Origin of the sequence: Salinibacterium sp. SWN1162 (assembly GCF_015864675.1) — a bacterium.
In the GTDB taxonomy this organism is placed as follows: Bacteria; Actinomycetota; Actinomycetes; order Actinomycetales; family Microbacteriaceae; genus Rhodoglobus.
On the sequence record NZ_JADYWT010000001.1, the window covers coordinates 1,895,392 to 2,009,574 of the forward strand.

The following is a 114,183-nucleotide window of genomic DNA, read 5'->3' on the forward strand; positions in this document are numbered from 1 at the left end:
TCAAGACCGACCGCGGTCTCGAAGACTTTTGCCGCCTCATGATCAGTGTCGACGATGCCCCGGATGTCGGCGGCCTCTTTGTAACGCGCGGCGTCCTTGTTGCGTACGTCGCCGAGTGAAATGTCTTTACCCATGATGGCGGGAGGCATAGCCTTGGTGAGCTTTTCGCCTACCGAGTAGGGCATGCCCAGCACTCGCGCGGAGTCCTTGAGAGCCTGCTTGGCCTTAATCGTTCCGTACGTCACGATCTGAGCTACTCGATCGTCGCCGTACTTATCGGTGACATAGCGAATTACTTCGCCACGTCTGCGATCGTCGAAGTCGACGTCGACGTCAGGCATCGACACACGTTCAGGGTTGAGGAAGCGCTCGAAGATCAAGCCGTGATGTAGCGGGTCTAGCTCAGTAATGCCCACAGCGTACGACGCCATTGAGCCGGCGGCAGAACCGCGACCGGGGCCGACACGAATACCCTGCGACTTAGCCCACTCGATGAAGTCGGCAACGACGAGGAAGTAGCCGGGGAAGCCCATCTGCTGAATAACATCGACTTCATACTTCGCCTGCGCCAAATGCGCTTCGGATGGTGCGTTGTTGAAGCGCTTGTTCATACCGCGCGCAACTTCTTTTTCGAACCAGGTTGCTTCGGTCTCCCCTTCGGGAACCGGGAAACGCGGCATGAGGTCGCGACCTTCGAAACTGATCTCGCTGCGTTCCGCAATCAGCAGCGTGTTATCGCACGCCTCGGGATGCTCACGAAAGAGAGATCGCATCTCTGCAGCCGACTTGAGGTAAAACTCGTTCGAGTCGAACTTGAAGCGGTTGGGGTCGTCGAGGGTGGAGGCGGACTGCACGCACAATAGAGCCGCGTGTGCTGTCGCATCATGCGCATGTGTGTAGTGCAGGTCGTTGGTGGCCAGCAACGGCATGTCGAGCTCTTTAGCGAGCTTGATGAGGTCGAGAATGGTGCGTCGCTCAATGTCGATGCCGTGATCCATGATTTCGGCAAAGAAATTCTCTTTGCCGAAGATGTCTTGAAATTCTGCTGCCGCCTGGCGTGCCTCGTCATACAAGCCGAGACGAAGTTTGGTTTGCACCTCACCACCGACACAACCGGTCGTAGCGATAATTCCCTTGGAATACTCGCTGAGCAGTTCACGGTCCATACGTGGCTTGAAGTAAAAGCCCTCGATGGAGGCGCGCGAAGACAGACGGAAAAGGTTATGCATTCCCTCGTTGTTGTGAGAGAGCAGCGTCATGTGGGTGTAGGCACCGCTGCCGCCCACATCATCGCGGGCCTGGTCGCTACGACCCCAGCGCACTCGAGTCTTATCGCTGCGCGAAGTACCCGGCGTTACATAGGCCTCGGTGCCGATAATCGGCTTAATGCCCTTGGCCGTCGCCTGCTTCCAAAAGTCGTACGCGCCGAACATGTTGCCATGGTCAGTGATGGCAATAGCCGGCATACCCTGCTCGACAGCTGCGTCCAGCAGCGGTCCAACGCGAGCAGCACCGTCGAGCATTGAGTACTCGCTGTGAACGTGCAAATGCACAAATGAGTCGTTATTAGCAGCCACCGACACTCCGAATTCTTTCGAAATCTAGCCTAAGCCAGCACCCCGGAGGTACTCTAACTGACGCGCCCTAGTCGGCTCGAAGCACCTCAAGTGCTGCCTGAAGGTCAGCCGGGTACGGTGACTCGAACGTGACCTGTTCGCCCGTAGCCGGATGAGCAAATCCGAGCTTGTGGGCGTGCAGCCACTGGCGGGTCAGTCCCAAACGGGCCGAGATCGTGGGATCGGCGCCGTACATTGTGTCGCCGACGCAAGGGTGGCGCTGAGCGGCCATATGAACACGAATTTGGTGGGTGCGCCCGGTTTCAAGATGCACTTCAACGAGCGCCGCTGACGGAAATGCCTCGAGGGTCTCGTAGTGAGTGATCGAGTCCTTGCCGCCTGCCACGACCGCAAACTTCCAGCTCGAGCCCGGGTGACGCCCAATCGGAGCGTCGATAGTGCCGGCAAGAGGGTCAGGATGCCCCTGAACGATGGAGTGGTAAATCTTGCTGACTTCGCGATCGTGAAAAGCTCGCTTGAGAGCCGTGTAGGCGATCTCCGACTTCGCCACAACCATGAGTCCGCTCGTTCCCGCGTCGAGGCGGTGCACGATCCCGGCTCGCTCGGCGGCACCAGAAGTGGAAATACGGTAGCCGGCCCCAGCAAGCGCACCGAGGACGGTCACTCCATCCCAGCCGATCGAGGGATGGGCGGCAACGCCGGCAGGCTTATCGATGACCACGATGTGCTCATCATCGTAAACAATACCCAGACTATCGAGCACCACCGGGACGATCTGAGGCTCAGTCTTCGACACCCACGACACTTCGAGCCAGGAGCCTGCAACGAGACGATCAGACTTGCCCACCGTCGCGCCATCCATCGTTACTCCCCCGCTCGCGGCTACCTCCGCGGCGAAGGTGCGTGAGAATCCGAGCAGTTTAGCGAGGGCGGCGTCAACTCGTTGCCCCGCGAGGCCCTCGGGAACCGGCAAGCTTCGAGTTTCCACTGGTGCTCCTAGATATCAATGTCAAAAGGTGTGGTGCCACACATCCCAGCCACAAGGAATGAGGTGCGAACACAGCAAAAGCCGCCAGCGGCGGTGGAGCCTAAGCTCGCACCGGCCGGCTGACGGCTCGTGCAGAAAAACTAGCTACCGGAGAAGCCAGAGAAGCTAGCTGGCGGCTGCTGTGCCGACTGCGGCGCAGCGAAATCTTCGGGAGTGAGGTGACCAGAAGGCTGCGAGGCCGGAGCCTGGCCCTGCTGAGCGGACTCCTGAAGCGAAGGGCCACCCGCGGAGACGAGGCTCGATGAGTCAAGCTCGTGCAGCTGGTCTTCGATGTAGCTCTTGAGCTTGTCGCGGTACTCGCGCTCAAAGTTACGCAGCGATTCGATGCGACCTTCGAGAGCCTCACGCTCGTGCTCGAGAATTCCGAGCTGTTCGCGCTGCTTAGCGTCAGCCTGAGCGGCAATCTCAGCGGCGGCAGACTTGCTCTCGGTGAGGATCTCGGCAGCGGATGCGCGACCTTCGGCGACGATGTCGGCGGCAGATGCCTGGCCTTCAGCGATAAGCGCATCGCGCTTCTGAACGCCCTCACGCACGTGCTCTTCGTGAAGACGGCGCGCGAGCTGGAGAAGGTTGTTCGTGCTACTGGCGTCATCGAGAACCGACGAAGCGGGCTCGGGAGCTGCCACAGCAGGAGCAGGAGCGCTCTCGATAGCAGCAGGGGCTGGAGCAGCGATTGCTGCCGGCGCCGGGGCCGCTGCAGCAGCACTGCCTGCGGACTGTTGAAGTTCAGTCGCGCGAGCTTCAGCAGCGCTCAAGCGCTGACGGAGCTCGTCGTTTTCTTGGTTCAGTCGTCGCAACTCGACAACGACCTCGTCGAGAAAATCGTCGACGTCATCTTGGTCGTATCCCTCGCGGAATTTTGTCGATTCAAACCGCTTGTTGACCACGTCTTCTGGAGTCAAAGCCATTGCCGCCACCTCTAAAACTTTCTTTCAACGTATACATAACGTTCAACATTCGCGTCACAGCGTACTGACGAAACCTGATTAGTTGCCGCATGAACTACGACAACACTACATCGGCAGCCTGCAGATCTAAAAGCCCCGCAAAATGGAGGTGAGAATTATGCAGACGAGCATGACCAGCATCCAAGACAAATCAAGCGCTCCGTTGCCGATACGAACCATGGGCACGACCTTGCGGACGGCCTTGATCGGAGGATCGGTAATCGTGAACACGAACTCAGAAAGCACGAGACCAATGCCACTGGGGCGCCAACCGCGAGCGAAAACGACGACGAGATCGAGAATGAACCGAGCCCACATCGTAAACATGAACAGGGTGATGGCGTAGTACGCCACCGCGGCGATAACTGAAACGGGATTCACCCCTCTAGGTTAGCGGGGGAAAAGACGCCCGCTGACAACGGGTTTACTGCCCGAAGAAGGACGCGTCCACGTCAGATTCGACTTCAGCCTGCTCGCCACTGACGGCAACGTGGGCGGGCGAGAGCAGGAATACCTTGCTCGTGACACGCTCGATCTTGCCGTAGAGCCCCTGCGAGAGACCGCTAGCGAAGTCGACCAAACGACGCGCATCGGGCTCACTCATCTGGGACAGGTTGATGATGACGGGGATGCCTTCGCGGAAGTTTTCCGCGATCAGCTGAGCGTCCTTGTACTGGCGCGGGTGCACCGTCAAAATCTCGTTCATCTCTGCCTCCGCAGTGCTGGGTGCAGCACGACGCAACGGGGTAACCGGTGCGCGGTTAGAGCTCGCTGGAGCCGGTGCTGCTGCGACAGGGGCGACCGGCGCGGCTGGCGTAGTCGTTCCCTGTTCGTACTCGTAGTCCTCATCGGCGAGGCCGAGGTAGACCATTGTCTTGCGCAGTGGGTTGGCCATGATAATCCTCCGAATGGTGAAGCTTCTAATTCGAGATTAACCATGGTCGGGTCGATTTCCCGTGATTGCCGTGCCAATGCGTAGGTGTGTCGCACCTTCCGCGATCGCGTCAGCGAAGTCGCCGGACATCCCCATCGAGAGCGCTGAAGCGTCGGGATGTTGCACCTGCACGCGCTCGGACAGAGCCCTCAGAGAAGCGAACGCCGGCCTCGGGTCTTCCCCCAAGGGAGCAACGCCCATGATGCCGCGCAGGCGAAGTCCGGGAGCCGCAGCAACGCGATCGGCAAACGCCTCAAGGTCTGCAGCCACAACGCCGCCGCGCCCGTGGTCATCGGTCAAGTTGACCTGCACGAACGCATCGAGCGGCGTTTCAGCCTGGGTGCTCGACAGCGCTGTGATGAGCGAGTCCCGATCCACCGAATGGATCGCATGACAATAAGCACGAGCTTGACGCGCCTTCTTGCTCTGGAGTTGGCCGACAAAGTTCCACCGCAAGTCGAGATCGGCGAGTTCAGCTGCCTTGGCTTGCGCTTCTTGGTGTCGGTTCTCACCGACATCGCGAACGCCGAGCGCGTGGAGTTCACGCACGAGGCTCGCGGGATGAAACTTAGTGATCACGATGCGCGTGATCGACGACAGATCGCGGGATGCGGCGCGTGCGGCATCCGCGATTCTGTCGTCGACCTCTGCAAGTCGTTCGCCCAACGGAGTTAGGTCGACCATCACGGCTACTTCAGAAAGTCGGGAACGTCGAGATCATTGTCGTTCTCGTCGTCATCGTCGAAGCTGCGGTCGATCGGCGTTGCCGGAACGGCGCTCGGCTGCGACTTCCAGTCGGTGTCCTTCGTCGTCGCGGAGTTGTCGGCTGCAATGTGCTCAGCTGGCGGCTCAGGTACAACGTAGTTGGTACGGCGGCCTTCTACAGGCTTAGCCGCAGGCTCTCCCCCGTCGAACCCCGCCGCGATGACAGTCACGCGAACTTCATCGCCGAGAGTGTCGTCAATGACGGCACCAAAGATGATGTTGGCTTCGCGGTGGACAGCTTCTTGAACAAGACGCGCCGCATCGTTGATCTCGAAGATACCGAGGTTGGATCCGCCCTGAATCGAGAGCAGTACGCCGTGCGCCCCATCGATGCTGGCTTCGAGCAACGGGGAGGCAACAGCCAACTCAGCCGCTTTTATGGCCCGGTCGGCCCCGCGTGATGAGCCAATGCCCATGAGCGCAGAACCGGCACCCTGCATAACCGACTTGACATCGGCGAAGTCAAGGTTAATCAATCCGGGGGTCGTGATCAGGTCGGTGATGCCCTGGACGCCGGCGAGCAGAACCTGGTCAGCGGTCGAGAACGCCTCGAGCATGCTGATGCCACGGTCACTAATTTCGAGAAGACGATCGTTGGGCACAACGATGAGCGTGTCGACCTCGTTCTTGAGGGTCTCCACCCCGATCTCCGCCTGCGACGAACGGCGCTTGCCCTCGAAGCCGAACGGCTTCGTGACAACTCCAATCGTGAGAGCGCCAATCGACTTAGCGATACGGGCGACGACCGGTGCACCACCGGTACCCGTTCCACCACCCTCACCAGCGGTCACGAAGACCATGTCGGCGCCCGCAAGCGCCTCTTCGATCTCTTCGGCGTGATCTTCGGCAGCACGACGGCCAACCTCAGGATCGGCGCCGGCTCCTAGTCCACGCGTGAGTTCGCGACCGACGTCGAGCTTGACGTCTGCGTCGCTCATGAGCAGCGCCTGGGCGTCGGTATTGATCGCAATAAACTCGACGCCTCGCAGGCCGAGCTCGATCATCCGGTTGACAGCGTTCACGCCACCGCCACCGATGCCGACTACCTTGATGACTGCGAGGTAGTTCTGGTTTGATGTCACTTTTCGGCCTCCACTGGAAACTATCAACCTCGACTTGAGGTTTAAAGTTATGCTCAGTATGTATTTCTTTTGTTGAGAGTATGCGGATAGCGCCCCGCACGGATGCACATGAACCGCGTGTCGGAAAGTGTTCAGGCAAATCGGGGGCAACTCAACCCGCCGACGACCTCGCCCACTAGTTGGGGCGGAAAATTCCGTTACTGGGAGCCGAGACATCGAACTCGCCAGCCTCATCCGGATCACGCGTGGAGATCAGGGCCTCGAGCAGAGCTGCCTTTCTCGCCGAGTCACTTGCGCTGCCCCAGACAACCCCTTGGCCGACTCCAGAGAGAACGAACGACACGTCGTCTTGCGTGGTCGCTGACACCGTTTCGACCCTCGCTCGAAGGTCGGTCGGTAAGGAGAGCAACACTTCAGTCACTGCAGCAAAGGCCGGACTCGAGGCATCCGCTCCCCCGACATCGATCAGAGGGACACCAGGAATTCGCTCGGCAGACTCTTGGATCGTGATGCCCGCCGGATCGACCAGTGTGAAAACTCCATTCACGGTGATCGAACCAATCGGCTCGCGTTCGACGATATGAACGAGCAGGGTGTCGGGAGGAACGATCTCCGTCACGTAGCTGCGAATGAGCGGAAAGACCGACAGTTCGGTTTTGATCGCGTCGAAGTCGAGCAACGCGAGCGGGGTGCCCTGCTGGGTTTCCACCGCTGCTTGGATCTGAGTGGGGTCAATGCGATTGGTGCCGTCGATGACCACCGTGCGCAGCGCCAAAATCGGTGAAAATACCGCAACGGCGATCAACCCGAGAAGCACAGCGACAAGCCCCGCCACAGACAGCAAAGTGTATTTGCGCGTACGTGCTCGGCGGGTGAACCGCCGCAACTCCGCCTTTTCAGCACGACGTCGATCGCGAGCGGCGCGACGCAATTGCTTCTTGGCCGCCGCCTCAGGACGCGGCGCAGTCTTGCCGGAGCGGGAACGATTGCGTTCCCGCGGGCTTCCCGCAGTTTTCGTCGTCACACTCGCGGCGTTCGACTCCTGTGACGCGGTTGGTCCTGTGACCTTCGACGCCGACTGCGAAACGCCTTTCGACCCTGGCGATTTGCGTCGCAGCGTGGGCCGCACCGGAGCGTCAGCACTCCCGCCAGCGCTCGACGCCGTTGGTGCGCGCTTACGCCGGGGTTTGGCCGACGCGGGGTCGGGCTGCTGAGCCGCCTTGTCGAACCCCTCAGGCCTCTTCACTCGGCACCTGATCCGCACCCGACGCGGGCGCTTCAGCAGCATCCGCACGGTGATCGATTGCGGCGATGAGCTGCGGGATGATGCGGTAGACATCGCCACAACTCAGCGTCATAACGATGTCGCCCTCGCGCGCGATCTCAGCGACCCGTTCGGCAGCGGATGACCAGTCCGGCTCAAAGTCAACACGCGATGAATCGACAAAACGCGACGATACGAGCTCGCCCGTGACGCCGGGAATGGGATCTTCGCGTGCACCAAAAACATCGAGGACGACGGTGTGGTCGGCCAGTCGCTCGTACACCTCAGCGAACTCGGATGCCATGTCTCGCGTGCGACTAAACAAGTGCGGCTGGTGAACGGCAATCACCCGGCCGGCACCGACCACACTGCGGGCACCGCTGAGAGCAGCCTCGACCTCGGTGGGGTGATGAGCGTAATCGTCGTACACGCTGACTCCGTCGACTACAGCATGCAACTCAAAACGACGCTGCGTACCCGCGAACAGAGAGACTGCGTCGATTGCTGCGCCAAGTTCGTGACCGAGCCCGACGAGCACAGCGATAGCCCCCGTGGCATTGATGGCGTTGTGGCGTCCAGGAACGGCCAACTGGACACGCTCTTCACGACCGTCGACCACGATTGTGAAAGCAACGGGACCCAGCGACGTAATCGAGTGGATACGAACGGTGGCATCCGCTGCTTCGCCAAAGGTCACGATGTTGTGGTGGTCGAGACGCTGAGTCACTCGGACGGCGCCAGCGTCGTCACTCGATACCACTACAGCTTCTGTAGCCTTCGCGGCGAATTCGACAAAGGCATCGTCGAAAGCTTCGTGTGAGCCGTAGTGATCGAGATGATCGGCATCGACGTTGGTGATCAGAGCGATTGCTGTCGAGTACAGCAAGAATGAGCCATCAGATTCATCCGCCTCCACGACGAAAAGGTCGTCAGAGCCGGAGCCTGAACTTGTTCCCAGACCTTGAATGATTCCGCCATTGACGAAGCTAGGCGATGCACCGAGCTCGCGAAGCCCCGTGATGATCATTCCGGTGGAGGTCGTCTTACCATGAGCACCAGCAACCGCGATGAGGCGGTCGGAACCCACAAGCCAGGCAAGCGCTTGGGAGCGGTGCAGAACGGGGATCCCCCGCTCGACGGCGGCGACATACTCAGGGTTGTCGGGCCACAGCGCGCCGGTGTAGACGAGAGCATCGGCGTCGCCAAGGTTGGCCGCGTCGTGCCCGATAGTGATCGTCGCTCCAGCCGCACGCAGGGACTCAACGTTCGCGTTCGCTGCCCGGTCAGAACCAGTGACTGTCATACCGGCATCCAGAAACATGCGGGCAATACCGCTCATTCCGGAGCCGCCGACGCCAACGAAGTGCGCCGAACGGAGTGGGCCGGGCAGGGGCATAGACAAATCGGGGAAGATCATGATGTCAATGGTAGAGCGCGGCCGAGGGCGAGATCGACGAGTTCGAGCATTCGGTCCGTTCCGTCGAGTGAACCTACCGTCGATGCCCGGGCGGCCATATCCGCGATCAAAGCACGGCGACGCAGCATAGGAACGAGTTCAGACCCGACCCACTGCGGAAGGAACTCCGAGTCGTCAACGAGGATGGCGGCGCCCGCATCTACGGCTGTGCGCGCGTTGTACTTCTGCTCGCCGTTGCCGACGGGGTAAGGAACATAGATTGCCGGGATGCCCAGGCCCGTGAGCTCCGCCACCGTCGAGGTTCCTGCGCGTGCGATTGCCAGGTCCGCAGCCGCGAGAGCCAGTTCCATCCGGTCGCAATATTTGACGACCACATACCCGGCGAGTTGCGGATCGTCTACGGTATCCCGGTACTCTCCTGTGATGTGGAGTACTTGCCACCCGGCCCCCACAATGCGGGTAATCGAAGACGAGATGGTGTCGTTGATGCGCTTAGCGCCCGAGGATCCTCCGGTCACGAGCAGCGTTGGCTTCTCAGGATCGAGTCCGAAGAACGGGTCGGCTTCCGAACGCGCCGCGAAACGATTGAGGGTTTCAATTTCTGCTCGCAGAGGCATGCCTACAACGACGCCCCCGCGAATCGGAGTCCGGTCAAAGGCGGTGCCGACGAAGGGCGTGAAGAAGGAACCAAGCCGGTTAGCGATTCCTGGACGGCTATTTGCTTCGTGAATGACGAGTGGAATTTTCGCCTTACGCGCGCCCAAATACGCCGGCGCAGCGACATAACCGCCGAAACCAACGACGACATCTACCTCACGATCAGCGATGATCGCAACGACCTCGTCAATCGCCGAACGCAAGCGGGCCGGAAACTTCAGCGCAGCCCGATTCGGTCGTCGAGGAAAAGGGAGCTTCGCGATCGTGAGCAATTCGAAACCACGTTCAGGCACCAATCGCGCCTCGAGCCCCTCCTCGGTGCCCAAAACCAGAATCTCGGCCTCCGGCTCGCGCACCCGAATGCGTTCGGCGACGGCGAGCAAGGGATTGACGTGGCCGGCGGTTCCGCCGCCCGCCAGTAGATACGTGGTCATCGACGTCCTTGTGCTCGATTTGCGGCCAGCATGCGTGATCGGTCAGCGGGCGATTGCACCGGAGCCGGTTGTGATGGCGCGGCTTGTGCTGCAGCCTTCGGCCGGGTGGAGGTTGCGCCGGGGCGCGGTGGAGTAGATCCATTCTTTTCTGCGCGGGCAAAGGAAAGAACGATGCCAATGGCGAGCAGCGTGGCAATGAGCGCAGAACCACCGGTCGAAATCAGCGGCAGCGGCACTCCAAGAACGGGGAGCACCCCCAACACGACAGCGATGTTTACGAAGGCTTGGCCGACAACCCAGACCATGACTCCGGCTGTAGCGATGCGCACGAAGCTGTCATTGGTAGAACGAATAATTCGCACGAAAGCAACGGTGAGCGTGACGAACAGCAATAACACGACCACTGCGCCGATAAGGCCGAGTTCTTCTCCGATAATCGCATAGACGTAGTCGCTATCGGCGTGGGGCAGCCAGCCACGTTTAGCGACCGAGTTGCCAAGGCCACGGCCGAAGAGGCCGCCACCAGCGAGAGCCCAATACGCGTGCTCGATTTGCCAACACGTGTCCTGATAGTCGAGTTCGGTGCACCCGTTGAGCCATACGCCGATGCGCGACGTTCGAGAACCGCTGGTGGTCGCAAACATGATGGCGCCCAGAGCTACAGCAACGACGCCGATGGTGAGAAAACGCAGTCGAACGCCCGCAAAGAAAAGACACGAGAAGACAATGAGCAACATGATGGACGCGGTGCCGAGGTCGTTTCCAATCAGCACCAATCCGATCGCAGCACCGGCCACTGGCGCGACAGGGAGCAGAACTTGCTTCCAATCGCCCAGCTGATCTTGCTTGGTCGACAGCACCCACGCCACCCACACGATGACGGCGACTTTGACGAACTCTGACGGTTGGGCACTAAACGTACCGATTTGAATCCAGTTCTGGTTGCCTCCGTAGGCCAAACCGATACCGGGAACGAATACGAGAAGTTGCAGTACGGCGCCGAGGATCAGCCCAGGAAGCGCCCAGCGTTTCCAGAATCGCACGGGAGCGCGCGAGGCGAGCAGCATGAGCGGTATACCGATGAACGCGAACGCGGTCTGACGGAGAAAGCTTCCAAAAAATCCTTGGTCGGCAGCATACGATTCGACCGAGGACGACGAAAGCACCATGACCAGGCCGAAGATGACGAGAAAGAGAGTTGTTCCCAGCAGCAAGAAGAAATCGCTTGACTGCGCTGAGAAAATTTTCTTGACCGGTACGCGCGCGGCTATCGGCTGTGACGACTTGCCCGAGGGTGTCGACGAAGCCTGAGGCCGAGTCTGAGAATCTGAGCTAGTCGGCCGCGGGGACCGTTGCGGTCGTTGAGGAGGCGCCATCGTCGTTTCCTCCTACTCGTTCGAGCACAGCTGCCGCAAACTTTTCTCCACGGTCGGAATAGCTTCTGAACTGATCCATGGATGCCGCTGCCGGCGCTAACAAGACCGTGTCACCCTCGGTGGCGATCCCGTGCGCCATCTCAACAGCTCGTGGCATCACGTGTTCAGTGTCAGTCGACTCGACCTCGAAGAGCGGAATCTCGGGCGCGTGTCGCTCGAATGCGGCCCGGATTGCCAGCCTGTCGCTGCCGATCACGATCGCAGCCTTCAACCGATTGGCATGCTTGGCGATGAGCGGCGCAACATCGACCCCTTTGAGAAGCCCACCGAGAATCCAGACGACGGGGTCTGCTGCCGAGAGCGACGCGCTTGCCGCGTGTGAGTTCGTCGCTTTAGAGTCATTGACCCAGGTCACGCCTCCACTGACAACGACGATTTGGTTGCGGTGGGCATCGAGCTCAAAGCTCGCGACACCCGCGCGCAACGCTTCGATGCTGACACCGGCCGCGCGCACGAGCGCACTTGCTGCCAGAATATTCGCGACCATGTGGGGCGCGCCGAAATTACGCTGCTGCAATTCGTGAAGGGTAAACAGCTCAAGTGCCGTGTTGTGGCGGTCGTCACCAAATGCACGATCGGCCAAGATATCGCTCACGATGCCAAAATCGCTGCGACCTGGGGTATCGAGCCCGAAACCGATTGCCCGACATCCTTCAACAACATCGGCATTCTCGACCATAGTTTGAGTCGCTGGCACCGCACGGTTGTAGACAGCGGCGACTTTGGTATTCGCGTAAACCGTGGCTTTCGCTTCGGCGTATGCCTCGCGTGAACCGTGCCAGTCGAGGTGATCGTCAGCCAAATTTAGGCACACGCTAGCGAGTGGCGAAATCGCGCCGCCACCCATCCGCGGCATGCCGTGCAATTGAAAACTTGACAGTTCCACGACGAGAAAATCGAAGCCATCGGGGTAGCGGATCGCATCAAGCACGGGAACACCGATGTTGCCGACGGCTCCCGCTCGGAATCCGGCCGTTGTCAGAATATGGGCGGTCAGTTGCGCCGTGGTGGTTTTGCCGTTGGTACCGGTGATGGCGATCCATTCAGCGGGCGTGCCCGTTTTATCCCGCAAGCGCCAAGCAAGTTCGATCTCTGTCCACATGGCGATGTCGTTCTCACGGCACCACAGCAACAAGGGATGATCGAGCGGATATCCCGGTGACACGATGACGACGTCGGGGGCATGAGCGGTCAGTGCCGCGACTTGGTCCTCAGCGGTGCCGCCGAGAGCGAGTGCCGCCCCAATAACCTCGGCCATCTCGATTCGGTTGTCGGATGCCGCATCCGCGATCACCAACACATCAGCTTTCAATTCAGTGAGGGTATCTGCCGCCGAAAAGCCGGTTGCGCCGAGACCGAGCACAGCGATGCTGAGCTCGCTCCACGCCCCGTTCCAACTGGTGAATGAAGTGAGGTCACGCACAGCTACTGGTTAATCCATTCGAGATAGAAGGTTCCGACGCCGGCCGCGACGAATAGTGCCGCGATCAGCCAGAAGCGCACGACGACCGTGACTTCGGCCCAGCCTTTGAGTTCAAAATGATGATGCAGCGGGCTCATCAGGAAGATACGTTTACCGCCCGTGATCTTGAAGTAGGCGCGTTGCAGGATCACCGAACCGGTGACGATGAGGAAGAGACCGCCGATCAGCACGAGAAGCAGTTCCGTGCGGCTCATGATGGCCAGGGCCGCAATAGCGCCACCAAGGCCGAGGGAGCCGGTGTCTCCCATGAAGACCTGAGCCGGGGAAGTGTTCCACCAGAGGAACCCGATGAGGGCACCCGCGATGGCCGCAGCGATGATGGCGAGGTCTAGCGGATCGCGCACGTCGTAGCACTTGTAGAGGACCTCACGGTCGATGCTCAAGTTGCTGCACGACTGGTTGTTTTGCCAGAAACCAATCACGATGTACGAGGCAATGGCGAAGATGGCCGATCCGGTCGCAAGCCCGTCGAGGCCGTCTGCGACATTCACACCATTCGACGTGCTCACGATAATCAGAGTGACCCAAATGGCGAACAGAATCGCACCGATGACGACACCGAAAGTCGCCAGGTCGAGCCAAGGAATGTCGCGGATGCCCGAAATCATGGATGACGCCGGAGTCAGACCGCCGGGATCGGGGAAGTTGAGAGCTAGAGCGGCGAATCCGGCAGCCACGATTACCTGACCGGCAACTTTCGACCACCCGCCGAGCCCGAGACTGCGCTGTTTACGCGTCTTCATGAAGTCGTCGATGAAGCCGATGACGCCGAGGCCCACCATGAGGTAGATCACAAGGATGCCAGACAGAGTCACCGGTTCGCTGGCCACCCAGTGCCCGACGAAATATCCCATCGTCGCGCCCAAAATAAAGACGATTCCGCCCATTGTGGGCGTGCCCCGTTTGGTGTGGTGGCTTTCAGGGCCGTCGTCGCGAATGAACTGGCCCCATTTCAAGCGCACGAAGAGCTTGATGAAGAGCGGAGTAAGAAAAAGCGTAAATACGAGAGAGAAGGCTGCGGCGATCAGTAGTGCGATCATGCGGAGACCCCGGCAATCCGATCGCCAAGAATTCTCAAGCCGGCAGAGTTGGATGACTTCACTAGAACCACATCTCCCTCTCGTAATTCGTCACGAAGCACAGCGTATGCCTCCTCGATGCTATCGACGAGTACCGACTCTCCATCCCACGAACCTTCAAGGCCTGCCGCATTGTGGATGTGGCGAGCGGCGTGCCCCACAACGATTAGCTTCTGCACGTTCAGTCGAACGATCAAGCGACCGATTCGATCGTGTTCTTCGTTAGCGTAGTCACCCAGCTCGGCGATCTCGCCGAGAACGGCAACAGACCGATTATGGGGACCGACGATCTGAACGAGGGTCTTGAGCGCAGCGGCCATCGAATCGGGGCTCGCATTGTAGGCATCGTTGATGACCGTGATGCCGCCGGGAGCCTCAAGAAGTTCCATGCGCCAACGTTCGGCACGATCGATGGATTCCAGTGCCGCTACAGATTCGCTCGGGGCGATTCCGAGAGCGCGGGCGGCGGTAATCGCCGCTAGGGCGTTTGTAACGTGATGCTCGCCCAAGATGCGCAACTGCACGGGAATAACGGACCCTTCCACGTGAAGATCGAAGGCCGTTCCTTTCGCCGTAGCTTGAATGTCGTCAGCCCATACCTCGGCCGAGGAGTCGAGCCCGAAGAACGCAACCGTCGCCTGCGTTTGCTGCGCCATAGCCTTCACGCGACCATCGTCACTGTTGAGTACTGCGGTCGCCGTGGCAGGAAGGCTCGTCACCATCTCGGACTTTGCGCGCGCCGTAGTGGCAGCATCACCAAATTTACCGATGTGAGCGAGACCGACCATCAGAACGATGCCCACGTCGGGCATGACGACCGACTGCAAGCGAGCGATGTCTCCGATGCCATCGGCTCCCATCTCCACCACCAAGTACCGAGTGGATGCGGTCACGCCAAGCATGGAGATCGGAGCACCGACATCGTTATTAAACGACCCTTGAGGCGCCACGGTTTCGCCCGCGCGTTCCAGGATGGTGCGCAGCATGTTCTTCGTGGTTGTTTTACCGTTTGATCCCGTGACTGCAACCACTTTTAGCTCGCCCGCACTGCGAACCTGATCCACAACAGCCCGTGCCAGGCCTTGAAGCGCTTCGACTCCGTTGCTCACGATGATCTGGGGAACCTCGAGCTCCAGCGGTCGCTCTGCAATGACAAGTGCGGCACCGTTCTCAACGGCCTTCGCCGCGAAAAGATGCCCATCGGTGCTCTCGCCACGAAGCGCGAAGAAGATGGACCCGGGGGTGTTCAGTCGTGAATCAGTTTGCACGCTGCTGGCGGGGAGCCGCCGTTGAGCATCGCTACCGTCGCGCAACTCTCCGCCGACGGCGGTGGCAATTTCGGCAAGACTCAGTTCGATCACGTGGGGTGCTCCAGGGTTGATTAACGCGGGGAAACTCACCAACGCAGCGGTAGATCCGGTCCTGACGTGCTTGAGGGGGTGACACGGTAGGTGGTGAGCGTTTGGGCCATAATGTCGCGGAACGTCGAGGCGATGGCGCCGGAATATATGCTATCTGGGATACCAGCAGTCGCGATCACAATGTACTCAGGGTCATCGGCCGGTGCCAAGCCCGCGTAGGAGATTACGACGTTATCGCCGTAAGCGCCGTTCTCAGCAACCTGCGCCGTACCGCTCTTAACCGCCACACGGTAACCCGGAATCTCAAGGTTCGGTGCGGAGCCGCTGGAGCTGTAAACCATCTCCATCATCTCAAGAGTCTGCTCAGCGGCGGCCTCAGAAATTACTCGCGTTCCCTCGGTAGAGGGCGTATCGGTGACCGTGCCATCTGGCCATTCGCAACCTTCGACGAGCACGGGCGGGAGTCGGACTCCCCCGTTACCCAACGCCTGGTAGGAACTTGCCATCTGAATGGATGTCGTCGTCAGCCCCTGGCCGAACTGCACCGCATAGTTCGTGCGAGCATCCCACTCATCGGCGTCGTACAGCGTTCCGGACGACTCTCCATTGAATCCAATACCGGTCTTTTGCCCGAAGCCAAACTTTTCAAGGTAGTCATGACGCGACGCGGCATCCAGAAGATCGGTGTATTGAGCGATCGCCGTGTTAGATGACTCTACGAGCGCCCCGGCCAAAGTAAGACGCTGGTCTTCGTGATAGAACGAATCACTAATCGTTCCGCCACCGTTGGTCAATTCAAGGGCATAGGGCGAGACGACCTGGGTGCGCTGGTTGGCAACACCGGCATCGATGAGGGATGCCGCGGTCAAGGCCTTCACTGTCGAGCCGGGTTCGTAAGGCGTACTGAAGGCGCGCGATCCGAGGGCGTCACGGTCTGCAAGGTTCACATCGTTGGGGTCGACGGTAGGCCAGTCACTCACGGCCAGCAGGTGGGCGTCGCTGACGCGCATGACCACGCCCGTGGCCCATGTCGCCCCGAGGGACTCAGCGGTCTGCGCCATACGCTGCTGCACATAGAACTGGAGGTCTCGATCGATCGAGAGAGAAAGCGTGCCACCGTCTTGAGGTTCCAGCGTTTCAACAGCACTGCCCGGAAGCGCGACTCCATCTTCGCCGCGTGCGTAGCTGGCTTCGACGTCGGTGCCGGCCAAGCACTCGTCTGACGTCAGTTCGACTCCCGCCTGCGGCCCATCTGTACCAATGAAGCCAACGAGGTTTCCCGCGATCTCACCGTTGGGATAGCTTCGTTCCGGGTTGAGTTCGTAGTACAACCACGAAATCCCTAGATCCTCCACGGCTTGATACTGCTCGAGAGTGATGCTCTTCGCGAGGTACTCGAAATCCGACTCTGGGTTCTCCAGAATCATCGTGAGCATCTCGTCGGGGTCTCCCCCAATGATGTCCGTGATCTGCTTTAGGTCGTCCAAGACGACGACTGACGCGTTTTCTCGCAGCAAAGTGACACGAGGTGAGATGACGATATCGAATCGTTCAACGCTGTCGGCGAGCACTGCACCTCGCGTGTCGACAATATCGCCGCGCGTTCCGTACGCGACGCTTGTGAGAGTGCGCTTCGTGTCGGCCTCGGCGTTCAGGGCTTCTGCCTGGACCACTTGAAGGTCGACAAGACGAACCATAAAAACAACAGTCAAGACCGCGATTGTAAGAACGACAAAGGACACTCGAGCGCGAGTTGAGCGGGCTTTCATCGGTCCTCCCCCAGAGGGTTCACCTCAATCATCGCGTGACAGGGGCGGGAATCGTGTTATTGGACGGCTCTGGCGCGGCGGGTTCAGTGGGCGCTACCTCGGCCGTTGCCGCAGCAGTTCCTGCAGCGGCGGCACCGGTAGCAGCCCCAACGACTGCCGTGCCCGCGGTTGCGGTCGTCGACGCAGTCGCCTCAGCGGCGGCAGCCTGCGCCGCTCCCGCTGACGCACTGGAAAGGAGCGTATTGCCCACGAGGCCGCAGGTTCCACCGCATCCGGTCGGATCAGCACTTCCCGGCAGACGGAAGACAGATCCATTTGCGATGTCAAGCGAGTACGGGGTGGCATTGGGAATCATTCCAAGCTCGGCGGCCTTCGACGCTAGATTCTGGGATGACGACTGCAACGAGAGCGATTCCAAGAGGCTCTGCTCAGTGCGGATGAGCACCTTCTGCTCGTACTGCAGAGCGTCGATCTGGTAAGCGCCTTGAGTGACCACAATGCTCAGCAACAGCTGAGCGGCCAAGATCACGAAAAAACTAGCAACCGTCACCACCGCATAGAGCATGCGCGGACGCGCCTTGCGCTGAGCCTTCGTCGTGACGATCTCGATGTGCGAGGGTCGGTCTGACGGACGGTGAAGTGGTTCTGGAAGTGCATAAGCGAGGTTAGTGCTCATGAGGTGACTCGCATTCGTTCTATCGCTCGCAGTCGCACGGGCTTTGCTCTCGGGTTAAGGTCTTGCTCCTCTTGGCTGGCTTGTTCGGAGCCGCGGACCAAGAGTTTGAGTTCTGCTTTGTGCTCAGGGAGCTCGACGGGCAATCCCGCCGGCGCCGTTGAGCGTGAGCGACGTTGCAATTCACGCTTCACGATTCGGTCTTCCAGCGATTGGTACGCCAGCACGACCATCCGCCCGCCAATGGCGAGCGAATCAACCGCCGCAGGAATCGCGCGCTCGAGAACCGAAAGTTCTTGGTTGACCTCGATACGGAGCGCTTGGAAAACTCGCTTTGCCGGATGGCCTGCACGCTGTGCAGCGGCCGGGGTTGCCGCAATGATCAGCTCGACCAATTGGGCGGATGTCGTCAAGGGCTGCTGCTCGCGGAACTGCACGATGCGGCTTGCGAATCTCGGCGCGAGTTTCTCATCGCCATACGCATAAAAAATCCGGCGAAGTTCGAGCTCGCTGTACGTAGCAAGGATGTGCTCCGCGGTGACCGGCGTCGAAGCATCCATTCGCATATCAAGCGGAGCGTCCTGAGAATAGGAGAACCCTCGCTCGACACGATCGAGCTGAAGGGACGAAACCCCGAGGTCGAAGAAAATGCCTTCAACCGACGAGATCCCCAGAGAGTCGAGCGCCTGCGGAATTTCGTCGTACACGGTATGAACAAAGTGAGTGCGGTTAGCGAAAGGCTCGAGCCGACGTCGAGCAATAGCCAGAGCGTCTTCGTCCCTGTCCACTCCCACGAGGGTGAGCTCGGGAAAACGTTGGAGGAACGCCTCTGCGTGACCGGCCATGCCGAGGGTTCCGTCAACAAGAACGGCGCCCGGGGCGTTTAGGGCTGGGGCGAGCAACTCAATCGAGCGCTCAAGGAGTACTGGGGTGTGGATGGTGTTGTCAGCCATGGCGTAGGGCCTAGTTCTTGGATGCTGATCCCCATCCGACTCGACCTGATATCGGGGAAGAAAATCAGGGCGTTCGGCTGGGAGTCAGCGTCGAAGAGCTAGAAGAGTCCCGGAATCACCTCCTCGGTGGTGTTGACGAAATCGGCCTCGGTGGCCTCGTAGTAGTTGTTCCAGGCTTCGGTGTCCCAGATCTCAGCGCGATTGCCCGCACCGATGACGGTGAGATCCCGCCCCAGTCCGGCGTACTCGCGTAGCCCGGCCGGAATCGTTACTCGGTGTTGCTTGTCTGGGGTTTCTTGATTGGCTCCAGAAAGAAACAGACGCAAGAAGTCACGACCTTGCTTGCTCGTGACCGGTGCCTTGCGAATCGCCTCATGCATCACTTCGAACTCGCGCTGGCTGAAGACGTACAGGCACCGCTCCTGGCCGCGAGTGACCACGACACCGGAGGCGAGTTCTTCACGAAACTTCGCCGGCAGGATGATGCGGCCCTTGTCGTCGAGCTTGGGAGCGTAGGTGCCTAGAAACACGGCGCCTCCCCTCAATCTCCGGCCCGGATTCTGGTTGCCTCCACTTTACTCCACTTTCAACCACATATCTAAGGTTTTCCACGTATCAGCGTCAAAGTTATCCACAGATGCCAGTAAATTAGCGGAATATTGGGGTGGAGGAAAATGGAGCAAAATTCCAAGAAATGGAGTGTTCTCCCCTGTTCAGGGCACAAAAAAAGGACCAGCCCGAAGGCTGGTCCTTGAAAGTGGAGTGGGTGGGAGTTTAGCCGCGGCCGTCCTGGCGGCGATCCCAGCGCTCGTTGAGGGTATCCATGAAGGACGCCCCACGTTTGGTCGAGTTACTCGAGGAAGCGGGTGCAGCGTCTGCGTCGAGGTCGGCATCACTCGAGCGTGACGGTGATACGAAGAGCAGCACGCCAACGAACATGACAACGAAGCCCAATACGCCCACGAGAGGCTGCTGAATGATGACGCCCGTGAGGAGCGCGATTATTCCAGCGACCGCAACAAGGACGCCGATAACCATCATTCGATAGTTGGGCTTACCTTTGCGAGGGTTAACTGCGCTGACGAAATCGGCATCGTTTTGATAGAGACTGCGCTCCATCTCATCGAGGGCCCGCTGCTCTTGCTCTGAAAGCGGCATTCCGTTCCCCTCTCTCTGGGATTTACGGCTAGGTCTCTATAGTACGCCCCCATTCACTAGGTAGGCTAGACGAGTGCCTGAGAGTAACCAGTTAGTTGACCTTGTCCAGCTGAAAATCGATGAGTTCCTGAGCGAGAAGCACAGCGAACTTGAAGCGATCGCCCCCGAGCTGACAGCCCTCACCGATGTGGGGAGCGCCCTCCTCGCCGGTGGCAAGCGCTTTCGTGCACTCTTTTGCTACTGGGGCTGGCAGTCAGTCGCGGGACTGACCTCACCCGAAGATCCGTTCGCTGACGACAGCGCGAGCCACGATCTCACCGGTGTGCTGCTCTCGGCTTCTGCACTTGAGTTGTTCCATGCCGCAGCGCTGGTTCACGACGACATCATGGACCGCTCGGATACTCGCCGCGGAGCACCCTCGGCCCACCGACGCTTCGAGACGATGCACGTAGAGGGCGGCTGGAGCGGTAGCGCTGAGGCCTACGGCGAAGCATCGGCCTTGTTGCTCGGCGACCTCTTGCTGGGCTGGAGCGATGAACTACTTGGTCGTGGACTCGGCACCCTCCCCCGACCTTCCGCCATCGCGGCCCGCAAAGAGTTCATGACGATGCGAACTGAGGTCATGGCAGGTCAGTTTCTCGACATCCACGACGAGAGCGCCTGGGCGAGCTACCCCGAATCAGAAGCACTCGACCGAGCCCAACGCGTACTCGTCTACAAGTCTGCAAAGTACAGCGTCGAAGCCCCCCTCGTGCTCGGGGCTAGCTTGGGCGCCGGCAGTGACGAGCAACTCGCATCGCTACGAGCCTTTGGGCTGCCGCTCGGCGTCGCATTCCAGTTGCGGGATGACGTTCTCGGAGTGTTCGGTGACCCTGAAGTTACGGGAAAGCCCGCCGGCGATGACCTTCGTGAGGGAAAGCGCACCGCGATTATCGCGATTGCGCGCCAAAACCTCTCGCGAAGCGCCAACGCGATCCTCGACGAGCTTCTCGGAGATCCCGACCTCAGCGACGAACAGGTCGGCATGCTCCGCTCGACCTTGCACGAGTCCGGCGCAATCGATCAAGTCGAAAAAGTCATCACTCGCAATTTGGAACGAGCCTGCGAAGCGATCGAGAGCGCGAACTTAGCGCCGACAGCGCGGGCGCAGCTTCTCGAACTGGCGAAAGCGGCGACCACGCGCACCTTCTAGCGCGTCGCGCTGAAGGCGCGTCGCGCTGAAGGCGCGTCGGCTTGGCCCGCGAGAACCAAGGGTCGCTAGGGAACGTCGCGCGCGCTAGAAGCCGAGCGCTTGAGCGACGCGACGCACTTCGGCCTTGCGTCCAGCTCTGAGGGCCTCGACCGGGGACACGCCTAAGCTCGGCTCGCTTGTGAGCAACCAATTCATCGACTCGTCTGACGAGAAGCCCGCGTCGGACAACACGACGACTGTTCCCCTCAGTTCGCGAAGGGGAGCTCCATCGACGATGAATACGTCGGGAACTTGCCAGACTCCATCGATCTTGCTGGCGAGTAGTGCGCCCTCTTCGATAAGGCGGCGCACTTGGCTCACCTTGAGACCGAGAAGCTCAGTGAGGTCAGGAACAGTAAGCCAGTGGGTGGAGGGTGATTCATTCACACGTTAAGACTGCCACGACATCAGCGTAAAACCTGACAGTTCGCACGGCTTCCGCAGAATATTCACTAGTGAACTCGAATAACACCAGTCACACCAGTCACTCCTGCCACATTGGTTGACACAAGACTGCTTCTGTGACAACTTGGGAGCGGTGATCTTCACGATCACAGAGACCTACTCGGGGCCGGGAGCAGGAAGAATTACATGACACATTTTATTACTGACGACATCGACAACGGTGCGTCGAACGTTTTTGCGGGGCTCGCTCCCGCACCATCGAAGCACAGCGACGATCGTGCTCGACGACTGACAAAGCAGCGTGCGCGTCTCCACCGCAGCGTCATGAACACGGTACCCGTGCTTCTCGTCGGCTCACTCGCTGCCGTGACATTCAATCTCACCGGTCCGGTCGAACCCGTCAATGCGAAGACCCCCAACGATCCGCGGTTGTCGACTGAACGTGCAAATAAGCCGAGCGCCGCCCTCGCCGCGCCGCGCGTCAGCGAAGCGCCGGCGACCGAAATTCAGCCTGCACCCGCCACCTACCGTGTCGCAGAAGGCGACACGGTGAGCGACATCGCCTCGAAATACGGGCTCTCAACCGCATCCGTTCTCGCTCTCAATGGGCTCAGCTGGTCGTCGATGATTTTTCCGGGCCAAGAACTGAAGCTCTCCAAAAACACGGCGGAGACGCTGCCCAGTGTCAACCAGGTCAAGACGACCAACGGCGAGTACACCATCGTTGCTGGCGACACGATAAGCGGGATCGCTCACAAGTTCGGTGTTTCTACGATTTCGGTCATGTCGGCAAATGGGCTTGGGTGGTCGAGCATTATCTACCCCGGCCAGACGATGATCATTCCCGGCAACCTCAGCTCACCTCTGCAAGAGACCGAAGCGTACGACTTCACTGCCGACGAACTCGACGCCGCTGAAGACCATCACGATGTTTCTCCTGATGAGATTGCCACGGGTGAAGCCGAGGCCAGCAGCTCTGACGAGTCGGCACCGCGACCCACGCCAGGCACTCCCTACGTCGTGGTGTCCGGCGATACGATCTCAGCGATCGCCTCGATCGCCGACATTTCGGCTGCAGCATTGCTGGAAGCTAATGGCATCGCTGACTCGGGAATGATCTTCATCGGCGACACTTTGACGATCCCTGCTCCGAGTTCGAGCGTCGCCAGCACCGGGGATACTGTCACGTACCTCGACTCTGAGATGCAAGCAAACGCTGACGTCATCATTCAGGTGGGCCGCGAGCTCGGTGTGTCGGACTACGGCATCGTCATTGCCCTCGCTACCGCGATGCAGGAGTCGAGTCTTCGAAACCTTGACTGGGGCGATCGCGACTCCGTCGGTCTCTTTCAGCAGCGCCCGAGTGCAGGATGGGGAACTGTGGCCGAGCTCACCGCGCCGGACCACGCTGCACGTCTCTTTTACGGGGGGCCAAGCAATCCCAACTCAGGAACTACTCGCGGATTGTTGGAAATCTCCGGCTGGCAGAACATGACGGTCACGCGCGCCGCACAGGCCGTACAGATCTCCGGACACCCGGATGCGTACGCAAAGTGGGAGAAATCAGCCCGCTTCTGGCTCGAACAGCTCGACTAACCTGTAGAACAGCCGTGTCTAGCGGTGCTGGGGAAGCTCAGAACTTTAGACTCTCAGAGTGAATGCGAACTCTACTGATCCGATGATCGGCCGTCTGCTCGACGGCCGCTATCAGATTCGTTCGCGGATCGCGCGTGGGGGCATGGCTACGGTCTACCTCGCCACCGACGAGCGCCTCCAGCGCAAGGTCGCGATAAAGGTGATGCACGGCCACCTTGCTGACGACAGCAAGTTCAAGGAACGTTTCGTTCAAGAAGCGCGATCCTCTGCTCGTCTTGCGCATCCGAACGTCGTCAACGTTTTCGACCAGGGCCAAGACAGCGACATGGCGTATCTCGTCATGGAGTACCTCCCCGGAATTACGCTGCGTGACCTTCTTGAGGAACACCGCATTCTTACTACCGAGCAAACGCTCGACATCATGGAGGCTGTGCTCGCAGGCCTCGCCGCTGCGCACAAAGCGGGCATCGTCCATCGCGACCTCAAGCCAGAGAACGTGCTGCTTGCCGACGACGGCCGCATTAAGATCGGCGACTTCGGCCTCGCACGCGCCGCTAGCGCCAACACGGCAACCGGCGCAGCACTACTGGGCACGATCGCCTATCTCTCCCCCGAACTCGTCACCCGCGGACTCGCCGACACCCGCAGCGACATCTATGCCATCGGCATCATGATGTACGAAATGCTCGTCGGTGAACAGCCCTTCAAGGGCGAACAGCCCATGCAGATCGCCTATCAGCACGCCAACGAGGTTGTGCCCAGCCCTAGCGCTGCCAACCACCTCGTGCCGGCCGAACTCGACGACCTCGTGCTCTGGGCAACTTCTCGCGAACCGGATGATCGCCCCAAAGACGCTCGCGTGCTGCTCGATCAGCTGTATCAAACGCACAGCTCGCTCATGACAGCGCTGCCGCCGACGGCATCGACCGCCGTGCAGCGCACCATGGTGCTGCCCAGCGCCCCTGCCAGCGAACCTCAGAACTCGACGGCTGATACTCAAGTGTTCGGAGCCGAGCTGCAGCAAGTCGCAGCCCCCGCGCCCACTCAGGTTTCAGAAAACACCACAACACTTTCTATTCGCGCCACGAAGAGAAAGAAACGTGGCTGGTGGCTGCTCGCGTTGATCGTGCTTCTCGTGGGTGGCGCTGCCGGTGCGGGGTGGTATTTCGGCGCCGGACCGGGATCGCAAGTGACAATCCCGGATAGCATTCAGAATTCCACCCCCGCCGAGGCTCGGGTCATACTCGAAGACCTCGGCCTTGAGGTCAGTGACGAACTGGGCGATGCCTACGACCCGGTGATCGCTGTCGACCTCGTGGCCAACAGCGATCCTGCAGTGGGAGCCATCGTCGCAAACGGTTCGCCTGTGCAACTTCTCATTTCGCAGGGGCCCCGCCCCCTGCCTGTGCCGGATTTCGCCGGCATGACGGAGGACGAAGCCCGCACCGCGATCAGCGAAGCACCGTTCACCTTCGTTGAGCCGGTCGTGAGACAGTTCGATAGCGAGATCGAAACCGGTGTGATTATCGATGTTCTCGGCGCCGATGGAGCCTCCATCCTGGGTGCAGAAAACTACGGTGAGCTTCAAGGGGTATCGCTGATCGTGTCGGCAGGTTCTCTGCCGGATGTGGCGTGCTCAAGCGTTGACAACGCCACGCAGACGCTCGCTGACCTCCAGCTCAACGTTGAACTGGGTATTGAAGTCTTCAGCGACTGCGACGAAGGCACCGTCGTGTCGATCGATTCCGAGAAGAACGACGAGGGCGAACCGCGCATTGTGCGCGAAGGAGATACCGTCACGCTGATCACCTCTCGCGGCCCCGACCTAGTTCAGGTGCCCGATGTGGCCGGCCAGACAATCAACTCAGCCGATGAGGAACTTCGCGGACTCGGTTTCGAGGTAACAGTGATCACGGACATTCCCAACACCGGCAATCTGTGGTCGAGCTTGCTCGCTCCAGTCTCGGGCACGGATCCAGAGGCTGGCGAGTCTCTCAAGCGTGGTTCCACTGTTACGATTTTCGGTCCACAGATTTAGCCCTAGGGGTTACCCGTGAGGATAAACCCGCCGGCCTAGCCGTCGAACGACAAAGCCCCCTATGTTGAGCGCCCGAAGGCGCACCGCATAGGGGGCTTGTTTCGTTAATGCTAGAAGGCGCGAAGCTCCTCAGCCACCAAGAACGCGAGTTCGAGAGACTGCATGTGGTTGAGTCGCGGGTCGCAGAGCGACTCGTAGCGAGTCGCGAGCGTTGCTTCGTCGATCTGCTCGGAGCCACCGAGGCACTCAGTGACGTCGTCACCGGTGAGCTCGATGTGGATGCCGCCGGGGTACGTTCCCGCAGCGCGGTGCGCCTCGAAGAATCCCTTGACCTCGTCGACGACGTCATCGAAACGACGAGTCTTGTAGCCGGTGGGCGTAGTGAGGCCGTTGCCGTGCATCGGGTCAGTGACCCAGAGAGGCGTGGCATCCATGCTCTTGATGGCCTCGAGCAGGGGCGGAAGTGCGTCGCGCACCTTGCCAGCACCCATGCGGGTGATGAAGGTGAGTCGGCCGGGCTCGCGCTCAGGGTCGAGCTTGTCGATGAGCTGCTTCATGGTCTCGGGGGTCGTGGTTGGACCGAGCTTGACGCCGATCGGGTTACGCAGTCGCGAGAAGTAATCGATGTGAGCGCCGTCGAGGTCGCGGGTGCGCTCCCCGATCCACAAGAAGTGAGCACTCGTGTTGTACGGTGTGCCGGTGCGTGAGTCGATGCGCGTCATGGGGCGCTCGTAGTCCATGAGCAAGCCTTCGTGGCTGGCGTAGAACTCGGTTCGCTTGAGCTCGTCGAAGTCAGCGCCTGCGGCCTCCATGAAGCGCACCGCCTTATCGATCTCTTTAGCGAGGCTCTCGTACTGGCGGTTCGCCGGGTTAGCCGCGAATCCCTTGTTCCAGGAGTGAACCTGGCGCAGATCAGCAAAACCGCCCTGCGTGAACGCCCGAATGAGGTTCAGCGTCGATGCTGCCGTGTGGTAGCCCTCAACCAAACGAGCGGGGTCTGCGGTGCGCGACTCCGGAGTGAAGTCAAAGCCGTTGACGATGTCGCCACGGTAGGCGGGCAACGTAACATCGCCGCGCGTCTCGGAGTCGCTCGAACGTGGCTTGGCGAACTGGCCGGCCATGCGCCCCATTTTGACGATGGGCTTCGATGCGCCATAGGTGAGAACGACAGCCATCTGCAAGATGGTCTTGACGCGATCGCTGATCTGCTGCGCCGTAGCGCCGGCAAACGTTTCGGCGCAGTCACCGCCCTGCAGCAAGAACGCGTCACCCTGAGCGGCGCGCGCGAGCCGTGTGCGGAGGCGATCTACTTCGCCGGCGAAGACGAGAGGCGGCAGTGAGGCAATCTTGCTGGATGCTTCGCCAACGGCGTCGGCATCCGGCCATTGCGGCTGCTGCTTGATGGGGAGAGTGCGCCAGTTGTCTAGGCCGGCAATCACGGCGGGATCAGCGAGCACGACTGGTTCTGACGGGTCGACCACGAGGATTTTCCTTCATACATTTACTACGAGAATGGCTGGGCTTGTGACCCTCTTAGAGCCTACGGCACCGCGGAGCGCTGAGCGTCACCGTTACACGCGCGTAAGGACGGTGTCGCACGTCGCCTTAACGGCGGAGGAGTTAGCGACGAGCTGCGCTGCGGTCCTTGACCGAGGTGGCATAAACGTCCACATACTCTTGCCCGCTGATGCGGTTGAGTTCATACATGATTTCGTCGGTGATCGAGCGAAGGATGAACCGATCGCCCTCCATGCCTTCGAAACGGCTGAAGTCGAGCGGTTCACCGAAAACAATGCCGATACGACCCATGCGAGGAATCTTGGTACCGATGGGCATGACCTTCTCGGTGTCGATCATCGCTACCGGGACAACCGGGACGTGACCCTCAAGAATCATGCGGGCAACGCCGGTGCGACCGCGATACATTTTGCCATCCGGGCTACGGGTGCCCTCGGGGTAGATGCCGAGCACCTCTCCGCGAGCGAGAACTGCAAGCCCGGTATTGAGTGACGCCTCGGATGCCTTACCGCCGGAACGGTCAATCGGCAGCATGCCGGTGCCATTGAAAAACGCGCGCGACAGGAAGCCTTTAACACCTTTGCCGGTGAAATAGTCGCTCTTGGCCAAGAAGAAAATACGGCGGTCCATTACGAGCGGCAAGAAAACCGAGTCGATGAAAGACAAGTGGTTGCTGGCCAAGATGACTCCGCCTTTACGCGGAATATTCTCCAAACCGGATACCCACGGACGGAAGACGGTCTTCAAGATGGGACCGGCAACCAGATTCTTCATAAACCAATAGAACATGGCACCTCTCTTTCGTCGTCGCGGGATTACCCACTCTACCGCCCGGTGGTCAGGTACCCCACAAAAGGGTGCAATTGTTCTCTCGCACCAATGCGCACGTGTTTTGTCGCTGACGATCTCGATAGAGTGGACGAGACCACCTAACCGGTGCCAAAGGAGTTGCCGTGAAACAGTTTGATGTACCAGCCCTCGTTAAGGCTGACCCGGAAGCAAACGCTACCGATCTCTTGATAGATCGCGTTGCGGCTACACCCAATAACGCGTTGTTCTCGCTCCCCACCGCCAACGGCGGCTGGAGCGACGTGACGTCGACAGAGTTTCTTACCCAAGTTAAAGCTCTTGCGAAGGGCTTAGTTGCCGCAGGCATCGAGCCCGGCGACAAAATCGGTCTTATGTGCAAGACCCGTTACGAGTGGACTCTGATTGACTTCGCAACCTGGTTTGCGGGAGCAGTGCTCGTACCAATCTACGAAACAAGTTCGCCAAGCCAGATCCTCTGGAACATCACGGATTCTGGCGCTACGGCGATGATCACCGAAACACCGGATCACTTCGCTCGCTTCGACGAAATTCGTGCCGATGTACCGGCGATCGCCAACGTCTGGCAGATCGATCTCGGTGACCTCGACAAGCTCGCAAAGTCGGGTTCAGCCGTAACCGACGAAGAAATTGAACGTCGTCGAAACCTCGCCAAGGGATCTGACCTCGCGACCCTGATCTACACCTCGGGAACGACCGGCAAGCCCAAGGGCTGCGTCATCACGCACTCGAACTTCGTTGAGTTGTGCCGCAACTCTCAGAAAGCGATCCCGGAGGTGGTGAACCCCGACTCGAGCACGCTGCTGTTCATCACGACAGCGCACATCTTCGCCCGCTTTATCTCGATCCTGTGCGTCCATGGTGGCGTGAAGGTCGGACACCAGCCTGACACCAAGCTCTTGCTGCCGTCGATGGCCTCGTTCAAGCCGACGTTCCTCTTGGCCGTGCCGCGTGTTTTCGAAAAGGTGTACAACTCCTCGGAGCAAAAGGCTGAAGCCGGCGGCAAAGGCAAGATCTTCCGCAAGGCCGCTGAGGTCGCGATTGCTCACTCCAAGGCGATGGATGCCGGCCACGTGCCGCTGGGCCTCAAGATTCAGTTCGCCGTCTTCGACCGCCTCGTGCTGTCGAAGATTCGCGCTGCCCTCGGCGGACGCGTCAAGTACGCCGTTTCGGGCTCTGCACCGCTCGGCCTTCGCCTCGGCCACTTCTACCGCAGTCTCGGTCTCACGATTCTTGAGGGCTACGGCCTCACCGAGACGACTGCTCCGATCTCGGTCAACAAGCCCTCGAACTTCAAGATCGGTAAGGTTGGTCCGCCGCTTCCCGGAGTATCCGTTCGCATCGCAGACGACGGAGAAATTCAAGCCAAGGGCGTGTGCGTCTTCGACGGCTACTGGAACAACCAGGCTGCCACCGACGAGGTCTTTGAAGACGGTTGGTTCAAGACCGGCGACATCGGACAGATCGACGAAGAGGGCTACCTCGAGATCACCGGTCGCAAGAAGGAGATTATCGTGACCGCCGGAGGCAAGAACGTCGCTCCGGCTGCCCTTGAGGACCCGATTCGCGCGAACCCGATCATCGGACAAGTCGTCGTCGTCGGGGAACAGCGCCCGTTTATCTCGGCGCTGGTGACTCTCGATGAAGAAATGCTTCCGACCTGGCTCGGCAACAACGGCCTCGACGCTACGTGGACCGTGGAGCAGGCAGCAGCGCACCCCGCGGTGCTCGCCGAAGTGCAAAAGGCGATCGACGTCGGAAACTCTCGAGTCTCCCGCGCCGAATCGATTCGCAAGTTCCATATTCTGGATGCTGACCTGACTGAGGCAAGCGGTCACTTGACCCCGAAACTCAGCATCAAGCGGAACGTCATCCTGGTGGACTTCGCCGACGTGATTGACGGGCTCTACTCGAACTCGCCGGCCACGGAGGGAATCTCGCTCAAGTAGCTGTCACAGCAGAAAACCCCCGTCACGCATGCGTGACGGGGGTTTTCTCGTGCGTACGCGCGGTCCGGGTGGAGACCACGACCTCAGGACCTGTTAATACCAGGGCGCCTTACGGATCTCGCGCATCGCTTCACGCTTCGTCTCAGCCTCTAGGCCCTCAATATAGAGGTGACCGTCGAGGTGATCTGTCTCGTGCTGAAGAGCCTGAGCCATGAGGCCATCGCCGCTGAGCTCGACAGGCTCCCCCGCTAGGTTCACGCCAGTGACCCGCGCAAACGGGTACCGACGGCGCAGAAAATAGAAACCGGGCACCGAGAGGCATCCCTCGTCTACCAACTCCGGTTCCCCCGACACTTCGGCGAGCACAGGGTTGATGATGTAGCCGATGTCTCCGTCGATGTTGTAGCTAAACGCCCGCAGGCCGACGCCGATCTGGTTGGCGGCCAGCCCCGCTCGCCCGGGAAGCTTCACCGTCTCGATGAGGTCGTCGACGAGGGCAGCGGCGCGCGGGTCACCGATCACAATCGGATCGCATGCCGAACGAAGGACGGGGTCGCCAAAAAGACGGATCTCACGAACAGCCATAACGTCAGTTGACCCGAACCGCGGGAAGGCCATCCATGACTACTGCCGCAAGCTCAGTGGCTGCCGCTTTGGTCAGCTTGTTGAGATCGCGATAGTGAACGACAGACCCGGTCGCCAAGCTGGGGTCGTAGGGAACACGCACGATTTCACGAACGCGCGATTTGAAGTGCGCCTCGATCTCCTCGAGCTTGACCAAGTTAGTGCCCTGAGTGGCGGTGTTGATCGCAACGACCGCGTTCTTGACGAGATCTTCATGACCATTCGACTCGAGCCAGGTGAGTGTTTCTGAGGCCAATCGAGCTTCGTCGACGCTGCCGCCCGAGACGATCACGATCGAGTCTGCACGCTGCAGGGTCGCTCGCATCACCGAGTGCACAATGCCGGTACCGCAGTCCGTGATCGCAACCGAGTAGAAACGCTCAGCCATATCGGCAACAACGTTGTAGTCATCTTCATCGAAGGCTTCGGATACGTGAGGGTCAGTGTCGGAGGCCAGCACATCGAGGCGAGTCTCGTCACGAGAAACGACAGTCTGGAACTCGCTGAACGTGTGCAGCGATTCGGCTCGCATAACGACGTCGCGCACTGTGGCGCGCGTCTGCTTGTCGATGCGCTCTGCCAGCGTGCCGCGGTCGGGGTTGGCGTCGATCGCGATGATGCGGTCTTCGCGAGTGTCGGCCAGCGCCATACCGAGCAGTGCGGTGATCGTGGTCTTGCCCACGCCGCCCTTCCGGGTGAGCACCGGCACGAATCGGGTACCGCCGACGAAAGTTTTAGTGACGCGAGCTTCGAGCGCCTTGCGCTCCCGCACGCGGTAGGAATCCCCCAGATTGACCATGTGGAAGGTTGCCGCGTAGACGAGTTCTTGCAAGAACCCCTCCGGTGCTGCCAGACGAGTTTTTCGCCCCGGATTGATCAATCGCTCGGCAGTCAGCATTGTGGCCGTCTCTGGCGTTGTGCGTACCTCGGTGCGTTGACGCCCCCGACGCGTCGACGGACGGTCTGCCGGGGGAAGCTCCGGAATGACAGCGGCTTCGGGCACCGACTCCGGCGGAATGGTCACCACAGACTCCGGCGCGAATGCGACGGTAGTCGTTGCCATCGCTGCAGGGTCGACGTGATGGGCTGTAACGGCGACATCATCGATTGCTACAGCGGCCTCGTGCGCCGGTGTTTCGCGAACGGCAACCGGCAATGACAGCGTGAAGGTCACGCTTTCAGAGCTCGGAGCCTGCTCAACAGTCGAGTCTTTCGTGTCGTGATCGGTCGACGAATCTTGTTCGTCGACGGACGACTGCACATCAGAGTCATTGCGCTTTGTAGTCACGTGTCGATCCCCTTCAGAAAGCAAACACACCATTCTACCGCGTTAACGAGCGAGACGTGACCGTCGTTTGCACAACGGTCACGTCCTCACCCTACAAACTTTACGAACTAGCTGGGCTCGATTTCCACAAGCAGGTCTCCCGCATCCACCTGTTGCGTCGTGGGAATGGCCAAACGCTTGACCGTTCCGGCGACAGAAGTGGTGATCGCGGCTTCCATCTTCATGGCCTCGATCGAGGCAACGGCCTGGCCAGCTTCAACCTTCGCGCCCTCCTCGACCTGCAACGTGACGACTCCAGAGAAGGGTGCGGCCACGTGGCCGGGCTTCGACGCATCGGCCTTCTCCGTAGCAGTCGAGTCGACTTGGATGCTCTGATCCCGGATGAATACGGGACGCAGCTGCCCGTTGAGGGTCGCCATCACCGTACGAATACCCTTGTCGTCGGCCTCACCGATCGCTTCAAGACCGACGAAGAGTTGAACACCCTTCTCGATCTCCACCACGTGCTCTTGACCGTGCTGGATGCCGTACAGGTAATCAGTGCTGTCGAGCTGGGAAAGATCGCCATAGGTTTCGCGCGCCGTCTCAAAGATCTGAGTCGGGCCAGCGAACAGCAACCGGTTGAGGGCCGAGCGGCGTTCCTGCGGTTCACCATCGAGCGCCGCTTGATCCTCAGCGCTGATCTCTTCGACACCAATCTTGACGTTGCGCCCCTTGAGCACCTTCGTACGGAAGGGCTCGGGCCACCCACCAGGAAGCTCCCCCAACTCCCCCGCCATGAAACCGATAACGGAATCCGGGATGTCGTACTTGTCGGGATTTTCCTCGAAATCAGCCGGGTCGGCGTTGGCAGCAGCCAGAGCCAACGCCAAGTCGCCAACGACCTTAGATGACGGCGTCACCTTAGGCGGACGCCCCAGCATCTTGTTGGCCGCAGCGTAGAGGTCTTCAATCGTTTCGAACTGATCGGCGAGACCGAGCGCAATCGCCTGCTGACGCAGGTTGGAGAGCTGACCACCAGGAATCTCGTGGTGGTAGACGCGCCCTGTCGGGCCGGGAAGTCCCGACTCGAATGGCGCGTAGGTGTGACGCACGGCCTCCCAGTAGGGCTCGAGATCCGAAACAGCATCGAGCGAGATTCCGGTGTCGCGCTCGGTGTGCGCGAGCGCGGCGACCAAGGCCGACATGGACGGCTGGCTGGTCGTTCCTGCCATAGGAGCGCTAGCGACATCCACGGCATCCGCCCCGGCGCGTGATGCAGCCAAGAGCGTGGCCAGCTGGCCACCAGCGGTGTCGTGAGTGTGCACGTGGACCGGAGCGTCGAATCGTTCCCGCAACGCCGTGACGAGCTTCTCAGCGGCTTCTGCACGCAACAGGCCGGCCATGTCCTTGATCGCGAGCACGTGAGCGCCGCTTTCCATGATCTGTTCGGCAAGCTTGAGGTAGTAGTCAAGCGTGTACAGGTCTTCCTTAGGATCAAGAAGATCGCCCGTGTAGCAGAGGGCCACTTCAGCGACAGCGGTACCCGTGTTCAGAACCGCGTCGATCGCCGGACGCATCTGAGAAACATCGTTGAGCGCATCGAAGATACGGAAGATATCTACCCCGGTGTCAGCCGCTTCGCGAACGAAGGAATCCGTCACCTCAGTGGGGTACGGGGTGTAGCCAACCGTGTTGCGACCACGCAGCAGCATCTGGATCGCGACGTTAGGCAGAGCCTCACGCATCGACGCCAGTCGCTCCCACGGGTCTTCGGCCAAGAAGCGCAGTGCAACGTCGTAGGTCGCACCGCCCCAGGCCTCGACCGACAGGAGTTCAGGTGTCAGGCGCGCAACGTGCGGCATCACTGCGACCAAGTCGCGAGTGCGCACGCGAGTCGCCAAGAGGGACTGGTGAGCATCGCGGAAAGTAGTTTCTGTGACAGCAAGCGACTTCTGCTCGCGCAGTGCGGAAGCGAAACCGACCGGCCCAAGCTCAAGCAAGCGCTGACGCGAACCGGCAGGAGCGTCGACCGTGAGGTCAACCTTGGGCAGCTTCAACTGAGGCTTGATGATTCCCGCGCCATCGCCGTTGGGCTGGTTGACGGTCACATCAGCGAGCCACGTGAGGATCTTGGTTCCACGGTCCTTCGAGCGGTGCGAGTTGACGAGCCACGGACGCTCATCGATGAACGCCGTGCTGACGTCGCCCGCGATGAACTCAGGGTCGTCAAGAACGCCCTGCAAGAAGGGGATGTTTGTGGTGACACCGCGAAGACGGAACTCCGCGAGCCCGCGACGGGCGCGGCGCACCGCCGAGGCAAAGTCGCGACCACGGCAGGTCATCTTGACGAGCATGGAGTCGAAATGCGGCGAGATCTGCGAACCTGCAGAAACGGTTCCACCATCCAAACGGATGCCGGCACCACCCGGCGAACGGTACGTAGTGATCTTGCCGGTGTCGGGCCGGAACCCACTGGCGGGGTCTTCTGTCGTGATGCGACATTGCAGAGCAGCCCCGCGAAGCTGAAGCTCGTCTTGACGGAGCCCGAGCTCTTCGAGCGACTCACCATACGCAATGCGCATCTGGGACTGAACAAGGTCGACATCGGTCACTTCTTCGGTAACCGTGTGCTCGACCTGGATGCGCGGGTTCATTTCGATGAACACGTGCTCACCCTTGCGCTCCCCCGCAGTGTCGAGCAGGAACTCGACCGTTCCCGCATTCACGTAGTCGATCGACTTGGCGAAGGAGATCGCATCGCGGTACATCGCCTGGCGGGTGTTCTCGTCGAGGTTGGGCGCCGGAGCGATCTCGACAACCTTCTGGTGACGACGTTGAACCGAGCAGTCGCGCTCGAACAGGTGGATCGTTCCGCCGTGCGAGTCAGCGAGAATCTGCACCTCGATGTGACGAGGGCGAACGACCGCCTGCTCGATGAACATCGTGGGGTCGCCGAAAGCGCTATCTGCCTCGCGCATGGCCTCTTCAAGAGCGCTGCGCAGGTCTTCTCTCTTGTCGACGCGGCGCATGCCGCGACCACCACCACCGGCGACCGCCTTAGCAAACACCGGGAAGCCGATTTCGTCGGCACCAGCGATGAGCGCTTCAAGGTCAGTGCTGGCCGGAGTTGATTTGAGCACGGGAACTCCCGCCGCAATAGCGTGTTCCTTTGCCGTGACCTTGTTGCCGGCCATCTCCAACACCTTGGTGGGTGGGCCGATGAAGGTGATTCCCGCCTCCGCCGCAGCGCGAGCGAGGTCAGGGTTCTCCGAGAGGAAGCCGTAGCCGGGGTAGATCGCGTCTGCGCCCGACTCCTTCGCCACTCGGATAATCTCCGAAACATCGAGGTAGGCCCGAACAGGATGACCCTCCTCACCGATCTGATACGCCTCATCGGCCTTCAGCCGATGAACCGAATTACGGTCCTCATACGGAAAAACAGCAACGGTTCTTGCGCCGAGCTCGACCGCCGCGCGCATAGCGCGGATGGCAATTTCACCTCGGTTAGCAACGAGAATCTTCTTGAACATTCGGTCCTTCCTGACAAAAACCAAGCCTAGAGTGATTGAACTCTGGCAGTTTCCTCAAGGGTGCGCAAAAGTTGGCGGAGTTTTAGGTTTCTTAACTGTAGTGAAGGTATCGTCGTTACTCGTGCACGTACTTAGCGTTAGCTCCCTCAAGGGGGGCGTAGGAAAGACGACCGTGACGCTTGGGCTCGCTTCGGCGGCCTTCGCTCGCGGTCTTCGAACTCTCGTCGTCGACCTTGACCCCCAGTCCGATGTTTCGACCGGTATGGACATTGATGTCACCGGTCACCTCAATGTGGCTGACGTCCTTGCCTCGCCCAAGGAGAAAATCGTGCGCGCCGCGATCGCTCCGAGTGGCTGGACCAAAGGCCGCCCCGGCAAGATAGATGTACTCATCGGCTCCCCGTCGGCGATCAACTTCGACGGGCCGCACCCCAGCATTCGCGACATTTGGAAGCTTGAAGAAGCCCTCGCCAACGTTGAAGCGGATTACGACCTTGTACTGATCGACTGCGCGCCGTCGCTGAACGCCCTCACGCGAACCGCGTGGGCTGCCAGCGACCGCGTCTCGATCGTTACGGAACCCGGACTATTTTCAGTGGCCGCCGCCGACCGCGCCCTCCGCGCGATCGAAGAAATTCGCCGCGGCCTCTCCCCCCGTTTGCAGCCGCTCGGCATCATCGTGAACCGTTTGCGGTCACAGTCACTCGAACACCAGTTTCGAATCAAGGAACTTCGCGACATGTTTGGCCCGCTCGTGCTTTCACCACAGCTTCCGGAGCGTACCTCGCTTCAGCAGGCTCAGGGCGCTGCTAAGCCCCTGCACGTGTGGCCGGGCGAGAGCGCTCAAGAAATGGCGCGATACTTCGATCAGATTCTCGACCGCGTCATGCGCGCCGCGCGCATGGGCGAGTACAACAACGGCCAGTAGCTCGCCTCTATACACAAAAGACCAGCACTTCGGTGCTGGTCTTTTTTGCGTGCTGCAACTACGCAGCGAGAAAATCGTCGCTTAGGACGCGCGGGATGAACGACGTTTAGCCAGCTCATCCATGGGGTCTTCGCCCTTGATCGTATCGAGGTCAATCAGGCTGGTTTCCACTTCGCGCAGAACCTTGCCGACAGCGATGCCGAACACGCCCTGGCCGCGGCTTACGAGGTCGATAACTTCGTCGTTTGACGTGCAGAGGTAAACTCCGGCTCCGTCGCTCATGAGAGTGGTCTGAGCAAGATCATGAATGCCCGATTCGCGGAGCTGGTTGACTGCGATGCGGATTTGCTGAAGGGAGATACCCGTGTCGAGCAGTCGCTTGACCAACTTGAGCACGAGGATGTCGCGGAAGCCATACAGTCGCTGTGAGCCTGATCCGGCAGCGCCACGAACCGTGGGCTCTACAAGTTGGGTGCGAGCCCAGTAGTCGAGTTGACGGTAGCTAATGCCCGCAGCGCGAGCAGCTACAGCGCCGCGGTATCCCGACGTGTCGTCGAGGTTGGGCATTCCGTCGGTGAAGAGAAGGCCAAGGTCGTAGCGTGATTCTTCGCTACGGTTCACTTCACTCATGGCTTGGCCCCTTTAGTTCTGATTGATCAGCACGAAAACAACGAACCTTCATGTTGAAGTTGACGCTTAGTGTTTCGTGTTACCCCACGGTAGTCACGCCCGCGGCCCCGATCAACGACATTCGCAAAAACTCGGCGGCGTGTCGGAATCAGCCGGGTGAAACTGGGCTAACCTCACGGAACCGTCTTTGGCTGGCGCCAAAAAACGATCAACAGATCGACCGTACTACGAATCGAGTCTGCTGAGGGCGGATCGAATAAGACTGCTGCGAACGATCTCTAGCTGCCCGGCAATTTCGCGGGCCATCTCTGCCGCACGGGCGCGACTTGACGCATCTTTACGACGCGCGACCGGCATCAATGCACTCTCGATAAGGCCTAGCTCGCGTTCTGCGGCTGCGCGGAACCCGCGAAGGTGTCGTGGCTCAATACCGCTGCGCTGGAGCTCTACAAGCGACTTGAGCACGGCAAGAGAATCTTCACCGAATACATCAGACGCCACGATGAGCGACGACGAAATCGCGTCCCCCAGCAGCATCGGGCTCGCGCCGGCCTCGCGAATTAACTCGTCGCGGGTGAGCTTGCGCTCCGCCGAGAGCATGGAAGCCGCCGCAACCGCGCCGCCAGGAAGCTCAGGGGTACGCCCCGCATCCATCTCTTCCAAATAGCCACGAATGACTTTGAGGGGAAGATAGTGGTCACGCTGCATCGTGAGCACAAAGCGCAAGCGCTCCATGTCTGCGGACGAAAACTTGCGATAGCCCGACGCGGTACGCGCCGGAGCTACGAGCTTTCGTTCCTCGAGGAAACGCAACTTCGACGGGGTCAAATCAGGAAACTCAGGACTGAGCTTGGCAAGAACTTGGCCAATACTCAGCAGAGCGGGACCCGGAGTGGACCGCGCTTGGCGTGCGACGCTAGCCACTAATTACCCGCCGCCGGCGCGAGATCGCGCCGCGACGCGTAAAACGTGAGCTTGTACTTGCCGATCTGAACTTCAGCACGGTCGCGAAGGACCGCGGTAGTCGCGATGCGGTCGCCGCCGAGGTAGGTGCCGTTGAGCGAACCCAAGTCTTTAACATCGAAAGACATACCGTTACGCAAGAACTCGACATGACGACGCGACACCGTGACGTCATCGAGAAAAATATCTGCCTCAGGATGACGGCCCACCGTGGTGAGGTCGGCATCCAAAAGGAAACGCGCACCCACGTTGGGGCCGCGGCGAACGATCAGCAAAGCTGACCCCGAAGGCAGCGCGGCGATCGCAGACTGCTCGTCGGCCGACACATCAGCAGCCATCGCTGCGACCTGCGCCGCAAACTCGTGACTATACGTAGCTGTGGTGTCGATGCGCTCGACAATAGGCTGCGCGGACGTCTCGTTTGCCGACTGTACGTCGGCGCCGTGACCACTATTCATTGACTCAACCATCGCAAACCTCCCTGACTAACCAGCGTATCGGATCGGAGCACTCCTCAGACCCTCGGAAGACGAGAAATTCGGACGGATTGTGCAACGTAAATGAAACCTGCCCACCAATATAAGAATGCGCCCCAGAGCGCGAAAGCCCACCCGAGGGGTTCCGTGACCCCGGCAATTGCAGGAAATGCCTGCCCGAGCATCAGTATCGGCAGTGCGTAGAAGAGCGCCGCAGTGGCGACTTTGCCCAAATGGTGGACCGGAAGCGGGCCAAACCCGTAGTTGGCAGAAACGATGCCCAAGATCGCCAACATGACGTCACGCGCCACAATCACCACGACCAACCACCACGGGATAACCTGGCGAGCGGCGAGACCGATCAGCGCCGCAAAAATGAAGAGGCGATCCGCCGCCGGATCGAGCAGCTGCCCCAATCGCGTCATTTGGTTGAAACGCCGGGCGATGAAGCCATCGAGGTAGTCGCTGAGGCTGGAAAAAACCAGCACAAGCAGCGCTAATGCGTCCTGGGCAGAAATGATGAGATAGAGGAACACAGGAACGAGCCCGAGCCTGATGAAGCTCAAGATATTGGGCACAGTCCACACACGATCGCTGATCTCGGGTGAACTGCTCTTGGCCACGGCTCAAGTCTAGCGAGCATCCGCATGCAAAATGCCGAGAGCACAGCGTGGTCTCGCAGCAGCGCACGAGTATCCTCGACACCATGTCATGCATCCGGTTCAATACTCCCGCCCAACGGGCACAGATGCGAGCGATGGCGCCTTCGATGCTCAGCGCCGAAGAGGCTGCTGTGCTCCACCCCGCGCCTGAGGTCACCGACAGTAAAATTGCACGCCTGCGGCTACTCGCCGCTGACCCCAACCCCAAGATTCGCGAGAGCGCCGCGAGCAGCCACCACACCCCCGTTGACGTGTTCGAGAAGCTCGCCCGCGACAGCGACGCCGGAGTGCGAGCGTGCGTTGCCCGCAACGAACACGCCCCGTGCGATGTACTCCGGATGCTCGTCGATGACCCCTCCGAGGTCGTGCGCGGCTTTCTCGCGATCAACTTTTTTGTGCCCGACGATGCAATGAATACTCTCGCGGCGGACACTAACGCCACCGTGCAGCGCCTCGTTCAGTGGAAAACTGAACTCGCGACGGTCTAATGGCTGCGGGTACCGTTCGCGTCGACAGCTGGCTGTGGGCGGTGCGCGTCTACAAAACTCGCTCGCAAGCGACCGCTGCCTGTCGGGCCGGTCACGTGAAAATCGGCGGTTCGAGTGTTAAAGCTGCTCAGCCCGTGCGCATCGGAGATCAGGTGCGCGTTCGCATCGCCGGCTTCGACCGCATCCTTGTCGTCAAGCAGACGATCGTTAAGCGCGTCTCGGCCGTCACCGCTGCCGAAAGCTACATCGACGAAACTCCCCCTCCGCCCTCTCGCGAAGAGCGCGCCTTCGCGCCGCTCCGCGATCGCGGCGCCGGGCGGCCGACTAAGCGCGAGCGTCGCGAAATCGACAAGCTACGCGGCAGAGACAGCGCCGACGAATGGATGCCCGAGCTCTAGTTACGCTCGGGCTCGCGTCAGTCGCCGAGCGGGCCTGATTCGACGTGAACTACTTCGTCGAGCGCCTGCGCGCGCAGAGCCGCGCGCCGGGAGACGAGCCAGACTGTTGCGGCAACAGCGGCGGCGACTGCGACCGCCACGCCCAGAAAGAGCGCATTACTGATGCTCGATCCGGTCGTTGCTGCCCACGACTCTGCGCGGTACTGGAAGGTGATCGGGATTACCCCGCCGAGCGAGGCAGTGCCATCGCTCACGAGCAGAAGGATGCCAATTGCAATGGTCAGCGCGCCGGACACGATCATCGTCCACGAGTTCGACCAACCACGAATCGTGAGCGTTCGAGGCCGCAGCCAGCGACGCCCGCGCACGCCGAGCCGCTTCCAGACAGCCGCAAGGACAAGCAGCGGAACCGTCAGCCCCAGAGCATAGAGGGTGAGCATGATGGCGCCGTAGACCGCGTTTCCGCTGAGCGCCGCGACCGCGAGTACAGACCCGAGGATCGGCCCCGCGCAGACGCCAGCGACGGCGTAGACCATGCCGAGCGCGAAGACGGAAACAGCAGAGGTTCGGTCGGTTGCAGCATCCGCTCTCTCGGTTCGGGTCAGACCCGGAACCGGAATAGCAAAGAGTTGCACCGCGCCTGCAGCGATGACTATTACAGCGGCGCCCACAATCAGCGCGCCGCGGTTCTCGTTCACGAGCGAACCCAGCGTTGCCGAAAATACTCCGAGCGGAATGAGCGTCGTCACGAGCCCGGCAAAGAAGAGCGCCGTGCGAGCGAACAATGCCGAAGCAGAGCCGAAGGCGTACGCGAAGAATGCCGGCAAGAGCATCACGGAACACGGGCTCAGCAGAGCGAAAAGGCCACCAATAAACGCCCCGGCGTATCCGATATCCACTGTTACTGGTCTGCCAGTCTTAGCTGCTCGTCGATGACATCCTGGAACACCTGCAGCGGCTGCGCGCCCGCGATGGCAACATCATTGATCACAATGGACGGCACGCTCGTTACACCGATTTGTTGAGCCTCTTGCGCGTTGAGCTGCACGCGTTCGTAGAGCTGAGGGCTCACCAGATCAGCTTCGAACTTTGCCATATCAGGCACCCCGATCTCGCGGGCGTAGTCGAGAATCTTGTCGCTATCGATCTCGAGGTGCCCGGTCTCTGGCGCTGAGGCGTACACCGCCTCGTTATATTCCCAGAAGAGCCCCTGCTCTCCCGCCGCATGCGCGGCGACCGCAGCCATCACCGAGGTTTCGCCGAAAATAGGGTTGTCGCGCCACTCGATGCGGAGCTGCCCGGAATCGACGTACTCAGCGACCAGTTCAGGGAGGGTTTCTCGAGACAGAACACCGCAGAACGGGCAGCGGTAGTCCGCATATTCAATGAGAACGACGGGAGCATCGATCGCTCCGAGCGCGGTGGGATCATCGGCAACCCGTCGCGCGAGCTCGAGAGCAGGCTGCGCATCATCGCCATTCGAGACAGACGGAAGAGCCTGAGGCGATGACGAGTCGGAGTTCGACTGCGCGCCAGCGACGAAGGCAACCGCGAGCAGCCCCAGCACCACGATTCCACCCAGAAGCAAAGGAAGCTGGCGACGCGGCTTAGCTTTACGGCCTTGCAGCGGGCGCTTCGATGACGACGGGCGAGGTGTGTTCATGCTGACGATCTCCTTGGGACACTCAACTGCCCACATCCGCGACTCCACGAGAGTCACCATCCACCCTACCTATTCGGATGGATCACTAGCGCTCGCCCCATCCACCCCCGATCACACCACGCGAACGGCTGCTCATTGAGGCTTCGACGCGGCACCCGTCAGTTCTCTTTGCTCTCGCTGGTTGCAGTGCTCAGGATGCCCGCAATCTGGCCCACAGCGAGGCGCATTCCTTCTTCCATGCCCATCTCGATCATTTCCTCCAATTGCTCAAGCGACTGGAATTGCGAAAAGATCGTGAGTCGGGTGCCGGAGTCGGTCGGCTCGAAAGTCAGCCGCGCCGTCGTGACGCCGAGGTCTCCCGAGGGCTCGCCCTGGTCATCCGCGAAGCCATCTTCAATAAGGACTTGCGTCGGAGCCGCGATGGAAATGAACTTCCACCAGCCGTGAAGGCGCTCACCATCCGGACCCTGCATGTAATAGTGAGCCCGGCCGTCTGGTTCGAAGTCAAAGCGTACAAAGGTAGCGGGCCACTCGGGCGGCCCCCACCAGCGCTCCAGCTGACGCGGGTCGCTCACCAGTTGCCACGCACGTTCGGCTGACGCGGTGAACTCCGCCGTCGTGGTCATCGAGAGCGCAACTGAGTCGGTGTGGGTCGATATTTTCATGGAGTCTCCTATCGTGATGGGTCGTGGCCGCTACTCCTCGTCGAGCAGGGCTTCCATTCGCAGCACTCGCTGCGTCCAGACGTTCTCTAAACGAGCGAGCAACTCTTGCGCGCGCTGAATGGTGGGAAGATTTCCGCGCACGATTTGTTCGCGGCCCTGACGCTCTTTCGTCACCAGTCCTGCGGTGTGCAGGATTGCCACGTGTTTTTGCACCGCCGCGAAACTCATCTCGTACTTACGCGCGAGCTGCGACACAGAAACACCCTCGTTGAAAACGCGCGTCACGATGTCACGGCGCGTGGCATCCGCAAGCGCTCGAAACATTGCGTCGACTTGAGAGTCGGAAAGTTCATCTACAACCATTTGGTTGTAGATTACGGGTGCTGCGACAGCCGCGCAAGAGCCAATCGGGACCGGCGTTGTGGCGTCTACAGCTTGCGCAGCGTGAGGATCTGTTCCGCTCGCCCGAATGGCCCCTGAATATCGTGGAGCACGGTCGACGTCAGGCCGACGCCATCGGTGCCGAAACTCACCGCATTCTCGAGGCCGAGCCACTCGCCGGCGGGAAGACGGTACAAGTGGATCTGCAGGTCGACATTGGGGAAGGCATAACCGCCCTCCCCCGGCTTGACCCGCGTCGCGATTCCATTGCTTGTATCCACGAGCCCCGTGAGCCTCACGAAGTCTGAGACTGGTTCAGAAGCGAGCAGCGGAAGCGGAGTGCGCAGCCAGACCCTTCCGCGACCTGCTTCGTGCTCGGGAAGCGCCCGGGCCTCAATCGAGCGGATGTAGCCCCCGGGCCACTGTGCCAAATCGACGGGAGCGCTCGCCTGCTCGGGGCCGCGCATCCGCTCATCAACAATTGCCGCGACTTCGGCAGTATCTGACGTGTGCAATCGCCAGGCCGTAGCGCGCACGGCAACACGGCCGCCGGCGCTTAACTCTGCCTGTACAAGTTCGATGGTGCGCCCGGGCCTGAGCATCGACACGTGGATGTCGAACTCCCCATCAGGGATCAATCCCAAAATTTCGTAACTGACGCGGGCGATGCGTAGCTCTGGGCGCACCTCGAAGCCCTCCAGAGCATGCGCCAAGATTCCGGCGACGGGAGCCATGTGTTGTTCGTGGGGATTCCACGCGCCCTGCGCGTGAAGCGTCGATTCGAAACGGGTATCGCTATGGCGGAGGTAGTACGACGGAGCGGTTGAGGTCACCGCCCCAGCCTAATCAGCAGAACTACTGCCGCACAGAGCCCGCCAGCTCAGAAATATTCGACCGCGTGGTTAGAAAAGCATCGGCTGGGGCATTGCCCGCGCCGCTAACTCCGGCGGCATCTCTTCGGCGATCAACGAACGCACAGCCGACCCCGACGTGGAGCGTACTCCGGCGTGCACCCGCGGCAGGGCACGAGAACCGACAATTCCCGTGGCTGGATCAAGCGCGGTACGTTGCAACCCGTGTCGGCGAATAATTGGCTGCAACTTGGCCGCTAGCCACTTGCGGTAATCCTTCGGGGCGTAGTTTCCCGCCGAATACATCGACCGGTACTTGTCGAGAAGCTCTGGGTGCGCGCCTTCCAGCCACTGGAAGTACCACTCCTTGGTTCCGGGCTTGAGGTGCAGGGCCGAATACGTGATCGACGTTCCGCCCGCTTCTTTGACCTGCGCGACCGCGCGCTCGAGATGATCGCGCGTGTCAGTCAGGAAAGGAAGAATCGGCATGAGGAACACCGCACAGTCGAGGCCAGCGTTGCGAGCGGCGGTCACCGTGGCCAAGCGAGCCTTGGCGGTCGGAGTGCCGGGCTCGACCGACTGCTGAAGGTCGTCGTCGTAGATAGCGATCGACATGCCGAGGTCAACCGGCACATGCTCGTTTGCCTCCACCAAGAGCGGCAGGTCTCGCCGCAGCAGCGTTCCTTTCGTCAGGATGGAGAGCGGCGTGCCGGACCCGGCTAGGGCGGCGATGATGCCGGGCATCAGCCGGTAGCGACCCTCGGCACGCTGATAGGGGTCGGTATTAGTGCCTAGCGCCACCGGATGCCTGCCCCAGTTGGGCTTACTGAGCTCCTTGGCCAAAACCTCGGCCACGTTCACCTTGACGATGATCTGAGTGTCGAAGTCTTTACCCGCATCGAGATCGAGAAACTCGTGCGTGGGACGAGCGAAGCAATAGGTGCACTGGTGGAGGCAGCCACGCATGGGGTTGATCGTCCAACCGAATGGCATATCGCTCGCGGTAGGCACCTTATTGAGCGCGCTCTTAGCCAGCACCTCATAGAAGGTGACGCCGTCAAACTCGGGCGTTCGCACCGTTCGTACGAGATTGTTGAACTTGGCGAGCCCGGGCAGAGCATCCGGCGCTTCGCTGCTGACCTGCTGCCCACTCCATCGCATGAGAGCATCCGAACATATGTTCGAATCTTTCGCAAGCCGACGCGCCCATGACGTTAGGCCGCGCTGACCTCGCGAGCGAACTGCGCAATGTCTCGCACCTGAGCAGAGTCTCGAGTGAGCTTTGCGGTGGTCAGCGCTCCGTCGTAGAGGACGATCAATCGCGAGACCAAGGCATCCATCGAGTCGGCCCCGACAATCTCCGCGAGGTGAGCACGCAGCACCCGGCGATAGCGGGTAATGGAGGCCTGGACGTCTGCCATAGTCGGACATTCGATCGCCGCATTGGTGAACGGGCAACCATAGAACGTGCCGTTGTCGACTTGGTCAGCAATAGCGAGAAAAAGCAGCTCTATACGATCTGCCCTCGGAGCGCTCACATCATCGAGCTCCGTCACTCGATCGAGCCACGCATCAGCCTCCTCATCGAGATAGGCGGCAATCAGCGCTTCTTTGCTCGGAAAGTGGTGATACATGCTGCCCTTTGCCACCCCGGCCTGCGCGATCACGGTATCGATGCCCGTGGCGTTGATCCCGTGCGTGTAGAACAAGTGCGCCGCCGTGGCGAGAAGCTTCATGCGCGACGTGACGCGAATTTGAGGGGTTTCTGGAGCCATGTTGCGATTCTAGACGAACCCGTCTATATTTTTCTAGACGGAACCGTCTAGAAACGCTGGATGGCTAACCCAAGGAGTTTTCAATGTCAGATCTCAAAATCGCCGTAGTTATCCTCGAGACCCTCGAGAACAACAACGCTCGCGTGTACCGCGGCCTCAAGACCGCTCTCGAGTTCAAGGCTGCCGGTGACGATGTCGTCGTCATGTTCGACGGCTCGGGCGTCGAGACCCTCGCGAAGATCGCTGACCCCAGCAACCCCATGAACGGCCTCATTGGCGCCCTCGGCGACACCATCATCGGTGCCTGCGAATTCTGCGCAAAGTCGCACAACGTACTCGAGCCCATCCGCGATGGTGGTTTCCCGCTGCTCTCTGACAACGGCGGTGAAGCCAGCGTTCGCAAGCTCGTCGTTGCCGGCTACCAGATCATGAACTTCTAATAAGTTCTCCCCCGAGAACGGCGACGGCCCGGTCTCCCGCTACGGCAGGCGTCCGGGCCGTCGCTCATTCACAACCATGTTCTCGCGACGGGGAGACAGCTCCAGCGCTGCTAACGTCGTAGGAGTGTTCTCTAAAGTGACAGTTCCTACCACCCTGCAGACCCGCGACGGCGAAATGACTCTTCGCTACTCCGAACTCGGAGACATCGACACGATCCTGCAGCTGCTCGCGGATGACCCCGTGAGCGCTCTTCGGGGAGACACGGCTCGCCCCGAAGACCGGCCGGCGTACGAGAAGGCCTTCCACGCCATCGCTACGACACCCGCCAACGCGCTGCTGGTTGTCGTTGCACCTTCGGGCGATGTTGTCGCAACGATGCAGCTCACCGCTATCCCGGGAATGGCGCGGCGAGGATCGCACCGCCTTCAAGTCGAAGCCGTCCGCGTCGCCGCCAGCCAGCGTTCAAGCGGGATCGGCGGCGCCATGATGCGCTGGGTTATCGACACCGCGGCGCCTACGCTCGGCGCGTCCCTCGTCCAGCTCACGTCAGACGAAGCACGCACCGACGCGCACCGTTTCTACAAGAAGCTCGGCTTCGAAGCCACGCACATTGGGTACAAGTACTCGGTCAAGCTCTAGCACTTGGGTGAAGCCCTCACCGGTTCATCGAACAGCAGCCGGCTGACGTCGATAGCTTGCGCCAGCATGTTCTGCGGGCAAGCGATCGCCCCGGCCATGCAGCTTCTGACGCAGCGTTCCCGCTACATACTCCTCGGGGTATGAACCGCGAGCCCGCAGCACCGGAATCACGTGCTCGACAACATCTTCGAACGTGCCGGGCGTGATTGCGTACGCGAGATTGAACCCGTCGACGTCGGTTTCTGCCACCCAGGACTCCAGCTCAGCCGCAATTTCTTCACCCGAGCCAATGATGAACGGACCAAGGCCGCCAATAGCTCCGAGACGAGCAATATCGCGAACTTTCCACTCGCTGCCATCGCTGTTCGCCTTCTGAAAATTCGCGACTGTCGACTGGATCGCGTTGCTCTTCACGTTGCCGATCGGCTCGTCGAGGTCGTACTGCGAGAGGTCGATTCCCATCCATCCCGACATAAAGACGAGTGCTCCTTCTTCGCTTGCGTAGCTCAGATAGTCGGCGTACTTGGCGTGGGCCTTCTCCGAGGTCTCGTCGGTGATGATCGTCAGTAGCGTATAAATCCGTGCTGAGTAGCGGTCACGGCCCGCTTCTTCGAGAGCGTCCCGAATGCGACTCACCGTCTCCTTGAGACCAGCTTTGGTCGAGGCTGCAACAAAGATTGCCTCGGCGTTGCCCGCGGCGAACTGGATCCCGCGGGGCGATGCCCCAGCTTGATAGATCACCGGCGTGCGTTGAACCGAAGGTTCAGCCAGATGGATGCCGGGCACCGAGAAGTGTTTGCCGCTGTGCTCGATATCGTGAACTTTGCTGGGGTCCGTGAAAACGCCGGATTCCCGGTCGCGGATCACCGCATCGTCTTCCCAGGAGCCCTCCCACAGCTTGTAGAGCACCTCGAGGTATTCGTCCGCATGGTCATAGCGATCGTCGTGCTCGAGCTGATCGTCATTGCCCATGTTTCGCGCGGCCGAGGGCAGGTACCCCGTCACGACGTTCCAGCCGATGCGCCCTTTGGTGAGGTGATCGAGCGTCGACATCCGTCGCGCGAAGGGATACGGATGCTCGTACGCGGTGCCGGCTGTAATTCCGAAGCCCAAATTTTCGGTGACGTGTGCCATCGCCGACACGAGCAACAGCGGATCGTTCACGGGAACTTGAGCACCGTGGCGAATCGCTGCTTCGTTCGAGCCGGCGTAGACGTCATAGGTGCCGAGGACATCCGCAATGAAAATGCCGTCGAAGGTTCCCTTTTCAAGCAACTGCGCGAGCTCCGTCCAGTAATCGAGGTCTTTGTACCGCCACGACTGGTCGTCAGGGTGGCGCCACATTCCTGAGGATTGGTGAGCGACGCAGTTCATATCGAAGGCATTGAAACGGATTTGTCTAGGCATGCCCTCATCGTGCTCCCGGCGCCGAGATTGCGCATCTGCGGGCGAAACAAAGACGCAACAGTGGGACATATAAAGAAATATTCTCGTTTCGCGGCACGAGCGGGTGCACGCTAGTTCGCATCCCCGAACCATTGGATGGACGAATGCACACGACAACCCCCACGGCGCCTCGTACCGCCGAGCGCGCCCACATCACCGACGACGAGGCACTGCTCACTAGCGATCTGAGCGCGGCCGAATTTGCGGCAGCGTTTCGCCGATATCCGGGTGGCGTTGCGGTCGTGACTGCCGATTCTGCGCTCGGGCCGGTCGCCCTGACGGTGACGTCGATTGTGTCGGTGAGCGCGGATCCGCCGCTCTTTGCCTTCTCTATTGGTCACCAGGCGTCGACTGCGACGGGGATACGGAATGCCGACTCCTACGTCGTGCATTTTCTCGGCAGCGAACAATTGCCGATCGCCGAGCTGTGCGCGACCAGTGGCGTCGATCGATTCGCCGACAGTTCACTGTGGTCGCGGCTACCGACGGGCGAACCGTACTTTCCGAGCGCGCCGGTTCGCATCGTCGGACAGCGGGTCGATCAACTCGACACAGCATCAGCCTCGTTGATTCTGGTTCTCGCGAAGGAGTCTCATATAGGCACCGAGACGGATGCTGGCCCCCCGCTGGTGTATCACGACCGTGGCTGGCACGAGCTCAGCTCGCAGTCGCAGCTGGGGCGCCGCTAGCTACAGGCTCGGGCTCGGGCTCGGGGAAGTTTCGGCGCTCTGGGCTGAACCCATAGCCTGCGTCGAATCGGTAGCCTCGTCATCGTCCCAACTTTCGACGAGCGTGATGCGGCCGCGAGATTCCTTCACCGCGAGCACCAGCGCGATGATGCCGGTCGCTATTCCGATGACTCCCAGTGGGTTCGCGATACCGATGGCGATACCGAGTGCAGGTTCGTTCGGCCCGCTCACGATCGTTTGCAGACCCTCTGGCGTGGCATCCGGAATGGTGAGGCCCAACAAGAAAGCACAGATGCCCGAGGAAATGAGCATCGCGTGCGTGATGGGGCGGGTGCCGAAGCCACGCAGATCGGTGCGGCGCATGGCACGGCCAACGAGCACCAAGAGGATAGCGAAAGCAATGCCGAGAGTTGTCGCGTAGATGACCGTGAGATCGCCGCCGAGGCCAAAGAGATGACGCCCGAACGAGACCCAGCCTGCCACTGCGATGCCGGCGATGATCGCGATGACTCCGGTGCGGCCTGAGCCCGGCTCACCCGGAGTCTCTCGAACTCGAATAGCGCTATATGTCATGTGCGATCTCCACTCTCACAGTGTGAAGTTCCATCGTACTGACGATTCTGACCGCCGCTCTGCTCGTGCAGGCTCTGCGAACTAGTCGTGATGTGACGTTCTAACGGATGCCCCGAATGCGGGGATTGTGTTGAGAGAGTCTCACGAGAAGACTGAGAGAAACTTTTTCCCGAGGAGTCCCATTGGCTGTGCCCAGCGAAGGCCGTGTGGCCGTCTACATCGATTTCGACAACATCGTGATTTCTCGATACAACCAGAAACACGGTAACGGGCAGTTCTCGAAAGATAAGGCTCGCGGGTTCAGCCCAGCTGAAGCTAATAAGAACTCCATCGGCGAGAAACTAGTCGCCGCCGAAGTGGATGTCGAAGCAGTTCTCGACTACGCCTCGTCGTTTGGCACAGTGGCTTTCAGCCGGGCTTACGCCGACTGGTCAGTAGCAGTAAACGCTGCCTATCAAAAGCAGCTCGTCAATCGCGCCGTGGAGCTCGTACAGTTATTCCCGCTGACCGCACAAATGAAGAATGGAGCAGACATCCGATTGTCGGTCGACGCTATGGAGGACATGTTTAGGCTCCCCGACATCACGCATGTCGTCATCGTGGCGGGCGATTCTGACTACGTGGCCTTAGCCCAGCGAGCTAAAATGCTTGGGCGCTATGTCGTAGGCATTGGAGTCGCCGGCGGAACAAGCCAGGCACTCACGGCATCCTGTGACAAGTTCGCGGACTACGACTCACTGCCCGGCGTTGAATTCGGAAGCCTACCGCAGGGTTCAGGCTCCATTGCCGGCGCAGCACCGACCTCGACTATGGCGCCTGCGAAGAAGCAGAACAACGCAACCGCTTCCACGCCCAAGAACGAAGTTGCGCAAACGACCACTGCGACGAAGAAGTCATCGACTCCGCTAGCGGTCAAGGAGCCCGCGGCAGTCAAGAATGAGATCTCGACTATTTCCGCAGTTACGGAGGAGAAGGTTCCGCCGTTCAGACTCTTGATCCGCGCGATGCGTCTTGTGCAGCAGAAAGAGGATTCCGACTGGTTGAACAATTCTGCTGTCAAATCTCAGATGCTGCGTATCGACCCGTCCTTTAGTGAGTCATCGCTCAAGTTCAAGACTTACGGCGAGTTCGTACGATCTCACCATTCCCACATCGAAATGCGCGAACACAACGGCGTTTGGCAGCTGCGGTTGAGGAATAATGTTGCGCTTCCCGACTAGGCGACGGAGTAGTCGTGTTCCGAAGGTGCCCGCCCCGAGCACCGAAGCCAAGCCCGAGCGGTCAACGAGGATGCGCGCGAAGAAAGCGTAGAGCGCCACCGAAATGACGCTCCCGATGCGCAACGACATCGGCAAAACTCGGTGCTGGCCGCCCCACACGAGATTGCCGCACGGGAGCCCCGCAGCGGCCGCGACCTGGAGTAAAGCAAGCGCGGCGAGAACCGACAAACCCACCGTAAGCGCAATCACCACTAGTGACGTGACATCCCATTCCCGTGCCACGGTTGGCAACGGGAGCGAGTGTAGCGATCGCTACCGCTCCGCGAATAGTGCGGGTTCAGACACCCAAGGACGCAGCCGGGTCTCCGGCCGCTAGACAAGAAGTTGTTCCGCCAGTAACTCGAGCGCGCGCACGCGCACGGGTGACGTGTTCGCGGCGTCCGCGGTGTGTGCCGAGAGGCCGGGCACGACCATGACCTCGTCGACACCGAAACGTGTCGCCAGCGAGCGGATGCGGGCTGCCGCAGCGACGGGCTCATCGATGACCCAGCGCTCGGCCATGTCATCCACCATTTGCTGTTGCGGAGCCGCAAGCTCAGTCGCAGCGGCCTCTTCGATCGTGGAGAGCGGGCCGAGCGGCATACCGCTGAGCAAGCGCGCCATCTGCTGCAGTTGCGGCAGGGCGGCGGCACGCGCGGCAGCTGCTGTCTCGGCGACAGCCACGTTCAGCGTCAAGAATGTCTTAGGCGCCTTCAGCTGTTCCGACGGCACGAAGTTGTCGCGGTAGAGCCCCAGGATGCGGGCTGTTCCCTCGCCTGAGAAGTGGTGGGCGAAGACATACGGCATGCCCTGGGATGCAGCCAAACGCGCTGAGTAGTCGCTTGACCCCAACAGCCAGAGGTCTGCAACGGATGCCGCATTCGGCGTCGCCGTCAGCTCGTAGGTTCGCCCCTGCTGCAACTGCAGCGTGGCGCCCTCGGGGTTCATGAGGCTGCGGATGTCGGCCACGTTGCGCGGGAAAGCATCAACATCGCTGGTCGTGCCGGTCATCCGCAAGTAGGAGGTAATTACGGGGTCGCTGCCGGGAGCGCGCCCGATGCCAAGGTCGATACGGCCGGGGAACGCGGCCTCGAGGATCGCGAATTGCTCAGCAACAACGAGAGGGGCGTGGTTGGGAAGCATCACTCCGCCTGACCCGAGGCGAATGTTCTTGGTCTGCGCCGCCAAAATACCGAGCAGCACAGCCGGGTTTGTCGACGCGACGGCCTTCATGTTGTGATGCTCGGCCACCCAGTAACGCGAGAAACCCAGATCATCCGCGCGCTGAGCGAGCGCGGTCGTAGCCGCAATGGCGTCTGCCGAAGTCTGGTTGCTGCGCACAGGAATGAGATCAAGAACGGAAAGGCGAAGTGGTGTATTCATCACTGCTATTCAACGCTCCCGAGTCGTGGATATTCCTGAAAGCGCAGCATCCCCTAGTTAAGCGGTAGTTCACCTGCGCGGAGGCGTGCTCGCGCTCAATAGACTGGGGCCATGAACGCTGCCACACCGTCTCCCTCCGCTTCGAACGACCGGGCCGAATCGACAAATCCTGCCGAGGCAATGCCGCGGTCAACCGTAACGTCACGCTCTCGTGCCCGCCGCATCATCCGCAATGTCCTGATCTCGCTAGCCGCCGTGCTCGTTGTTGCGGTCGTCGGAATGCTCGTGTGGGCCAACGTCGGCGTGATGCAGGCTGAGCAGAGCGCGCTCGATAGCGTGGGCAGCAACCCCGCGGTCGCGGTTACGGAGACCTCCAACTCCTTCATTATTTCCCCCACAGGGGAAACATCCGGCGAAGGGCTGGTCTTCATTCCGGGAGCCAAGGTGAGCGCCGATGCCTACCTCTACAAGCTGTCGGGAGCAGTCGCCGAATCCGGCCTCACGATCATCGTGACCAAGCCCATCCTGAATCTTGCGTTCTTCGATCAGCGTTCGCTCGACACCTTCACCAGCGCAGTGCCGGATGTCGACAGCTGGATCGTCGGCGGGCATTCTCTCGGAGGCGTGCGGGCATGTCAGTATGCCGAGCAGAGCGATGTGAGCGGACTCGTTCTCTTCGGCAGCTATTGCGCTAACGACCTTTCAGAGGTTGATACGCGGGTGCTCAGCCTCAGCGGAAGCGCCGATCTGCTCAGCACGCCCGAGAAGATCATGAGTGCGGCGCATCTGCTGCCCACCGCCACAACCTTTTTTCCCATCGAAGGCGCCAACCACGCAAGCTTTGGTGACTACGGCGTGCAAGCTGGCGACGGAGTCGCCAGTCTCGACAGCTCGGTAGTGCGAGATGTCATCACTGCCGAGATCAACAGTTTCGTGAACAACCGATAAGGCCTAATAAGCCGTGGGAATGGCAAATTGAGGGCTCGGATTGATTCCGAGTCTGGCCTTCATGGCGGCACTATCGGCTAGGTCGGTGACTCAGGATTCACGGAGCTGTAGCGAAATTGCGTGCCGCTAAGCGAGGATCGGGATCGTCCCAGTGGCCGTGTAGCCAGCCGCGTGTGGCAATGGCTCGCCAAGAACGTCCGACGAGTCGTGCGAGGCCCGGGTTGTCTCGGCGGGAGCCTCGGCGTGCGTATGGATGATCGGGATGGATTCGGTCAGTGCCACGAGACCATCGCTGATGGTGACGAGCGGATCGGCATCCGTGCTGGAAAAAATCGGGAACGAACGGCCCTCATCGGGAAGCATCCGGCCGCGACGGATCACAACGATCGTGGCCACGGCAAGCGGGATCGCGATAACGCTGGGCGCCGCGACCCAGAACGACGCACTCATCAGACCGTACGCCCCCCACGTGGTGTAGCCGAACACCAGCAACCACTGAGTGGTCTCCGAGATGCCAGCGAGACGCACTGCGTCGTTCCGGCTCTGCCAAGTGATTCGTGCTTGCGGAACCCACATGAGAAAAGAGAACGCCGTGCCCACGAATCCGAGTGCGTTGACAGCAAAGTCAGTGATGTTCATACCGGTTGATCTGATCTTTCTTACGGCCCACGGAAGAACTCCAGAAGGGGCACACATTGCCGGGCATCACCACGATGTCTCGGCAATTCTAAACATAAAAAGTGGTTCGCGTCAGCACCCCATTGCGGCGGGTTTCAGTAAATAGTCAACGTTGACGCAATAGGGTGGAATTGGCTTCAACAAAGGAAGCCATCCTGCGCAACGTAGCGCCAGTTTGATCGCTCGTTGCGCGCCACTTATAGGGAGGAAATCATGCGCGCAGTCATGTTCAACCAATGGAAAACATTCCCCACACTTGAAGACGTCGAGAAGCCCACTCCCGGCCCCGGCGAGGTACTACTCAAAGTAGCTGGCGCCGGAGCATGCCACTCCGATGTGGCCGTCTACAGCGAGATGGATGAGACCCTCGCAGGGCCTCAACTCGCGCCCAGCTACATCCTCGGCCACGAAAATTCGGGCTGGGTAGAAGAGCTTGGAGCCGGCGTCACTGGAATCACGATCGGTGATGCCTTCCTGGTCTACGGCCCCATCGGCTGCGGTCACTGTCCAGCCTGCTCGCGCGGCCAAGACACCTACTGCCAGAACCAAGCTGAAATGCCCTACCTTGCCTCCGGTTTAGGGCGCAACGGCGGCATGGCGGAATACATGACCGTACCCGCTCGCAACCTCGTTCCGCTCGGCGACGCTGATCCCGTGGCAGCCGCGCCGCTCTCAGACGCCGGCCTCACGCCGTATCACGCCATCAAAAACTCCCTTCCGAAACTGCAAGGGGGCGGAAAGACCGCGCTCGTCATCGGACTTGGTGGGCTCGGGCAACTGGCCGTGCAGATCCTCACCGCGATCACCGGCGCTACCGTCATCGCGACAGATATGAAAGAGGACGCGATGGAACGCGCGGCGCTCCGCGGCGCGATTACAGTGCCCGGTGGCGACGACCAAGCCGCGCGCATCCGAGAAATCACCGGCGGTCGCGGAGTAGACGCCGTCTTCGACTTCGTGGGAATTGCCCCGACCGTTGCCCTTGCGATGCAATCGGTCGCCGTGCAGGGTCGAGTCACCATTGTCGGGATCGCGGGCGGCGCCTACAACTGGAGTTTCTACACGGTGCCGTACGAGGCTGAATTGCTCAGCACCTACTGGGGAACTATCGAGGACTTGTACGACGTCGTCGCCCTTTACCGCGCGGGCAAGATCGTTCCAGACGTCGAGATCTTCGACATGGAGCATGCCCTCGATGCCTACAAGAAGCTTGAATCGGGCAAGCTATCTGGCCGCGCTGTTGTCGCACCCCACGGTCGCGGCTAGAGGTCGCGGCTAGAGGTCGCGGCTAGCGCTCGTCGGCTAGCAGTTGCTGCTAGCCGACGAGCGCGATCCATCCCGCGAGCTCTACGCGGAAACCCACTTCCAGTCGGCGATTTCGGGCATGTCTTCTCCATGTTCGCGCGTGTACTGCTGCGCGTGAAGTCGAGTGTCGTGCATTTCTTGCCAGAACGCAGCATGACGTGACGTGAGCCCAGGAACACGCTCAAGCACGTCGATCACCAGATGGAAGCGGTCGAGGTCGTTCATCATCACCATGTCGAAAGGCGTGGTGGTGGTGCCCTCGTCCTTATAACCGCGAACGTGCAAGTTGGCGTGCCCCGCGCGCTTATACGTGAGGCGATGAATCAGCCACGGGTAACCGTGGTGGGCGAAAATCACGGGCTTATCCGTCGTGAAGATCGCGTCGTATTCGGCATCACTGAGCCCATGCGGATGCTCTGATTCGCTGTGCAGCCGCATCAAGTCGATGACGTTGACGACGCGCACGCGCAGCTCAGGGATCCGTTCGCGCAAGATTTGCGCGGCTGCCAGAGTTTCTAGGGTCGGAACGTCGCCCGCACAGGCGAGTACGACATCCGGCTCTTGGCCGACGACTTCGGTGCCCGCCCAATCGAAGAGCCCGATCCCCCGCGTGCAGTGTTCGATTGCTGCTGACATATCGAGCCAGTTGTTTTCCGGGTGCTTGCCCGCGATGACGACGTTGATCTTGTTCACCGACCGAAGGCAGTGGTCGTAGGTGGCAATCAGAGTGTTCGCGTCGCACGGCAAATACGCACGCACCACATCCGGCTTCTTATTCATGACGAGATCAAGAAAACCGGGGTCTTGGTGCGAGGCACCGTTGTGGTCTTGGCGCCACACGTGCGAGCTCAACAGGTAGTTAAGCGATGACACGGGACGACGCCAAGGAATCGCGTTCGCACCCTCAAGCCATTTCGCGTGCTGGTTGAACATTGAGTCAACGATATGGATGAAGGCCTCATAGGAGTTGAACATGCCGTGGCGCCCGGTGAGCAGGTAGCCCTCGAGCCAGCCCTGACACTGGTGCTCGCTCAGCATCTCCATGACGCGCCCTGCCCGCGCCAAGTGGTTGTCGGCGTCGATCGGCAGGAATTCAGCATCCCACTGTTTATCGGTGACATCGAAGACGGCACTCAGCCGATTGGATGCCGTGACATCGGCACCAAAAATTCGGAAATTGTCGGGATTGTCGCGAATGACGTCGCGCAACCACTCCCCGAGGGCACCAGTCGCCGAGCTTGTCGTCTCCCCCGGCTTCGGCACGTCGACCGCATAGTCGCGAAAGTCGGGCAACCGAAGCGGTGATCGCAGCAGTCCGCCATTAGTTACCGGATTGGCGCTCATGCGGCGATCTCCCGCGGGCGCGAGGGCGGTGGTCAGTTCGCGCGGTGCACCGCTCTCATCAAAAAGCTCCTCGGGCCGGTACGAGGCCATCCACTTCTGGAGTTGCTGCAAGTGCTCCTCGGTATCCCGCACGCTCGCCAGCGGCACCTGGTGCGAACGCCAGTTGTTTTCTACCGGATGGCCGTCGACCACCTGCGGCCCCGTCCAGCCCTTAGGGGTGCGCAAGATCAGCATCGGCCAGGCCGGGCGACCCTCGAGGAGTCCGGCCGCGGCATCCGCCTTGATGCGTGCAATGTGATCAATGATGTCGTCGAGCGCGGCGGCCATACGTTCGTGCACCGCGCGCGGATCCTCGTTATCGAAACCACCCGAGACAACGTACGGCGTATGCCCGTAGCCGCGCATCAAATCGCACAGCTCTTCTTCGGGGATGCGCGAGAGCACCGTCGGGTTCGCGATCTTGTAGCCGTTCAGGTGCAGGATCGGCAAGACCACGCCATCCCGCTCAGGATCAATGAACTTGTTCGAGTGCCAGCTCGTTGCGAGCGGCCCGGTCTCAGCCTCCCCATCGCCCACGACGGCGGCGACCAAGAGGTTCGGGTTATCGAATGCTGCTCCATAGGCGTGTGACAGCGCATAGCCGAGCTCGCCACCCTCGTGGATCGAGCCGGGAGTTTCGGGAGCCGCGTGGCTAGGAATGCCACCCGGGAAGGAAAACTGTCTGAACAGCTTGCGGATGCCATCGGCACTCTTATCAATGTCGCCGTACGTTTCGCTGTAGGTGCCGTCGAGGTACGCACTCGCGACGACGGCGGGCCCGCCGTGCCCGGGGCCGGCAACGAAAATCGTGTCGGTATCGCGCTCTTGGATGATGCGATTGAGGTGAGCCCAGACAAAGTTGAGGCCTGGGGTCGTGCCCCAGTGCCCCAGAAGGCGGGGCTTGGTGTGCTCGCGGACGAGGGGCTCACGCAAGAGGGGATTATCGAGGAGATAGATCTGCCCCACTGCCAGATAGTTGGCCGCTCGCCACCACGCGTCTAGTTGATCGACCGTCTGAGGTTGCACTTCGGTGGCGCGAGGGCGGCACCAGGGCAGGCGAGGTGAAAGATTCAGATCAGGCACAAGATTCTCGCTTCTATTCACAATGCTGTGGGTGAGGCAATCCGTTCGATCACGGCTCGAGGTTCGTGACACAGTGAGCGCGCTCTCTTAGCTTAGGAGCGTGCTGCAGTTGCGTGGTGGGAATTGGGCGAGTCTGTGGGTACGCCGATACCGCTCGCTGCCGCTCGGGGAGTTACCCTCTGTACATGGGTTCTCGAAGCGCACGACAGCAGGGTGCGCTCGCGTCATGGAACGACGAACGTGGCTTCGGTTTTATCCTCACCGACGGCCGCGACAATAGCGGCGGCGGCGGCGGCGGCGGCGGCGGCGGCGAGAGCATCTTCGCCCACATCTCAGCTTTCCCCTCCCGCGAGGAGCGACCATCCCCCGGCGAACGTATAAGTTTCGCAGTCGAGCACACGAGTGAGGGCAAGGTGCGAGCGCACAACATCCGCTACCTCTCCGCCTCTGGCCGCCCCCTCCGCACGCGCAGGCGCAAACCAGGCACGATGAGTTACGTCGTGTTGGCCACCTTTGTGATGGCCATCGGCATCCTGTCTGCGATCGGCGCGCTCCCGTGGCTATTTGCCGCGCTTTACCTGTTGATGAGCGTCATCACTTACGCTTCGTACGCGACAGATAAGAAGGCTGCTCAGATGAAACAGTGGCGCGTCACTGAGAGCGCCCTTCTGGGGCTGGGACTATTTGGCGGCTGGCCCGGCGCGATAGTCGCCCAGCAACGCCTGCGCCATAAGACTCAAAAAGCTACCTTTAGACAGGCATTTTGGGGCACAGTAGTGCTCAACATCTTGGTGTTCGCCATTCTGACGACAGCGCTGCGCGAACCAGTATTAGACCTTGCGCGCCTTATTCTCGGCGCCAGTTCCTCCTAGCTCCGCCGCTAAGCGAGCGAGAGAAAGAGTTTTTCGATCTCTTCTGACTGAGGTGAGCCTGTGGCATCCGGGTCGAGGAGGCACTCCCGCATTGCTTCAGAGATCACGAGAAAACCGGCGCGGTCCAAGGCTTTGGATACCGCCGCGAGTTGGTGAACCACATCGCGACATCCGGCACCGCTTTCGACTGTGGTGATTAACGCGCCCAGTTGACCGTGAGCGCGACGCAATCTGTTCGCGATCTTTTTCTGGGCGTCAGGTTCAGCGCTTATCGCTGCCTCGGCTGCTGACGATTCCATGTGCTCTCGTTCCTGGTGAGTGAGTTGACAGTTTTGATACCCCGTGGGGTATAGTTCAAGCATACCCCCTAGGGTATTTTGAAAACAGTCAGTCAACGAAAGCAGAGTTATGTGCAGAGCAGTCACGTGTCGTACATGCGGCAAAACCACGTGGGCCGGATGCGGAGAACACATCCAGTCAGTCAAGCGCAGCGTGCCCGCATCAAATTGGTGCAACGGTAAGCACTCGCAGTCCGAGATAGATGCCGCAAAATCTAGTCAGGGCGGCTTCTTTGCCCGCCTCTTCGGTCGTTAGGAGACCCTATGTGCGCCCAAGTCACGTGCCAGAAATGCAGTAAGCCCACCTGGGCAGGCTGCGGAGAACACATCGAGGATGCCCTCGCCGACGTCGCTGTGCGCGACCGTTGCAGCTGCTAAACAGCATCCACTGCTCACACGCAGCCACCGCTGACACCCCACCGTCGTCGGCACTTTCCCTCCCCCGGACATAGCGAACACTCACTGGAGTAAACATGCTTCTCAAACGCATCTATGACACCGACCTCGCTCAGGCTAGCTACTTCATCGGTTGCCAAGCCAAGGGCGAAGCGATCGTTGTCGACCCTCGCCGCGATCTCGATGTCTACCTCGAGATTGCCGAGAAAAACGGGATGACCATCACGGCCGTCACCGAAACCCACATTCACGCCGACTACCTTTCCGGCACCCGCGAGCTTGCCGCTCGCACCGGTGCGGAGATTCTGGTGTCTGACGAAGGTGGCCCCGACTGGACCTATGGAAGCGCGTTCGACGGCGCCGTGCGCATGAAAGACGGCCACGTCATCACCCTCGGCAACATCACGCTGCAGGCCGTCCACACTCCCGGGCACACTCCCGAGCACTTCTCGTTCTTGGTCACCGATGGTGCGCAGGCTGACGCGCCCGGTTTCATGCTCAGCGGAGACTTCGTCTTCGTCGGAGACCTTGGGCGCCCCGACCTTCTCGATGAAGCAGCCGGCGGCGTTGATACCCGTTTCGGCGGAGCGAAAGACATCTTCGCCAGCCTGCGCGACCGCTTCCTCACCCTTCCCGACTATGTGCAAGTTTTGCCTGCCCACGGTGCCGGTAGCGCCTGCGGTAAAGCTCTTGGCGCCATTCCCACCACCACTGTGGGATACGAACGTGCGTTCGCTTGGTGGAGCCACTACGTCGAAAACAACGACGAACAAGGCTTCATTGACGAACTGCTTAACGGTCAACCGGATGCTCACGCCTACTTTGGGCGCATGAAGATACAGAACCGTCAGGGCCCGAGTGTCATGGGCGCCGTTACCCCGCTGAGCGAGTACACGACCGAGGAAGTCGCGACAGCGCTCGACGCCGACAGCGCCATCCTTATCGACACCCGCAACAACAGCGAAGTTCACCGTGGCACTGTGCCCCGATCCCTCAACGTTCCCGGGCCCGAAAAAGCAGCAAGCTACGGCGCTTGGGTCTACAACCCCGATACAGAAACGCGCCCCGTCATCCTTCTGGCTGACGATCTCGAACACGCCGAAGAGTTGCGTGACCACCTCGTGCGCGTGGGCATCGACACTGTTTCGGGCTTCGTGACGACCCTCGATGGACTCACCCTCGTTGTGCCCGAACTTGTCGATCCTGCCACGCTCGAAGACGTTGATCGCGTGCTTCTGCTCGACGTGCGCAACAAAACCGAGTTCGCCGAGGGACACATCCCCGGTGCCGAGCAATTGAGCGGTGGTCGCGTCATGTGGGCACTCGACCAGCTCCCCCGCGAGGGAACCATCGTGACGTACTGCCAAAGCGGAGTGCGCAACAGCGTGGCCGCGAGCGCCCTGCGCCGTGCTGGCTACAATGTGGCCGAGCTGGATGGCTCGTACCTTGGTTGGCTCGCAACTCCTGGTGCAGTCCCCGCGGTCTAACGCGCTCTCATGGAACCTAATCTGATCATCGCGCTGGCCCTTGCCGTGCTCGTGGGAGTTTCCCTCGGCATGCTCGGCGGGGGCGGCTCGATCCTCACGGTGCCGATCCTCACCTACGTTGCCGGCTTTGAGCCGCAGCAGGCGATTTCGGCTTCGCTGTTTATTGTGGGCGTCACGAGCGCAGTGAGCGTTTTTCATCACGCTCGGGTCGGACGCGTGCGCTGGCGAACCGGATTGATTTTTGGTGTTTCAGGAATGGCGGGCGCTTTTGCCGGAGGTATTGTCGGCGGGTTCATCCCGGGCACGATTCTCATGGTTCTCTTCGCGGCCATGATGGTGGCTACGGCAACCGCCATGATCCGCGGCCGCAAGAAAGTACCTGCCGGTTCACTTCACGAGCCCACGAAACTCCCCGTCATCCGCATTATTCGTGACGGCTTCTTCGTCGGTATTGCCGCTGGGCTCGTTGGTGCCGGCGGCGGCTTCCTTATCGTTCCCGCGCTCACCCTTCTTGGCGGGCTTCCGGTCGCGGTGGCAGTAGGAACCTCGCTGCTCGTCATTGCAATGCAGTCGTCCGCCGGCCTCGTCGCTCACCTCTTCACCGTCGACCTGCCTTGGCCGACGATTCTCGCGTTCACCGGTATCGCCGTTGCCGGTTCGTTTGTGGGAGCGGCTCTCGCCGGGCGCATCCCTGAAACAGCCCTCCGCAAGGGCTTTGGAATCTTTGTTCTCGTGATCGGCGCGTTCGTGCTCGTGCAAGAAATCCCGCAATTGATCCCTCTCCTGACAGGAGCGTGACCGTTGCCCACCACAGAACCAGCAACCGCAGCAGCGCCAGCGCCAGCGCCAGCGCCGAGCCCGCCGAAAGTGCCCACCGTGGGTTCTCTCATTGAGGGCTACGACATTCCGGTGGTCAACGAGCGCGCTGTTCGCGTGGCGGCAGGCATTCTCTTTAGTGCCGGAGCCGTCTCGATTACGCTTGCTGTCATCCAGCATTCGGCCGTTCCGCTTCGCCCTTTCGGCGTCTTTTTCATGATGGATATGCTCGTTAGGGTCACCGTCGGTGATCGTTGGTCACCGACCCTCGCACTGGGCCGTCTCATTGTTCGACGACAGCCACCGAGCTGGGTAGGCGCCCCGCAGAAAGAGTTCGCGTGGTGGCTTGGTTATGGCCTCGCCCTCCTCTCGTGTGCAGGAATGGGCGTGCTTGGCGCGCCCCTCGAAGCCACACTGGCGCTGTGCGGTTTGTGCCTGTCCATGTTGTTCTTAGAAGCAGCCTTCGGTATTTGCGTTGGCTGTGCTCTTCAACGCGTGCTCACCAAAACACCACCCCAATACTGCCCAGGCGATTCGTGCCGGGTTCCCGAATAACCACCTCCACACACCACAACCACCCGTTTCACAAGGAGAAAAAATGTTCCGTCCCCTCGCCGCTCTCGCTGGCTCTCTCGTCGTGCTGGCATCGATCGCTGGATGCTCGGCCGCGGGTTCTGACCCGAGCATCGAGCTCAGCGCCGACACCATCCTCATCGATGTGCGAACGCCATCCGAATACAACGCCGGCCATCTTGAGGGCGCCACGTTGCTCGACCTCAACGGTGGCGAATTCGCCGCTGCGCTCCCGACCCTCGACCCCGAGGCCGAGTACGCCGTTTACTGCAAGTCGGGCAACCGCTCGGGCCAGGCCGTCGCCATGATGACCGAAGCGGGCTTCGAGAACGTCATTGACCTCGGATCGATTGGTCAAGCAGAAGCGTCGACGCAGATCGAGGTCGTGCAGTAGCGCAGGTCCCGCCACCTCAGGCGGAAGCATGCAGACGCGGTCGTGAGCAATCGGCGACCGCGACTGCTCCGAACCACAGTGGTGAATACAACACCCGCCTCCAGCACGCGCTACAGCGCCGACAACCGGTTCGATCGTGCCACGGCGGGCTTCACGCGCGTCGTTGTTCCGACCGCGCTGGGTGACATTGTCGCCCACGTCGATCTGAATGCTGCAGCGCTGTCAGATTCCGCGACGCTCCTCCTGCACGGAGCAGCGGGCTCCTGGACAACCTGGCTCCCTCTCATTCGCGCTTCACACCACGCCGGCAGCCCGCTACAGAATGCCATCGCCCTCGATCTGCCCGGCTGGGGCGAGAGCGGCAGCATCAGCGACACAGCAAGCGTCGAAGATATGGCGGATGCCGTAGCCCACGTAGCCAGAACTCTCGGCTTTGCCCGCTGGAGCATTTTCGGCCACTCGCTGGGCGGCCACCTCGCGCTCACCCTTGCGGCCCGCTACCCGGAGCGCACCGCGAAAGTGACCGCCATCTCGGCGACTGGGCCCGGCGCGCTGTCGGTGCTGCGGCATCCGGTTCGCAACTTCGGCACTCTTCCGCTTCTGGCCGGGATGCTCGGAGCAATGCGTTTTCTCAGTTCGCTCGGGGCCGCTGGTAGCGCGTTCGTTCGTGGCCTTCACCGACTACAGTTGCTCGGGCCGCTCAGCGCTCCCCTGTTCGCAAATCGTCGGCACCTTGACAGCTCGGTGATCGATTCGCTGGCCGCTGAGATTCGCCCGTCGTCGTTCGTTCGTGGAGCCATTGCCGCTGCACGGTACGACGAAATGCAGTGGGCGCGTGTGCGATGCGCGGTTACGCTGGTTCGCGGCGACCAGGACGTCTTCGTGAGTTCGACAGACGACGCCTGGTTCGCGTCAGTAATTCCGCACGCCATCCAGCAGGTCTCTCCGCGCGCCGGACACTTTGCCCATATTGAGTCTTTCGAACTACCTCACGCCATCGCCGGCGGCACGCCCGTCGCCGCCTAGACTCGGTTGATCGCGCGCAGAAGCCGGTTAAGACGGGTGAGCCCGAGAAGAACCAGCCATCCGGGCTGCGACGCAGAGATCGAGCATCCGGTAAGGAGAAGAGCAGCGAGGCGACCGCGCTCAGCTTCACGAATCGTTAGCGTTGTCGTAGCTAATATTTCTGTGAACAGAGGCGGCGTTGGTGCTTCAGCTCGACAACATTTCCAAAGCGTTCGGCGGGCGGATGGCCCTCGACGGTGTGAGCTTCGGCGTGCGGGAAGGCCGCATGACAGGCTTCGTCGGCGGCAACGGCGCTGGCAAGACCACCACGATGCGGATCCTCTTGGGCGTGCTGGAACGGGACGCCGGTGAGATCACGCTCGACGGCGAATCGCTCGGGGCCCCGCAGCGGCGCAACTTCGGCTACATGCCCGAGGAGCGCGGGCTCTACCCCAAAATGAAAGTGCGGGAGCAGTTGGTGTATCTCGCTCGCTTGCACGGGATGACCGGCGCTGATGCTGGTCGTAATGCTGACCAGCTGATGGAAGAACTCGGGCTTGGCGAACGCCGCGACTCCACTCTCGAAAGTCTCTCGCTCGGCAACCAACAGCGCGCCCAAATTGCGGCCGCACTTGTTCACAATCCTCACATTTTGGTGCTTGATGAACCTTTTTCTGGCCTCGATCCTCTCGCTGTCGATACCGTTGTCGATGTTCTCACGCAGCGCGCAGCCGACGGCGCCTCCGTGCTGTTTTCTTCCCACCAACTCGACATTGTCGAACGGCTGTGTGACGACCTCGTCATTATCGCGGAGGGAAGCATTCGAGCATCCGGAGAGCGCGAAGCACTCCGAGCAGCGCACTCGGCCCCGCGCTTCACCATCGCCAGCAGCAATGATCTGGGTTGGTTACATGGCGAACCCGAGATCACCGTGGTCGAGTTAGAACATGGCCGCGCTATCTTCGATGCTGCCGCACCCGCCGCGGCCCAGCGAGTGCTTCGGCGTGCGGTAGCCGAGGGGGACGTGAGCACATTCGCTCCCCAACACGCTTCGCTCGCACAAATCTTTCGAGAGGTCATCCAATGAATGCCACTACCGCTCAGCGCCCGTCTCCACATTTTTCACAATCCGTTGCGCTCGTTGCCGAACGCGAAATCTTGGCCCGGCTTCGCTCCAAAAGCTTTCTCATCACGACGGGCATCCTGTTCCTTCTTGTGCTCGGCGGAGTCATTGCGGGCGGCATCTTCTCGAAAAGCCTGACCACCATTCCCGTGGCGGTTGTCACCTCGGTGTCGGCGGTAGTCGAGAACATCAATGGGCTCGACGTCACTGTCGTCGATGATCGGCGCGAAGCTGAGGAACTCGTAATCAACGGGACCGTGGACGCCGCCATCGTGCCCGCTCCCGACGGCTCCCGCGTGCCGGTGAGTATCATCGCTGACACCGAAGCCCCCGCCTCGCTTGTTCAGGTCTTCAGCATTACGCCGGATGTTGTGATGCTCAACCCGAGCGAGGCCAGCGGTTCTCTCACCTACCTGATTGCCATCGGGTTCGGCATGATCTTCTTTATCTCTGGCATGACGTTCGGCCCCATGATCGCCCAGAGCGTTGTTGAAGAAAAGCAGACTCGCATTGTGGAAATTTTGATGTCGGCGGTACCCGTCTCGGCTCTCATGGCGGGCAAAGTAATCGGTAATTCGATCCTCGCTTTCGCTCAGATTATCGCCATCGCAGGCCTCGCCGTCATAGGGCTGTGGATCACGGGCCAAACGGATTTGTTGTCGCTGCTCAGCGCGCCCTTGCTCTGGTTTGTGGGCTTCTTTATCATCGGTTTCGTACTGCTGGCGGCCCTGTTCGCCGCGGTAGGGGCGATGGTCTCGCGTCAGGAAGACCTTGGTTCGGCGATGACCCCGGTGACGATGCTCATCATGCTGCCGTACTTTGCCATCATCTTCTTCAACGACAACCCGGTCGCGCTCGCCGTCATGTCGTACATCCCGTTCTCGGCACCGGTCGGGATGCCGATGCGACTCTTCATCGGAACGGCCGAGTGGTGGGAGCCTCTCGTTGCCCTCGCACTTTTGCTTATCACTGCCCTACTCGCGGTGCTTCTAGGCTCCCGCATCTACAACAACTCGCTGCTGAAGGTTGGCAGTCGAGTGCGCTGGGCCGAAGCTATCAAGCGCTAATCCACTCACGGCACGCTCCGAGCCCACTGGGCTAAAGCTGTCACAGCTCTAGACCGCGGTGAGATGCTCGTTATCAGCAGGCATCGCAAGCCGTTCGTCCGGCTCGTCGTTAATTGTTACGCCTTCGAAAAGCAGGGGCATCCCGTGACCTGTCCAGGCGGATGCCCGATCCATCAGTTGCGCATGCACGTGAGGCTCGCTGGAGTTTCCCGAGTTTCCGCATGCGGCGATCGATTGCCCCGCGACGACGGAATCGCCAACTTTTACAAGAGCAGAGTGCTGCTTCACATGAGCGACGAGCGCGTAGATACCGTCGTTGCTGCGGATCGTGATGTGGTTGCCGACGATGAGCCGGGGGCCACCAATCTCGCGAATCGTGCCCTCGATCATCATGTACACGAAGCCGAGCACCGACGAACGAGCTCGGTGGTCGCGCTGCGAATCGCTGGAACGCACCACGACTCCGTCGACCATGGCCCGCACAGGCTGGCCGAAAGCGGGGTACTCGTTGGGATAGCGCAGCACAATTCCGGTATCGAAGGCTGGTCGATTACCTCCGAGCGGGTCGAAAACGAGATCGACCGCATGAGCCTGGCCATAGGCGCGAACGCCGTGGCTGGGCACGCGTGTTGCGGGGCTGTTGAGCGCTAGCCAACGACCAACAACAGGCGAGGCTACGGTCACGGGTTCGCGGTGCGGCAACAGCTTCGCGCCGGGCCGCAACACAACGAGCACAAACAGCATGCCGACGATGCCAAGCAAGGGCAACAGTTCGAACACCGACCGTATAACAACCAAAGAAATAAGTTGCGCCCCAATAGCGCCGGCGAAGATCGTCACCACTGACACGTACAGGATGATCACGCGGGCGCGGTAAACACCCGCGATCATGCGACTCACTTTGCCGCCACGAGGGTGTCGCGAAGCGCTCCCGGAAACCCGAACTCAGAGACCGGGAGATTATCGATCTCAGCCACGCCTAGCTTTCGACGATGGGCTCGGGAGGCAGCTTGCGCACCTTCGCACGGCGACGACGACGGGCCGGGATCATGGCCCGCATTTCTTCGAGCTTGCCGAAGCAGAGCAGGCGGTCGTTCGCTTCGAGAACGGTGCTGCGGCGGGGGTTGGGCACAACGTTGGAGCCGCGGTGCAGCGTGAGCACGGTGATGTCCTTCTCCCCCAAACCAGATTCGCCGAGCTGCTTGCCCACAAAATCCGCGTCGCTTCCAACAACGATCTCAGCGACGCCATAACCGGTCGAGACGCTGAGGCGCTGGCGGACATCGATCTCGGGGAATGCCACCTGGTTGGCGATGTAGTCGATGATCGCGCCCGCGACATCCAGATCGGTGGCTCGCTCGATGCCTTCGAGGCCGGGCGATGAGTTCACCTCCATGACAAGGGGGCCGTCTTTGCCCTCAAGCATGTCAACGCCGGCAACGCGCAAGCCCATGATCTGGGCTGCCTTGACGGCAGCACGGTGATACTCGGGCGTGAGCTCGACCGCTTCAACGTTGCCACCGCGGTGCACATTCGAGCGGAACTCGTCGCCCACCGCCACACGGCGCATGGCAGCAACCACGCGGTCACCCACCACAAGGGCGCGGATGTCGCGGCCCTTGCTCTCGGAGATGAAGCTCTGAATCAGCACGTTCTGCTTCGTCGAATGCAGCGTCTCGATAATCGCCTTGGCGACCTGAGTGTCCGGAGCGAGGATCACACCGATCCCCTGAGTTCCTTCGAGCAGCTTGATCACGACCGGCGCACCGCCGACACGCTCGATCGCCATCTCGACATCCGCCCGGTTGTGCACAAACGTGGTCGCTGGCATGGCAATGTCGTGACGCGAAAGAATCTGGGTGGCACGCAACTTGTCGCGCGAGTTCGTGATTCCGCTCGAGGTGTTCGGCGTGTAGACATCCATCTGTTCGAACTGGCGCACGACTGCCGTACCGAAGTAGGTAATCGAGTTGCCGATGCGAGGCAGGATGGCGTCGTAGTCCGAGAGCAGTTTGCCGCGATATTGCAGATCGGGCTCGTCCCCCGTGAGGTCGATCGCAAACCGCAGAGTATTGAGCACCTTGACGGTATGGCCACGCTGCTCCGCCGCCGCACGGAGGCGAAGCGTGGAATAAGCATGCGGCGCACGGGAGAGGATCGCGAGTTTCATGGAACAACCTGTCAAGATATGGGGGTGATAGATCCTACCCATTCAAACACGGTTGCGGGCTGGCGTGAGTGGGTTTCCCTTCCCGATCTTGGCGTGCCGTGGATTAAAGCCAAACTCGACACTGGCGCACAGAGTTCTGCTCTGCACGCCGACGACATCGAAGAGTTCACTCATGCTGATGGCAGCGAGTGGGTTCGTTTTCGCGTGCGCCCGTGGCAGAAGTCTGGCAAAGATGATGCCGTCGTGGAGTGCGCAATTCATGATCGACGCGCGGTCCGCAGTTCGTCTGGTCATACGGAGGATCGCATCGTCGTGCTGATCGACGTCGTACTCTGTGGCCATACGGTGACCGCCGAAACGACTCTCACCAACCGCGATGAAATGGGCTTTCGGATGCTCGTGGGCCGCGAAGCGCTCAGTCAAGAGTTCTTGGTGGACTCCGGCAAGTCGTTTCTGGGTGGCCGACCGCCGCGCGTGACGCGCCGCCGCAACCAGGGACAGGGCTAACTTCGCCGCAATCCCCGGCGCACCATCGCGCGCTGGCGTGTCCGCTATCGCTCGCTAAAGCCGGAACTTGCCCACGATGCCGTCGGCAATCTTATTTCTGGCGCCTCGCACCGCTCGGTTGTTCGCACCCGACATCCGACGGTTAGTGAGCCCCTTCTTTGACTGCACAAAGTCGTCCTTTTCTTTCATATTCACCATGGTCGCCTCAGTTTCAGACTCATGGCTGTGCCGCTTATCGGTGTTGCGGTAACGAAAATAGATGGCGGAGTAAAAGATGAAACCGGAGAGCAAGAAGACAAGGCCGAGGCCTCCCGAGTCATCGTCTGACGAGCCGGCGGCGAGCACCTGCCCACTTTCGGCCATCCACACTGCAACGTTCAGCATCAGATCCCCACCGCCACGAGTACGAGCCCAATGACGGTGCCGACAAGCTGCACGATCCCCGAGACGAGGAGCAACCTGCTCTGGTGCAGCGGAATGCTGCCCATCGTCTCTCCCGTGCGCGCATTGACCGCAACGTAGTGCAAGAACGTCTTGCCATTCGATTTTCGCTGCTGATAGCTATAGAGCCAGACAGGCAGATACGCCGATACCCAACGCTGACCGCGCACCTCCACCTGCTCTGATGACCACTGCACTCCACGGTCATAGAACGACAGAGTGTCATTTACCTTGTGACGAGTGATGTCCTCAGCTTGGGTGTGCGCGATGGGCGTGAGCTGGTCAAGGTTGCTGTCGCGACGCTCTGAGGTGAATCCGGCAAGGTAGTTGGAGTCGTACCGTACGGAGTTTTCAACATCGAACGGCATGATCGTGTTGATGATGTTGTTGGAGTTTTTTGACGTGTTCTGGTCGAGACGGTCACTCGACGACTCAACGGTGAGGTCGTTGACGTGAATGTCGAAGTCACGCTCCACGGCGTACACGTCGGCGTCGTAGCGTTGCTGATTCTTGTCGCCCACTTTGACAGTGTACGAACGCGTTTGATGCTCGCCGTGGCCAGACAACCGTGCGTGGGCGTTGATGTCCACCACCATGTACGGCAAGTAGACGCCCATCACGTTTTCAGCATTGAACTCTGCCCTAAACGTCGGATGCGCGAAAAACTTGCGCTTGCCGACAAAGTGGGCGATTTTCTCCACCGCCGTTGCTTTCTCTACTGAGAAGGGAAGAATCATGTCGGGGACAGCGCCGTTGGGAACCTGCTGGTTCATCGAGAGAGTGTTTCGACACCAGTGGCAGCGGGCTTGCGTGCTCGTGTTGGTGTCGATCACGACCTCGGCGCCACACGCCGTGCACTTGAACGTCAGGATTTCCTCAGTGGAAGGCACGATGTCGCTCGAGCCCGAACCGACAAGGATGCCCGTCAGCTTGCTGATGTCACCGTTGAGATTAAACGCATCGATCGCGTTGTCGGTAGACCACTCGAAGCGACAATATCCGCACCGCAAATGGCCAGTCGCGACGTTCAGCGAAATTTCTGTCGAGCCACAGCGCGCGCACTTTGCGAGCCCATCCTTAGCCCCGTCATCGGTATTGATGACACGCGGGGCATCGTCCGCTGTCGCGGGCGGCGGAGTTTCTGGTTCGACAGCATCCATCGACATCGCGGACTACAATCCGAGAACTTTGGCTTTAGCCGCTTCGTAGTCAGCTTCGGTGATCAAGCCTTGGTCGAGCATTGTCTTGAACTGCTGCAGCTTTGCCATGGGGTCGTCCGCTGCGGGAGCCGCTGCGGCGGCGGGCGCTGCTGGCTGGGGTGGAGCTGCATTGGGCTGCTGGAACCCTCCGGCCGCGCCACCGGCAGCGTTCATTCCCATGCCGAGGAAGGCCATGCCCGCGCCGCCTCCGCCGCTGCCTTCGTTTGAGCCGGCGGCTTCGAAACCACGGGCAGCAGCTTGCTGCATGAAGGAGTTACCGCGGGCACCGCCGAGAGCATCCGCCTTCTTAACATCGCTGAGCAGAGCGCGAGTGTCTTCGTCGTATTCGATGGACTGAAGCGCGACCTTCTCAATGGTGAGACCGCGATCCGTCGTCCACTGGTACGCGTCATCGACAGCAGCACTCAACGATTGCGCAAATCCGATAGCGTCGCCCTGGATTTTGGCGATGCGGTTTCCCTTGCTGGGATCGTTTGTGTAATAGGAGAACGCCGCAGCGAGTGAACCGACCACTTCGTTGAAGAGCTGGCTCGCAGCGTCATTGTCGAGGTCAGAGAAGTCGAAGACCTTCGGTGACGCGCCGAGATAGGTAAGGGGAACGAAGTTCTTCACCAGCAGGATCGGGTCGACGATTTTGAGCGAGTAGCTACCGCGGGTGATCGCACCGACCTGAGCATTGAGGTAGGCATCATCCCAATAAATCTCGGATTGAGTGCCGAACTTATTATTGGGGATCTCTTTGAGGTTCACATAGAACGCGAGCTGCTGAGAACCAGGCTGCCCGCCGAACTTGAAGCGCTCCCACGACGTCTTCACCGTGGAGCTGATGATGCCATCGCCGGCAAAGAATGACTCGGCGTTCTGGTCTTCTGACGTGAAAATGAAGCCGCCGGGCTCTCCCACGAAGCCGGTCAGCTGGCCGTCTTGGAACGTGACGAGGCCGTAGCCCTCGGGCACGACGATGCGGCTACCGTTCGTGATGATGTGCTCGGAGCCCTGAGTGTTGGAGCCACGGCCAGCGTTGGTTCCCTGCGCGACCGCGGGAAAAATGGCCGCAGTAGGAGCAAGGTGAGCCGGCGGGGTGAGAAAGTCTTTCCACTGGTCGGCGAACGTTCCGCCGATAGCCCCTGCGAACGCCTTGATGAAACCCATGTGCATATCCCGTCGACTCGTTGTGCGGATCGAGCGCCGATAGAAATGGCTTCGTCAGTGCAGCGTGTTGCGCGGGGACGACAAAACATCGGCGAGCGACATTCTCCCAGCATGGTAGCCCGTCGGGGCACCTGGTGTCTCGTGTTCTGGGAATTGGTTCTGCGTCTCTCTCACGCGGGTACCATCACCTCATGCCTTCTCTTACTGCGCTCATACTGCGGGTGGTGGCGCTCGCGTGACGCGCCGGCGTCGTACGATCATCGCCGCGCTCGTGGCATCGGTGATACTCGTCGGCGGTGTCTTCGGGACTATTGCCGCGGTGCAGTACGCCGCATTCGCGGCGACTTTTGTGCGCGCAGACGGCACTGAACTTGTTTTCCAGGGTGAACGATTCGAGTTCACAGGGGCCAACAACTACTACCTTGGGCACAAGCCGGAGAGCACGGTGGTGGCGCTGCTCAACGACGCAGATGAGGCGGGGCTCACCGTCATCCGCACCTGGGGCTTTCAAGACTATGGAGACACCGATGGCTCGGGAGTCGCCTCCGACGATTTCGAGGGCGTCTGGTATCAGTCGTGGGATGATGCCGCCGGCGCCCCTGTCGTGAACACCGGCGCGACGGGGCTTGAGAAGCTCGATTTCGTGATCGCCGAAGCCGCTGCGCGCGACATTAAGCTGGTCATCCCCTTCACCAACAACTGGGACGCCTACGGTGGCATGGACCAATACGTTCAGTGGGCAGGGCTCAACGAGCACTCCGCTTTCTACACTGATGAGCGCATTCGTAGCTGGTACAAAGAATGGGTTGCGACGCTACTGAATCGCACCAACAGCATCACCGGAGTGCAGTACAAAGACGATCCCACCATCCTCGCGTGGGAACTAGCAAACGAACCTAGCTGCACTGGCTCGGGCACTTTTACTGATGGAGAGTGCGGCACCGCCACCATCACAGAATGGGCGGATGAGATGAGCCGTCATGTGAAATCCATCGACCGCATCCATCTCCTGGGCGTTGGTGACGAAGGCTTTTTCTGCGGAGATGAAGACACGTGGACGCTCACGCGCGAGTACGGTGCCTCAGGGCACGGAGCTGGCTTCGGCGAGAACTGCGGCAACGGGGTCGATACCGTCGCTCTGGCTTCATTGCGAAACATCGACGTCATGTCGATGCACCTCTACCCCGACCACTGGCAGACCTCCACCGACTGGGGCACGGGGTGGATTGAGAAACACGCAGAGGCAGCCGCCGCTATCGGTAAGCCGGTGTATCTCGGCGAGTTCGGTGTGATGGACGCCTCGACGCGCGCCGAAACCTACGCGACCTGGCTCGCGACAGCGCACGACGCCGGCGTCGATGGAGCTCTGTTCTGGATGCTGGCATCCGACCAGGAAGACGGAACACCGTACCCGGATTATGACGGCTTCACCGTCTACTGCCCCAGCGAGGCGTGCGCTGTGGTGGGCAACCACGCCGCGACGCTCGTCGGCGCACGCTGAGGCAGCACGAAGACAGCGGCCACAGTGAGGTCGCTTGGCCGCGACCCCACTGCTGCTGCGGATTAGAAGTGAGTACCGCCGTCGATACGAACTTCTGTTCCGGTGATGAACGCGCCATCTTCGCTGGCGAGCATTGCGACGACACCAGCGACGGCCTCGGGCCCCGCAAAACCTTCTTTGAGCGCTGAGCCCAGTTTTGCGAAGAGCGAGTAGTCAGCGTCCTCGGGGATGCCGGGGCCCTGACTCTGCTTGCTCTCGCCGCTGCCGTCGGTCATTCCCGATGAGATCGATCCGGGCTGAACAGCGGTAAAGCGGATTCCTTGCTTGGCATATTCCGAAGCGAGGGCATGGGTCATCGACTGCACGCCACCCTTACTCGCGGCATACGCGGCCATGTAGGGGTGAGCGAAAGCTGCGGATGTCGAACTGAAGTTCACGACAGCGGCGTCGTTCCCTTCGCTGAGGGCAGGGATGGCTTCGCGAATCATCAAGAACGTACCAACGAGGTTGATGTTGATGATCTGCTGGAAGTCAGCCAGCGACATGGTGTGGGTGTGCGCTGACCGGAGAATTCCGGCAGCGTTCACCAGCACGTCGAGTCCGCCCAATTGAGCAACGGCAGCGGCGACTGCGCTGCGCACTGACTCTTCATCGGCGATGTTCACGACAACAGTGCTGAGGCGATCGGCAGCGTCGCCGGCTTTAGCAACAGTGTCAGCAAGTCCTGCTTCGCTGATGTCAAGGGCGGCAACGGTGCCACCTTCGGCGAGGAGGCGAAGGGCGGTGGCTTGGCCAATTCCTGATCCTGCGCCGGTGATGATGGCGCGGCGGTCGGTGTAGCGATTCATCTGAGTGACCTTTCGTTGAAGACGGGAGTATCTACACGGTACGCCACACTGGCACAATGTGCCATCCTTGCTTATTGTGCGCGATAGGCACCATCGGCGTACTCTCCTTACATGGATTCCACGCCCCCCACTCTCACCGAGCGCCGCAAGCTCGACACTCAGCTCGAGGTCGCGCGCACGGCTGCGCGCCTCTTCGCTGAGCGCGGTGCTCACGCTGTTACGGCAGAGCAGATTGCGCAGGAGTCAGGCATCGCCGTGCGAACGTTTTACCGCTATTTCAGCTCCAAAGAGGATGCCGTGGCTCCCCTTCTCACCGTGGGGGCCGGCCATTGGCGGGCATTGCTCGCCGCCGCTCAACCACAGGAAGACGTCGTAACGGCGCTTGAGCGCACCATCCGCCAAGTTCTGACCGCTACGGCCGACGCCGACCGCGAAACCATGCGCTGGACACTAGGACTTCTTCGCGCCGCCGACGACGACAAAGATCTTCGCGACGTTTGGTACCGGGTGAACGGCGAATCAGAGGCTCAGCTGCGCACCGTCATCGCCACGTTGGTCGGGCCTGACACCGACCCGTTCACCGTTCGTATCGTGGCCGCTGCGGCGACGCAGGCGCTCAGGGTGGCGCTCGAGATGAGCGCCGCCGATAGCGAGAACGCGACCGTGGCAGAGCCAGCACAGCTGGCGGCGCGAGCTCTACGCACTCTCACTCATGGCATTCAACTCGAAGTGGTCGAGGTTACCAACCCATAGTTCCCGGGGCCCCTTTGAACGGTCCGACGAGATTTTTGGTGATCCACCCGCCATAAAAGTCGCCGGCCTGCGAGGTGACGAGTTCGCCATCGATCTCGCACGAGTCCATTTGCCCGGGATAGAGCGCCACACGCGTTCCCAGTTCTTCGAAGCGGCGCGTTGGCTCCGGGTAGATCCAACCTGCTCGCTCGGCGACTACTCCCCCAGCAGTAACGTCAAAGTAGTGAGCTTCGCCCTTGAACTCGCAGAAGCTGGTGCCCGCTCGCGGCACGAGCACACCGTCGGGGAAGGCTGCGAGGGGAACGTAGTAGACCGGCGGATGACTCGTCTCAAGTACTCGCACGGCATCCGTGGTATCGACGATCACTTCGCCACCCAAGCGCACGACAACGCGCTGGGGCATGTGTTCTACTCGCGGGGGCCGCGGATAATTCCACACCGACTCTTGCCCTGCTTTCGGCTTGACGGGCTTGGGACGAGGCAAGGAGCGGGGATAGCCGGCGGGAGTCATAACTCCATCTTGCAGTCGGCTGCTGGGACGCGGCTGAGTCGCGTCCACAGACCCATTGCGCCCTCGACGCCTTCCCCTAAACTTGCTCGAGTGAATGATGCCTCCGCCTCCCAAGCCGCCCGAACCGCCCACAACAGCACCGCCCTCCGCGTGCTCGCGCGCCTCGGTTTCGCCGTCAATGGCCTCGTACATCTCCTCATCGGCGCACTCGCCATTGGCATCGCGACCGGCGGCGGAGACACGGATGCCGATCAGTCGGGGGCGTTCAAACAACTCGCGTCGACGCCAGGCGGAGTGTTCCTCTTGTGGGCCGTCGTCATCGGCATGTTCGCCCTCGGTCTCTGGCTGCTCATTTCAGCGTTCCTCATGCAGCCCGAGGATTCGAAGCGCAAGTGGGCCAAACGCGGGGCAGAAGTCGCTAAGGGGATCACGTACTTTGCCCTGGGTTCCACCGCACTGAAGTTCGCACTCGGTGGATCGTCCAGCTCCTCCGACAGCACGAGCAGTGTGAGCGCGGACCTCATGGCGAACCCGGTGGGAGTCGGCGTTCTGGTGCTGGCCGGCCTTGTCGTTGTCGGCGTCGGCGGTTATTTCGTCTTCAAGGGCGTCACCCAAAAGTTCACCGAAGACGTGTCCGTTCCCGGTGGCACGCTGCGTAAGGCTGTGTTGGGGCTCGGTACTGCGGGCTACGTCGCGAAGGGTGTCGCGATCGGCGTTGCCGGCATCCTCGTCGTGGCGGCTGCTTTTACTCACGATCCCGAGAAGTCATCCGGCCTCGATGCTGCCCTCACGAGCCTGACAGCGTTACCGTACGGCATGGTGGTTCTTCTCGTTATCGCGGTGGGACTCATCGCCTATGGCGTGTACTGCTTCGCACGTGCACGATTCGCCCGCCTGTAATTAGTCGCTGACGACAGCTCTCGGCACTACGATCGAGCCAGCGTTTCAGCTAGCCATTCGGCGCAGCTTTGACTAGGGAGAATGATGAACTCGACGCCTGACGACAAACCAGCAGCGTCTCGCTCTGCCGCGGTCGTGTACAACCCGATCAAGGTCGACATCGATGCCATCAAGGCGGCCGTCACGGTCCTCGAGAATGAGACAGGCTGGAAGACAACCACCTTCCACGCCACCAGCAAGGAAGACCCAGGAGCCGGTGCGACGCGAGACGCTCTGGCTGCGGGCGCCGACGTCGTGATCGTCGCGGGCGGCGATGGCACGGTTCGAGCCGTCGCCGAGGCGATTCATGACAGTGACGCCGCTCTGGCTCTCATGCCCGCCGGCACCGGAAACCTCTTTGCTCGCAACCTCGGCATTCCCCTCGATGACCTCGAGGGCGCGGTTCGAACCGCGTTCACCGGGGTCGATCGCGCGGTTGATATCGGGCTCATCGACATCCGCGATGAGAACAACGCTCTCTCGAAGCACGCTTTCGTCGTCATGGCGGGGTTGGGCCTCGATGCCAAAATGATCGCGAACACCAATGACGATCTGAAGAAGCGCATCGGCTGGCTCGCGTACGTGAGCGCCATTGTGAAAGCCCTCGCCGATAGCAGCGAATTGCACGTGAAGTATCGCCTCGACTCTCAGCGCGCACGTTCGGGCCGAGCCCACACCGTCATCGTCGGCAACTGCGGCTCGCTAACCGCTAATGTGCTGCTGCTGCCGGATGCCGCTCCCGACGACGGATTTTTTGATGTCGCCGTGATGCGACCCCAGGGCGTGATCGGCTGGGCTCAGATTCTGGGAAAGGTGCTGTGGGAAAACGGCGTGCTGCGCCGCATCAGAGGCGGTCATTTTCTCACCACGAAAGACGTTCGCGCACTGCGATATGTGAAGGCGAAACAGCTCACAATCCGCCTGAGCACCCCCGAAGAAATCGAACTCGACGGTGACGAGTTCGGAAAGACGATCGCCTTCAAGAGCCGCATTGAAGCCGGCGGCTTGACCGTGCGGATGCCTCGGACTGCGGATTCCTCTCAGCACTAACTGCGGGAGTCTTCGCCCTGCTCCGCTACCTCCGCTTCTTGCTCCGCTTCCGCTTCTTCCGCTTCTTCCGCTTCTTCGGCGCGCTCAAGTCGGGTGTTTAGCGCCGCAAGAATTCTGGCGATGTCCATCGAGATTGCTGCCGATGCCCCCAGGGCCGTCGCGTTTGCGTCAGCTTTGCGGGCATCCAATTCGGCCGTCAGATCGGCAAGCGCATCGGTAGCGAGGGCGTGGGATTCTTCGCGGTGCTCGAGAGTGTCCCAGTCGCGCAGCGCCGAGGCGACGGCAGCGAGTGCTGCGCTTAACTCCGGACGCATTTCAGGACGAAGTTGCACCTTGATCGGTGTTCCCCAGACTGCGCCGGTGAGTACATCCGTGATGTCGCGAACGTGGAATGTGACCGTCTCGAGGGCGGCCAGATCGTTGTAGTCCGCTTTCAGATCGCGACGATAGCGGCGGGCACGCGGGTTTGCCTTTCGGCTCTCGTCGGCCAGAAGCACCGCTTGCCGAACCTCGCCTGAGACCACGATGAGCGAGTCTTTGCCCGATGCCCACCCGTCACGCTCGGGCGGCCAGCTCTCGGCCAAGGCCTCAGCGATTTCGGCGAGGTGATCAGAGAGCACCGCACGGAAGTTCGACAACTGCTGGTCGACCGCGTTGTGGGTGAGCGCGGGAAAAATGAGGAGGTTAACGAGCAACCCGACGACGATGCCGAGCGTCGCTTGCTCAAGGTAGCCGAGCGAGTAGTCGTCGGCATCCGGCCCGCCAATGATGAGCACGAAAAGCACGGTGACGGGAATGTATTCACGGTTGGCACCGAACCAGCCCGTGGCCGCGATCAGCGCTCCGACACCAACGGCTAGCGCCATCGTGAGCACTGACGGCGAGCTGAAGATAATGACAGCGCCAGCGAGCACGATCGCGATCGCGAGACTTCCCAAGGTTTGCGCCGCATTCTTGAGCGAACCCATGAGCGTCGGATACATCGCGACGATGGCGCCGAGGGGCGCGTAGTACGGGTAGTTGTCGGCGACGCCGGGCAGGTAGGGCGCGACCGTCCACGCGATCGCCACGGCTAGCCCTGTTTTGGCGGCCTGCAGCATCCGGGTTCGGGTGATGTCTGACCGCATCCGCCCCGCCGTCTGCGTCACCGGTTGCAGACGCTGCGCTACCGGTTGCAAGCGCTGCACCACCGGTTTCAAACGCTGCTTCATCGGCTGCAGTCTGCTGGCGTCGATGGTGAGACGTTTCGGCAGCTTCGGACGCCTCATGCGTTGACAGCGATATCCACGCTGCCGGGTGTCGGTTCCGGATGCTCGATTCTGACGCGATCGGGGCGAAAGCCGTGTTCGATCCCCCACAGCACCGCGTTGGTGCGACTCGTGGCGCCAATAGTTCGGTAGCAGCTACGAATGTAGGTCTTGATTGAGTTGATCGAGAGGTGAGTGCGCTCTGCTATCTCCACGTTCGCGAGGCCCTGAGTGATGAGGGCCAACACTTCAGCTTCGCGTTCGGTCAAGCCTTCTTCACGCCCGGGCCAATCGCCCACAGCGACAGCAGAGACGCTCACGCCACCAAGATGAATCCGTTCGCCACCGGCACGGATCGCTTCGAGAGCGGCCACCAGCTTGGCCGCCGGCAGCCCTTTTGAGATGTAGCCGTTGGCCCCGTTGCTCATCACCGTTGCGATGTGGGTCGGGTCGAGGTTCCACGAGTACACAACAACCGCGCTGACCCGGGGGTTGGCGGCAAGGTCACGCACCGCCGCCCGGTCTCCCTGGGTGCCCGCAAAGGTGTCGTAGAGGGCGATATCCACCACGTCGTCGACGCGCTTATTGAGATCGAGCTCAACGACGCGGATGCGGTTCTGGTAGGCGCGAAGCATCCCCACTACTCCGCGGGCGACAACTTCGTAGTCGTTGACGAGGGCGATCTGTACAGCAGTCATAGATCAACGATAGAGCGGCGATTGGATGCGCGGGGAAAAGTTCACCCCTAGGGGTGAAGCCTCCCACCTTGTGTGGAGAATACTCTCAGCCTGTGGGGTGCTTGCCGCACTACGCCAGCGCTGGCGAGCACTCCACGCCACCACACTCCCCCCGACGATGAGGACCTCACCCATGAGCGCATCAGACAAAATCGAAAACGCTGCCGAAGACTTCGCCGGCAAGGCCAAAGAGGCCGTAGGCAAGGCCACCGACAACGAGAAGCTTGAGGCCGAAGGCCACGCTGACCAGACGAAAGCGAGCCTGAAGCAGGCTGGCGAGAACGTCAAAGACGCGGTATCCGAGTAGCCCTTCCGCTACTGCCGCATCACCCTCTTACCCTTATTGAAAGGCACCACTTCATGAACACTCTTCTCATCATCATCGCCGTCATCGCCGTTGCACTGCTCCTCACCGGAGGACTCGTGCAGTCGCTCAACTTCCTCCTCTGGGTGGGAATCGTGCTGGCCGTTATCGCCGTCATCGTCTTCCTCGCTCGCAAGCTCACCGGCGGCAAGGTCTAACGCCAATAGCTTGCAGAGCTAGCTGAAGCGGTTCATCGCCCCTCCCCCCAGAGAACGATGCACTGAACGAGGTGCGCGCAACCCCTTGGTTGTGCGCACCTCATCTTTTAACCGGCACGACCCTAAGGATCCCGAATGTGCACACACGCTAGCGCCCGCTCTACCGCCACCCCACAATTGACCCCGTTGGCCGCAGAGCCCCTGTGCGAAGGCGATTCGGATGTGATCGCTCAACCATTTCCCCCGCTCTCCGCGAGCGAGCACGCAGCTCTTCACGCGACCGAGGACCCTATCGCCGAGTGGATTGAAGAACTCGCTCCTTCGACCGAGCTTTAGCTAAGCGAGTTTTGTCGCGACGTACACGGTGTTGGATGACACCCCGCCGGTCAGAGCATTATCGAAGTCGACCGCATGCGCGGTTGGGTTCTCGAAGACCTGGCCTAAGCGCTCCATGAACTCGTCGTCGGCAGGGTCGTCTGACCAGAGCGCAAAGACTCCGCCGGCCGTGAGGTGAGCCCGCACACGCCGAAGGCCCTCGACGGTATAGAGGTCGGCGTGGCTCGGATCGAGTTGGTGGCGCGGCGAATGGTCGACATCCAGCAAGATCACGTCATACGGCTCGGTCGGTTCAGCACGCATCACGGCAAAGAAGTCGGCGTGGGTGAGCGTCGTGCGGCTGTCACCAGTGAGCTCCGCGGATACCGGGAGCAGGCCTCGATTGTGCCAATCGATCACAGCGGGCAGAGCATCGATCACTTCGAGTGAAGCAACGCGCGGATCCGCAAGAGCTGCCACCGCCGTGTAGCCGAGACCGAGACCGCCGTTGACAACCCGAAGCGCCTCGCCGCTGGCCACAGCAAGTCCCAGGTCGGAGAGAGCAATTTCGGCAACGGTGAACAGGCTCGACATGAGGTATTCCTCCCCCAGCTTCACCTCATACACGTCAACGTCGAGCGTGGGCTCACGCCGGCGACGAAGGTTGAGCTCGCCCATTGCGGTTTCTTGAAAATCGAGCTCTTCGAAGCGGGAAATAGCCATGGGGTGAGCCTACGTGCTTTCACACTCACCACGTATGCTGAGGAAATGACAACACTGGAGTGGGACGGCTATCTCAACGCTCGAGACCTCGGCGGTTTCCCTACCGCCCTCTCCAGCACCGGCGAGACACGATTCGGGCGCATTGCCCGCGGGCCGCGACGGGAACGCCTGACCGAAACTGGCTGGCAGGATGCCCGGGCGTGGGGCCTGGCCTCCATCGTCGATCTCCGCTGTGCTCATGAGGTAGGGCAAGGCGAGGGCGATCACGTGATAGCCGACGATGCGTTCGAGGGCATCGCGATCGTCAACTCTCCCACCGAAGATCAGAACGATCCGGAGTTTTGGGAAACCTGCGCCCCCATTCTCGACTCGCCCGAATACTGGGCTCACAACTGGCAGATGCAGCCCCAACTCGTGCGTGGTGCTCTCGATTCAATCGCCAGCTCCGCACCGGGCACGCTCGTGCACTGCAGTGCCGGCCGCGACCGTACTGGGATGATCAGCGCCCTTATGTTGGGTAACGCTGGTGTCGATCCCCACGCGGTTGGCGAAGACTACGCGACCTCTGTGCACGCGATGGCGCACATCGCCACCCACGCCCCCGGTGCCGAACCTGACGAAGCGCGATCGCCCGCTGAAGTCGACGAATGGATGATCGACAAACTCCCGATCGTTCACGACACCGCCGCGCGCGCTCACGAGATCTTTGACCTGCTCGAGGTGTCGATCGCTACCCGCGCCGCACTGCGCAGGCTCCTCATCGCTGAGTAGCCTGCGCCTGCGGTGCAACCCAGACGCTTAGCGCGTCTCAGGAACCTCTGGTCCTTCCGGCAGCACAACCGGTTCAGATTCTGCGCGATGCCGCCCGGGCTGGGGCTTCTGATGCCCCATCTCTCCGCCGATACGACCGCCGAAGGGTCGACCATGGTCGGCGTACTCTTCGCGGAAGAAGCCGATGCGCCACTGGCCCATTTCCATGAGCGCGCCGGTGCGCAGCGTGCGAGAGCCCGCTTCTTGACCAGTGAGCGGTCGCGAGCCACCGCCGACGGCGCCGAACGAACGAAGCACGTACTCGTCGTCCTCGTCGTGGCGAATCTCGGCATGAATGGAATCGAGGCCGGGCAATTGCAGATCTGCGGCCGACGACGAACCGATCGTGGTCACATCCGACCGCAGCTCGAACTCGCGCGGCATCTGCCCGTTCCAGTTTTCAGAGCCAACGACGAAGAACAAGCGTGGCCGCCCTGCTCCCGGCGCATAGTGCGTCGTCGTGACCTTGCGGCGAATCGTGCGGTCGAAGGTGGGAATGAGCGGAAACAGCGTTCCGGGAGGAAACTGCATCCGCGGGCCTGCCGGAGCAGCAGCGTTGCGCCGACGCAGCATAGGAGCGAGCGCGGCGCGGCTTCCCAACGCAATGTGAGGTGACCCCGTGAGCACTCGCTGAGCCACTGACGGCTTGATAGCGCCGATACGGGCGATCAGCCCGAGCGGCCCTGACAGCGAGACGGTGAGCCCGCGTTCCGCCAGAGCCTTCGCCACAATGCGCGCTTCCTTCACTTTGACGGAGCGCGCCTGCAGAAAGAGCTCCGGATTGCTCGAGAACACCTCGATGTCGGTGCCGCTCGCAGTGACCGTGCCCGACATCGTTTCGGTCTCGAGCGGGGTCGCGGTCAACTTCCCGTTACTCGAGGACTCAGCATCCGCATCGTCAAGAATCGGTTCGACGAGCGAGAACGCCAGATCGATGTCGAGCCTCGTTGAGGTAGTCATCGTTGGAGTACTCATCGCTACGGGGCGGTCGGTTCGGAGCCGGATCCTTCGCTGGTGGTTACCCTCAGGGTGCCGTTGAGTTTCCACGTTGCACGAGGTGCATCCTGGCCAACATCGCGGGGAACTTCGACCGTCATGTCAATGAAGCTGTAGTCAATGACGGCACTGCGGCCGGTGAGGTACGACCACATTTCCTTACCAAGATCTGTCCAGTCTTGGATGTTGTGAGCGTCGGGGCCAGTAGCACCGTCCGAGGCGGCGGGGTTAGTGAGATCAGACATGGTTTCGTCCTTTTCGCTCGCATTGAGAAATTGGACGACCATCGTGATCGGTAGCCGCCCACTGTAATGCCACGATAATCGCGTACCCCGAAGGAGGGAAGAGGTGCGGCTGAGATCACGGCATTCTCACTGGGAGAGCTGGCTTCGTCGGACGAAGTGGGGCGGATGCTCGCGCTCCCCCGATTGCGATGAGAACTGCTTCGCTGCAGACAGTGGGCGGTGCGCGCTGTCGTTATGCGGTGGACGTACCCCGCTACGTCGCGGAGCGGTTGCTCCCGCGTCCGATCAGGCCGGCGCGCACGAGCAGCATGTACAGCTGGCAGCCGAGGCAGTAGTCGAACACAGAGTTAAGGAAGGCGGCGATGAACGCGAATGCGGCAGCAACGACGAGAGCGTAGGGCACGGCGGCGAGGTGCAGCACGACGCCGATGACCGTGACGAACAGGCCGACGCCTTGCGAGAACGTCGGCGGGCGCGGGTCTTCGAGGTGACTCGGTGCGCTCAAACGCGGGCGAATCGCCGCCTTGAAGAACAGACCGTAGGGATGACGTTGGATGCCCGCGAAAGCGCCCCACGCAAACAGCGCCGTGATAGCGCTCAAGAGGAGGAACGCGGGCTGAGCGGCACGCTCGGCGAGCGAGGCCGGAAGCGACGCTGCGGTCTCAAGCCCCAGACCGATCACCGTGAGCAGCAGCACTGCGGTGATCGCAGCACCGAAACGAGGACCACGCGGGTCAATGCCAGCTTGGCCGGGCTTCGCCGCGAGGGCAGCTTTTGACGCGGAGAGCTCAGCCGCTCCGGCGGCGTTCGTGTGGGGCGTAGTCATAGGAGGTGCTCTCTGGTGCGCGCAGGGCGGCGGTTGGCGTGCGGTGGAAGGGTGCGGCGACTCGTCGTTAGACGAGCGCGGGAGCGAGCATCCGGCCCAACTCAGCACGGAGGTCGTTGATCTTGGGGGCTCCGCCGATGCGGGCGTGCAGCGAGTCGTTGCCGTCGAGGATGAACGTGGTCGGCGACTGCAACAGGTTGAAGCGGTTGGCGATCTCGGGACGCGAGGTGACATCGACCTCGACGTGAACGACTGAGCCGGTTCCGTCATCGAATTCCGCGGCGAGGGCGCTCAACTGGGTTCGAACAGTGGGGCAGATTGCGCAGGCTGCGGTCGAGAACTGGACCAAGGTGACGCGGCTGCCGAACGGGGCGACACCGTCGATCACGATGCGGTTCTCTTCGGATGCGGCGGCTGATGCCGCTGCCGTGGCGGCAGTCGAACCGTCGGTGCGCGTGCGCTTGATGCGACCGGTACGGGCACGCCACACGAGGCCGAGCACGGTGGCGAAGGCCACGAGGCCGACCAGCACAAACAGGGTTTCCACAGCGTTCACCTTTCGAGGTTATGGGGAGTTAGGGCGCTTCGGCGCTGTGTGACGCGAGGTTACTGACCTGACGCACCACAGGGACGGGAAAAGCCCCACGCGACTTGGCACTCACATAACAAGTCGAATGGGGCTTCAGATATTCCGAGGGCGCCACAATCGCGGCGCCCCCGGAAGAGAAGTGCTAGATGCTGTTGTGGTCCTTCACGGCAGCTTCCATGTCGGCCAGTCCGGGAGCCATCGCGGCGTCAACAGCGAGGGGGTTAGAAGCGTTGAGCTCCTGCATTCCACGGCCGTCGGGCGCTGAAGCGTTGATCTCGTGCTCGTTGGCGGCAAGACCGGTCATGACCTGGGCGACAACGTCGGAGACGGGGCGGCGCGTCCAGTCAGCGTTCTGGCTGCTCATCATATCGGTGTCCGTGGCGCCCGGGTAGACCGTGGCGACGTGCACGCCGGTGCCGTGCAGTTCGCGACGCATCGCTTCACCGAACGCGGCAAGACCTGACTTGGTCGCAGCGTAGACCGCATAGAACGGCATCGCGACGAGAGCGATCTCGCTCGAGATGTTCAGGAGCAGGCTTCCACCCGCTGCGCCGCTTGCACGCAGTTGCGGCAACAGTGCCTGCGTGAGCAGCACGGGCGCGGTGAGGTTGAGGTCGATCATCGCGGTGGCTTGCTCCGCGGTGGCATCTTCGAGGCGACCAGCGCGCACGTTACCGGCGTTGTTCACGAGAAGGTCGACGGTCTCCCACGACTTCACGGCGTCAGCAACGTTCTGGGCGCCATCTGCCTGACCCAAGTCTTGAACCAGGATTTCGGATGTTCCCCCTGCGTCCTTGACGAGGTCAGCGGTCTTCTGCAGTGTGGATTCGGTGCGCCCGACGAGCAGCAGGTGTGCTCCCTTCGCGGCAAATTCGAGGGCGATGGCCTGGCCGATTCCTTGGCCAGCTCCGGTGATGATTCCGCGGCGGTTAGTGAGGTCCATTGTGGGGATCCTTCCAGATGTGGGAACGGATCGCGGTGGCGACCCGGAAGCGAACTCGCGTTCTGTACCGAACGGTAACATACTGTCCTCCACGTCCGTTCGGGGTTCCACGATTAGGCGCCGCTATTCGGGCTGAGTGACGATGAATCGCTGAACCCAGCTACGACAGCCCGTTAGTAGGCGTCGACGCTCAGTGCCAGAAAAATATAGGCCGCAGGTCCGACGATGCCCGCGAAAAGAGCGAGGGCTATCGCTGCGATCGGCAGACCGATGAGGCGCCGACGAAGCGCTAGGGCGACGATGGCCACCACGAGGGCTGGCACCCCCAACGCCAAACAGATCAGCCACGCTGCCGTCGCCACGCCGAAGGCATAGATACCGTAAGCCGCGGTGTCTCCCTCAAAGGAATAAGCCATCGGATAGATCACGATAAGGGGCACTATCAGCGCAAGGGTCGCGAGAACAAGCGACGTGATCGGCAGAACCAGACCAGACTTCTTGCGCTGCGCGACGGTACTCTCTTCGATCGAAATTGACGTCATGCGCCAAAGTTAGCAGCGACTCGAACCTTGGAGAGGGCGAGTTACAGTTCGGGTCGGACGTCGCCGCGGGCAGCGGCTACTCACCGCGGCGTACGCGACCGCTTCAGCGCAAGCATTGCCGCACGGTCGAATCCGAAGGTCCGTCGAGCGATAAAGCCGCCAATGGTTGTTCCCGCCGCAAGCCCGAGGCCCGTCGCAAGCGCCATCACCATCGAAGGCAACGCTTCGGTGACACCGAATTCCGAGTCCATCAGGGCGTAAATGCCGCGGTAGAGGGCGAGACCGGGCAGCAGCGCGATGATGCCGACCATGTTGGTGGCGCCTTCGGGCACTTTCAGCCAGCGGTAGAGAAGGTAGCTCACGATGCCGGCAGCGGTTCCCGCAATCGCGGGTGCAAGCCCGGGCGAGGAAACCAGAGGCAGCACTACCCAGTAGACGGCGAACACGAGGGCGGCGCCAATCGCCATGATGGGGAGCAGGCGCATCCGCACATAGGAGGCAAGGGCGAAGCCGACGGCGATGATCGCCGAGCCGACCATGCCGGAGACAACGCTGCGACTGTCGCCGAGCGAATCCCCGACCGCCACGGGGATGCCGAGGCGCAGCGAAATGCTGAGCACGATCGAGATTCCCACGGCCAGGCCGACGGTCATCATCATCACTTCGAGGCCGCGAGCAGTGGCGGTGACGTAGTAGCCACCGATCGCGTCGCTGGCCGCAGAGGTGAGCCCCACACCGGAAAGCAGCATGATGATGCCAGAGATCACAATCACGGTGGGGCTGTTCGATCCGGGAATATCGATGCCGACCGATCGAAGCCAGAACATGAACACCGCAATGACGGTGATAACGCCCGCTGCCGCGATCTGAGCGAAGAAGGCGGGAACCGAGAGTCGTTCGAGACGTCGCGTGAGCACGTCTGAGATGGCGGCGGATGCTGCAGCCACAAGCACGAGCACGAAGCTCACGTCGAAGATCACAACGACACCTGCCGCGAGGAGCGCCTTGCCGGCGGTGACCATCCAGCGCCGGTACGGGTGGGGCGTGGTGAGAATTACGCCAAGCTTCTCGCGCGCTTCATCCACATCGCCGGGGCCGTCGGGGCCCGTGAGCTCGTCGATGAGCCAGTACACGTTCTGCAGGCGTGTGTAGTCAATGGTGCGCACTTTCACAATGCGCATGATCGACATGGGGTCTTCGTTCATCCCCCGGTGAATGGACACCGTAAGAGAGGTGAAGGTGATGTCGACGTGCATCCCGCTGACGCCGTACGCCGTGCTGAGGCGCAGCACGGTGGCGACAACGTCGGCAGCGGAGGCTCCGGTCGCAAGCATCGCTTCACCGGCACGCAGGCAGAGGTCGATTACGGAGCGCGCGTGACGCTGAGAAAGTTGCGGTTCGTGCCCGGGCACAGAGAGCAGCTGGGTGGGCGCATTATTGGTGCGCAGGGCTCCCCCGGCCATCGCGACGAGAGATCGCCCCAGTCGTTGTCGATATGCCCGCATGCGGGAGTCTTTGCCCTTACTCACCACTCAAGGGTAGGGGCTGTGGGCTGGTGTTTCCCCCACGCTGCGGCCCCCAGTTGTGGCCGTTTACACTAGACCGACTGTCCTACGCCGAGCCAGCGAATTTCGAGCAGAAAAAGAGCACGCAATGACCCGAGTACACCCCGTCATTCGCACCGTCGGCGACGCCTTGCGCGGCATGCTGATCGGCTTCGCTGAGATCGTCCCCGGCGTCAGTGGCGGCACCATTGCACTGCTCGTCGGCGTCTACGATTCGCTCATTGACGGAGCCGGGCATCTTGCTCGCGGTGTGGCGCTCACGATTGCTGACGGCATCCGGGGTCGCGGCCTCTCTCGCGCTGCCGCCCACTTTAGTTCGGTGCGCTGGAATGTCGTTCTGCCCATCGGTATCGGGATGCTGCTCGCCATCGTTCTGGGCGCCGCCCTCCTTGCGCCGCTCATCGAGCAGTTCCCCACCGGAACCCGAGCGGTCTCCGCCGGCCTCATCGCGGCGTCGCTCATCGTGCCGGCACGCATGGTCGGAGGGCGTTGGACGTTCCGCGAAATCCTCATCGGCCTCCTCGCTGCCAGCGTTGCCGTCGCCCTCACGAGCTTGCCGAAAGCGGCGGATGCCGACCCAGCGCTGATCATCGTCTCTCTCGCAGCCGCGCTAGCGGTCTGCGCTCTCGTGCTGCCCGGAGTCTCCGGCTCCTACCTGCTGCTGATCCTCGGCATGTACGCCCCGACCCTCGCTGCGGTCAACGACCGCAACCTCGGCTACCTCGGAGCCTTCGCGATCGGCGCCATCATCGGCCTCGGCCTCTTCGTCTCCGCCCTGCAATGGCTGCTCAAAAACCGCCGCCGCGTCACCCTCGTCATCATGACCGGCCTCATGCTCGGCTCGCTGCGCGCCCTCTGGCCCTGGCAAACCGAATCAGGCGAGGTCTTGGCTCCTGAAGCCGACTTTGGAATCGTGTTGCTGCTCATCGCTCTCGGTGCAGTGGTTGTGCTGGGCATTTTGGCCGCAGAAGCTGCGCTTGTGAAGCGCCGGATGCTGTCGCCGGAGGTATTGGCCGATCCTGAGCCGCGCGACGCCTAGCGCACCAGTTCGCAGCTACTCACCAACATTGGCAAGGTTGTGAGCGATACCGTCGAGAAGCTGCGGGCGGGGGTGACGGTAGCCAATTCTGGCGTCAGTGTCCGAAAAAGGCCCCCACAAACAATCCGGTCAACACGACTGCCGCTAGAATCTGGAAGCCGGCCAACGTCAGACCGATTCGGCCAAGCACTCGATCTGCCTTTGCTCTACGCAAGGCACACACGCCGGAAATGACTGCGCCGATTAGTAGCGCGAGGGCCACAAGGTTAAACGGAAAACCGATGAGTAGGACGACCAGAACCCACGCCCCTGACTCGGGCCCACCGGCGATGGATCCCACGATCACCCAAGCAGGCGTGATTGAGCCGGCGACCAAAGACACAACGCCCACGAACGGTACTGCCTTCGTTGACAGAGTGGAACGATTCTCAGTTGCGCTACCGTCGTCCATGATCGAGGATTCCCCTGTTTCACAAGCATCTCAACGTAGCCAACCAGTGGCCCGCTGGTTGTCCCACCGTAGCTGAGACAGGAGGATGCGCGTAAGATTTTCAGGGAAAGGTCGGCCGTAGATTGCTAATCATCTTCCAGTTCGGAGCGCCAGCGAGGGACACTCGCGCCACCAGAAGGTAAGGCTCAGCCATCTGGCATAAACTAAGCCTCTTGATTACTGAGCCCGCGGGGCTCGCTCGACGGAGGTTCCGTGGCCGGAAATGCCAATACTCGCTTTGCCAACGTTTCACTGCTGTCTGTGGCGAGTACCTTACCTAGCCGTGTAACAACATCCGGCGACCTTGAAACGCGCCTCGCGCCGGCGTTCGAACGCCTTGCGTTGCCCAGCAGACTCCTGCAACGAGTGGCCGGTGTGCTCGAGCGTCGCAATTGGGCTGACGGCGAAACATCCGACGATGCCACCGTCTCGGCAGGTCAACGTGCTCTCGCTGAAGCGGGCGTGGATGCCTCCGAAGTCGGACTCCTTATTAACACGTCCGTGAGCCGCAAGCACCTCGAGCCGTCGGTTGCCGTGCGCTTGCACCACGGGCTTGGGCTGCCCAGCTCCGCCATCAACTTCGATGTCGCCAACGCCTGCCTCGGCTTCGTCAGCGGTATGAACCTTGCCGCGAACATGATCGAATCGGGCCAGATTCGGTACGCGATCATCGTCAATGGCGAAGACGCCGATGACATCCAGACCAACACCATCGACCGCCTGCTCAAGCAAGACGGCGACCGTGAGGGCTTCATGAGCGAGTTCGCTTCCCTCACGCTCGGTTCTGGTGCTGCGGCTGCGGTGCTCGGCCGCACCGACGAACATCCGGCCGGTCATCCGATTCTCGGCGGCGTCACCCGCGCAGCAACCCAGTTTCACGAACTCTGCGTCGGCAGCGTCGACGGCATGTTCACCGACGCGAAAGCCCTCCTTAAGGGCGGCCTCGACCTCGTTGTCTCGGCGTGGAAAGAAGCATCCACCGAATGGGACTGGTCGAAGATGGACATGTACGTCACCCACCAGGTGTCGTCCGTGCACACCAACGCCATCGTCAAAGCCGCAAAACTCGACCGCGACCGCGTGCCCACCACCTTCCCCCTCTATGGCAACGTCGGCCCCGCCTCGATCCCCATCACCCTCGATGAAGCCCAAGGCACCCTCAAAAAGGGCGACCGCGTGCTGCTCATGGGCGTCGGCTCCGGCCTCAACACCGCAATGATGGAGCTCGCATGGTAACTGCGCCCGCCGCCACCCCACCGCTCGACCTCCCGGGGCTCGACCCGCGCTTCAGCCACATCACCGCCGTTCCCGGCAGCGGGGCGGATGCTGGGCTCACCCGTGACTGGCACTACCTCGACACCGGCGCCGAGCTCGCTCGCCTCGGCGTGCCCGTCATCGGCACCATCCTTGCCGTGCACGGCAACCCGACCTGGTCGTACTACTGGCGCGACCTGCTGTCGCAGTCGCTTGAAGCTGCCGAAGCGGGAGCGCCCGCGTGGCGCATCATCGCCGTCGACCAACTCGACATGGGCTTCTCAGAGCGCACCGGCATCCACCGCCCGCTCGCCCAACGGGTCAGCGACCTCTCGGCCTTTACCGACACTCTCGACCTCACCGGGCCCGTCATCTCGCTCGGCCACGACTGGGGCGGCGTCGTCTCCCTCGGCTGGGCCGTCGACCACCCGGCGCAACTCACCGGCGTCATGCTGCTCAACACCGCCGTGCATCACGAAGCCGGCAAGCCGATCCCCGCACCGTTGCGGCTGGCCCGGGCGCGCGGGATGCTCGCCTCCTCCACCGTGCGCACCCCCGCGTTCCTCGAAACCACCTTGGCGCTCACCACTGACCCGCTCGACGCCGCCGTGAAGGATGCTTACCGCGCGCCGTATCGCACCGCCGATCGCCGCGGAGGCATCGGTGGCTTCGTTGCCGACATCCCCGCCGACGCCAGCCACGAAAGCTTCCCCGAACTCGAACGCATCGCTGCCGGAGTCGCCGCCCTCGACCTGCCGACGCTCATGCTGTGGGGCCCACGCGACCCCATCTTCAGCGACTACTACCTCGACGACCTCATCGAGCGCCTCCCCCACGCCAACGTGCACCGCTTCGAAGGCGCCGGCCACATGCTCGCCGAAGATGCGCCCTACGCCGCATCGGTGCTGACTTGGCTGGGCGACAATGCTGCCAGTATTACCGATCCTGGTTCGTCGGCGCTGTCGCCTCGCGAGGCGTTCGCTGCCGCGGTCGACACCGACGCGGATGCCGCATCCTTCGTCCCGCTCTGGCACAACCTCGACGCCCGCCGTGACGACACCGCGACCGCCGTGATCGACATGTCGACTCGCGGAAGCCGCGGCCCGCAACAGGTCAGCTGGAAGCAACTCGCCGACCGCGTCAGCGAAATCGCCGCCGGCCTCACCGCCATCGGCGTTCGCAAAGGCCAGCGGGTCTCCCTGCTGGTCCCACCCGGGCCGACCCTCACCGCCGTCGTCTACGCCTGCCTGCGCATCGGCGCCATCATCGTTGTCGCGGATGCCGGCCTCGGCGTCAAGGGACTCACCCGTGCTGTGCGCGGATCCTGGCCCGACTACGTCATCGGCGAAGCCCCCGGCCTCGCCGCCGCCCGCACGCTCGGCTGGCCCGGAGTGCGCATCTCCACCGCGCGCCTTCCCAAGGTTTCCGCCGCCGCGCTCGGAGTCTCGTACAGCCTGCGTGACCTCATCACGCTCGGCGCGAGCACGCCCATCCCGGCACCGCCACGCGCCGAAGACGACGCCGCGATTCTCTTCACCTCGGGCTCGACCGGCCCCGCCAAGGGCGTCGTCTACCGTCACGGCCAACTCTCCGCCCTGCGCGATGTGCTCGCACAACACTTCGAGGTGACCGCCGACACCGGCCTCGTGACAGGATTCGCACCCTTCGCCCTGCTCGGTCCGGCCCTCGGCACGCGATCCGTGACGCCCGAGATGGATGTCTCGGCTCCCCGCACGCTTACCGCCCACGCTGTCGCGGCCGCGGTGGAGGCATCCGGCGCCAGCATGGTGTTCCTCTCCCCGGCCGCAATTCTCAACGTCGTCGCGACCGCCGGAGATCTCACCGCTGACGATCGCACGGAGCTCGAACGCGTGCGTACCTTCCTCTCCACCGGTGCGCCCATCAGCGCGGAACTACTCACCGCCGCCGGCACCGTCATGCCCAACGCGATCGCGCACTCGCCCTACGGCATGACCGAGTGCCTGCTCGTGACCGACCTCACCCTCGACGGCATCCGCGCCGCCGCCGGCGATGCCAACACAGGAGTCTGCGTCGGAACGCCGATCGGCGATAACCTCGTGCGCATCAGCGCCCTCGACTCCGACGGTGTCGCCACTGGCGCCCCCAGCACGGAGCCCGGAGTTCTCGGCGAAATCATCATCTCGGCACCGCACCTCAAGGATCACTACGACCGACTGTGGCTGACCGATCGTGCCGCTGTTCGGGAGACCGGGATCGGGGCGGAGACTGCGACTCCGGATGCTGGCGACGCAAGCGACGCAACGAACGCTGCGGCAAACCAGCCTACACGCTGGCACCGCACCGGCGACGTCGGACACCTCGACGAACACGGACGCCTCTGGGTCGAAGGTCGACTCCCGCACGTCATCGTGAGCTCCACCGGGCCGATCGCTCCCGTCGGCGCGGAACAAGACGTTGAAGGCGTCGCGGCCGTTCGCCGTGCCGCTGTCGTCGGCGTTGGTCCGCACGGATTACGCCAAGCCGTCGCGGTTGTCGAGACGATTCCGACGGCCAAGCGCCCCGGACTCGCGAGCCCCGAGCTAACCGCCGCCGTGCGCGCGAGCACCATGCTTCCTCTGGTTGCTGTGCTCGTCGTTCCGCAGCTGCCGACCGACATCCGCCACAACTCCAAGATCGACCGCTCGCGGCTTTCCGAGTGGGCCGAACGTCTGCTCGCGGGTGGAAAGCCGACCGCACCATGATCGTGCTGGTGACCGGAGCATCCGGCTTCCTCGGTCGCGCCGTCGCCGCCGAACTGGTCGCGGCGGGCCATGAGGTTCGCACGCTGCAGCGCCGCCCATCCGACGTGGATGGCGTCACCGACTTTCTCGGCTCGATCAATGACCCTGAGCACGTTGCACGCGCGGCTGACGGCGCGGAAGGCGTGATCCATCTCGCCGCCAAAGTCTCGCTGGCTGGCGACCCCGGTGCCTTCCAGATCGTCAACGTCGAGGGCACTCGCACGGTTCTCAACGCTGCCGAAAATGCCGGATTAACCCGTTTCGTCCAGGTGTCATCACCCTCGGTCGCGCACGCTGGCTCTGCCTTGGCGGGGGTCGGCGCCGAACCCGCCTCGCCCGAAAATGCCCGCGGCGACTACGCCCGCACCAAGGCCGAGGCCGAACTGCTGGCACTCGCCCGCGACTCCGACGCCATGAGCGTGATCGCCATCCGCCCGCACATCGTCTGGGGTCCCGGCGACACCCAGCTCATCGGCCGCATCGTCGACCGCGCGCGCAGCGGCCGACTCCCCCTGCTCAACGGCGGCACCGCCCTCATCGATACGACCTACGTCGACAACGCGGCATCCGGAATCGTCGCTGCACTGCACCACGCCGACACCGCCCACGGCAAGGCCTACGTGCTGACTAACGGCGAACCGCGCCCCGTCGGCGACATCCTCGCCGCCATCTGCCTCGCCGCCGGTGTTCAGCCGCCGCGCTGGAGCATCCCGTCAGCCCTCGCGCGCACCGCGGGCTCTGCCGTCGAGCGGGTCTGGGCTGTGCGCCCCGGCGCCGATGAGCCACCCATGACACGCTTCCTCGCCGAACAGCTTTCGACCGCGCACTGGTTCGATCAGCGCGATATCCGCGAGGCTCTGGATTGGGCTCCCGCAGTCAGTATCGATGAGGGACTGCGCAGGCTCGCGGCACACTACGCGGAAGCTGCCGGGCCGGTCGCCTGAAGCGCTCGGCGGATGAGCCCACCGACGAAACCGGCTAACGAGATCGACCCAACGGACGCGCTCGGCTAACCTCCCAGCAACCCGGCATATCGTCGAAGGATGGGAAGATTTTCTGACTCCTGGCGCTCACACCTCCTGACGACGTTCTCCGGCGAAAGCTCGGGGCGACCGGCGTGGGTTGCGCGCATCGAGCAGGGTGACGACGCCGGATTCTTCGGCCCCGATTCTGCTGCCTGGGTGGTGCACGGCGGCATGGGCACCCTCGTCGCCGGCATCCGGGCGCTGCTTATGCAAACACTGCACCCCGGAGCGATGGCGGGCGTTCACGATTGGTCGCGGTACAAAGAGGATCCGCTGGGGCGACTCTCCGGCACGATCCAGTGGCTCATCACGGTCACTTTCGCCAGCACTGAACAGTCGAAGCTCGAGTCCGCCCGAGTCGGCAAATATCACACCCGAGTCGCGGGCACGTATCTGGATGTCGACGGCGTCGAGCGCCCGTACACCGCCGGCGACCAGGAGTTGCTGTCGTGGGTGCACGCCGTTTTCACCGACGCGTTCCTCGGCAGCCACGAGCTGTGGGGAAAGCCCATCCCCGGCGGGGCCGACCAGTACGTGAGCGAGTGGGCAACCGCGGGTGAGCTGGTGGGAGTAGAGCAACCACCGCGATCCCGCGCTGAGTTGAAAGCTCAGATCGATGGATTCCGCCCCGTGCTCAAGAGCGACGAGCGCGTTCTCGAAGCGGTGCGCTTCATTCGCAATCCCCCGCTTCGCCGCTCGATGATGCCCGCTTACCGAGTGCTGTTCGCAGGAGCCGTCGCTTCGTTGCCCGAGGAACACCGCAAACTGCTCGGTCTTCGCCGATCACCGCTGCCCGTGATTTGGGCGACCGGCTTCGTATTGCGCGCCGTCGGCAAAATTCTCGGCACCTCATCCTCGAGCGAAGATGCCGCCCGCGTGCGGCTGGCTCGCCTCGAGCGTGAGCGGGATTCGGTCTGACTCACACGGCGCACACATCGCTTGGCGCCGCAGGCGGGGTACGCTCAGGGAACGAGCCACTCGGCTCACAGGAGGATAACGTCATGGCCGATAAATCACCCAAGAAATCCAGCGGCAAGACTGTAGCGAGCAAGTCTCTCAAGGAGAAGCGTGCCGACAAGAAAGACAAGGCCGCCAGCAAGCGCAAAGACTAGAGCTTCGATTATCGGCGCGGGGAATTCTTAGACCATTGCTCAGGCGATATTCCCCGTGCCTACCGAGGTCATAAACCGACTTCACAACTCTCGGCGCGCACGATCGTGCAGCAAAGCCGGTAGCGAGCCGAAGAACGAAAAAGCGGCACGTCGCCGGCTTAGCCGGCGACGCACCGCCCTCTCCTCAAGCCGCCGATAGCCCCGAAGGGCGTCAGCTCACTCGGCTAGCTGTTTGCCGTGCGCGGGGCCCCGATCCCGGGATTGATTTGATGCAGTCCGCCCTTCGACGGCGTGACATCAAAGTCAAACATCGCGGTGGGCAGGTACACGGTGGCGCAGGAGTTGGGGATATCCACAACTCCAGACAGTCGACCTTCGATGGGAGCGGATCCGAGCAGGAGGTACGCCTGCTCGGGGCTGTACCCGAACTTCGTCAGGTAGTCGATCGCGTGCAAGCACGCGCGCTGGTACGAGAGATCGGAGTCGAGGTACTTCTGCTCGCCATCCAATGTCACCGAGGTACCGCTGAAAGCAAGCCACTCGCTGTACTGCGGACCTTCGATTCCTGGTTGGAAGATGGCGTTCTCCGACACCCCATATTTCTCCATGCCGCCCTTGATGATGTCGACCTTGAGTTCGACGAATCCGCCCATCTCGATGCCACCGCAGAACGTGATTTCACCATCACCTTGGCTGAAGTGCAGGTCACCGAACGAGAGATTCGCCCCCTTCACGAAGACCGGATAGAAAACGCGCGTGCCCTTGGTGAAGTTCTTGATGTCCTGGTTTCCACCATTCTCGCGCGGAGGAGCGGTACGAGCGCCTTCATTGCTCACTCGATCAAACTCGGCTCCGGTGAGCGAACCGAGAATTGCCGAGCGCGGTTCCGGGGGAAGCGCGAGCGGTGGTACCCGGTGCGGATCAGTGGCGATGAGTGCAGCCTCGCGAGAGTTCCACGTCGACAACAGCTTGCTGGAGGGCGCGACTCCCATCAGCCCGGGATGAGTGATGCCGCGGTAGCGCACTTCGGGCACGTGGCGAGAAGTAGCGTAGCCGCCTTCGAAATCCCAGATGGCTTTGTAGGCGTCAGGAAACTGATCGACGAGGAAGCTGCCACCGTTGTTCTTCGTGAAGACGCCCGTGTAGCCCCAGCCCTGGCCAGCAAGAGGGCCGGTCTCGTTGGGGATAGAACCGATATCGAGGATGTCGACAATGAGCAGGTCGCCGGGTTCGGCGCCTTCAATGGCGAACGGTCCGCTCAATACGTGGACGCTCTCTAGCGGTGCATTGGCGATGTCATCGGCTGAGTCATCATTGACGATTGCCCCGTCGAACCATTCACGGCAGTCAGCTCGAAACACCTGACCCGGTTTGACCGTGACGGCCGCCGGGATGTCGCCATGCCATCGATTGTGGCCCACCAGTTTCTGGTCGGTAAAGGATTTTTCGGAATCTAAGGGAAACAGATTCTCAGACATTTTTTTCCTTTCAAAGATGAAGCAAATACTTGTGAGTCTCGTGAAAACGGCACTCGCCTCGGAATGACCGGCGGTGAATGCTTAGGCGTTCGAGTGGGCCACCTCCTCTGCCGGGGCGGGCTGTCGGCTTCGCATGATGGCCATCGCGACGATGAAAACAACAGCGAGAACTATGGCGACGATCGCGCCGTTGAGTGTCTGCCAGATTCCCGTGAGCAGAAGGAAGGCAGGAATCGCGCCGGTGATCCACCCCTGCACCGCGGCAACCGCACCGGTGATCCAGGTGAGCGACGTCATCCCCTTGCCAAGCACCAGATAGAAAAGGAACCACAAGACAGCCCATTCGAGCCAGATGACAAAGAACGCGTAGTCCCCAAACCAAACAAGATTCGCGACGGCATACGCAACGGCCATGATCGCGACGAAGAGAGAAAAATAGCCGAGCCCCGTCGGGTCATGGCCCCAGGTGTTCCCCATTGCCACGTAGAGATAGGTGAAGCCGAACAGGTAGAGACCACTCGCGGAAAAAATCACTGCTGCGTCTCCCCCGGCGGTGAAGATCAGGTAGGTGGGGGTGAGAACTTGCAAGAACCCGACAAACCAGTTGATTGGTGTAGCCCCGGTGCCTTTCACGATGCCCATCAGCGCGAGCCCATTGAGGAATAGCACCGCACCTACATATAGCAAACCGACAGCACTCATCTGGATCTCGCTTCCTGTATTTTTTTCTCTAGGCGCGCGGTAGTTTCTGCGCTCGAGGATCGTAGGTAACCCGTTGAGGCCTACGAGAACCCGATGGTGGCGCGCCGACGACTCGCGGCGCATCCGCCGTCGCGTTGGTCGCGTCAAGAAGCCGTCTTGCTCCGGAATCCCCCAGATTGAGGAGAGGGGAGCTAAAGACTCGAGGTGCATCGCTGGAACAGGCTGGGCACGAGGCCACCTGGGGAATGTCACCCATCGGAGCACGCTTATCGAAATGCCCGTGTTCGGCGCAAGAAAATTCGTAGGCTGGAATAGCACTCACCCCTCTTACGGGTAGACAACTTTGTATATATCGAGACGCTAGCAAGCATCCATCAAGTAAGCAATGGATGCGGTACCACTCTGTGGTGGAGAGACGCCGACGAGGGCACTCAAGTCGGCGTGGGCACGCTCACCAGAACACGTCAGCGACGCGATCGACGTGGCTGGAAGCTCGTCGAACTGCGATCGTTACCGAGTGACATCGCCGTCTGCCGCAGTCAACTCACGCAACCGAAGCACCGCAGCAGCACGACTCGTCACGTGCAGCACTCGAAAGACGCCTTCCAAATGCTTCTTTACGGTCGACTCTGACATGCCAAGCTCTTGGGCGAGTTCGTTGTTCGAACCACCCGTGCGCGCAAGCGCAATGACGACGTCAGCTTGGCGACGGGTGAGACCAGCTCCCAGAAGCGAAGCCGTATCCGCGGCGACATCCTGCTGCCGGCGCAAGAACAGCACCGTGGGGCCAAGCCGCACCGGATGCACAATGCAGTGCCATCGCTGCGTGCCGATCATTACGTCATGTTGAGCTTCTTCTTCCCGTTTCGAGTCGGCAGCGGCGACGATCGCTGCGAGCTCGTCCGGGACTCGATCTCCCACGTTCAGCACGTGCGATGACGACGCTTCCACCACCCCATCCGACCGGACCGACACCACCGCCCAGGCGTGACGATCCATCTCCGCATTCACGAGCAGGGCGCGCTCGGCGTCGAGCGCTGCGCGGTGATGCATCGCAAGGTGACCGCTGAGGGCGTTCATCACGGCGACGTCGCGATCGCTGAACTCCCCCATCCGCTCGCTGCGGTTGAGGGCATAGCCGACCACGACATCCGGCGGCGAGGGCAGCTCTACGACGAGCTGAAAGCGCACATCGAACGGCTCGTAAAAATGTCGATAAAGATCGGTGTCTGTGAAGTCAGCGGCGCCCTCAACGTCGCTGAAGCGAATGGCACCAAGCCCGGGCTTAGAAGTCGCTGCAGCAATCAGCGGATGCTGGTGAAAGTACTTGTCGTACTCCGGCTTCAACCGGGTGGCGACGGCGATCTCGGCGGCGGGCACAATCACGTAGCGAAAATCTCGCGCGGCCAGCACCATGTCATTGAAAGATGCGCTGTCGCAGTCGATGACTTCGCGCACCGCTTCGAGCACATCCGCGAAGTCGAGCGGCGGATGCGCGGTGAGCCGCCCGGCGACCCGAAGGACGGCCTGTGCGTCAGCATCGCTCAGTCCCATGCTTCAACACCCTACCCGCGCGCGTACGCCTAAAGACGTATTGCGGATTCTGGCTGCCGGTCGGCAGCCTTAAACCATGACTATGCCGCGCACGCCTTTCGCTCTCACTCCCCTCTCTGCAGTGCGAAGGGTTCGGGTTGCCGCGGTGGTGCTTGCCATCACGGCGACACTCGCGGCCTGCTCGACGTCGACCGACGACGATCTGACCGATACCGGCACGACGGATGACTCCAGCACTGCTGAGGAAACCGCGGGAGACGAAGCGGCGCCGGATGAGCCTGCCGCCGGTGGGCTCACCTCCGACGATGTTGGAAATGCCACCGTGATTGTTAACGGGGTCGAGTTCCCGGACTTCACCGGCGACTGCGAGATCAGCCGTCTCGGCGGCAAGGAGGATGTCGGAGACCTCAGCATGCCCGGGATCTTTACAATCGTCGGGATCGACAACGTGAAGGCCCACGAAGATGAGGCGATGAACTTCGTCGCGATCAATGAATCTCAGTTTCGATTCAACGACCTCGTCGGAGCAGCAGGCGTAGAAACCCCGGCACGAGGCGATATCGCTTCGCTCACAGAACTCGGCTCTCGAACCGCAGACGGAAGCCGCGACCTCGTCGAAGTGCGCTTCGCGGGCACGTTCGAAGACGGCACCCCCATCGAGGTGGACATCGTCTGCGAGCTGCAGAACGCGTTCTAATCGCTGGGATATGCGGGTGGCCATGACCACCACATCATGCTTGAGCACGCTTCCCTCAGCAGGCTGCGTGCCGTGTTCGCGCGAGCTGGCAAACTCAACCACCAAGTCCTCGCTGGCGCTCGCGGCGAGTGCATCGTCTGAGTCGAACATTAGCTCGGCGAGATGACCCTTGTGTAGAGATTTTAGACCGACGTCGGCCGCGTCGTCGCCGATGATCAGCAGCGTGCCGCCTTGCGCGAAGGCGGAGGCTAACGAACGAAACAGGCTTTACCTGATCCGCCGAGACAGGTGCATAAAATGCGAAGAAACGAGGTCGAAGCTTCGTGGATGCGAGGCCCATTGCGTCAGATTGTGTTGCTCCCAGTCGATGAGGGCCGCGGCATAACCAAAACCTCGATCCGATGGGCGAGAATTCCTTGCCACCGAGCCTAAACGAGACAAACGGAGAGAGACGCCGATCCTCGAAAATCCCTGCGCCGCCAGTTAAGACGGTGCCGCCCCCCATGCAGAAGTCAGGCTTGATGGGCCATCGAGTCCTGTTGAAGAGCTACGAAATCGTGGTGTGCGGCGAGATGTCGCCTGCCTGTGACACCGCTTCCCGTCCTCTTGTTCGGTCTCGTGTTCCGTGTTCCGTGTAATCCTCGTTTGATGGACTGAACCGCATGAATCGGTTGGAGCGAGTGGGCTCAGTTGGGTTCGTCCCGAAGTCGTGGCAAGATCTCGCTGCCGATAAGCTCAATCGCGTTGACAGGATCAGCACCGAGCGGTGGGCCGAACGATAAGTGTGAGACTCCGGCGGCTTTGATTTCCTGACAGCGCGAGACGACCGAGTCAGGATCGCCGCTAATTCCCAAGCGCAACATCTGCGGCGTTATCCCGGAAATGGCTTTCTCGATGTCTCCATCACGCAAGGCTTGGTCGCTCTCTGCGAAATCTTCCGGTACAAGTCCAGCGCGTGCCAACAGATACGGCGAGAAGGCGGCTCCGTAGTAGGCAAGCTTGAGTGCGAGCGCGCGATCGGCTTTTTCCTTGTCCTCGTCTACGGAGAGCCAAACGCATGCGGGAACGTCGATCGAATCCATCGATCGATCGATCGATGCCGCTCCGTCTTCAACATGCCTGCGAGCTGTCGTGAAGTGCTCCGGTGGGAACGATAGCGCGAGCACACCATCAGCCTCTCGCCCGGCGAGTTCAAGCATTTTCGGGCTCATCGCCCCCAGATATATGGGGACCTGTTGTGTCGGCATCCTTAGGTACGCGTGTTCAGTCCAGTCTGCGCCTGTGCCATCAATCTCGCTCGGACGCTGCCCCGCAAGGAGTGCCCGAATCGCACGGAGCGCTTCTCTGGTTCGGCTAAGCGGTCTTTGATGTTCAATTCCGATCCACGCCAGGAACTCACCCGCCCCGGCAGAAAGGCCCAGAAGGAATCGCCCGTTGCTAATTTCCTGCAATGTGGCTGCAGTCATTGCTAACTCAGCAGGATGCACCGAGTACGGATTCATGATCCCGATACCGAGGTGGATACGCTCTGTTTTGACCGCCAACGCTCCGACAAGCGCTGGTGCTGACCGCATCATGAGATCGTGTGATACCCACATCTGCTCAAAGCCGGCGACGTCGGCCGCAACAGCCGCCGAGGCGAGGGTCCGGATATCCAAGTCATTGTTGACGCGCAAGCTGAATCGCATGCCACCCATTCCTCTCGTAATTCAGTCTTAACGTTGGGCCAAGCTTCTCGATTTTTCCACCCCGGTTTCGGCGTGCCAGTCGATCAAAGGCAATGGGAGCGTTCAAACGGCTGTCTCAGCTGCCGCCGAATACTCATCGTCGCCAGAAACGAACCCAGGCGCGTTAATTACGAGATAGGTGCCATAGCCTGAGAGCTCGTACGGCACCCCGCGTGGCACAAGCAGAACGTTGCCTGCCTCAACGTTCTGTGACCGGTCGTCCCCCAGCTGAATCTCGACCGCCCCAGTCAAGACAACATATGCGCGAGTCGAGCGTGCTGTGCTCAGCCGCCGGTGACTCCCGGCGAGTTGAACCCAAGTGACGCTCATGTCGGCTTCAGAGGCGAGGGCGCGCATCACTAAGTCGTTCTCTGGCTCTTCGACTACTGCGACGTCAGCCGTGCGGATTACCTCTGTCATTGCGCTGTGCAGGAGAGAGTCGGGTCTGACCAGCTCACGTCAGCCTCCGCAGGAATCGCTGCGGGGCGGTACGCGGGAGCCAACTCAGCGTGAAAGTTTATGAACATCATTGTAATTTCTGTATTGACGGTCGTGGGGTCCGCACTGCAAAAGTCTGGTCCATCGCTGTGTCACACGACGAACAAATGACTGTTGATCAAAACGATAGTACACAAGGTAGCTTTTTGAACTATTGTGCGTCACGCGAACTGCTCAAACGCCGGCCGATGGTCAACCGGTGGAGCAACCATGCGAAAACGAAGCCAAGCGTGTCAAACGCCCCGATAATTAGGCGGCGAAGCGTGCGGGGTGGTGACGCCGTGACCGAGATTACCGACCGTGTAGACGATTTAGCCAGTCGAGACTTATCTCATCGGTACGCGATGTGCTTGACGCGAATGATTTAGACGCATGGCGGGCGTTGTTCTCAGACGAGGCAGCGGAGATGCAATGCTCAACGGCTGGGGCAGAGCAGGGCGCTGAACGCAATGCGCGACGTGGCATTCTTCGCGTGAACACAGGTTTCGGTGTTGCGAGCACCGGCGACTGCCAAGCGGCTCGTCGTCCGAGCTCACGCAAATAACCCTGCTATCTTGGCCTAATGCGTACTTTGGCAGCTTCGGAGGATCCATACGAGGCCATCTACGGCTATTCGAGGGCGATCCGAGTCGGGGATCATGTGCACGTGTCGGGAACGTCTGCACAGCCGCCGTTCATCGAGGGCTGCGATTCTTACACTCAAGCCAAAAATGCCCTAGCCATCATAGAAAAATCGCTTGAAGACGTTGGTGCGAACCTCGCCGCGGTCGTACGTACTGTCGCCTACGTCACGGATATCGCCGACATACCTCTTGTCGCTCGAGCCCACCTCGAAGCATTTGAGAAGATAAGACCCGCGTCGACAATCGTTGAGGTATCCGCTCTCGATCATCCTGCACGTACCGTTGAGATCGAGGCTTACGCGATCTGTTTGTCGCCTGAAGCCGAAATTACCTAGCGCGGACACGCCCGCTGGCCCCGACTGAGAGCAAGTCACCCGACAGCCCATCAGTCGATCAACTAGCGTCTCTGGGCAGTAAAGGTAGTGCGCGCGCCCGCTCGGCTCCGAATTGTGCGAGGCGGGCTTATGGGGAACGAGCGGCACGCAGGCTGATGACGATGACCTTGGCAACCTCGTGGACCAGAACTGCGGCGGCGAGTCCAAGAACACCGGCGATCGCCAGCAGAATGACGATAGCGCTCCCCTGTTCCCCGCAGGCGACACTCGCGAACCGAGCAAAGTGCCGGTCAGGAGGCGTTTCAGGAGGGGTTTTAGGTGGCCGGATCAAATCTCACTAACGAACCCCCATGAGCGAACCAATTTCTTCAAGGGCACCAACCTGTATCAGGCCCTCGGTCTTCAACAGATACGGCTCCGATGTCACCGCTCGTAGCCGCTGTTCTCTTTCGGTGAGCGCTCCGGAACGAACATCAATCTTAAAAGTTGAGCTCCCGCCCACGTTCAGAGGAACAAAGCACCCTCTTTGATCATCCTTATGATCGATTCGTCGTTATCGAACGCGTCCTCCCACGCGTCCAAGTCATTCACGTGTGTGAAACGCGATGGCTCCCACAGCGCACACATTCCGGTGCGAGTCGTCGAAAGAAAAGCAGGATGAGGTTGCTCAAAAATGGTCATGTTCTGACACCGTCGCCCGTTCGTCTTGATGCACTGCAGCCAGCTCTTCACCAAACGCTTCTCCAGCATCGCGCACCGGGATCTCGAAAACGCCAGCAACTCTGGTCTTCACTGTCACCTCGGATCGCCTCCACCCTGAAATTAGTAAGCTTCGCTCACCTGAAGTCTCATGTTAGTCAGACACCGTCTGGGAGAGGCGATTCTCCTAAGAATGCACAACGCGCGACCGCAGTCAGAACGCGCGTGGGCATAGAAAAGCCCCGGATTTCGTGAGAAATCCGGGGCACATTGTGGGCCGTTCTAAGAACTCAAATGATCACGAAAGCACGGGCCGACTTTCATCGCGTGAAATACGTTTTCCTCCGCAGCCCTTCGAATTTTCCTCTTTCCGAGTGTTGTCGGGCACATTCGCGAGCCAGCTATCGCAACGACAACGAGTCGACCAAGAATAACTGAGCCCCGTCCGCCTGATTCAAAGCATCGCCTAAGCGTGGGCTATCGAAAATCAGTCTCAAGCCCGCGTTCCTATCATCGCTGCCACCCATCCCGAGTATGGTCGGAGCATGGCAAAGTCCGGAAACAAACAGCCAGGCATTTATCGAGAAGCGGATAACTCCCCTATCTCCCAAGCCGAAGCGTTACGTGAATGGGCTACTGTCGCATTCGATGAGCTGGTCCGCACAGCCCACACGTACGACGCCTTCGTGACCTACAAAGAACTGGCGCTGCTGGTCCAAGAAAAATCCGGCATCCGAACGCGGGTCCTCATCACGAACTGGATCGGCAAGCTACTTGAGGAAGTGGCGATCCTTGCCCGGGACCGGGCGGAGCCTCCGTTGACCTCACTATGCGTCTACCAAGATGGCACGATCGGAGAACCCTACGCGCGGGCACCGAAGTCTGTCGCAGACAATCCCGGCGAGGACATCGAGATCTACGCCGCAGGGCATCGTCTTCTTTGCTACCAAAAGTACGCCAAGGATCTTCCATCTGACGGCGGGAAGCCCAACCTGACCCCGGCCGAACGCGCGCGACGCTCTCGTCGAACAGCGCCCAACCCACCCGCGGATATCACCTGCGTCAATTGTTTCGTTACGCTGCCTGCAACAAATACCTGCGACGACTGCGGGTGGTCCCCCGCGGCGGCTTGAGCGCAGCCCGGATCTTCTCTGAAAGGCACACGCAACTAAATTTCGTCTCAGTTGGAAACACTGATTGCTTCCGGAGAGCGAACGGATCGAACCGCAATCCTAAGGTGGGGCACGAGTGCGGAGCCCACCACAACCGGGAATTCAGTTTCCTAGCCCACAAGACCAAGCCCAGAACCAGCAACCTGCGTGATCTCCTACCCTGCCAAGCCGGCCTAGCTAGGCCGCTTACCCAATGGGAATCAAACCACTAAAGGGGCAGCGTCAAGGTGAAACTTCGATGATGCTCCAGCCCAAAAGCTGAGCGCCCACTGTTGAGCCCAGGATCTACTCGCGCGGCAGTGAGCACGATTGACCACCCCTAGACTCCTATCACCGCGGGTCGAAATGACCGCCAGCTTAGCTCAGAGGCTCCAGTCGACCATTGGATCGCTCCCCAGGAACGCGCTCACGTTTGCGAAAGGCGGGCGCTGGGCCAGAGTCTCTCTGTTTGCCCGTCCAGCTCGTGGATGCGCGTTCTTGAATACACGATGTCTTATGTTCGTCACTGGAATCTCGTCAATAATATTGTTGGCAAAGTCACCCCACGCGAGCCACGCGATCGGTCGCGTTTGATCATGGACCACGGCGAGCACTGCTGCCGTAAAGGACCACCAAAGTTGAAGGTCGGGCTTTCGCGCACCGACCTTATGAGTGAGTGCGACGTTGACAAGCAATACTCCGCGGTCTGCCCAACTCGTGAGGTCATCTCCCGTCGGCTCGATATTGAGATCACGGCGGAGACTCCCATACATTCGCGAAAGAGAAACCGGTCGAGGACCGCTGTAGCTGCTCGGAACTGAGAAAGCGAGACCATGCGCCTGCCCGGGGTCCGGGTACGGGTCCTCTCCTACAATGACGATTCGAACCGATGTGAGCGGCGTGCGGTGGAATGCTCGAAACACGTCGGCCCGCTGACCCGGAGAGACCATGCCGAGGGAGCCCAGTGCACCATAGATCGCATCTACGTTTGCATACAGCGAGCGCAAGTCAAACCCGCGTCCGAGGATCGCGGAGGCCCAGTCCGCCGGAAGCGTGGAGTAGCCGGGTGCCACGATCATCCTTCGGCGATCGTGCTCGATAGCACCAACCGAAGCATCAGCGTGGAGGCACGAGTGCGTTGAGACGGCGAGCGCGTCTTGGCCCGAATCTGAAGCCTTCCGGCATCCTTGTATCGATCTCCATCTTGACGTCCTGCGTCCAGGAATCGGCGTTGATTCCTGGACCGTGCCAATCGTCTTGGAGGTCGATGCGCGCGATCGGTGCTGCCCAACTGAGCACGTCACCGCGACTCGCGATTACGGAGCCTTGCAGAGCTTCGGGGAATCGATCGGTCACATCGTCGAAGTTCGCGGCGATGTTGCCGTCCAGATATGGATATCCGATTCCAATGTCGTAGTTTGCTTGGTCAACCGTTTCAGCGAACGGCGCAAACGAGTGACGCCCAACGAATGTTTGACCATATACATATGACGTGCCATCAATTGTGGTTTGGCCGCAGACGACTCGACAGTCCCCTCCCGGAGCGCGGCTATCCATCCAATGCCGCGATTGGGTCAGACCTGCAGGCTCTTCAGGGTGCAACGGGGAGTTCATGCCTGGCTGACTAAGAAGCGGAAATCCCGTCCACTCGTTACGCGCGTCTCGGTGAACCATTTCGGGTGAAACTTCGGCATAGAAGCGCAGGACCGACATCATGGTGCCAGTTACCTCGTGTCCCTCAAGGTTTGCTTGATACGCTGATTCAAGCTTCCGCGTAGCGGCCCGAAGTTGTGCAACGACGTGGGCGGGGATGTCATCCCAGACTGCGTACACCCTCATGCCTAATGAGCCGCCGACGAGACTCATCTCGTCGCTGGGGCGCACTATGTGAAGTACGTGTTGAGAGACATTGCGTGCAAATTTGACGGCGTCGACGAAGTCGGCAGCAGGGTGTCGTTGCCCGGCGAAGAGGTCCTTGTAAGCCCCGGATTCAGCGATCGAATTTGTGAGAAGGTCGTTGAGCGTCTGCGCTGCGACTAGAAAGCTACGTACTCGTGGACCTAGGTCACCTCCGCGAGCCGTTTCTGCGTAGTAATCCGCAAGGGACCTCTGGAGGTCGCGCATTGCTTCGCGTAGCGGCATGAGTTCAGCGGCCTCTAGGCGAACGAGGGGCAGGGGTGCCGCTCCTCCGGCAGCAATGCCCGGCAGCCCACCGGATTCTCTATCAGTAGTCATGATGCCCTGGGCTCTCTCCCTTGCGAGTAGATCCTCGCATTCGAAACCACTTCTGCATTGCTTCGCGAATACCTTCGGTAATGCGGGCAATTCCGCGAGCCGTTGAGGGGTTTTGACCTCGAATTGGCGCGTGAGGTCATCGTTCGGGGTGAGCTTGCCGATGAATTGCTTTACACGTCGATGAATGCAACTGAGTTCAACGAGTTGAGTAACCTGCCGCATGCGCCTGAGCGCGGAGCCACGCAGACCGATTTGCTTCCCATGTCCGGGTCTGTGCCGCATGATCGACGGAGGTGCGCCTACCGGATGATCCTCGCCGCTTTTCAGGCTTCCCCACATCTTCGCGTTTTGCGGAAGTGCTTGCCAACTTTTTCATGACCACAGACTAACTCTCCCGACTGTCATTTGGCTGCAACGGCGCCAGCCATGATTGCGCCTCTTGATCTGAAGCGAGCACGAGAGCGAACGCCCGCGCCATCGCCAAGATCACGAATTTTTGGGTCGTCGCGATGGATCCGTCCTGTGCATTATTTACGCTGAGCATACCGAACTGAGTCTTCTCAGTCTTAACGGGCAACGAGATAAAGGTTTTGTACTCCTTAGTCGCCCAGTCGAGATCGTCGATCTCTTCGGGGTAGTGGCGGACCGATGGTGATTCATCTGCGCCATTCATGACCGACCAGATCGAGTGGCCAGGCTGCTCAGACTCGTAAAAACCTCGCGTCGGCTTATCGGTTCGAGGGAACTCTGTCGAGTGAACTGGATCGCTCAGAATGCGCATGCCCTGCTCGTCATAGCTCAAGGTGAAGTACGTAGCGCGCGTACCCGTTCCGACTGCCTTCGCGGCCTGCAAGGTAAGCATTTGGGGTAGTTCCTCGACCAGAGTCTTATGAGCTACTCCGCTCCGAGTTGCAGCGCGTATAGTCGAGGCCATTAATGCGGCCAGGGCGCTCACTGATGCCGCCGCGGTGTCCTCCGCGGCACGGCGCTGTGCTTCTACGTCTGCGACTTGGAGCGCCGTGCTGCGTTTGTCATAAACGTCTGCAATCTTGTCGAGAACAACGGCTACCGCGATGAGGACCGCGCCCACAGGGATTGCAAAGTTGAACAGCCCCCACCATCCGATGAGTTCCCCGTTAGCGTCGACAACGTCCTCTCGGGAGAAGCTGATCAGCATGGCTCGCACCGGCGCCAGAACGGCGGCGACGAGTGGCACGATGATGAGTAAGTGCTTCTCCCGCAGTCGAAAGGAAAATGCGCCAAGCAGTTCCATTAGCTGGCCTGTTTCCTTGGGGACACCCGGCTCAATCGTCTGAAGTGTCTTTGCCATGTGCCTATCGTGGCAGAAGAGTCGCTCACCATTGGGACCTTGGAGCGGGAGTCTTCGCTGGTCGATATGGATGGTCAACGTCCGCTTCCAGGCGCGGCCAACCGGCTATGACGGCCTTCAGTTGTCTGGCTCGATTAGTGGTTTCCGCGCCGTCAACTTCTCGCCGATAACGCCTCTTATGTCGTCGGAGTGATGAGTTCTAAACATGGCGCCTCATTAATCGGCCAACCCCGATCTGGAGAATTCCGCAGTCGGATCGTTCACTTTTTTATTTATCCCTGGTCCCAGTTGCCGCTCGCGTCTCAATCCCTCCGCCACCACGAGGCCCGAAGCTGCGGGTTGCATGGATCGGAGCGACCCGTGATTCTTACTGCCACGGCTTGCGGTTGTGGATCTCTTCGCTCCGCACATCGACCCAAATGCCTTCCCCGTCCCGGCGGTGGAACTCATATCCGAGCGTCGTGAGGAGAAGACTTGTCGACTCAAGGCTCAACCCGAAAACCTTGTTGAGTTCCGTTTCAGTCCATTCGCTGCGCGAAAGAACCTTCTGACGAAGCTCGTCGTCAAGTTGCTCGGTGCGAACCCAATCCGCGGCAAGACGATGGATGTTAGCAAAATAGCGTTTTACGCCGAGCTGCCACACCCCAAGCGCGAGTACGCCGTACCCCCATATCTCCGCACTCAGCCGTATCGATGAAATCAAGTACTCGGGCAGCAGCGGCACAAATTCACCGCCACCGCCGCGGCCACCGCGTCCGGCTTGCAGCGTGGGTGGATCTGCATGTGCTTCATCGCCAACTATCTCCAGCACACCCTCAAGGGTGGCGGAGTCGTCGATGAGAATCGTGAAGGTCACCCCAAACTCGGGGTCCTCAAAATCAATAAATGGCAATGCTAAGTCGTGTCGGATATCGACTCCAGCTTCGTGCGCTGCTCGCTCGATGGCTTCGTTGTAGTTGCTGTCGGGCTGTCCGGCTACGCAAAGCGGCACGAGCTCCCGACCGCCTGATTCAGTCCGTTGCGAAACTGCCAGATTAATTCGAATCGATTCCATTCCGCGACCTTATCGTCATCTACCCGCGGTATGTCAAAGCTCGTTGTCCCCCGGTACTGCCGCGACCAGATGACGCGCCACAATCGCGCGGGCAGCGGCTCATCGAACTTACTTACCCTGGTGGCGCGCGACGCACGTGTCCGATAGACGAAGCGTGTCTGTACCTACCGCTAACCTTTTGGAATGTCTACTACGACAAATGCTCGTGATCTGATCAAAGCTGGAGAATTCGATCTCGCGCTGACCGAGCTTCGTGAGACGTTGCACCGCTTCCTCGACGAGGGTGCCGACCCCGAAGGTACGAGGCTTTTGCACATACTTTCGAAGCCTTCCTATGGGAATTTAGCTGCCGCATTCGACGCCGAGGATGTTCTCAAATTGATGGAGCGCGCATCTAGGCGCGCTTGGGCAGAGGACGCTGCAAAGCGGGAGCTGTTCAATCCGGACAGGCGCATCGCCGCGCATTGGGAAACGTTGAAAGCGATGAGATGGCTGAGAGGCGCGGTCGAGCAGGATCGCAGCATTGAACTTGTTACCTTGAGGATTCGCGCTGAGAATGCGCGCATCACGAAGGTAAAGAGCCGCCTTCTCTGGATGGAAAAGGTAGGTACGGTTCATTTCTCTGGAGATTCAGTTGGCGCTGGTCGCGCACCAGATCTTCCGAAAATCTCTGACCCCGTCGGCGATGTGCCCTTATTCAAGTCTTACTACACGTCGATAGGCGACATGGACGATATCCAGCTCGCTTTTTTTCAGGACTTTGAGAAGCGGCACCTGGCCGGCGATTATGTCGAGCTCGAAGGACAGTGGAGCTACGCATTTGCCTTCCTTTCCAAGGTCGAGGAAAACCTTGATGAGAACTATCAAGCGCTTCGATCAACTTACGAACGCTTCGAACAGGAATATCCCGACACAACGCTGGCGCAGGCGTGCAAATTTCGGCGCGCTTCGGTTCACTTCCTACTTAACGACTGGCAGGGCGGGTTTGACGTGTTGAATCCTACGCTTCCAATGGACGTGTACGTCACGCTGGCGCCCATGGTGGAAGATGATCGTTTGCAGGCCGCCACCGTCGAAGGCTGGATGTTGAAGGATCATATGATCACCGGTTCGGCCCACAAGCTGAAACATGAAGTTGATCAGGTTCTCCAAAGTCTCCTCGATGCCGCCCACAGCGAACTGGGTTGCAGTATCGTTTTTGATTTATGGCAGAGATTGTTCGTCGAGCGCGGACGTGGAACGAGTACCGTTGCCGTCGCCGAGGAGTGCGGTGGGTTTATCACGCAAGAAGAGATCGACAGCTACCTTGAGCATCACGACGCAATGATCGAACGAGACCTGGCGTACCCAAGTCCAAAATTTAGGTTTGGTGGGCCGCTACACGGTCTGGACTGGCCGTTAACATTCTGTCGCACATACTGGTTTTCTCAGATTGTACGAGCCCGTATGCGCTCTCTCTATCGTGATGCCGAGAACATAGCGCGCTCCAATGCTGGCTTGCCCGCTGTAGGCGAAGCGTGGGTCTCCGAGGTCCTACTTCTTCGCTTGGTACGCGAAGCGTTCCCCGAGTACCGTGTCCTTCACCAAGGTCGCCCTGGTTGGCTCGGGCTGCAGTCTTTGGACATCTATCTTCCGGATCAGAACATCGGGATTGAGTATCAAGGGGTGCAGCACAGCTCTCCTGTGAACCGATTTGGTGGACAGCTCGCCTACGAACGGCAGTTGGAACGCGATGCTCGCAAGCGAGCCTTATGCCAGGAGAACGGTTGCCAGCTAGTCGAGGTTCAGCCTGACTATCAACTAGCTGAGGTCATTGCTGAGATTCAAGAGGCAGTCGATCTGTAGTCCATTTAGTAGTGGTGAAATAGTTTGGGCGATCCGGTACCGAACGTCACCCGGACACCTGTTGTCTCCATCGGCTCGCTAGTGGCTCACCACGATTTACTGTCTCAACAGACTGGTCCGGCAATAGGCCCGGTGAAGGTACCCCAGTTGAGACGCCAACCGAAACGGTGGAGGTCTCGCTAGCCAGTCGGTCAAGGGACCGGCGTCTCAGAAACTCGCAATGCTCAGTTCGCCGCTCGCTACTCCCTTTGGGCTTCGCGCCCTCGCGATTAGCATCGCGAGGGTGTGGCGTGCAGTGCGCAATATCCACATATTCGCCCCCCGCAGATGGGAGCCAGCCGGCGGATCGAAATCACCCCCGTGATGGAAGACCCCGAAGCTTTCGCAGCCGAGTATTGATGTAATAACCCGTTGACTCTGGTTCATGGCCAAATATCATGTTCGTAGTAATTGTTTCTCGCTCTGCGACCATGACAAAGACCGGAATCATGCGGTAGTCAACGACCCGAGCGGCCCTCGCCAAAACCTTGGCGAGCTGCATACCTTTCACCTTGTCGAGGTCGAGATTTGGCTCGACGATCTGAAGAGCGCGTCGCACAGAAGCCAGCGCCTGCACGGCTCGCGCGTGCTCCTTTCGCCCTTCCGGATGGTCTTGGTACCAGGGCACCCGCGCTTCCGCCTGAACCCGCTTGGCGTTGCGCTCGGCGAGTCCCCTAGAATCCTCGACTTCCACCCAGTCCTGGACTTCCAAACGCAGTCTCCGCGCCAAATCAGATTCGGTCACCCCGTCCCTATGGCCTTCAAGGATGTCCTTCATAAAGTGATCCGCAAAATGCGGGAACGAGGCTTCGGACGTCAGCCCTACTGCAATCTGGACATCTTTGACGTAACAGAAAATGGATAACGCTGCGACCGGCCATTTTGCGTTTGGCATCTAGGATCCTTCGGTTCTGGTTTCCGAGCCCGATGTGAGCTCTGACCTAGATGTGCGCGGCATTTTTCAAAACCGCCGAAACTAATTCGCGCACGCCTAAGATCACCAAGCGAGCAACGATTGCTTCAATGATTCCGGCGACCGCTCCAACACATTCGGATCTTCAACCTGGGTCACGAACGGCGGCTTAGTTTCTCGCTACGTTTGCGGCTAGCAGCCAGCGGCACCATCGCAATCGGCAAGGGAAGAGTAGCTAAGCGCGTTGTGGCAAACCGCAATATCGCGCTGCTGCCGGGCACAATCCGGCCGGCTACGCTGCGAACCGGGCGCTGAAATTTCGCTTCTCGACGACTTAGTCGCGCTCACCGGGCCTACGGACCCCGACGCTTCCAGCCAGAAGACTGTCTGCCTCTGACGCGATTAACCCCAGTTCACGGGAGGCTGTTCCCCGAGATTCGCTGGCGCCGAGTATTTCATCCTGTGTCGCCTGGATATCCGAGATAAAGGCGTCCATGGGAGGCGTAATCATTTCCCACAATTGCTCGCGCGCATCGGCCGCGATTTTCTCGGCGAGTCCCATTATTTCGGTGACGAATGCCGAGTGTTGACGCTCGCTTTCTATTTGAGCGCTTCGAGCTGCGCGATCATCTTTCAAAACCTCGTAGCCCGCGAAGCCAATCTGGATTGCGAATCCGCCGAATTTGGCGGCCTTGCCAATCTTGTCAGCGACTTTCAAGGCTTCCCACGGCTTAAACTTCTTCCCGAACACGTGGCCAACATCCTTGACGACATTGTGTCCAACCGAGCCTGACGCATTTTTCAGCCCGTCACCCGCACCCCACCATGTCTGCCCTTTCTTGAGCTGATCAGCTATGGAGAGCCAGTTGACAGGTCGAGCGACGCGGCCGTCCGAGGATGCGGAAGCGTGAGAATTCTCCAGCGCATCTGGTCCGCGCAGTTCCACGTCTTTCTCCGGGCGAACTAGCTGCAACGCGCGGTTGCTTTGCCCGATCTCCAGAAGCCGCTCCGACAATTTATCGAATTGCATCTCTGTGAGCCGATTGATCTCGTGTGCAAATTTCTCAGCATGCCCATCAAGTGCGACCACTAGTTTCGTCTCAGCCGCAGTTAGGGTCTCGTCAGCTTGCGTATCGCCCGCTGGAAGAGTGGTCGCGGTGTCCACAAATGCCCTAACGTTCACCAAGCACGCGGATTTAAATTTGGACTCGGATAAAATGAGCGCTTGTTCGATCATGTGTCGACGCTCGGTTATTGCTGCACGTTGAGAGGCAAGCAATGTAAGCGCGGACTGCGCTTGCGGTTCTTCCGCGAAGAGTTCTTGAGCCTCATCACACAGCTGGCGCACTAGGTGCAATGGTTGGCGGAGCTGAGCTAACTCTCCGCGGTCCTCACTGATCTTGTTTATTATTGCGCGCAGCTCATCCATCCCCGAGTGCGAACGGAGTATCTCTGCCCTGGCACCCCCATCTAGGCTGCGCAGATAATAGACAGAGTCGACCTCAGCGATCGGCAGATTGAACGTCGACGTGCCCAGCGCTTCTTGAACCGCTTTTTCCCTGATGCCCTCCGCCGCAGCTTGCTTGCTTGTTTGGGTAATCACGAGAATCATCTGCCCGAACAGCTGAAGTTCGTTCGCTAGGTAGCGAAGATAATCTCTCGATGCATTATCAAAGAGGTTGACTGTGATGACGAAAAGTACGAAGTCCGCGGTGCCGATTGCTTCGAGTGCCAGTTTGTCGTGACTGCGGAGCCCTGATTGAACCCCCGGCGTATCCACGAGAATGACTGCGCCGTCCCACTCATAGTCCGTGACTTCATCTGTAGCGATGTCCGCGGCGATGGCAGGGTCGATCACTCCGTCGGACAGTGCTTTGATCAGGCTCGACTTTCCGCTGCTGTACTGGCCAGTAACAACCATTCGCGGTTTCTGTCGAGGTTCAATTCGTAGGCGGCCGAGAATCTCAGCAGCGCGAGTATCCGTCGTCGACCGCAAGACGCGCTCAAGCCGGGCAGACAACGCTTGAGAACCCGCTGGCAGATCGTGAATCAGAACGTTCGTCATAGTTGGCCTCCGCCAGTCTCTCTAATGTGTACGTCGACTCCGGCATGTACCGCAGCCAGAGCTTCCCAAGCCTCTCGGATCCCCGGCGCAGGATTAGCGTCGAGGCTGACATCTAGTTCATCCGCAGTCAGCCGATTGATTGTCAATGCATGATTCGTGAGACGTCGAATAATCTGAAGCGCATTGGTTCCCGGGAACCCGTTCGCTGAGGTCGGGATGATGCGATCGACCGTCTCTTCCAGAGGGAAGAGCACAAGCTCGCTGTAGGCCGCGTCCGAGAGCTCGACTGCGATTCCAGCACCTCTCCATCGAGTGGCCCGTGTTACGGCTGTCGCCGCTCGCACGCGACCTGAATTACGCAAAAGTTCACAAGCCAATTCGGCGTCAATTTGCATGATTGCCGGTTCGAGTTCCTCAAACAAGAACTGCTGCAATACGTCAGCAGTACGCTGCAAGATCGCACACGACGTAGCTTGTCGGGAGACCTCGCTGTCGACTGCGTCTAGCCACTCTCGCCTGACGGTTTCGTTTGCAGTTTCGAGATCCTCCCGGAGTTCCTCAAGCAGTTCCGACACCTGGGCGCGTACCTTTTCTCGACGACGCTTGTGAACTTCTTCGGCACTTCTGAAAGTCTTATCGCCGATCCAATCGATGAGCTTGTTCACCCCGACGAGCCCCGCCACAAGTCCGACCACGGACCCGACGACTAAACCAATGGCGTTTCCTAGACCGGGCCCTAGTGCAGTTCCCGCCAGCGCTCCAATTTTTGCGCCAAGGAAGAGCCCGCCCATTCCGACAGCGAAGCGCCCGCCTGCCTTAACTGCGCGATTACCCCAGATACTTGCGCGACTGTTAAGGCCGCGAAAGCTGCCGGTGTCGAACGCCGCCCAATCTTCAGCGACATCGACAGCAATCATCTGCAGGTCCGACTCCAGCGTCCCGCTTATGGCGGAAACGGATTTCTTGAGTTCCGCACGGAGTAGTTCAACCTCCTCATCAAGATGCCGATTAAGCGCATCCACTCCTTGATCGACATCGACGTGATCCGCCCATCGTTCACGAGCACTAATCGAACTATCGAAGGAAGCTTTTAGTTCCTCACTGGCATCATTCACTCTTCGAAGACCCTGCGTGCGGAAGTCGTTCTGCAATCCCGTTGCCACCGCCGCTCCCCTGCGCGCCGCCTCATGGGCGTTCTGGGTCGCACTGATCGTATCCATGAGTTCGGTTCTAATGCTGTCGGAGATGCTGATGAGCCGCCTCTGGTCGACCGTGCGTTGCGCTTGGCTGCGGAGCTCATCGAGGAGCGCGTCGATACGGCTGTTGGTGTGCAGCTTTCGGGACTCGTTGTCGCTGAGGGTTCCAGAGATAGCTACCAACGCAGCCTGAGCATGAATCGGCACAGCGCGGATGTAGCGGCTACCTGCCCGAGCGAGATGCCGCCGAATCGGTGCAAGGTTCCCCAGCGCATCGCCGCCGAATGTAAGCTCAGGGTCTTCCAGCATGTTGCCTAGACCGGGTTCATCCGAAACGTCTTCGCGACAGTTCAGCGCTACGATAATCGGTTTCCCGAGGTCAGCCAGTGCTTCCAGCGCGCGAC

The 114,183-nt window shown here is 60.6% G+C and carries 114 protein-coding genes (2 of these 114 cut by a window edge); 40 read left to right on the forward strand and 74 right to left on the reverse strand.

What is annotated here, in order from left to right; all coding sequences use genetic code 11:
• From dnaE to I6E58_RS09050, 19 genes are all read right to left on the reverse strand, one after another.
• Positions 1–1,577 carry the start of a DNA polymerase III subunit alpha gene (gene dnaE / locus I6E58_RS08960; RefSeq protein ID WP_197132404.1) on the reverse strand. The gene continues 1,942 nt to the left of window position 1, outside the view, so 1,577 of the gene's 3,519 nt are visible here — the first part of the coding sequence; it begins with the start codon at positions 1,575–1,577; its stop codon lies off the left edge, out of view.
• A gap of 67 nt (positions 1,578–1,644) precedes the next feature.
• Complete coding sequence (locus tag I6E58_RS08965; RefSeq protein ID WP_197132407.1) at positions 1,645–2,565, reverse strand: RluA family pseudouridine synthase; 921 nt, start codon at positions 2,563–2,565, stop codon at positions 1,645–1,647.
• Between the two features lie 140 nt (positions 2,566–2,705).
• Positions 2,706–3,533, reverse strand: a complete 828-nt coding sequence (locus I6E58_RS08970) for a DivIVA domain-containing protein (protein ID WP_129071316.1) — start codon at positions 3,531–3,533, stop codon at positions 2,706–2,708.
• A gap of 126 nt (positions 3,534–3,659) precedes the next feature.
• Positions 3,660–3,953 (reverse strand): YggT family protein, encoded by a 294-nt coding sequence (locus tag I6E58_RS08975; RefSeq protein ID WP_197132410.1) that lies wholly within the window; start codon positions 3,951–3,953, stop codon positions 3,660–3,662.
• A 43-nt stretch (positions 3,954–3,996) separates the two neighbouring features.
• Complete coding sequence (locus I6E58_RS08980; protein ID WP_129071314.1) at positions 3,997–4,467, reverse strand: cell division protein SepF; 471 nt, start codon at positions 4,465–4,467, stop codon at positions 3,997–3,999.
• Positions 4,468–4,503: 36 nt separating this feature from the next.
• The gene (locus I6E58_RS08985) at positions 4,504–5,190 is read right to left on the reverse strand and encodes a YggS family pyridoxal phosphate-dependent enzyme (RefSeq protein ID WP_197132413.1); all 687 of its coding nucleotides are present in this window, start codon (positions 5,188–5,190) and stop codon (positions 4,504–4,506) included.
• Between the two features lie 5 nt (positions 5,191–5,195).
• Entirely contained in the window at positions 5,196–6,353 is a 1,158-nt protein-coding gene (ftsZ, locus tag I6E58_RS08990; RefSeq protein WP_197132416.1) for a cell division protein FtsZ, read from the reverse strand.
• Positions 6,354–6,528: 175 nt separating this feature from the next.
• Positions 6,529–7,599 carry an FtsQ-type POTRA domain-containing protein gene (locus I6E58_RS08995; protein WP_307842055.1) on the reverse strand — a complete coding sequence of 357 codons (1,071 nt, stop codon included), beginning with the start codon at positions 7,597–7,599 and terminating at the stop codon, positions 6,529–6,531.
• A complete protein-coding gene (gene murC, locus I6E58_RS09000; RefSeq protein WP_197132419.1) occupies positions 7,586–9,034 on the reverse strand; it encodes a UDP-N-acetylmuramate--L-alanine ligase in 1,449 nt (482 codons plus the stop codon). The genes I6E58_RS08995 and murC overlap by 14 nt, the downstream gene beginning before the upstream one ends.
• Positions 9,031–10,125 (reverse strand): glycosyltransferase, encoded by a 1,095-nt coding sequence (locus I6E58_RS09005; RefSeq protein ID WP_197132422.1) that lies wholly within the window; start codon positions 10,123–10,125, stop codon positions 9,031–9,033. Before I6E58_RS09005 ends, murC begins: the two co-directional genes overlap by 4 nt.
• Complete coding sequence (gene ftsW, locus I6E58_RS09010; RefSeq protein ID WP_231595191.1) at positions 10,122–11,339, reverse strand: putative lipid II flippase FtsW; 1,218 nt, start codon at positions 11,337–11,339, stop codon at positions 10,122–10,124. Before ftsW ends, I6E58_RS09005 begins: the two co-directional genes overlap by 4 nt.
• Before the next feature lie 118 nt (positions 11,340–11,457).
• On the reverse strand, positions 11,458–12,984 hold the full coding sequence (gene murD, locus I6E58_RS09015) for a UDP-N-acetylmuramoyl-L-alanine--D-glutamate ligase (RefSeq protein ID WP_197132428.1): 1,527 nt from the start codon (positions 12,982–12,984) through the stop codon (positions 11,458–11,460).
• 2 nt (positions 12,985–12,986) lie between these two features.
• On the reverse strand, positions 12,987–14,084 hold the full coding sequence (mraY, locus tag I6E58_RS09020) for a phospho-N-acetylmuramoyl-pentapeptide-transferase (protein ID WP_129071307.1): 1,098 nt from the start codon (positions 14,082–14,084) through the stop codon (positions 12,987–12,989).
• A complete protein-coding gene (gene murF / locus I6E58_RS09025) occupies positions 14,081–15,484 on the reverse strand; it encodes a UDP-N-acetylmuramoyl-tripeptide--D-alanyl-D-alanine ligase (protein ID WP_197132431.1) in 1,404 nt (467 codons plus the stop codon). The genes mraY and murF overlap by 4 nt, the downstream gene beginning before the upstream one ends.
• A gap of 35 nt (positions 15,485–15,519) precedes the next feature.
• Positions 15,520–17,196, reverse strand: coding sequence for a penicillin-binding protein 2 (locus I6E58_RS09030; protein ID WP_231595192.1), 1,677 nt, complete (start codon positions 17,194–17,196; stop codon positions 15,520–15,522).
• A gap of 85 nt (positions 17,197–17,281) precedes the next feature.
• A complete protein-coding gene (locus I6E58_RS09035; RefSeq protein WP_197132437.1) occupies positions 17,282–17,929 on the reverse strand; it encodes a hypothetical protein in 648 nt (215 codons plus the stop codon).
• Positions 17,926–18,879 (reverse strand): 16S rRNA (cytosine(1402)-N(4))-methyltransferase RsmH, encoded by a 954-nt coding sequence (gene rsmH, locus I6E58_RS09040; RefSeq protein WP_197132440.1) that lies wholly within the window; start codon positions 18,877–18,879, stop codon positions 17,926–17,928. The genes I6E58_RS09035 and rsmH overlap by 4 nt, the downstream gene beginning before the upstream one ends.
• A 98-nt stretch (positions 18,880–18,977) precedes the next feature.
• Positions 18,978–19,409 (reverse strand): division/cell wall cluster transcriptional repressor MraZ, encoded by a 432-nt coding sequence (gene mraZ, locus I6E58_RS09045; RefSeq protein ID WP_129071303.1) that lies wholly within the window; start codon positions 19,407–19,409, stop codon positions 18,978–18,980.
• 244 nt (positions 19,410–19,653) lie between these two features.
• Positions 19,654–20,037, reverse strand: a complete 384-nt coding sequence (locus tag I6E58_RS09050; protein ID WP_197132442.1) for a DUF3040 domain-containing protein — start codon at positions 20,035–20,037, stop codon at positions 19,654–19,656.
• A 73-nt stretch (positions 20,038–20,110) separates the two neighbouring features.
• Here I6E58_RS09050 and I6E58_RS09055 point away from each other — a divergent pair, with 73 nt between their 5' ends.
• A complete protein-coding gene (locus I6E58_RS09055) occupies positions 20,111–21,229 on the forward strand; it encodes a polyprenyl synthetase family protein (RefSeq protein ID WP_197132444.1) in 1,119 nt (372 codons plus the stop codon).
• 84 nt (positions 21,230–21,313) lie between these two features.
• On the opposite strand, the gene I6E58_RS09060 is transcribed toward I6E58_RS09055, so the two are convergent.
• The gene (locus tag I6E58_RS09060) at positions 21,314–21,655 is read right to left on the reverse strand and encodes an Rv2175c family DNA-binding protein (protein ID WP_197132446.1); all 342 of its coding nucleotides are present in this window, start codon (positions 21,653–21,655) and stop codon (positions 21,314–21,316) included.
• A 204-nt stretch (positions 21,656–21,859) separates the two neighbouring features.
• Between I6E58_RS09060 and I6E58_RS09065 the strand changes: the two genes are divergently transcribed.
• Together I6E58_RS09065 and pknB are read left to right on the forward strand one after the other, a co-directional pair.
• Entirely contained in the window at positions 21,860–23,269 is a 1,410-nt protein-coding gene (locus tag I6E58_RS09065; protein WP_197132448.1) for a LysM peptidoglycan-binding domain-containing protein, read from the forward strand.
• Between the two features lie 58 nt (positions 23,270–23,327).
• Positions 23,328–25,307 carry a Stk1 family PASTA domain-containing Ser/Thr kinase gene (gene pknB / locus I6E58_RS09070; RefSeq protein ID WP_197132450.1) on the forward strand — a complete coding sequence of 660 codons (1,980 nt, stop codon included), beginning with the start codon at positions 23,328–23,330 and terminating at the stop codon, positions 25,305–25,307.
• A gap of 110 nt (positions 25,308–25,417) precedes the next feature.
• Here the strand turns inward: pknB and I6E58_RS09075 are convergent, their stop codons facing one another.
• Complete coding sequence (locus I6E58_RS09075; RefSeq protein WP_100389100.1) at positions 25,418–26,788, reverse strand: class II 3-deoxy-7-phosphoheptulonate synthase; 1,371 nt, start codon at positions 26,786–26,788, stop codon at positions 25,418–25,420.
• Positions 26,789–26,927: 139 nt separating this feature from the next.
• Positions 26,928–27,614 (reverse strand): 1-acyl-sn-glycerol-3-phosphate acyltransferase, encoded by a 687-nt coding sequence (locus I6E58_RS09080; RefSeq protein ID WP_197132452.1) that lies wholly within the window; start codon positions 27,612–27,614, stop codon positions 26,928–26,930.
• A gap of 164 nt (positions 27,615–27,778) precedes the next feature.
• Here I6E58_RS09080 and I6E58_RS09085 point away from each other — a divergent pair, with 164 nt between their 5' ends.
• Positions 27,779–29,602, forward strand: coding sequence for a long-chain fatty acid--CoA ligase (locus tag I6E58_RS09085; RefSeq protein WP_129071296.1), 1,824 nt, complete (start codon positions 27,779–27,781; stop codon positions 29,600–29,602).
• 93 nt (positions 29,603–29,695) lie between these two features.
• Here the strand turns inward: I6E58_RS09085 and I6E58_RS09090 are convergent, their stop codons facing one another.
• From I6E58_RS09090 to I6E58_RS09100, 3 genes are all read right to left on the reverse strand, one after another.
• The gene (locus I6E58_RS09090; protein ID WP_197132454.1) at positions 29,696–30,187 is read right to left on the reverse strand and encodes a peptide deformylase; all 492 of its coding nucleotides are present in this window, start codon (positions 30,185–30,187) and stop codon (positions 29,696–29,698) included.
• Between the two features lie 4 nt (positions 30,188–30,191).
• Positions 30,192–31,514, reverse strand: coding sequence for a MinD/ParA family protein (locus I6E58_RS09095; protein ID WP_307842058.1), 1,323 nt, complete (start codon positions 31,512–31,514; stop codon positions 30,192–30,194).
• Between the two features lie 107 nt (positions 31,515–31,621).
• Positions 31,622–35,026 (reverse strand): pyruvate carboxylase, encoded by a 3,405-nt coding sequence (locus I6E58_RS09100; protein ID WP_197132460.1) that lies wholly within the window; start codon positions 35,024–35,026, stop codon positions 31,622–31,624.
• Between the two features lie 121 nt (positions 35,027–35,147).
• Between I6E58_RS09100 and I6E58_RS09105 the strand changes: the two genes are divergently transcribed.
• On the forward strand, positions 35,148–35,954 hold the full coding sequence (locus I6E58_RS09105) for a ParA family protein (RefSeq protein WP_129073456.1): 807 nt from the start codon (positions 35,148–35,150) through the stop codon (positions 35,952–35,954).
• Positions 35,955–36,035: 81 nt separating this feature from the next.
• On the opposite strand, the gene I6E58_RS09110 is transcribed toward I6E58_RS09105, so the two are convergent.
• From I6E58_RS09110 to I6E58_RS09125, 4 genes are all read right to left on the reverse strand, one after another.
• Positions 36,036–36,584, reverse strand: coding sequence for a MerR family transcriptional regulator (locus tag I6E58_RS09110; RefSeq protein WP_129071292.1), 549 nt, complete (start codon positions 36,582–36,584; stop codon positions 36,036–36,038).
• Between the two features lie 225 nt (positions 36,585–36,809).
• Entirely contained in the window at positions 36,810–37,508 is a 699-nt protein-coding gene (locus I6E58_RS09115; RefSeq protein WP_129071291.1) for a MerR family transcriptional regulator, read from the reverse strand.
• Positions 37,508–38,017, reverse strand: coding sequence for an FHA domain-containing protein (locus I6E58_RS09120; protein ID WP_231595194.1), 510 nt, complete (start codon positions 38,015–38,017; stop codon positions 37,508–37,510). Before I6E58_RS09120 ends, I6E58_RS09115 begins: the two co-directional genes overlap by 1 nt.
• 44 nt (positions 38,018–38,061) lie before the next feature.
• The gene (locus I6E58_RS09125) at positions 38,062–38,646 is read right to left on the reverse strand and encodes a CDP-alcohol phosphatidyltransferase family protein (protein ID WP_197132463.1); all 585 of its coding nucleotides are present in this window, start codon (positions 38,644–38,646) and stop codon (positions 38,062–38,064) included.
• An 83-nt stretch (positions 38,647–38,729) separates the two neighbouring features.
• Here I6E58_RS09125 and I6E58_RS09130 point away from each other — a divergent pair, with 83 nt between their 5' ends.
• Together I6E58_RS09130 and I6E58_RS09135 are read left to right on the forward strand one after the other, a co-directional pair.
• Positions 38,730–39,173 (forward strand): HEAT repeat domain-containing protein, encoded by a 444-nt coding sequence (locus tag I6E58_RS09130; RefSeq protein ID WP_129073455.1) that lies wholly within the window; start codon positions 38,730–38,732, stop codon positions 39,171–39,173.
• Positions 39,173–39,571, forward strand: coding sequence for an RNA-binding S4 domain-containing protein (locus tag I6E58_RS09135; RefSeq protein ID WP_197132466.1), 399 nt, complete (start codon positions 39,173–39,175; stop codon positions 39,569–39,571). Before I6E58_RS09130 ends, I6E58_RS09135 begins: the two co-directional genes overlap by 1 nt.
• A 17-nt stretch (positions 39,572–39,588) precedes the next feature.
• Here the strand turns inward: I6E58_RS09135 and I6E58_RS09140 are convergent, their stop codons facing one another.
• The 7 genes from I6E58_RS09140 to I6E58_RS09170 all read right to left on the reverse strand — a co-directional run bounded on the left by I6E58_RS09140 (position 39,589) and on the right by I6E58_RS09170 (position 44,906).
• Positions 39,589–40,470: a cytochrome c biogenesis CcdA family protein gene (locus I6E58_RS09140; protein WP_197132469.1), complete on the reverse strand. Its 882-nt coding sequence runs from the start codon at positions 40,468–40,470 to the stop codon at positions 39,589–39,591.
• Positions 40,471–40,472: 2 nt separating this feature from the next.
• Entirely contained in the window at positions 40,473–41,234 is a 762-nt protein-coding gene (locus tag I6E58_RS09145; protein ID WP_197132472.1) for a thioredoxin domain-containing protein, read from the reverse strand.
• A gap of 158 nt (positions 41,235–41,392) precedes the next feature.
• On the reverse strand, positions 41,393–41,899 hold the full coding sequence (locus I6E58_RS09150) for an SRPBCC domain-containing protein (protein ID WP_197132475.1): 507 nt from the start codon (positions 41,897–41,899) through the stop codon (positions 41,393–41,395).
• Positions 41,900–41,929: 30 nt separating this feature from the next.
• Positions 41,930–42,262: a helix-turn-helix transcriptional regulator gene (locus I6E58_RS09155; RefSeq protein WP_197132478.1), complete on the reverse strand. Its 333-nt coding sequence runs from the start codon at positions 42,260–42,262 to the stop codon at positions 41,930–41,932.
• Between the two features lie 65 nt (positions 42,263–42,327).
• Positions 42,328–43,113 (reverse strand): thioesterase family protein, encoded by a 786-nt coding sequence (locus tag I6E58_RS09160; protein WP_197132481.1) that lies wholly within the window; start codon positions 43,111–43,113, stop codon positions 42,328–42,330.
• A 69-nt stretch (positions 43,114–43,182) separates the two neighbouring features.
• Positions 43,183–44,292, reverse strand: coding sequence for an Rv2578c family radical SAM protein (locus tag I6E58_RS09165; RefSeq protein ID WP_197132483.1), 1,110 nt, complete (start codon positions 44,290–44,292; stop codon positions 43,183–43,185).
• Between the two features lie 53 nt (positions 44,293–44,345).
• A complete protein-coding gene (locus I6E58_RS09170; protein ID WP_197132486.1) occupies positions 44,346–44,906 on the reverse strand; it encodes a TetR/AcrR family transcriptional regulator in 561 nt (186 codons plus the stop codon).
• Positions 44,907–44,989: 83 nt separating this feature from the next.
• Between I6E58_RS09170 and I6E58_RS09175 the strand changes: the two genes are divergently transcribed.
• Together I6E58_RS09175 and I6E58_RS09180 are read left to right on the forward strand one after the other, a co-directional pair.
• Positions 44,990–45,346 carry a DsrE family protein gene (locus I6E58_RS09175; protein ID WP_129071281.1) on the forward strand — a complete coding sequence of 119 codons (357 nt, stop codon included), beginning with the start codon at positions 44,990–44,992 and terminating at the stop codon, positions 45,344–45,346.
• Between the two features lie 175 nt (positions 45,347–45,521).
• Positions 45,522–45,986 carry a GNAT family N-acetyltransferase gene (locus I6E58_RS09180; protein WP_197132986.1) on the forward strand — a complete coding sequence of 155 codons (465 nt, stop codon included), beginning with the start codon at positions 45,522–45,524 and terminating at the stop codon, positions 45,984–45,986.
• A 24-nt stretch (positions 45,987–46,010) separates the two neighbouring features.
• Here the strand turns inward: I6E58_RS09180 and I6E58_RS09185 are convergent, their stop codons facing one another.
• The gene (locus tag I6E58_RS09185; RefSeq protein WP_197132488.1) at positions 46,011–47,393 is read right to left on the reverse strand and encodes an LLM class flavin-dependent oxidoreductase; all 1,383 of its coding nucleotides are present in this window, start codon (positions 47,391–47,393) and stop codon (positions 46,011–46,013) included.
• Between the two features lie 143 nt (positions 47,394–47,536).
• Between I6E58_RS09185 and I6E58_RS09190 the strand changes: the two genes are divergently transcribed.
• A complete protein-coding gene (locus I6E58_RS09190; protein WP_197132490.1) occupies positions 47,537–48,121 on the forward strand; it encodes a flavin reductase family protein in 585 nt (194 codons plus the stop codon).
• On the opposite strand, the gene I6E58_RS09195 is transcribed toward I6E58_RS09190, so the two are convergent.
• The gene (locus tag I6E58_RS09195) at positions 48,122–48,694 is read right to left on the reverse strand and encodes a hypothetical protein (protein WP_197132492.1); all 573 of its coding nucleotides are present in this window, start codon (positions 48,692–48,694) and stop codon (positions 48,122–48,124) included.
• 182 nt (positions 48,695–48,876) lie between these two features.
• Between I6E58_RS09195 and I6E58_RS09200 the strand changes: the two genes are divergently transcribed.
• Positions 48,877–49,914 carry an NYN domain-containing protein gene (locus tag I6E58_RS09200; RefSeq protein WP_197132494.1) on the forward strand — a complete coding sequence of 346 codons (1,038 nt, stop codon included), beginning with the start codon at positions 48,877–48,879 and terminating at the stop codon, positions 49,912–49,914.
• A gap of 372 nt (positions 49,915–50,286) precedes the next feature.
• Here the strand turns inward: I6E58_RS09200 and I6E58_RS09205 are convergent, their stop codons facing one another.
• Positions 50,287–51,336: an MsnO8 family LLM class oxidoreductase gene (locus tag I6E58_RS09205; protein WP_197132496.1), complete on the reverse strand. Its 1,050-nt coding sequence runs from the start codon at positions 51,334–51,336 to the stop codon at positions 50,287–50,289.
• Between the two features lie 111 nt (positions 51,337–51,447).
• On the opposite strand from I6E58_RS09205, the gene I6E58_RS09210 reads away from it, so the two are divergent.
• Entirely contained in the window at positions 51,448–52,284 is an 837-nt protein-coding gene (locus I6E58_RS09210) for an alpha/beta hydrolase (protein WP_307842060.1), read from the forward strand.
• 126 nt (positions 52,285–52,410) lie between these two features.
• Here the strand turns inward: I6E58_RS09210 and I6E58_RS09215 are convergent, their stop codons facing one another.
• Entirely contained in the window at positions 52,411–52,923 is a 513-nt protein-coding gene (locus tag I6E58_RS09215) for a hypothetical protein (protein ID WP_197132498.1), read from the reverse strand.
• A gap of 252 nt (positions 52,924–53,175) precedes the next feature.
• On the opposite strand from I6E58_RS09215, the gene I6E58_RS09220 reads away from it, so the two are divergent.
• Positions 53,176–54,228: an NAD(P)-dependent alcohol dehydrogenase gene (locus I6E58_RS09220; RefSeq protein ID WP_197132501.1), complete on the forward strand. Its 1,053-nt coding sequence runs from the start codon at positions 53,176–53,178 to the stop codon at positions 54,226–54,228.
• 81 nt (positions 54,229–54,309) lie between these two features.
• Here the strand turns inward: I6E58_RS09220 and I6E58_RS09225 are convergent, their stop codons facing one another.
• Complete coding sequence (locus I6E58_RS09225; RefSeq protein WP_374189192.1) at positions 54,310–56,706, reverse strand: phosphoketolase; 2,397 nt, start codon at positions 56,704–56,706, stop codon at positions 54,310–54,312.
• Between the two features lie 212 nt (positions 56,707–56,918).
• Here I6E58_RS09225 and I6E58_RS09230 point away from each other — a divergent pair, with 212 nt between their 5' ends.
• Positions 56,919–57,605, forward strand: a complete 687-nt coding sequence (locus tag I6E58_RS09230; protein WP_197132503.1) for a DUF1294 domain-containing protein — start codon at positions 56,919–56,921, stop codon at positions 57,603–57,605.
• A gap of 8 nt (positions 57,606–57,613) precedes the next feature.
• Here the strand turns inward: I6E58_RS09230 and I6E58_RS09235 are convergent, their stop codons facing one another.
• The gene (locus I6E58_RS09235; protein ID WP_197132507.1) at positions 57,614–57,904 is read right to left on the reverse strand and encodes a metal-sensitive transcriptional regulator; all 291 of its coding nucleotides are present in this window, start codon (positions 57,902–57,904) and stop codon (positions 57,614–57,616) included.
• Positions 57,905–58,013: 109 nt separating this feature from the next.
• Here I6E58_RS09235 and I6E58_RS14195 point away from each other — a divergent pair, with 109 nt between their 5' ends.
• From I6E58_RS14195 to I6E58_RS09270, 8 genes are all read left to right on the forward strand, one after another.
• Positions 58,014–58,199 (forward strand): hypothetical protein, encoded by a 186-nt coding sequence (locus I6E58_RS14195; RefSeq protein ID WP_129071270.1) that lies wholly within the window; start codon positions 58,014–58,016, stop codon positions 58,197–58,199.
• A 217-nt stretch (positions 58,200–58,416) separates the two neighbouring features.
• Entirely contained in the window at positions 58,417–59,826 is a 1,410-nt protein-coding gene (locus tag I6E58_RS09240) for a rhodanese-like domain-containing protein (RefSeq protein ID WP_197132510.1), read from the forward strand.
• A gap of 9 nt (positions 59,827–59,835) precedes the next feature.
• Positions 59,836–60,624 (forward strand): sulfite exporter TauE/SafE family protein, encoded by a 789-nt coding sequence (locus I6E58_RS09245; protein ID WP_197132513.1) that lies wholly within the window; start codon positions 59,836–59,838, stop codon positions 60,622–60,624.
• A gap of 78 nt (positions 60,625–60,702) precedes the next feature.
• The gene (locus I6E58_RS09250; RefSeq protein ID WP_307842061.1) at positions 60,703–61,197 is read left to right on the forward strand and encodes a DUF4395 domain-containing protein; all 495 of its coding nucleotides are present in this window, start codon (positions 60,703–60,705) and stop codon (positions 61,195–61,197) included.
• A gap of 43 nt (positions 61,198–61,240) precedes the next feature.
• Positions 61,241–61,609 carry a rhodanese-like domain-containing protein gene (locus tag I6E58_RS09255; RefSeq protein WP_197132516.1) on the forward strand — a complete coding sequence of 123 codons (369 nt, stop codon included), beginning with the start codon at positions 61,241–61,243 and terminating at the stop codon, positions 61,607–61,609.
• Between the two features lie 81 nt (positions 61,610–61,690).
• On the forward strand, positions 61,691–62,635 hold the full coding sequence (locus tag I6E58_RS09260) for an alpha/beta fold hydrolase (RefSeq protein ID WP_197132519.1): 945 nt from the start codon (positions 61,691–61,693) through the stop codon (positions 62,633–62,635).
• Between the two features lie 181 nt (positions 62,636–62,816).
• Positions 62,817–63,701, forward strand: a complete 885-nt coding sequence (locus I6E58_RS09265; RefSeq protein ID WP_197132522.1) for an ABC transporter ATP-binding protein — start codon at positions 62,817–62,819, stop codon at positions 63,699–63,701.
• Positions 63,698–64,804 carry an ABC transporter permease gene (locus I6E58_RS09270; RefSeq protein WP_197132525.1) on the forward strand — a complete coding sequence of 369 codons (1,107 nt, stop codon included), beginning with the start codon at positions 63,698–63,700 and terminating at the stop codon, positions 64,802–64,804. The genes I6E58_RS09265 and I6E58_RS09270 overlap by 4 nt, the downstream gene beginning before the upstream one ends.
• A 48-nt stretch (positions 64,805–64,852) precedes the next feature.
• Here the strand turns inward: I6E58_RS09270 and I6E58_RS09275 are convergent, their stop codons facing one another.
• Both I6E58_RS09275 and I6E58_RS09280 read right to left on the reverse strand, forming a co-directional pair.
• Entirely contained in the window at positions 64,853–65,695 is an 843-nt protein-coding gene (locus I6E58_RS09275; RefSeq protein ID WP_197132528.1) for a M23 family metallopeptidase, read from the reverse strand.
• Positions 65,696–65,783: 88 nt separating this feature from the next.
• Positions 65,784–66,974 (reverse strand): RimK family alpha-L-glutamate ligase, encoded by a 1,191-nt coding sequence (locus I6E58_RS09280; RefSeq protein ID WP_197132531.1) that lies wholly within the window; start codon positions 66,972–66,974, stop codon positions 65,784–65,786.
• An 18-nt stretch (positions 66,975–66,992) separates the two neighbouring features.
• On the opposite strand from I6E58_RS09280, the gene I6E58_RS09285 reads away from it, so the two are divergent.
• Positions 66,993–67,481, forward strand: a complete 489-nt coding sequence (locus I6E58_RS09285) for a RimK/LysX family protein (protein WP_129071261.1) — start codon at positions 66,993–66,995, stop codon at positions 67,479–67,481.
• A 54-nt stretch (positions 67,482–67,535) separates the two neighbouring features.
• On the opposite strand, the gene I6E58_RS09290 is transcribed toward I6E58_RS09285, so the two are convergent.
• Genes I6E58_RS09290 through I6E58_RS09300 form a run of 3 tightly spaced genes read right to left on the reverse strand, consistent with a single transcriptional unit; the run spans position 67,536 to position 70,294 of the window.
• The gene (locus I6E58_RS09290) at positions 67,536–67,865 is read right to left on the reverse strand and encodes a hypothetical protein (protein WP_197132534.1); all 330 of its coding nucleotides are present in this window, start codon (positions 67,863–67,865) and stop codon (positions 67,536–67,538) included.
• Entirely contained in the window at positions 67,865–69,088 is a 1,224-nt protein-coding gene (locus I6E58_RS09295; protein WP_231595196.1) for a TFIIB-type zinc ribbon-containing protein, read from the reverse strand. Before I6E58_RS09295 ends, I6E58_RS09290 begins: the two co-directional genes overlap by 1 nt.
• Before the next feature lie 6 nt (positions 69,089–69,094).
• Complete coding sequence (locus I6E58_RS09300; protein WP_197132537.1) at positions 69,095–70,294, reverse strand: SHOCT domain-containing protein; 1,200 nt, start codon at positions 70,292–70,294, stop codon at positions 69,095–69,097.
• Between the two features lie 235 nt (positions 70,295–70,529).
• On the opposite strand from I6E58_RS09300, the gene I6E58_RS09305 reads away from it, so the two are divergent.
• Positions 70,530–71,795, forward strand: a complete 1,266-nt coding sequence (locus I6E58_RS09305) for a cellulase family glycosylhydrolase (protein WP_197132540.1) — start codon at positions 70,530–70,532, stop codon at positions 71,793–71,795.
• A gap of 62 nt (positions 71,796–71,857) precedes the next feature.
• Here I6E58_RS09305 and I6E58_RS09310 read toward each other — a convergent pair whose 3' ends face one another.
• Entirely contained in the window at positions 71,858–72,643 is a 786-nt protein-coding gene (locus I6E58_RS09310; protein ID WP_197132543.1) for an SDR family NAD(P)-dependent oxidoreductase, read from the reverse strand.
• A 111-nt stretch (positions 72,644–72,754) separates the two neighbouring features.
• On the opposite strand from I6E58_RS09310, the gene I6E58_RS09315 reads away from it, so the two are divergent.
• Entirely contained in the window at positions 72,755–73,396 is a 642-nt protein-coding gene (locus tag I6E58_RS09315; protein WP_197132546.1) for a TetR family transcriptional regulator, read from the forward strand.
• On the opposite strand, the gene I6E58_RS09320 is transcribed toward I6E58_RS09315, so the two are convergent.
• Positions 73,383–73,799 (reverse strand): DUF427 domain-containing protein, encoded by a 417-nt coding sequence (locus I6E58_RS09320; RefSeq protein ID WP_307842064.1) that lies wholly within the window; start codon positions 73,797–73,799, stop codon positions 73,383–73,385. The genes I6E58_RS09315 and I6E58_RS09320 overlap by 14 nt on opposite strands.
• A 198-nt stretch (positions 73,800–73,997) precedes the next feature.
• Between I6E58_RS09320 and I6E58_RS09325 the strand changes: the two genes are divergently transcribed.
• Entirely contained in the window at positions 73,998–74,807 is an 810-nt protein-coding gene (locus I6E58_RS09325; protein WP_197132552.1) for a DUF1206 domain-containing protein, read from the forward strand.
• Between the two features lie 81 nt (positions 74,808–74,888).
• Entirely contained in the window at positions 74,889–75,896 is a 1,008-nt protein-coding gene (locus tag I6E58_RS09330) for a diacylglycerol kinase family protein (protein ID WP_231595197.1), read from the forward strand.
• Here the strand turns inward: I6E58_RS09330 and I6E58_RS09335 are convergent.
• Both I6E58_RS09335 and I6E58_RS09340 read right to left on the reverse strand, forming a co-directional pair.
• Complete coding sequence (locus I6E58_RS09335; RefSeq protein ID WP_231595198.1) at positions 75,893–77,164, reverse strand: aromatic acid exporter family protein; 1,272 nt, start codon at positions 77,162–77,164, stop codon at positions 75,893–75,895. The genes I6E58_RS09330 and I6E58_RS09335 overlap by 4 nt on opposite strands.
• Entirely contained in the window at positions 77,161–77,841 is a 681-nt protein-coding gene (locus tag I6E58_RS09340) for a response regulator transcription factor (protein WP_197132555.1), read from the reverse strand. The genes I6E58_RS09335 and I6E58_RS09340 overlap by 4 nt, the downstream gene beginning before the upstream one ends.
• A gap of 172 nt (positions 77,842–78,013) precedes the next feature.
• Between I6E58_RS09340 and I6E58_RS09345 the strand changes: the two genes are divergently transcribed.
• The 3 genes from I6E58_RS09345 to I6E58_RS09355 all read left to right on the forward strand — a co-directional run bounded on the left by I6E58_RS09345 (position 78,014) and on the right by I6E58_RS09355 (position 78,738).
• Positions 78,014–78,187 carry a CsbD family protein gene (locus I6E58_RS09345; RefSeq protein ID WP_197132558.1) on the forward strand — a complete coding sequence of 58 codons (174 nt, stop codon included), beginning with the start codon at positions 78,014–78,016 and terminating at the stop codon, positions 78,185–78,187.
• Positions 78,188–78,240: 53 nt separating this feature from the next.
• Positions 78,241–78,402 carry a DUF2207 domain-containing protein gene (locus tag I6E58_RS09350; RefSeq protein ID WP_145963168.1) on the forward strand — a complete coding sequence of 54 codons (162 nt, stop codon included), beginning with the start codon at positions 78,241–78,243 and terminating at the stop codon, positions 78,400–78,402.
• Between the two features lie 135 nt (positions 78,403–78,537).
• A complete protein-coding gene (locus I6E58_RS09355) occupies positions 78,538–78,738 on the forward strand; it encodes a hypothetical protein (RefSeq protein WP_197132561.1) in 201 nt (66 codons plus the stop codon).
• On the opposite strand, the gene I6E58_RS09360 is transcribed toward I6E58_RS09355, so the two are convergent.
• Complete coding sequence (locus tag I6E58_RS09360) at positions 78,739–79,440, reverse strand: spermidine synthase (protein WP_197132564.1); 702 nt, start codon at positions 79,438–79,440, stop codon at positions 78,739–78,741. It lies immediately after the preceding gene.
• 45 nt (positions 79,441–79,485) lie between these two features.
• Here I6E58_RS09360 and I6E58_RS09365 point away from each other — a divergent pair, with 45 nt between their 5' ends.
• The gene (locus I6E58_RS09365) at positions 79,486–80,211 is read left to right on the forward strand and encodes a tyrosine-protein phosphatase (protein ID WP_197132566.1); all 726 of its coding nucleotides are present in this window, start codon (positions 79,486–79,488) and stop codon (positions 80,209–80,211) included.
• 27 nt (positions 80,212–80,238) lie between these two features.
• Here the strand turns inward: I6E58_RS09365 and I6E58_RS09370 are convergent, their stop codons facing one another.
• The 7 genes from I6E58_RS09370 to I6E58_RS09400 all read right to left on the reverse strand — a co-directional run bounded on the left by I6E58_RS09370 (position 80,239) and on the right by I6E58_RS09400 (position 85,920).
• Positions 80,239–81,210, reverse strand: a complete 972-nt coding sequence (locus I6E58_RS09370; protein ID WP_197132569.1) for an FHA domain-containing protein — start codon at positions 81,208–81,210, stop codon at positions 80,239–80,241.
• Between the two features lie 17 nt (positions 81,211–81,227).
• On the reverse strand, positions 81,228–81,491 hold the full coding sequence (locus I6E58_RS09375) for a hypothetical protein (RefSeq protein ID WP_129071247.1): 264 nt from the start codon (positions 81,489–81,491) through the stop codon (positions 81,228–81,230).
• 253 nt (positions 81,492–81,744) lie between these two features.
• Positions 81,745–82,317, reverse strand: a complete 573-nt coding sequence (locus I6E58_RS09380; protein WP_197132572.1) for a DUF4395 domain-containing protein — start codon at positions 82,315–82,317, stop codon at positions 81,745–81,747.
• Positions 82,318–82,384: 67 nt separating this feature from the next.
• A complete protein-coding gene (locus I6E58_RS09385) occupies positions 82,385–82,864 on the reverse strand; it encodes a thioredoxin domain-containing protein (RefSeq protein ID WP_197132574.1) in 480 nt (159 codons plus the stop codon).
• Positions 82,865–83,048: 184 nt separating this feature from the next.
• On the reverse strand, positions 83,049–83,849 hold the full coding sequence (locus tag I6E58_RS09390; protein WP_197132577.1) for an SDR family oxidoreductase: 801 nt from the start codon (positions 83,847–83,849) through the stop codon (positions 83,049–83,051).
• 173 nt (positions 83,850–84,022) lie between these two features.
• Positions 84,023–84,391 (reverse strand): hypothetical protein, encoded by a 369-nt coding sequence (locus I6E58_RS09395; protein WP_197132580.1) that lies wholly within the window; start codon positions 84,389–84,391, stop codon positions 84,023–84,025.
• An 80-nt stretch (positions 84,392–84,471) separates the two neighbouring features.
• On the reverse strand, positions 84,472–85,920 hold the full coding sequence (locus tag I6E58_RS09400; RefSeq protein ID WP_307842066.1) for a threonine/serine exporter family protein: 1,449 nt from the start codon (positions 85,918–85,920) through the stop codon (positions 84,472–84,474).
• 124 nt (positions 85,921–86,044) lie between these two features.
• Between I6E58_RS09400 and I6E58_RS09405 the strand changes: the two genes are divergently transcribed.
• Complete coding sequence (locus I6E58_RS09405; RefSeq protein WP_197132583.1) at positions 86,045–86,995, forward strand: DUF368 domain-containing protein; 951 nt, start codon at positions 86,045–86,047, stop codon at positions 86,993–86,995.
• Positions 86,996–87,089: 94 nt separating this feature from the next.
• On the opposite strand, the gene I6E58_RS09410 is transcribed toward I6E58_RS09405, so the two are convergent.
• Positions 87,090–87,446 carry a hypothetical protein gene (locus I6E58_RS09410; RefSeq protein WP_197132587.1) on the reverse strand — a complete coding sequence of 119 codons (357 nt, stop codon included), beginning with the start codon at positions 87,444–87,446 and terminating at the stop codon, positions 87,090–87,092.
• 252 nt (positions 87,447–87,698) lie between these two features.
• Between I6E58_RS09410 and I6E58_RS09415 the strand changes: the two genes are divergently transcribed.
• The 4 genes from I6E58_RS09415 (at position 87,699) to I6E58_RS09430 (ending at position 93,444) form a co-directional block, all read left to right on the forward strand.
• Positions 87,699–88,721 carry a 3-oxoacyl-ACP synthase III gene (locus I6E58_RS09415; protein WP_197132590.1) on the forward strand — a complete coding sequence of 341 codons (1,023 nt, stop codon included), beginning with the start codon at positions 87,699–87,701 and terminating at the stop codon, positions 88,719–88,721.
• Positions 88,715–91,462, forward strand: coding sequence for an alpha/beta fold hydrolase (locus tag I6E58_RS09420; RefSeq protein ID WP_197132593.1), 2,748 nt, complete (start codon positions 88,715–88,717; stop codon positions 91,460–91,462). The genes I6E58_RS09415 and I6E58_RS09420 overlap by 7 nt, the downstream gene beginning before the upstream one ends.
• A complete protein-coding gene (locus tag I6E58_RS09425) occupies positions 91,459–92,445 on the forward strand; it encodes an NAD(P)-dependent oxidoreductase (protein ID WP_197133010.1) in 987 nt (328 codons plus the stop codon). The genes I6E58_RS09420 and I6E58_RS09425 overlap by 4 nt, the downstream gene beginning before the upstream one ends.
• Before the next feature lie 99 nt (positions 92,446–92,544).
• Positions 92,545–93,444 (forward strand): oxygenase MpaB family protein, encoded by a 900-nt coding sequence (locus I6E58_RS09430; protein ID WP_197132596.1) that lies wholly within the window; start codon positions 92,545–92,547, stop codon positions 93,442–93,444.
• A gap of 418 nt (positions 93,445–93,862) precedes the next feature.
• Here I6E58_RS09430 and fmdA read toward each other — a convergent pair whose 3' ends face one another.
• The 4 genes from fmdA to I6E58_RS09450 all read right to left on the reverse strand — a co-directional run bounded on the left by fmdA (position 93,863) and on the right by I6E58_RS09450 (position 97,372).
• Positions 93,863–95,116 carry a formamidase gene (gene fmdA, locus I6E58_RS09435; RefSeq protein ID WP_197132599.1) on the reverse strand — a complete coding sequence of 418 codons (1,254 nt, stop codon included), beginning with the start codon at positions 95,114–95,116 and terminating at the stop codon, positions 93,863–93,865.
• 81 nt (positions 95,117–95,197) lie between these two features.
• Positions 95,198–95,818, reverse strand: coding sequence for an AmiS/UreI family transporter (locus tag I6E58_RS09440; RefSeq protein ID WP_197132602.1), 621 nt, complete (start codon positions 95,816–95,818; stop codon positions 95,198–95,200).
• Positions 95,819–95,846: 28 nt separating this feature from the next.
• Positions 95,847–96,140 (reverse strand): zinc ribbon domain-containing protein, encoded by a 294-nt coding sequence (locus tag I6E58_RS14515; protein ID WP_197132605.1) that lies wholly within the window; start codon positions 96,138–96,140, stop codon positions 95,847–95,849.
• Positions 96,141–96,328: 188 nt separating this feature from the next.
• Complete coding sequence (locus tag I6E58_RS09450; RefSeq protein ID WP_197132608.1) at positions 96,329–97,372, reverse strand: LuxR C-terminal-related transcriptional regulator; 1,044 nt, start codon at positions 97,370–97,372, stop codon at positions 96,329–96,331.
• A 76-nt stretch (positions 97,373–97,448) separates the two neighbouring features.
• Here I6E58_RS09450 and I6E58_RS09455 point away from each other — a divergent pair, with 76 nt between their 5' ends.
• Complete coding sequence (locus tag I6E58_RS09455) at positions 97,449–98,069, forward strand: hypothetical protein (RefSeq protein ID WP_129071231.1); 621 nt, start codon at positions 97,449–97,451, stop codon at positions 98,067–98,069.
• Between the two features lie 686 nt (positions 98,070–98,755).
• Here I6E58_RS09455 and I6E58_RS09460 read toward each other — a convergent pair.
• Both I6E58_RS09460 and I6E58_RS09465 read right to left on the reverse strand, forming a co-directional pair.
• The gene (locus I6E58_RS09460; RefSeq protein ID WP_197132611.1) at positions 98,756–99,757 is read right to left on the reverse strand and encodes an LLM class flavin-dependent oxidoreductase; all 1,002 of its coding nucleotides are present in this window, start codon (positions 99,755–99,757) and stop codon (positions 98,756–98,758) included.
• Positions 99,758–99,859: 102 nt separating this feature from the next.
• Positions 99,860–100,216 carry a cupin domain-containing protein gene (locus I6E58_RS09465; protein ID WP_197132613.1) on the reverse strand — a complete coding sequence of 119 codons (357 nt, stop codon included), beginning with the start codon at positions 100,214–100,216 and terminating at the stop codon, positions 99,860–99,862.
• A 640-nt stretch (positions 100,217–100,856) separates the two neighbouring features.
• On the opposite strand from I6E58_RS09465, the gene I6E58_RS09470 reads away from it, so the two are divergent.
• A complete protein-coding gene (locus tag I6E58_RS09470) occupies positions 100,857–101,252 on the forward strand; it encodes a Rid family hydrolase (protein ID WP_197132615.1) in 396 nt (131 codons plus the stop codon).
• Positions 101,253–101,919: 667 nt separating this feature from the next.
• Here I6E58_RS09470 and I6E58_RS14355 read toward each other — a convergent pair.
• Positions 101,920–102,045, reverse strand: coding sequence for a hypothetical protein (locus I6E58_RS14355; protein ID WP_255531488.1), 126 nt, complete (start codon positions 102,043–102,045; stop codon positions 101,920–101,922).
• A 451-nt stretch (positions 102,046–102,496) separates the two neighbouring features.
• On the opposite strand from I6E58_RS14355, the gene I6E58_RS09475 reads away from it, so the two are divergent.
• Positions 102,497–103,084, forward strand: a complete 588-nt coding sequence (locus I6E58_RS09475) for a hypothetical protein (protein WP_197132616.1) — start codon at positions 102,497–102,499, stop codon at positions 103,082–103,084.
• Positions 103,085–103,485: 401 nt separating this feature from the next.
• On the opposite strand, the gene I6E58_RS09480 is transcribed toward I6E58_RS09475, so the two are convergent.
• The 4 genes from I6E58_RS09480 to I6E58_RS09495 all read right to left on the reverse strand — a co-directional run bounded on the left by I6E58_RS09480 (position 103,486) and on the right by I6E58_RS09495 (position 107,721).
• Positions 103,486–104,175, reverse strand: coding sequence for a uracil-DNA glycosylase family protein (locus tag I6E58_RS09480; protein ID WP_197132617.1), 690 nt, complete (start codon positions 104,173–104,175; stop codon positions 103,486–103,488).
• Positions 104,176–104,218: 43 nt separating this feature from the next.
• Positions 104,219–105,337, reverse strand: coding sequence for a hypothetical protein (locus I6E58_RS09485; RefSeq protein WP_197132618.1), 1,119 nt, complete (start codon positions 105,335–105,337; stop codon positions 104,219–104,221).
• Positions 105,338–105,722: 385 nt separating this feature from the next.
• The gene (locus tag I6E58_RS09490) at positions 105,723–106,667 is read right to left on the reverse strand and encodes a hypothetical protein (RefSeq protein WP_197132619.1); all 945 of its coding nucleotides are present in this window, start codon (positions 106,665–106,667) and stop codon (positions 105,723–105,725) included.
• A gap of 367 nt (positions 106,668–107,034) precedes the next feature.
• Positions 107,035–107,721: a hypothetical protein gene (locus I6E58_RS09495; protein ID WP_197132620.1), complete on the reverse strand. Its 687-nt coding sequence runs from the start codon at positions 107,719–107,721 to the stop codon at positions 107,035–107,037.
• A gap of 183 nt (positions 107,722–107,904) precedes the next feature.
• Here I6E58_RS09495 and I6E58_RS09500 point away from each other — a divergent pair, with 183 nt between their 5' ends.
• Positions 107,905–109,566 carry a hypothetical protein gene (locus tag I6E58_RS09500; RefSeq protein WP_197132622.1) on the forward strand — a complete coding sequence of 554 codons (1,662 nt, stop codon included), beginning with the start codon at positions 107,905–107,907 and terminating at the stop codon, positions 109,564–109,566.
• 352 nt (positions 109,567–109,918) lie between these two features.
• Here I6E58_RS09500 and I6E58_RS09505 read toward each other — a convergent pair whose 3' ends face one another.
• The 3 genes from I6E58_RS09505 to I6E58_RS09515 all read right to left on the reverse strand — a co-directional run.
• Entirely contained in the window at positions 109,919–110,500 is a 582-nt protein-coding gene (locus I6E58_RS09505; protein WP_197132623.1) for a hypothetical protein, read from the reverse strand.
• Between the two features lie 352 nt (positions 110,501–110,852).
• Positions 110,853–112,583, reverse strand: coding sequence for a GTPase (locus tag I6E58_RS09510; RefSeq protein WP_197132633.1), 1,731 nt, complete (start codon positions 112,581–112,583; stop codon positions 110,853–110,855).
• On the reverse strand, positions 112,580–114,183 hold the 3' portion of the coding sequence (locus I6E58_RS09515; protein ID WP_197132635.1) for a GTPase domain-containing protein. The gene runs 526 nt beyond the window's last position; the window shows 1,604 of its 2,130 coding nt (coding positions 527–2,130); the start codon falls outside the window, past its right edge; it ends in the stop codon at positions 112,580–112,582. Before I6E58_RS09515 ends, I6E58_RS09510 begins: the two co-directional genes overlap by 4 nt.

Bases quoted from the DNA above. Each gene is read 5' to 3' on its own strand.
- I6E58_RS09370 (WP_197132569.1), bottom strand. From the start codon at position 81,210: ATGACTACCTCAACGAGGCTCGACATCGATCTGGCGTTCTCGCTCGTC.
- I6E58_RS09065 (WP_197132448.1), top strand. From the start codon at position 21,860: ATGACACATTTTATTACTGACGACATCGACAACGGTGCGTCGAACGTT.
- I6E58_RS09005 (WP_197132422.1), bottom strand. From the start codon at position 10,125: ATGACCACGTATCTACTGGCGGGCGGCGGAACCGCCGGCCACGTCAAT.
- I6E58_RS09380 (WP_197132572.1), bottom strand. From the start codon at position 82,317: ATGACTACGCCCCACACGAACGCCGCCGGAGCGGCTGAGCTCTCCGCG.
- I6E58_RS09450 (WP_197132608.1), bottom strand. From the start codon at position 97,372: ATGGGACTGAGCGATGCTGACGCACAGGCCGTCCTTCGGGTCGCCGGG.
- I6E58_RS09180 (WP_197132986.1), top strand. From the start codon at position 45,522: ATGACTCTTCGCTACTCCGAACTCGGAGACATCGACACGATCCTGCAG.
- I6E58_RS09195 (WP_197132492.1), bottom strand. From the start codon at position 48,694: ATGACATATAGCGCTATTCGAGTTCGAGAGACTCCGGGTGAGCCGGGC.
- I6E58_RS08985 (WP_197132413.1), bottom strand. From the start codon at position 5,190: ATGGTCGACCTAACTCCGTTGGGCGAACGACTTGCAGAGGTCGACGAC.
- I6E58_RS09280 (WP_197132531.1), bottom strand. From the start codon at position 66,974: ATGAAACTCGCGATCCTCTCCCGTGCGCCGCATGCTTATTCCACGCTT.
- I6E58_RS09365 (WP_197132566.1), top strand. From the start codon at position 79,486: ATGACAACACTGGAGTGGGACGGCTATCTCAACGCTCGAGACCTCGGC.
- I6E58_RS09455 (WP_129071231.1), top strand. From the start codon at position 97,449: ATGACTATGCCGCGCACGCCTTTCGCTCTCACTCCCCTCTCTGCAGTG.
- I6E58_RS09440 (WP_197132602.1), bottom strand. From the start codon at position 95,818: ATGAGTGCTGTCGGTTTGCTATATGTAGGTGCGGTGCTATTCCTCAAT.
- I6E58_RS09185 (WP_197132488.1), bottom strand. From the start codon at position 47,393: ATGCCTAGACAAATCCGTTTCAATGCCTTCGATATGAACTGCGTCGCT.
- I6E58_RS08980 (WP_129071314.1), bottom strand. From the start codon at position 4,467: ATGGCCAACCCACTGCGCAAGACAATGGTCTACCTCGGCCTCGCCGAT.
- I6E58_RS09270 (WP_197132525.1), top strand. From the start codon at position 63,698: ATGAATGCCACTACCGCTCAGCGCCCGTCTCCACATTTTTCACAATCC.
- I6E58_RS09430 (WP_197132596.1), top strand. From the start codon at position 92,545: ATGGGAAGATTTTCTGACTCCTGGCGCTCACACCTCCTGACGACGTTC.
- mraY (WP_129071307.1), bottom strand. From the start codon at position 14,084: ATGATCGCACTACTGATCGCCGCAGCCTTCTCTCTCGTATTTACGCTT.
- I6E58_RS09050 (WP_197132442.1), bottom strand. From the start codon at position 20,037: ATGCCGCTTTCAGAGCAAGAGCAGCGGGCCCTCGATGAGATGGAGCGC.
- I6E58_RS09470 (WP_197132615.1), top strand. From the start codon at position 100,857: ATGCGTACTTTGGCAGCTTCGGAGGATCCATACGAGGCCATCTACGGC.
- I6E58_RS09395 (WP_197132580.1), bottom strand. From the start codon at position 84,391: ATGACGTCAATTTCGATCGAAGAGAGTACCGTCGCGCAGCGCAAGAAG.
- I6E58_RS09300 (WP_197132537.1), bottom strand. From the start codon at position 70,294: ATGGGTTTCATCAAGGCGTTCGCAGGGGCTATCGGCGGAACGTTCGCC.
- I6E58_RS09405 (WP_197132583.1), top strand. From the start codon at position 86,045: ATGACCCGAGTACACCCCGTCATTCGCACCGTCGGCGACGCCTTGCGC.
- I6E58_RS14195 (WP_129071270.1), top strand. From the start codon at position 58,014: ATGTGCAGAGCAGTCACGTGTCGTACATGCGGCAAAACCACGTGGGCC.
- I6E58_RS09390 (WP_197132577.1), bottom strand. From the start codon at position 83,849: ATGGACCTCACTAACCGCCGCGGAATCATCACCGGAGCTGGCCAAGGA.
- I6E58_RS09290 (WP_197132534.1), bottom strand. From the start codon at position 67,865: ATGCTGAACGTTGCAGTGTGGATGGCCGAAAGTGGGCAGGTGCTCGCC.
- I6E58_RS09465 (WP_197132613.1), bottom strand. From the start codon at position 100,216: ATGACAGAGGTAATCCGCACGGCTGACGTCGCAGTAGTCGAAGAGCCA.
- I6E58_RS09320 (WP_307842064.1), bottom strand. From the start codon at position 73,799: ATGCCCCAGCGCGTTGTCGTGCGCTTGGGTGGCGAAGTGATCGTCGAT.
- I6E58_RS09155 (WP_197132478.1), bottom strand. From the start codon at position 42,262: ATGGTTGTAGATGAACTTTCCGACTCTCAAGTCGACGCAATGTTTCGA.
- I6E58_RS09035 (WP_197132437.1), bottom strand. From the start codon at position 17,929: ATGAGCACTAACCTCGCTTATGCACTTCCAGAACCACTTCACCGTCCG.
- I6E58_RS09345 (WP_197132558.1), top strand. From the start codon at position 78,014: ATGAGCGCATCAGACAAAATCGAAAACGCTGCCGAAGACTTCGCCGGC.
- I6E58_RS09235 (WP_197132507.1), bottom strand. From the start codon at position 57,904: ATGGAATCGTCAGCAGCCGAGGCAGCGATAAGCGCTGAACCTGACGCC.
- I6E58_RS09335 (WP_231595198.1), bottom strand. From the start codon at position 77,164: ATGAGGCGTCCGAAGCTGCCGAAACGTCTCACCATCGACGCCAGCAGA.
- I6E58_RS09255 (WP_197132516.1), top strand. From the start codon at position 61,241: ATGTTCCGTCCCCTCGCCGCTCTCGCTGGCTCTCTCGTCGTGCTGGCA.
- I6E58_RS09495 (WP_197132620.1), bottom strand. From the start codon at position 107,721: ATGGAATCGATTCGAATTAATCTGGCAGTTTCGCAACGGACTGAATCA.
- I6E58_RS09245 (WP_197132513.1), top strand. From the start codon at position 59,836: ATGGAACCTAATCTGATCATCGCGCTGGCCCTTGCCGTGCTCGTGGGA.
- I6E58_RS09295 (WP_231595196.1), bottom strand. From the start codon at position 69,088: ATGTCGATGGATGCTGTCGAACCAGAAACTCCGCCGCCCGCGACAGCG.
- I6E58_RS09490 (WP_197132619.1), bottom strand. From the start codon at position 106,667: ATGGCAAAGACACTTCAGACGATTGAGCCGGGTGTCCCCAAGGAAACA.
- I6E58_RS09310 (WP_197132543.1), bottom strand. From the start codon at position 72,643: ATGAATCGCTACACCGACCGCCGCGCCATCATCACCGGCGCAGGATCA.
- I6E58_RS09425 (WP_197133010.1), top strand. From the start codon at position 91,459: ATGATCGTGCTGGTGACCGGAGCATCCGGCTTCCTCGGTCGCGCCGTC.
- I6E58_RS09175 (WP_129071281.1), top strand. From the start codon at position 44,990: ATGTCAGATCTCAAAATCGCCGTAGTTATCCTCGAGACCCTCGAGAAC.
- I6E58_RS09375 (WP_129071247.1), bottom strand. From the start codon at position 81,491: ATGTCTGATCTCACTAACCCCGCCGCCTCGGACGGTGCTACTGGCCCC.
- I6E58_RS09145 (WP_197132472.1), bottom strand. From the start codon at position 41,234: ATGAACACACCTCGCCCGTCGTCATCGAAGCGCCCGCTGCAAGGCCGT.
- I6E58_RS09355 (WP_197132561.1), top strand. From the start codon at position 78,538: ATGTGCACACACGCTAGCGCCCGCTCTACCGCCACCCCACAATTGACC.
- I6E58_RS08970 (WP_129071316.1), bottom strand. From the start codon at position 3,533: ATGGCTTTGACTCCAGAAGACGTGGTCAACAAGCGGTTTGAATCGACA.
- I6E58_RS09420 (WP_197132593.1), top strand. From the start codon at position 88,715: ATGGTAACTGCGCCCGCCGCCACCCCACCGCTCGACCTCCCGGGGCTC.
- I6E58_RS09150 (WP_197132475.1), bottom strand. From the start codon at position 41,899: ATGAAAATATCGACCCACACCGACTCAGTTGCGCTCTCGATGACCACG.
- I6E58_RS09080 (WP_197132452.1), bottom strand. From the start codon at position 27,614: ATGTTCTATTGGTTTATGAAGAATCTGGTTGCCGGTCCCATCTTGAAG.
- I6E58_RS09120 (WP_231595194.1), bottom strand. From the start codon at position 38,017: ATGGTTGAGTCAATGAATAGTGGTCACGGCGCCGACGTACAGTCGGCA.
- I6E58_RS09170 (WP_197132486.1), bottom strand. From the start codon at position 44,906: ATGGCTCCAGAAACCCCTCAAATTCGCGTCACGTCGCGCATGAAGCTT.
- I6E58_RS09500 (WP_197132622.1), top strand. From the start codon at position 107,905: ATGTCTACTACGACAAATGCTCGTGATCTGATCAAAGCTGGAGAATTC.
- I6E58_RS09215 (WP_197132498.1), bottom strand. From the start codon at position 52,923: ATGAACATCACTGACTTTGCTGTCAACGCACTCGGATTCGTGGGCACG.
- I6E58_RS09460 (WP_197132611.1), bottom strand. From the start codon at position 99,757: ATGCGATTCAGCTTGCGCGTCAACAATGACTTGGATATCCGGACCCTC.
- I6E58_RS09210 (WP_307842060.1), top strand. From the start codon at position 51,448: ATGAACGCTGCCACACCGTCTCCCTCCGCTTCGAACGACCGGGCCGAA.
- I6E58_RS09240 (WP_197132510.1), top strand. From the start codon at position 58,417: ATGCTTCTCAAACGCATCTATGACACCGACCTCGCTCAGGCTAGCTAC.
- I6E58_RS09230 (WP_197132503.1), top strand. From the start codon at position 56,919: ATGGGTTCTCGAAGCGCACGACAGCAGGGTGCGCTCGCGTCATGGAAC.
- I6E58_RS09135 (WP_197132466.1), top strand. From the start codon at position 39,173: ATGGCTGCGGGTACCGTTCGCGTCGACAGCTGGCTGTGGGCGGTGCGC.
- fmdA (WP_197132599.1), bottom strand. From the start codon at position 95,116: ATGTCTGAGAATCTGTTTCCCTTAGATTCCGAAAAATCCTTTACCGAC.
- I6E58_RS09510 (WP_197132633.1), bottom strand. From the start codon at position 112,583: ATGACGAACGTTCTGATTCACGATCTGCCAGCGGGTTCTCAAGCGTTG.
- I6E58_RS09340 (WP_197132555.1), bottom strand. From the start codon at position 77,841: ATGACTGCTGTACAGATCGCCCTCGTCAACGACTACGAAGTTGTCGCC.
- I6E58_RS09100 (WP_197132460.1), bottom strand. From the start codon at position 35,026: ATGTTCAAGAAGATTCTCGTTGCTAACCGAGGTGAAATTGCCATCCGC.
- I6E58_RS09110 (WP_129071292.1), bottom strand. From the start codon at position 36,584: ATGAGTGAAGTGAACCGTAGCGAAGAATCACGCTACGACCTTGGCCTT.
- I6E58_RS09205 (WP_197132496.1), bottom strand. From the start codon at position 51,336: ATGAATACACCACTTCGCCTTTCCGTTCTTGATCTCATTCCTGTGCGC.
- I6E58_RS09275 (WP_197132528.1), bottom strand. From the start codon at position 65,695: ATGATCGCGGGTGTTTACCGCGCCCGCGTGATCATCCTGTACGTGTCA.
- I6E58_RS09485 (WP_197132618.1), bottom strand. From the start codon at position 105,337: ATGACTACTGATAGAGAATCCGGTGGGCTGCCGGGCATTGCTGCCGGA.
- I6E58_RS09315 (WP_197132546.1), top strand. From the start codon at position 72,755: ATGGATTCCACGCCCCCCACTCTCACCGAGCGCCGCAAGCTCGACACT.
- I6E58_RS09475 (WP_197132616.1), top strand. From the start codon at position 102,497: ATGGCAAAGTCCGGAAACAAACAGCCAGGCATTTATCGAGAAGCGGAT.
- rsmH (WP_197132440.1), bottom strand. From the start codon at position 18,879: ATGGCTGACAACACCATCCACACCCCAGTACTCCTTGAGCGCTCGATT.
- I6E58_RS09285 (WP_129071261.1), top strand. From the start codon at position 66,993: ATGGGGGTGATAGATCCTACCCATTCAAACACGGTTGCGGGCTGGCGT.
- I6E58_RS09190 (WP_197132490.1), top strand. From the start codon at position 47,537: ATGCACACGACAACCCCCACGGCGCCTCGTACCGCCGAGCGCGCCCAC.
- I6E58_RS09505 (WP_197132623.1), bottom strand. From the start codon at position 110,500: ATGCCAAACGCAAAATGGCCGGTCGCAGCGTTATCCATTTTCTGTTAC.
- murC (WP_197132419.1), bottom strand. From the start codon at position 9,034: ATGATCTTCCCCGATTTGTCTATGCCCCTGCCCGGCCCACTCCGTTCG.
- I6E58_RS09090 (WP_197132454.1), bottom strand. From the start codon at position 30,187: ATGGCTGTTCGTGAGATCCGTCTTTTTGGCGACCCCGTCCTTCGTTCG.
- I6E58_RS09130 (WP_129073455.1), top strand. From the start codon at position 38,730: ATGTCATGCATCCGGTTCAATACTCCCGCCCAACGGGCACAGATGCGA.
- I6E58_RS09410 (WP_197132587.1), bottom strand. From the start codon at position 87,446: ATGGACGACGGTAGCGCAACTGAGAATCGTTCCACTCTGTCAACGAAG.
- I6E58_RS09220 (WP_197132501.1), top strand. From the start codon at position 53,176: ATGCGCGCAGTCATGTTCAACCAATGGAAAACATTCCCCACACTTGAA.
- I6E58_RS09165 (WP_197132483.1), bottom strand. From the start codon at position 44,292: ATGCGATGGAGTGGGCAGCAGGTCAGCAGCGAAGCGCCGGATGCTCTG.
- I6E58_RS09330 (WP_231595197.1), top strand. From the start codon at position 74,889: ATGATGAACTCGACGCCTGACGACAAACCAGCAGCGTCTCGCTCTGCC.
- I6E58_RS09360 (WP_197132564.1), bottom strand. From the start codon at position 79,440: ATGGCTATTTCCCGCTTCGAAGAGCTCGATTTTCAAGAAACCGCAATG.
- I6E58_RS09350 (WP_145963168.1), top strand. From the start codon at position 78,241: ATGAACACTCTTCTCATCATCATCGCCGTCATCGCCGTTGCACTGCTC.